Source organism: Roseateles microcysteis, from assembly GCF_036880965.1.
Lineage (GTDB): Bacteria > Pseudomonadota > Gammaproteobacteria > Burkholderiales > Burkholderiaceae_C > JAUASW01.
In genome coordinates this window covers 282,977-395,683 of sequence record NZ_JBAJMV010000006.1, presented here as the reverse complement: position 1 = coordinate 395,683, position 112,707 = coordinate 282,977, and the positions used below count along the sequence as shown (strand labels likewise).

At 66.9% G+C, this 112,707-nt stretch carries 97 protein-coding genes, 1 pseudogene and 1 riboswitch (2 of these 99 only partly in view); of the genes and pseudogenes, 45 read left to right on the top strand and 53 right to left on the bottom strand.

Features of this window, described 5'->3' with window-relative positions; translation table 11 throughout:
• Together V3596_RS18475 and V3596_RS18470 are read right to left on the bottom strand one after the other, a co-directional pair.
• On the bottom strand, nt 1–1,289 hold the start of the coding sequence (locus V3596_RS18475) for an efflux RND transporter permease subunit (protein WP_334279277.1). The gene continues 1,783 nt to the left of window position 1, outside the view; only the first 1,289 of its 3,072 coding nucleotides appear in the window; the start codon lies at nt 1,287–1,289; its stop codon lies beyond the left edge, outside the window.
• A 13-nt stretch (nt 1,290–1,302) separates the two neighbouring features.
• On the bottom strand, nt 1,303–2,352 hold the full coding sequence (locus tag V3596_RS18470; RefSeq protein ID WP_334279276.1) for an efflux RND transporter periplasmic adaptor subunit: 1,050 nt from the start codon (nt 2,350–2,352) through the stop codon (nt 1,303–1,305).
• A 106-nt stretch (nt 2,353–2,458) separates the two neighbouring features.
• Here V3596_RS18470 and V3596_RS18465 point away from each other — a divergent pair, with 106 nt between their 5' ends.
• Together V3596_RS18465 and V3596_RS18460 are read left to right on the top strand one after the other, a co-directional pair.
• Nucleotides 2,459–3,115, top strand: a complete 657-nt coding sequence (locus V3596_RS18465) for a response regulator transcription factor (RefSeq protein ID WP_334279275.1) — start codon at nt 2,459–2,461, stop codon at nt 3,113–3,115.
• A complete protein-coding gene (locus V3596_RS18460; protein ID WP_334279274.1) occupies nt 3,112–4,428 on the top strand; it encodes a sensor histidine kinase in 1,317 nt (438 codons plus the stop codon). The genes V3596_RS18465 and V3596_RS18460 overlap by 4 nt, the downstream gene beginning before the upstream one ends.
• Before the next feature lie 10 nt (nt 4,429–4,438).
• Here the strand turns inward: V3596_RS18460 and V3596_RS18455 are convergent, their stop codons facing one another.
• Both V3596_RS18455 and V3596_RS18450 read right to left on the bottom strand, forming a co-directional pair.
• Nucleotides 4,439–5,041, bottom strand: a complete 603-nt coding sequence (locus V3596_RS18455) for a response regulator transcription factor (RefSeq protein WP_334279273.1) — start codon at nt 5,039–5,041, stop codon at nt 4,439–4,441.
• Nucleotides 5,034–6,980, bottom strand: coding sequence for a sensor histidine kinase (locus V3596_RS18450; protein ID WP_334279272.1), 1,947 nt, complete (start codon nt 6,978–6,980; stop codon nt 5,034–5,036). Before V3596_RS18450 ends, V3596_RS18455 begins: the two co-directional genes overlap by 8 nt.
• Before the next feature lie 151 nt (nt 6,981–7,131).
• Between V3596_RS18450 and V3596_RS18445 the strand changes: the two genes are divergently transcribed.
• From V3596_RS18445 to cobA, 12 genes are all read left to right on the top strand, one after another.
• Nucleotides 7,132–8,148, top strand: coding sequence for a TRAP transporter substrate-binding protein (locus V3596_RS18445; protein WP_334279271.1), 1,017 nt, complete (start codon nt 7,132–7,134; stop codon nt 8,146–8,148).
• Nucleotides 8,149–8,217: 69 nt separating this feature from the next.
• Complete coding sequence (locus V3596_RS18440; RefSeq protein ID WP_334279270.1) at nt 8,218–8,769, top strand: TRAP transporter small permease; 552 nt, start codon at nt 8,218–8,220, stop codon at nt 8,767–8,769.
• Between the two features lie 17 nt (nt 8,770–8,786).
• Nucleotides 8,787–10,067, top strand: a complete 1,281-nt coding sequence (locus V3596_RS18435) for a TRAP transporter large permease (protein WP_334279269.1) — start codon at nt 8,787–8,789, stop codon at nt 10,065–10,067.
• A gap of 495 nt (nt 10,068–10,562) precedes the next feature.
• Complete coding sequence (locus tag V3596_RS18430; RefSeq protein ID WP_334279268.1) at nt 10,563–10,967, top strand: FKBP-type peptidyl-prolyl cis-trans isomerase; 405 nt, start codon at nt 10,563–10,565, stop codon at nt 10,965–10,967.
• A gap of 126 nt (nt 10,968–11,093) precedes the next feature.
• Nucleotides 11,094–11,702, top strand: coding sequence for an ANTAR domain-containing response regulator (locus tag V3596_RS18425; protein ID WP_334279267.1), 609 nt, complete (start codon nt 11,094–11,096; stop codon nt 11,700–11,702).
• 278 nt (nt 11,703–11,980) lie between these two features.
• Nucleotides 11,981–13,198 carry a CmpA/NrtA family ABC transporter substrate-binding protein gene (locus V3596_RS18420; protein WP_416383995.1) on the top strand — a complete coding sequence of 406 codons (1,218 nt, stop codon included), beginning with the start codon at nt 11,981–11,983 and terminating at the stop codon, nt 13,196–13,198.
• 10 nt (nt 13,199–13,208) lie between these two features.
• The gene (gene ntrB / locus V3596_RS18415) at nt 13,209–14,108 is read left to right on the top strand and encodes a nitrate ABC transporter permease (RefSeq protein WP_334279265.1); all 900 of its coding nucleotides are present in this window, start codon (nt 13,209–13,211) and stop codon (nt 14,106–14,108) included.
• Between the two features lie 4 nt (nt 14,109–14,112).
• A complete protein-coding gene (locus V3596_RS18410; RefSeq protein WP_334279264.1) occupies nt 14,113–14,916 on the top strand; it encodes an ABC transporter ATP-binding protein in 804 nt (267 codons plus the stop codon).
• A complete protein-coding gene (gene nirB, locus V3596_RS18405) occupies nt 14,913–17,351 on the top strand; it encodes a nitrite reductase large subunit NirB (protein WP_334279263.1) in 2,439 nt (812 codons plus the stop codon). Before V3596_RS18410 ends, nirB begins: the two co-directional genes overlap by 4 nt.
• 14 nt (nt 17,352–17,365) lie before the next feature.
• Nucleotides 17,366–17,749 (top strand): nitrite reductase small subunit NirD, encoded by a 384-nt coding sequence (gene nirD, locus V3596_RS18400; protein WP_334279262.1) that lies wholly within the window; start codon nt 17,366–17,368, stop codon nt 17,747–17,749.
• Nucleotides 17,750–17,753: 4 nt separating this feature from the next.
• A complete protein-coding gene (locus V3596_RS18395; protein WP_334279261.1) occupies nt 17,754–20,516 on the top strand; it encodes a nitrate reductase in 2,763 nt (920 codons plus the stop codon).
• A complete protein-coding gene (gene cobA, locus V3596_RS18390) occupies nt 20,513–21,283 on the top strand; it encodes a uroporphyrinogen-III C-methyltransferase (RefSeq protein ID WP_334279260.1) in 771 nt (256 codons plus the stop codon). The genes V3596_RS18395 and cobA overlap by 4 nt, the downstream gene beginning before the upstream one ends.
• Here cobA and V3596_RS18385 read toward each other — a convergent pair.
• The 3 genes from V3596_RS18385 to V3596_RS18375 form a co-directional block, all read right to left on the bottom strand.
• Nucleotides 21,261–22,796 (bottom strand): methyl-accepting chemotaxis protein, encoded by a 1,536-nt coding sequence (locus V3596_RS18385; RefSeq protein WP_334279259.1) that lies wholly within the window; start codon nt 22,794–22,796, stop codon nt 21,261–21,263. The two genes, cobA and V3596_RS18385, sit on opposite strands and share 23 nt — an antisense overlap.
• A gap of 31 nt (nt 22,797–22,827) precedes the next feature.
• Nucleotides 22,828–23,295 carry a cache domain-containing protein gene (locus V3596_RS18380; protein WP_334279258.1) on the bottom strand — a complete coding sequence of 156 codons (468 nt, stop codon included), beginning with the start codon at nt 23,293–23,295 and terminating at the stop codon, nt 22,828–22,830.
• A gap of 106 nt (nt 23,296–23,401) precedes the next feature.
• Complete coding sequence (locus tag V3596_RS18375; protein WP_334279257.1) at nt 23,402–24,934, bottom strand: methyl-accepting chemotaxis protein; 1,533 nt, start codon at nt 24,932–24,934, stop codon at nt 23,402–23,404.
• A gap of 117 nt (nt 24,935–25,051) precedes the next feature.
• On the opposite strand from V3596_RS18375, the gene V3596_RS18370 reads away from it, so the two are divergent.
• Nucleotides 25,052–25,819: a type III pantothenate kinase gene (locus V3596_RS18370; RefSeq protein ID WP_334279343.1), complete on the top strand. Its 768-nt coding sequence runs from the start codon at nt 25,052–25,054 to the stop codon at nt 25,817–25,819.
• Nucleotides 25,820–25,826: 7 nt separating this feature from the next.
• Here the strand turns inward: V3596_RS18370 and V3596_RS18365 are convergent, their stop codons facing one another.
• The 4 genes from V3596_RS18365 to V3596_RS18350 form a co-directional block, all read right to left on the bottom strand.
• A complete protein-coding gene (locus V3596_RS18365; protein WP_334279256.1) occupies nt 25,827–26,609 on the bottom strand; it encodes a potassium channel family protein in 783 nt (260 codons plus the stop codon).
• A gap of 146 nt (nt 26,610–26,755) precedes the next feature.
• The gene (locus tag V3596_RS18360) at nt 26,756–28,594 is read right to left on the bottom strand and encodes a hypothetical protein (protein ID WP_334279255.1); all 1,839 of its coding nucleotides are present in this window, start codon (nt 28,592–28,594) and stop codon (nt 26,756–26,758) included.
• A 42-nt stretch (nt 28,595–28,636) separates the two neighbouring features.
• On the bottom strand, nt 28,637–29,353 hold the full coding sequence (dksA, locus tag V3596_RS18355; RefSeq protein WP_416383994.1) for an RNA polymerase-binding protein DksA: 717 nt from the start codon (nt 29,351–29,353) through the stop codon (nt 28,637–28,639).
• A 155-nt stretch (nt 29,354–29,508) separates the two neighbouring features.
• Nucleotides 29,509–30,573 carry a CobW family GTP-binding protein gene (locus V3596_RS18350; RefSeq protein ID WP_334279253.1) on the bottom strand — a complete coding sequence of 355 codons (1,065 nt, stop codon included), beginning with the start codon at nt 30,571–30,573 and terminating at the stop codon, nt 29,509–29,511.
• A 128-nt stretch (nt 30,574–30,701) separates the two neighbouring features.
• Here V3596_RS18350 and V3596_RS18345 point away from each other — a divergent pair, with 128 nt between their 5' ends.
• Genes V3596_RS18345 through V3596_RS18315 form a run of 7 tightly spaced genes read left to right on the top strand, consistent with a single transcriptional unit; the run spans nt 30,702 to nt 38,532 of the window.
• Nucleotides 30,702–31,574 (top strand): HlyC/CorC family transporter, encoded by an 873-nt coding sequence (locus V3596_RS18345; protein WP_334279252.1) that lies wholly within the window; start codon nt 30,702–30,704, stop codon nt 31,572–31,574.
• Nucleotides 31,575–31,581: 7 nt separating this feature from the next.
• Nucleotides 31,582–33,093 carry an apolipoprotein N-acyltransferase gene (gene lnt / locus V3596_RS18340; protein ID WP_334279251.1) on the top strand — a complete coding sequence of 504 codons (1,512 nt, stop codon included), beginning with the start codon at nt 31,582–31,584 and terminating at the stop codon, nt 33,091–33,093.
• Between the two features lie 54 nt (nt 33,094–33,147).
• Entirely contained in the window at nt 33,148–34,086 is a 939-nt protein-coding gene (glyQ, locus tag V3596_RS18335; protein WP_334279250.1) for a glycine--tRNA ligase subunit alpha, read from the top strand.
• A 2-nt stretch (nt 34,087–34,088) separates the two neighbouring features.
• Nucleotides 34,089–36,230, top strand: coding sequence for a glycine--tRNA ligase subunit beta (gene glyS / locus V3596_RS18330; RefSeq protein WP_334279249.1), 2,142 nt, complete (start codon nt 34,089–34,091; stop codon nt 36,228–36,230).
• Between the two features lie 17 nt (nt 36,231–36,247).
• Nucleotides 36,248–36,886: a D-glycero-beta-D-manno-heptose 1,7-bisphosphate 7-phosphatase gene (gene gmhB, locus V3596_RS18325; protein WP_334279248.1), complete on the top strand. Its 639-nt coding sequence runs from the start codon at nt 36,248–36,250 to the stop codon at nt 36,884–36,886.
• Complete coding sequence (locus V3596_RS18320) at nt 36,886–37,671, top strand: lysophospholipid acyltransferase family protein (protein ID WP_334279247.1); 786 nt, start codon at nt 36,886–36,888, stop codon at nt 37,669–37,671. The genes gmhB and V3596_RS18320 overlap by 1 nt, the downstream gene beginning before the upstream one ends.
• 12 nt (nt 37,672–37,683) lie before the next feature.
• Entirely contained in the window at nt 37,684–38,532 is an 849-nt protein-coding gene (locus tag V3596_RS18315) for a M48 family metallopeptidase (protein ID WP_334279246.1), read from the top strand.
• Nucleotides 38,533–38,712: 180 nt separating this feature from the next.
• On the opposite strand, the gene V3596_RS18310 is transcribed toward V3596_RS18315, so the two are convergent.
• A complete protein-coding gene (locus V3596_RS18310; RefSeq protein ID WP_334279245.1) occupies nt 38,713–39,786 on the bottom strand; it encodes an MBL fold metallo-hydrolase in 1,074 nt (357 codons plus the stop codon).
• 56 nt (nt 39,787–39,842) lie between these two features.
• Between V3596_RS18310 and V3596_RS18305 the strand changes: the two genes are divergently transcribed.
• From V3596_RS18305 to V3596_RS18290, 4 genes are all read left to right on the top strand, one after another.
• Nucleotides 39,843–40,274: a MerR family transcriptional regulator gene (locus V3596_RS18305; protein WP_334279244.1), complete on the top strand. Its 432-nt coding sequence runs from the start codon at nt 39,843–39,845 to the stop codon at nt 40,272–40,274.
• A 115-nt stretch (nt 40,275–40,389) separates the two neighbouring features.
• The gene (locus V3596_RS18300; protein WP_334279243.1) at nt 40,390–41,001 is read left to right on the top strand and encodes a hypothetical protein; all 612 of its coding nucleotides are present in this window, start codon (nt 40,390–40,392) and stop codon (nt 40,999–41,001) included.
• Nucleotides 40,998–41,255, top strand: a complete 258-nt coding sequence (locus V3596_RS18295; RefSeq protein WP_334279242.1) for a helix-turn-helix transcriptional regulator — start codon at nt 40,998–41,000, stop codon at nt 41,253–41,255. Before V3596_RS18300 ends, V3596_RS18295 begins: the two co-directional genes overlap by 4 nt.
• Before the next feature lie 9 nt (nt 41,256–41,264).
• Nucleotides 41,265–42,500: a serine hydrolase domain-containing protein gene (locus V3596_RS18290; RefSeq protein WP_334279241.1), complete on the top strand. Its 1,236-nt coding sequence runs from the start codon at nt 41,265–41,267 to the stop codon at nt 42,498–42,500.
• Between the two features lie 36 nt (nt 42,501–42,536).
• On the opposite strand, the gene V3596_RS18285 is transcribed toward V3596_RS18290, so the two are convergent.
• The 4 genes from V3596_RS18285 to V3596_RS18270 form a co-directional block, all read right to left on the bottom strand.
• Nucleotides 42,537–44,759 (bottom strand): EAL domain-containing response regulator, encoded by a 2,223-nt coding sequence (locus V3596_RS18285; protein ID WP_334279240.1) that lies wholly within the window; start codon nt 44,757–44,759, stop codon nt 42,537–42,539.
• Nucleotides 44,760–44,892: 133 nt separating this feature from the next.
• Nucleotides 44,893–45,570, bottom strand: a complete 678-nt coding sequence (locus V3596_RS18280; RefSeq protein WP_334279239.1) for an ABC transporter ATP-binding protein — start codon at nt 45,568–45,570, stop codon at nt 44,893–44,895.
• 24 nt (nt 45,571–45,594) lie between these two features.
• Nucleotides 45,595–46,887 (bottom strand): efflux RND transporter periplasmic adaptor subunit, encoded by a 1,293-nt coding sequence (locus tag V3596_RS18275; protein ID WP_334279238.1) that lies wholly within the window; start codon nt 46,885–46,887, stop codon nt 45,595–45,597.
• Nucleotides 46,888–46,895: 8 nt separating this feature from the next.
• The gene (locus tag V3596_RS18270) at nt 46,896–49,334 is read right to left on the bottom strand and encodes an FtsX-like permease family protein (protein WP_334279237.1); all 2,439 of its coding nucleotides are present in this window, start codon (nt 49,332–49,334) and stop codon (nt 46,896–46,898) included.
• 161 nt (nt 49,335–49,495) lie between these two features.
• Between V3596_RS18270 and V3596_RS18265 the strand changes: the two genes are divergently transcribed.
• Together V3596_RS18265 and V3596_RS18260 are read left to right on the top strand one after the other, a co-directional pair.
• Nucleotides 49,496–50,821, top strand: coding sequence for a sigma-54-dependent transcriptional regulator (locus tag V3596_RS18265; protein WP_334279236.1), 1,326 nt, complete (start codon nt 49,496–49,498; stop codon nt 50,819–50,821).
• Entirely contained in the window at nt 50,811–52,028 is a 1,218-nt protein-coding gene (locus V3596_RS18260; RefSeq protein WP_334279235.1) for a sensor histidine kinase, read from the top strand. Before V3596_RS18265 ends, V3596_RS18260 begins: the two co-directional genes overlap by 11 nt.
• Nucleotides 52,029–52,155: 127 nt before the next feature.
• On the opposite strand, the gene V3596_RS18255 is transcribed toward V3596_RS18260, so the two are convergent.
• The 5 genes from V3596_RS18255 to thiC are packed head-to-tail and all read right to left on the bottom strand — an operon-like array spanning nt 52,156 to nt 57,674.
• Nucleotides 52,156–53,742, bottom strand: a complete 1,587-nt coding sequence (locus V3596_RS18255) for a bifunctional hydroxymethylpyrimidine kinase/phosphomethylpyrimidine kinase (protein ID WP_334279234.1) — start codon at nt 53,740–53,742, stop codon at nt 52,156–52,158.
• Nucleotides 53,739–54,548, bottom strand: a complete 810-nt coding sequence (locus V3596_RS18250; RefSeq protein ID WP_334279233.1) for a thiazole synthase — start codon at nt 54,546–54,548, stop codon at nt 53,739–53,741. Before V3596_RS18250 ends, V3596_RS18255 begins: the two co-directional genes overlap by 4 nt.
• Nucleotides 54,549–54,550: 2 nt before the next feature.
• Nucleotides 54,551–54,775 (bottom strand): sulfur carrier protein ThiS, encoded by a 225-nt coding sequence (gene thiS, locus V3596_RS18245; RefSeq protein ID WP_334279232.1) that lies wholly within the window; start codon nt 54,773–54,775, stop codon nt 54,551–54,553.
• Nucleotides 54,772–55,806 (bottom strand): FAD-dependent oxidoreductase, encoded by a 1,035-nt coding sequence (locus V3596_RS18240; RefSeq protein ID WP_334279231.1) that lies wholly within the window; start codon nt 55,804–55,806, stop codon nt 54,772–54,774. The genes thiS and V3596_RS18240 overlap by 4 nt, the downstream gene beginning before the upstream one ends.
• Entirely contained in the window at nt 55,806–57,674 is a 1,869-nt protein-coding gene (gene thiC / locus V3596_RS18235) for a phosphomethylpyrimidine synthase ThiC (protein WP_334279230.1), read from the bottom strand. Before thiC ends, V3596_RS18240 begins: the two co-directional genes overlap by 1 nt.
• A gap of 104 nt (nt 57,675–57,778) precedes the next feature.
• Nucleotides 57,779–57,900, bottom strand: a riboswitch (TPP riboswitch).
• A gap of 149 nt (nt 57,901–58,049) precedes the next feature.
• Here thiC and V3596_RS18230 point away from each other — a divergent pair.
• Nucleotides 58,050–58,841, top strand: coding sequence for an energy transducer TonB (locus tag V3596_RS18230; protein WP_334279229.1), 792 nt, complete (start codon nt 58,050–58,052; stop codon nt 58,839–58,841).
• 37 nt (nt 58,842–58,878) lie between these two features.
• Here the strand turns inward: V3596_RS18230 and V3596_RS18225 are convergent, their stop codons facing one another.
• Nucleotides 58,879–59,817, bottom strand: coding sequence for a LysR family transcriptional regulator (locus V3596_RS18225; RefSeq protein WP_334279228.1), 939 nt, complete (start codon nt 59,815–59,817; stop codon nt 58,879–58,881).
• 116 nt (nt 59,818–59,933) lie between these two features.
• Between V3596_RS18225 and V3596_RS18220 the strand changes: the two genes are divergently transcribed.
• Nucleotides 59,934–60,557: an FMN-dependent NADH-azoreductase gene (locus V3596_RS18220; protein ID WP_334279227.1), complete on the top strand. Its 624-nt coding sequence runs from the start codon at nt 59,934–59,936 to the stop codon at nt 60,555–60,557.
• A gap of 31 nt (nt 60,558–60,588) precedes the next feature.
• A complete protein-coding gene (locus V3596_RS18215) occupies nt 60,589–61,446 on the top strand; it encodes a pirin family protein (protein ID WP_334279226.1) in 858 nt (285 codons plus the stop codon).
• Nucleotides 61,447–61,465: 19 nt separating this feature from the next.
• Here V3596_RS18215 and V3596_RS18210 read toward each other — a convergent pair whose 3' ends face one another.
• Together V3596_RS18210 and V3596_RS18205 are read right to left on the bottom strand one after the other, a co-directional pair.
• Nucleotides 61,466–62,368, bottom strand: a complete 903-nt coding sequence (locus tag V3596_RS18210) for a pirin family protein (RefSeq protein WP_334279225.1) — start codon at nt 62,366–62,368, stop codon at nt 61,466–61,468.
• Between the two features lies 1 nt (nt 62,369).
• Nucleotides 62,370–62,930, bottom strand: coding sequence for an NADPH-dependent FMN reductase (locus V3596_RS18205; RefSeq protein ID WP_334279224.1), 561 nt, complete (start codon nt 62,928–62,930; stop codon nt 62,370–62,372).
• Between the two features lie 119 nt (nt 62,931–63,049).
• Here V3596_RS18205 and V3596_RS18200 point away from each other — a divergent pair, with 119 nt between their 5' ends.
• The gene (locus tag V3596_RS18200) at nt 63,050–64,126 is read left to right on the top strand and encodes a ChaN family lipoprotein (protein ID WP_334279223.1); all 1,077 of its coding nucleotides are present in this window, start codon (nt 63,050–63,052) and stop codon (nt 64,124–64,126) included.
• On the opposite strand, the gene V3596_RS18195 is transcribed toward V3596_RS18200, so the two are convergent.
• On the bottom strand, nt 64,123–66,276 hold the full coding sequence (locus V3596_RS18195) for a heavy metal translocating P-type ATPase (protein WP_334279222.1): 2,154 nt from the start codon (nt 66,274–66,276) through the stop codon (nt 64,123–64,125). The genes V3596_RS18200 and V3596_RS18195 overlap by 4 nt on opposite strands.
• 49 nt (nt 66,277–66,325) lie before the next feature.
• Here V3596_RS18195 and V3596_RS18190 point away from each other — a divergent pair, with 49 nt between their 5' ends.
• On the top strand, nt 66,326–66,538 hold the full coding sequence (locus tag V3596_RS18190) for a heavy-metal-associated domain-containing protein (RefSeq protein ID WP_334279221.1): 213 nt from the start codon (nt 66,326–66,328) through the stop codon (nt 66,536–66,538).
• Nucleotides 66,539–66,544: 6 nt separating this feature from the next.
• Here V3596_RS18190 and V3596_RS18185 read toward each other — a convergent pair whose 3' ends face one another.
• On the bottom strand, nt 66,545–66,841 hold the full coding sequence (locus V3596_RS18185) for a hypothetical protein (protein ID WP_334279220.1): 297 nt from the start codon (nt 66,839–66,841) through the stop codon (nt 66,545–66,547).
• 121 nt (nt 66,842–66,962) lie between these two features.
• On the opposite strand from V3596_RS18185, the gene V3596_RS18180 reads away from it, so the two are divergent.
• The gene (locus V3596_RS18180) at nt 66,963–69,623 is read left to right on the top strand and encodes a S9 family peptidase (RefSeq protein WP_334279219.1); all 2,661 of its coding nucleotides are present in this window, start codon (nt 66,963–66,965) and stop codon (nt 69,621–69,623) included.
• A 398-nt stretch (nt 69,624–70,021) separates the two neighbouring features.
• On the opposite strand, the gene V3596_RS18175 is transcribed toward V3596_RS18180, so the two are convergent.
• From V3596_RS18175 to V3596_RS18155, 5 genes are all read right to left on the bottom strand, one after another.
• A complete protein-coding gene (locus V3596_RS18175) occupies nt 70,022–70,516 on the bottom strand; it encodes a YgjV family protein (protein ID WP_334279218.1) in 495 nt (164 codons plus the stop codon).
• A 26-nt stretch (nt 70,517–70,542) separates the two neighbouring features.
• Nucleotides 70,543–71,166, bottom strand: a complete 624-nt coding sequence (locus V3596_RS18170; RefSeq protein ID WP_334279217.1) for a UPF0149 family protein — start codon at nt 71,164–71,166, stop codon at nt 70,543–70,545.
• Between the two features lie 10 nt (nt 71,167–71,176).
• Nucleotides 71,177–71,416: a hypothetical protein gene (locus V3596_RS18165; protein ID WP_334279216.1), complete on the bottom strand. Its 240-nt coding sequence runs from the start codon at nt 71,414–71,416 to the stop codon at nt 71,177–71,179.
• Between the two features lie 10 nt (nt 71,417–71,426).
• Nucleotides 71,427–72,143, bottom strand: a complete 717-nt coding sequence (locus tag V3596_RS18160) for a hypothetical protein (protein ID WP_334279215.1) — start codon at nt 72,141–72,143, stop codon at nt 71,427–71,429.
• Nucleotides 72,144–72,249: 106 nt separating this feature from the next.
• The gene (locus V3596_RS18155) at nt 72,250–73,164 is read right to left on the bottom strand and encodes a DUF808 domain-containing protein (RefSeq protein WP_334279214.1); all 915 of its coding nucleotides are present in this window, start codon (nt 73,162–73,164) and stop codon (nt 72,250–72,252) included.
• Between the two features lie 120 nt (nt 73,165–73,284).
• On the opposite strand from V3596_RS18155, the gene V3596_RS18150 reads away from it, so the two are divergent.
• From V3596_RS18150 to V3596_RS18140, 3 genes are all read left to right on the top strand, one after another.
• Complete coding sequence (locus tag V3596_RS18150) at nt 73,285–74,145, top strand: transposase (RefSeq protein WP_334279213.1); 861 nt, start codon at nt 73,285–73,287, stop codon at nt 74,143–74,145.
• On the top strand, nt 74,142–75,011 hold the full coding sequence (locus V3596_RS18145) for an amidohydrolase (protein ID WP_334279212.1): 870 nt from the start codon (nt 74,142–74,144) through the stop codon (nt 75,009–75,011). Before V3596_RS18150 ends, V3596_RS18145 begins: the two co-directional genes overlap by 4 nt.
• A gap of 233 nt (nt 75,012–75,244) precedes the next feature.
• Nucleotides 75,245–76,666, top strand: coding sequence for an acyl-CoA thioesterase/bile acid-CoA:amino acid N-acyltransferase family protein (locus V3596_RS18140; RefSeq protein WP_334279211.1), 1,422 nt, complete (start codon nt 75,245–75,247; stop codon nt 76,664–76,666).
• A gap of 9 nt (nt 76,667–76,675) precedes the next feature.
• Here V3596_RS18140 and V3596_RS18135 read toward each other — a convergent pair whose 3' ends face one another.
• Complete coding sequence (locus V3596_RS18135) at nt 76,676–77,206, bottom strand: SRPBCC family protein (RefSeq protein ID WP_334279210.1); 531 nt, start codon at nt 77,204–77,206, stop codon at nt 76,676–76,678.
• A gap of 87 nt (nt 77,207–77,293) precedes the next feature.
• Between V3596_RS18135 and V3596_RS18130 the strand changes: the two genes are divergently transcribed.
• The gene (locus tag V3596_RS18130) at nt 77,294–78,136 is read left to right on the top strand and encodes a phytanoyl-CoA dioxygenase family protein (protein ID WP_334279209.1); all 843 of its coding nucleotides are present in this window, start codon (nt 77,294–77,296) and stop codon (nt 78,134–78,136) included.
• Here the strand turns inward: V3596_RS18130 and glmU are convergent.
• The 5 genes and pseudogenes from glmU to V3596_RS18105 form a co-directional block, all read right to left on the bottom strand.
• The gene (glmU, locus tag V3596_RS18125) at nt 78,129–79,529 is read right to left on the bottom strand and encodes a bifunctional UDP-N-acetylglucosamine diphosphorylase/glucosamine-1-phosphate N-acetyltransferase GlmU (RefSeq protein WP_334279208.1); all 1,401 of its coding nucleotides are present in this window, start codon (nt 79,527–79,529) and stop codon (nt 78,129–78,131) included. The genes V3596_RS18130 and glmU overlap by 8 nt on opposite strands.
• A gap of 89 nt (nt 79,530–79,618) precedes the next feature.
• On the bottom strand, nt 79,619–80,218 hold the full coding sequence (locus V3596_RS18120; RefSeq protein WP_334279207.1) for a DUF4136 domain-containing protein: 600 nt from the start codon (nt 80,216–80,218) through the stop codon (nt 79,619–79,621).
• Nucleotides 80,219–80,286: 68 nt separating this feature from the next.
• Nucleotides 80,287–81,234 carry a tRNA 2-thiocytidine(32) synthetase TtcA gene (gene ttcA / locus V3596_RS18115; protein ID WP_334279206.1) on the bottom strand — a complete coding sequence of 316 codons (948 nt, stop codon included), beginning with the start codon at nt 81,232–81,234 and terminating at the stop codon, nt 80,287–80,289.
• 7 nt (nt 81,235–81,241) lie between these two features.
• Nucleotides 81,242–81,610 carry a dihydroneopterin aldolase gene (locus tag V3596_RS18110; protein ID WP_334279342.1) on the bottom strand — a complete coding sequence of 123 codons (369 nt, stop codon included), beginning with the start codon at nt 81,608–81,610 and terminating at the stop codon, nt 81,242–81,244.
• Nucleotides 81,611–81,691: 81 nt separating this feature from the next.
• Nucleotides 81,692–82,585: pseudogene (locus V3596_RS18105) on the bottom strand (NAD(P)/FAD-dependent oxidoreductase); the annotation flags it as partial.
• Between the two features lie 166 nt (nt 82,586–82,751).
• On the opposite strand from V3596_RS18105, the gene V3596_RS18100 reads away from it, so the two are divergent.
• On the top strand, nt 82,752–84,851 hold the full coding sequence (locus tag V3596_RS18100; RefSeq protein WP_334279205.1) for an alpha/beta hydrolase family protein: 2,100 nt from the start codon (nt 82,752–82,754) through the stop codon (nt 84,849–84,851).
• On the opposite strand, the gene V3596_RS18095 is transcribed toward V3596_RS18100, so the two are convergent.
• The 5 genes from V3596_RS18095 to V3596_RS18075 form a co-directional block, all read right to left on the bottom strand.
• On the bottom strand, nt 84,801–85,418 hold the full coding sequence (locus V3596_RS18095; RefSeq protein ID WP_334279204.1) for a protein-methionine-sulfoxide reductase heme-binding subunit MsrQ: 618 nt from the start codon (nt 85,416–85,418) through the stop codon (nt 84,801–84,803). The two genes, V3596_RS18100 and V3596_RS18095, sit on opposite strands and share 51 nt — an antisense overlap.
• Nucleotides 85,418–86,374 (bottom strand): protein-methionine-sulfoxide reductase catalytic subunit MsrP, encoded by a 957-nt coding sequence (msrP, locus tag V3596_RS18090; protein WP_334279203.1) that lies wholly within the window; start codon nt 86,372–86,374, stop codon nt 85,418–85,420. Before msrP ends, V3596_RS18095 begins: the two co-directional genes overlap by 1 nt.
• A gap of 87 nt (nt 86,375–86,461) precedes the next feature.
• Entirely contained in the window at nt 86,462–87,808 is a 1,347-nt protein-coding gene (gene ccsB / locus V3596_RS18085) for a c-type cytochrome biogenesis protein CcsB (protein ID WP_334279202.1), read from the bottom strand.
• On the bottom strand, nt 87,805–89,955 hold the full coding sequence (locus V3596_RS18080) for a cytochrome c biogenesis protein ResB (protein WP_416383991.1): 2,151 nt from the start codon (nt 89,953–89,955) through the stop codon (nt 87,805–87,807). The genes ccsB and V3596_RS18080 overlap by 4 nt, the downstream gene beginning before the upstream one ends.
• A gap of 163 nt (nt 89,956–90,118) precedes the next feature.
• On the bottom strand, nt 90,119–90,736 hold the full coding sequence (locus V3596_RS18075; protein WP_334279201.1) for a c-type cytochrome: 618 nt from the start codon (nt 90,734–90,736) through the stop codon (nt 90,119–90,121).
• Between the two features lie 65 nt (nt 90,737–90,801).
• On the opposite strand from V3596_RS18075, the gene yihA reads away from it, so the two are divergent.
• Together yihA and V3596_RS18065 are read left to right on the top strand one after the other, a co-directional pair.
• Nucleotides 90,802–91,602, top strand: coding sequence for a ribosome biogenesis GTP-binding protein YihA/YsxC (gene yihA, locus V3596_RS18070; RefSeq protein WP_334279200.1), 801 nt, complete (start codon nt 90,802–90,804; stop codon nt 91,600–91,602).
• 37 nt (nt 91,603–91,639) lie between these two features.
• Nucleotides 91,640–92,533 (top strand): alpha/beta fold hydrolase, encoded by an 894-nt coding sequence (locus V3596_RS18065; RefSeq protein WP_334279199.1) that lies wholly within the window; start codon nt 91,640–91,642, stop codon nt 92,531–92,533.
• Between the two features lie 106 nt (nt 92,534–92,639).
• On the opposite strand, the gene V3596_RS18060 is transcribed toward V3596_RS18065, so the two are convergent.
• From V3596_RS18060 to V3596_RS18040, 5 genes are all read right to left on the bottom strand, one after another.
• Nucleotides 92,640–94,883, bottom strand: a complete 2,244-nt coding sequence (locus V3596_RS18060) for a patatin-like phospholipase family protein (RefSeq protein WP_334279198.1) — start codon at nt 94,881–94,883, stop codon at nt 92,640–92,642.
• A complete protein-coding gene (locus V3596_RS18055; protein WP_334279197.1) occupies nt 94,883–96,904 on the bottom strand; it encodes a DUF1631 family protein in 2,022 nt (673 codons plus the stop codon). The genes V3596_RS18060 and V3596_RS18055 overlap by 1 nt, the downstream gene beginning before the upstream one ends.
• A gap of 199 nt (nt 96,905–97,103) precedes the next feature.
• Nucleotides 97,104–98,750 carry a chaperonin GroEL gene (groL, locus tag V3596_RS18050; RefSeq protein WP_334279196.1) on the bottom strand — a complete coding sequence of 549 codons (1,647 nt, stop codon included), beginning with the start codon at nt 98,748–98,750 and terminating at the stop codon, nt 97,104–97,106.
• Nucleotides 98,751–98,878: 128 nt separating this feature from the next.
• A complete protein-coding gene (gene groES, locus V3596_RS18045) occupies nt 98,879–99,169 on the bottom strand; it encodes a co-chaperone GroES (RefSeq protein ID WP_334279195.1) in 291 nt (96 codons plus the stop codon).
• 459 nt (nt 99,170–99,628) lie between these two features.
• Nucleotides 99,629–100,111 (bottom strand): Rossmann-fold NAD(P)-binding domain-containing protein, encoded by a 483-nt coding sequence (locus V3596_RS18040; RefSeq protein ID WP_334279194.1) that lies wholly within the window; start codon nt 100,109–100,111, stop codon nt 99,629–99,631.
• Between the two features lie 242 nt (nt 100,112–100,353).
• Between V3596_RS18040 and V3596_RS18035 the strand changes: the two genes are divergently transcribed.
• On the top strand, nt 100,354–101,154 hold the full coding sequence (locus V3596_RS18035; RefSeq protein WP_334279193.1) for a Crp/Fnr family transcriptional regulator: 801 nt from the start codon (nt 100,354–100,356) through the stop codon (nt 101,152–101,154).
• A gap of 15 nt (nt 101,155–101,169) precedes the next feature.
• Here the strand turns inward: V3596_RS18035 and V3596_RS18030 are convergent, their stop codons facing one another.
• Together V3596_RS18030 and V3596_RS18025 are read right to left on the bottom strand one after the other, a co-directional pair.
• Entirely contained in the window at nt 101,170–103,248 is a 2,079-nt protein-coding gene (locus tag V3596_RS18030; RefSeq protein WP_334279192.1) for a PAS domain S-box protein, read from the bottom strand.
• Complete coding sequence (locus V3596_RS18025; RefSeq protein ID WP_334279191.1) at nt 103,245–103,973, bottom strand: response regulator transcription factor; 729 nt, start codon at nt 103,971–103,973, stop codon at nt 103,245–103,247. Before V3596_RS18025 ends, V3596_RS18030 begins: the two co-directional genes overlap by 4 nt.
• 93 nt (nt 103,974–104,066) lie before the next feature.
• Between V3596_RS18025 and V3596_RS18020 the strand changes: the two genes are divergently transcribed.
• The 3 genes from V3596_RS18020 (at nt 104,067) to V3596_RS18010 (ending at nt 108,136) form a co-directional block, all read left to right on the top strand.
• Nucleotides 104,067–105,317 carry an anion transporter gene (locus V3596_RS18020; protein ID WP_334279190.1) on the top strand — a complete coding sequence of 417 codons (1,251 nt, stop codon included), beginning with the start codon at nt 104,067–104,069 and terminating at the stop codon, nt 105,315–105,317.
• 85 nt (nt 105,318–105,402) lie between these two features.
• The gene (locus tag V3596_RS18015; RefSeq protein WP_334279189.1) at nt 105,403–105,801 is read left to right on the top strand and encodes a BlaI/MecI/CopY family transcriptional regulator; all 399 of its coding nucleotides are present in this window, start codon (nt 105,403–105,405) and stop codon (nt 105,799–105,801) included.
• Nucleotides 105,794–108,136, top strand: a complete 2,343-nt coding sequence (locus tag V3596_RS18010; RefSeq protein WP_334279188.1) for a M56 family metallopeptidase — start codon at nt 105,794–105,796, stop codon at nt 108,134–108,136. The genes V3596_RS18015 and V3596_RS18010 overlap by 8 nt, the downstream gene beginning before the upstream one ends.
• A gap of 174 nt (nt 108,137–108,310) precedes the next feature.
• Here V3596_RS18010 and V3596_RS18005 read toward each other — a convergent pair whose 3' ends face one another.
• The 4 genes from V3596_RS18005 to V3596_RS17990 form a co-directional block, all read right to left on the bottom strand.
• A complete protein-coding gene (locus V3596_RS18005) occupies nt 108,311–108,658 on the bottom strand; it encodes an HU family DNA-binding protein (protein WP_334279187.1) in 348 nt (115 codons plus the stop codon).
• Between the two features lie 56 nt (nt 108,659–108,714).
• Entirely contained in the window at nt 108,715–109,851 is a 1,137-nt protein-coding gene (locus V3596_RS18000) for a GGDEF domain-containing protein (RefSeq protein ID WP_334279186.1), read from the bottom strand.
• Nucleotides 109,852–109,906: 55 nt separating this feature from the next.
• Nucleotides 109,907–111,343, bottom strand: coding sequence for a GGDEF domain-containing protein (locus V3596_RS17995; protein WP_334279185.1), 1,437 nt, complete (start codon nt 111,341–111,343; stop codon nt 109,907–109,909).
• 65 nt (nt 111,344–111,408) lie between these two features.
• Nucleotides 111,409–112,707, bottom strand: partial view of an MATE family efflux transporter gene (locus V3596_RS17990; protein WP_334279184.1) — the 3' portion only. 30 nt of this gene lie beyond the right edge of the window; the window shows 1,299 of its 1,329 coding nt (coding positions 31–1,329); its start codon lies beyond the right edge, outside the window; its stop codon occupies nt 111,409–111,411.

Below are 112,707 nucleotides of genomic sequence, written 5' to 3'. Positions count from 1 at the left end.
TAGATCAGGTGCAGCACGCCGGCGCGGCGGGCGCGCTCGCCTTGCGCCAGTTCGCTCTCGATGTTCTCGACCAGCACCACGGCGCCGTCCACCAGCATGCCGATGGCCACTGCCAGGCCGCCGAGGCTCATCAGGTTGGCCGACAGGCCGAAGGCGCGCATCAGCACGAAGGTGGCCAGCGCCGCCAGCGGCAGCATCAGGGCCACGACCAGGGCGGGGCGCAGCTGACCGAGGAAGACCAGCAGCAGCACCACGACCAGCACCACGGCTTCCAGCAGGGCGCGGCCCACGGTGCCGACGGCACGGTCGACGAGGCGGGCTCGGTCGTAGAAGACCTCGACCTTGAGCCCCGGTGGCAGCTGCAGTTCGGCAAGTCGCTGCTTGACGCCGGCCACCACCTGGCGCGCATTGGCACCGCGCAGGCCCAGCACCAGGCCTTCGACCGCCTCGCCCTGGCCGTCGCGGGTGACCGCGCCGTAGCGGGTCAGCGCGCCGGCCTGGACCTGCGCGATGTCAGCCAGGCGCACGACCTGACCCTCATGGCGGCGCACCACGGTCTGCGCCAGGTCGTCCAGCGTTCGGATGGCACCCTCGGCGCGCACGATCAGGGCTTCCTCGCCGGCGGCCAGGCGGCCGGCGCCGTCGTTGCGGTTGGCGGCTTGCAGGATCTCGCGCAGGCGCTTGAGCGTCAGCCCCTGGGCCTGCAGGGCCAACGGGTCGGGCACGACCTCGAAGGTCTCGACCCGGCCGCCGAGGCTGTTGACATCGGCCACGCCGGGCACGGTGCGCAGGGCGGGGCGGATCTGCCAGTCCAGCAGACGGCGCTTCTCGGCCAGCGACTGCGGGCCTTCCAGCGTGAACATGAACATCTCGCCCAGCGGCGTGGTGATGGGCGCGAGGCCGCCGGACAGGCCTTCGGGCAGGTCCTTCATCACGGCGCCGAGGCGCTCGCTGACCTGGGCTCGGGCCCAGTAGACGTCGGTGCCGTCCTCGAAGTCCAGCGTGATGTCGGCCAGCGCGTACTTGGAGGTGGAGCGCAGCACGCGTTGGCGCGGCAGGCCCAGCAGCTCCTGCTCGATGGGCACGGTGATGCGCGACTCGACCTCCTCGGGTGTCAGGCCCGGCGCCTTCAGCACCAGCTTGACCTGGGTGCTGGAGACATCGGGAAAGGCGTCGATGGGCAGCGATTCGAAAGCCACAATGCCGGCACCGGCCAGGGCCACGGTGACGATGGCGACGAGAGCGCGTTGGCGCAGGGAGAACGCCAGCATGCCGGCAAACAGATTCATGGCGATGGCTCCGTCAGGGCTTGGCGTTGTCCAGCAGGGCGCGCAGCGCGGCCGTGCCCTGGGTCACCAGGCGCGCGCCCGGTGGCAGGCCTTGCAGCAGGGCTTCGCCGCCACGGCGCTCGACGCTGCTGGGGTGCAGGGCGCGGTAGCGGCCCTGGCCCTCGTCCTGGAAGACCAGCGGTTTGCCGTCGCGCTCGGACAAGGCGCTGGCCGCGATGCGCTGGGGCTGGGCGCCCGGTATCCGTATCTCGACCTCGACCCACTGGCCGGGCCTTGGCGGTGAGCTGCCTTCGTAGCGGGCGCGCAGGGTCACCAGCTGCGTGGCCGGATCGGCCACACCGGCAACGCCCAGAAGCACGCCTTGGCCGCTGCGGCCGGGCAGCTCGATGCGGGCGCCGGGGCGCAGGTGGTCGGCCAGCGCCGCCGGCAGGCTGAGCTCGATCCAGACCTGGTCGAGCCGGGCGATGCGGTACAGCGGCTGGTTGGCCTCGACCCGCTGGCCCACCTGCACCAGCTGCTCCAGCACCAGGCCAGCCATCGGTGCGCGGGCGCGCAGCAGGCCATTGCCATCGCTGCCCGAGAGGGCGAGGGCCGTCTGGCGACCCTCATGCATCAATTCGGCCTGGGCCAGGGCCGCCCGGCTGGCGTCGAGGCGCGACTGCGCGATCAGGCCTTCCCTGGCAAGCTGCTCGTCGCGCTCGGCGGTGCGGCGGGCGCTGACCAGTTGCTGGTGGCTGCCCTCCAGGTCGTGTCCCAGCTCATGGCCCTGCGCGCTGCGCAGCTGGGCCATCAGCGCGCCGGCCGGCACGGCCTCGCCGGGCGCGAATCGCAACTGCTCGACGAGGCCCGGCAAGGGCAGGGCGACGACCCGCTGGGCTTGCGGCGGCAGCGCGGCGCGGCCGCTGGCGCGCTGGGCGGCGCCCTGTTCGGCCTGCGCCAGGGCACTGTGCAGGCCGAGGGCGCGCACCTGGCCATCCTGCAGGGTCAGGACTTGCGATTGCGCAAAGCCAGGCAAGAAGGACAGGGTCAATGCAAACGCCGAGAAGGCACGGATGGGCAACATGAGGGCTCCGATGTGAACGGGCTGGATGCTGAGCAGCACGCCTGAAGTCCAGCTGAAGCCGACGCTGGACCCGCGGTGTTACCTTGGCTGCCTGGAGATTGATGTCATGCGGCTGCTTTTGATCGAAGACGATGAAACCCTGGGCGAAGCGCTCAGCGCCTTCCTGCGCCTGGAGGGTCATCTGGTGGACTGGTTCCAGCGTCTGCTGGACGCCCAGACGGTGATGAGCGAGCCCTATGACGCCTTGCTGGTGGACTGGCAGCTGCCGGATGGCTCCGGGCTGGACTGGGTCAAGCGCCTGCGCGAGCGCGGCGGCACCGTGCCCATCATCATGATCACGGCGCGCGACCTGCTGAGCGAGCGCATCCGCGGCCTGGACAGTGGCGCGGACGACTACCTGGTCAAGCCTTTCCAGCCCGAGGAACTGGCCGCCCGGCTGCGTGCGCTGAGCCGGCGGGCCGTCACGCAGGGCGCACCGCGTGTGCGCCTCGGCGAGGGCGCCGAGCTGGACCTGACGGCCAAGCAGGCCTACTGGCATGGCGTGCCGGTGGACCTGACGGCGCGGGAGTGGAACGTGCTCGGCGCCCTGGTGGCGCGCGCCGGGCGGGTGGTGTCCAAGTCGGACCTGGAGGCCTTGTCCACCGGCTTCGAGGGCGAGAGCAGCAGCAATACCCTGGAGGTCCATGTGTTCAACTTGCGCCGCAAGCTGGGCCGCGACTGCATCGAGACAGTGCGCGGCCTCGGTTACCGGGTACCGAAATGAACAACAAGTTGGAGCATCTGCCCTCGCTGCAGCGTGAGCTGATACGCACGCTGACCCTGGTGAGCCTGGGCTGGATGCTGGCGCTGTTCCTGACCTTGACCTGGGGCGTGCGCCACGAGGTCGACGACCTGATGGACGACACGCTGCGCGAGGCCGGCGAGGTGATCTACGGCCTGGTGGCGCTGCGGCCCAACCTGCCCGACGAGGCGCTGGGCGAACTGCTGCCGGCACCGCCCCATGTGGAGCGAGTCGTCTGGCAGATCCTGGAGGCCGACGGCAGCCTGGTGCGCCGCTCGCATGGCGCGCCCCGGCCGCCGCTGCTTCCCGCCTTCCATGCCGGTCTGTCCGATGGCAGCGGCGGCTGGCGGGTCTATGGCATGCGCCTGCTGGACCGCAACCGCATCCTCTACGTGGCACAGCATGGGGCGGAGCGTTTCGAGTCGCGCTACGAATCGGTGGTCTTCGTCGGGCTCAGCGCGATGGCGGTCAGCGTGGTCTTCGCGGTGCTGCTGCGCCGGCGCGTGGCGGCAGCGCTGCATCCGCTGCGCGGCCTGGCGGCCCAGATCGAGCACTATGACCCGCTGCGGCCCGACACCCAACTGCCCGAGGCCACGCGGGCCGAGATCGCCGTGGTCCGGGCCTCGATCACGGCCCTCGGCGAGCGGCTGGCGCGCAAGGTGCAGCAGGAGCAGGCTTTCGCCGCCCATGCCGCCCATGCCTTGCGCACGCCGCTGGCCGGCATGGACGCTCAACTGGCCCTGGCCTTGCGCGAGGTGGATGAGTCGGCCCGGCCGCGCCTGCAGCGCACGCGCGCTGCCGTTGACCGGCTCAAGCGCGTCGTCACCTCGCTGCTGGCCCTGTTCCGCAGCGGCCATGAGCTGGCCTTGCAGCCGCTGACCCTGGGCGACCTCACCCGCCAGCTGCCGGTGGAGAACCTGAGCCTGCACCTGGAGGGCGGCCCGCCACTGCGCGCCGACCCCGACCTGATCAGTGCCGCGCTGGCCAATCTGCTGGACAACGCCGTGCGCCATGGCGCCACCGACGTCTGGCTGTCCACACGGCGCGAGGGTCAGGTGCAATGCCTCTGTGTGCGCGACAACGGCCCCGGCGTCGATGAAGGCCGCCGCGCCGACTTGCAGGCAGGGCTCGGCGACACCAGCGAACGCGCCGGGTCGGGCCTGGGCCTGCGTCTGGTGGACCTGATCGCCCGTGCCCATGCGGGTTCGCTGACACTGGAGGCGGGACCTGGATTCGCCGTGTCACTGCGCCTGTGGGAGCGCGCGGGGGCCGATGGCCAGCCGATGCAGGGTTGACGCCTGACCCTCAGCCCTGCGCCAGCAGCGTCGCCACTTCGGCCGCCGAGCGCAGGCCCAGCTTGGCGAACACGCGGGCGCGGTGGACCTCCACCGTGCGCACCGAGACATGCAGCTCGTCGGCAATCACCTTGTTGAGCTTGCCGGCTGCCACGCGGTGCATCACCTCGCGTTCGCGTTCGGTGAGGCTGGCCAGGCGGGCTTCACGCTCGGCGGCATTGGCGCCTTCGGCCTGCATCGCGGCTTCCACGGCCAGGGCCTGCTCGATGCGGTCTGCCAGCGCGTTGTCGCTGTAGGGCTTCTCCAGAAAATCGAACGCGCCCTTCTTCAGCGCCTCGACCACCATCGGGATGTCGCCATGGCCGGTCAGGAAGAGCACCGGGTTCTTGAGCTTTCGCTCCAGCAGCTCGTCGTGCAGCCGCGTGCCGGTCATGCCTTCCATCCGCACGTCGAGCAGGAAGACGCCACGCGGCGGCCGGCTCAATGCATCCAATGCGGCGAGCACGGCCGCGCCGCTCTCGAATGCCTGCACCTGCAGCCCGCGCGAGCCGAGCAGAAAGGCCAGCGCATCGCGCACATCGGGATCATCGTCAACCAGCCAGACTTCAGACATGGCTCGGATCCTCCTCTTCTGCAGTCGCTGTCGTGGCCAAGGGCAGGCTGAACGAGAAGCGCGCACCGCCGCCCGGCGCTTCGCCTGCATCCAGCAAGCCCTGATGCGCTTCGATGATGGAGCGGCAGATCGCCAGTCCCATGCCCATGCCTTCGCTCTTGGTCGAATAGAAGGGTGCGCACAGGGCTTCGGCGCCCAGGCCTTGCAGGCCCGGGCCGTTGTCCATCACGTCGATGCGCACAAAGCTGCCGGCCAAGCGGCTCGTCACTTCGATGTGGCGGGGTTCAGGGTGCGTCAGCAAGGCATCGGCGGCGTTGCGCACGAGATTGATCAGCACCTGCTCGATCAGCACAGCGTCAGCCACCACGGCGGGCAGGGCGGGGTCGAGCCGCAAGCTCATCTCGATCTTTGCGCGCGACAGCTCCTTGCTCAGGAGCGCCACGGCATCGCTGATCACGACACCCAGCTGGCAGCGCTCCCGCTGCGGTTCGCGCCGCGTCAGGAACTCGCGGATGCGCTGCACCACGCGGCCCGCCTGCGCGGCCTGCTGGCCCAGCCGCTGCAGGGCATTGAGCACCACCGGGTCCGCGCCGCCCTGGCGCTGCAATGAATTCAGAACGCCGGCGTTGTAGCTGGCGATGGCCGTCAGCGGCTGGTTCAATTCATGCGCCAGCGTGGACGCGACTTCGCCCAGCATCGTCAACCGCGCGTTGTGGGCCAGGGTCTCGACCTGCCGCCGCTCGCGCTCCTCGAGCCGCTTGCGCTGCGTGATGTCGATGATGGAGCCCATCCAGCCGATCTGCTGCCCGGCCGCATCGACCAGCGGCGACTCGAACACCATCACCTCGATCATGTGGCCGTCGCGGTGCACCCAGCGCGCCTCATAGCCCTCGCGCGGCGCCTGGCCTGCGAAGGTGCGGCGGTTGCGCTGCGCCACTTCTTCCAGCGCGTCCGGCGGCCAGTAGGGCATGGGTGGCCTGCGGCCCAGCAACTGCTCGGCGGGCCAGCCGACCAGGTCGCAGAAGGTGCGGTTGACGTAGAGCACCTGGCCTTCGGAATCACGGGCGCGCAGGCCCACGAGGGCCGAGTCTTCCATCGCCGCGCGCCAGGCAGCTTCCGTGCGCCAGGCCGATTCGGCTCGCAGCACCTGGCGCACCTGCCGGCGCAGCAGCCAGCTCGCAACGGCCGACAGGGGCAGGAAGCCGGCGATGAGCACCAGGGCCAGCGGCTTGAGCGCGGTGGGCTGGGGCTCGCGCACGGTCAGCACCAGCGCGGCATCGGTGATGGCGGCCTCGGTCAGCGGGCTGGAGCGCAAGGGGCCGCTGAAGGCCACGCGGTAGCTGGGCCCGGGGCCGGCCGGCATGCGCAGCTCGCCGGTGCTGGCGATCAGCAGCTCGGCACTGTCCACCATCTGCACCTCGTACTTGCGCGAAAGCCACCAGGGCACGCCATGCTTGAGCAGCAGCGACGGCGCATAGCGAACGACCAGGCTGCCCTCTCGCCCTTCGGGCCCGACCGGCTCGCTCAGGTGCAGCGACAGTCCGTCCTCGTTGGCAATGCCCTGGGGCGGCAGTTGCGCGATCTGGCGGTTGCGGCTGTCCAGCCAGGTCACCGAGAGCCAGAGCCGGCGCAGGCCGGTGTTGAGCTCGGGCCGGGCAGCCAGGGCCTCGACGCCGGGCTGCGCGCCGGCCAGGCCGGCCGCCAGGCGGCGCAGCAGCGCCGTTTCTTCGGCAATGCGGCTGCGCAGCTGGGCTTCGGTGGACAGGGCGTCGGTGATCAGCGTCTGCCGCTCCAGCTCGCGCTCGGCCAGCTCGTTGGCCCGCACCCAGGCCAGCACGCCGGCCACGAAGACCAGCGAGAGCAGCAGCGGCAGCGTCCACAGCAGGGAGCGCCAGCCGCCGCGGCGCGGATGGGCGTCTTCAAGAGGGCGGGGCTGCATGCCGCGCAGTCTACGTTTGCGCCCAGTGGGCCTGTGGTGCCGGCGCGCCGAAATGTGGATGTCCACAACTTCCGCCGGGCGAGGTCGCTTCGCACAATCGAGCGCATAGCGGCTCAATTCCATCCGCAGCTGCCACAACAGGAGACAAGCCATGCCCAGAATCGCACGCCGTTCCATCGCCATCGCCGCCGCCAGCCTGCTGGCCATCGTCAGCTTGGGCGCCCAGGCGCAGGCGCCCATCGTCATCAAGTTCAGCCATGTCGTGGCGCCCGACACGCCCAAGGGCAAGGGCGCACTGCGCTTCAAGGAGCTGGCAGAACAGCGCACCGGCGGCCGCGTCAAGGTCGAGGTCTATCCGAACAGCCAGCTCTACAAGGACAAGGAAGAGCTCGAGGCGCTGCAGCTCGGCTCGGTGCAAATGCTGGCGCCCTCGCTCTCGAAGTTCGGTCCGCTGGGTGTCAAGGAATATGAGGTCTTCGACCTGCCCTTCATCTTCAAGGACACCGAGGCCTTCCGCGCCGTGACCGAGGGCAAGGTCGGTGCCGACCTGTTCAAGAAGCTGGAGAGCAAGGGCATCACCGGTCTCGCCTACTGGGACAACGGTGCCACCCACATGACGGCCAACAAGCCGCTGAAGAACGTGGCCGACTTCAAGGGCCTGAAGATGCGCATCCAGTCCAGCAAGGTGCTTGACGCGCAGATGCGCTCGCTCGGCTCGATCCCGCAGGTGATGGCCTTCAGCGAGCTCTACCAGGCGTTGCAGACCGGCGTGGTGGACGGTACCGAGAGCACGCCGTCCAACATCTACACGCAGAAGGTCTTCGAGGTGCAGAAGCACATGACGCTGTCCGGCCATGGCCACCTGGCCTATGCCGTCGTCGTGAACAAGAAGTTCTGGGACGGCCTGCCGGCCGAGCTGCGCAGCCAGCTCGAGGGCGCCATGAAGGACGCCACCACCTACGCCAACGCCATCGCCGCCACCGAGAACGCCACGGCACTCGACAAGATCAAGGCCAGCGGCAAGACAGCCATCTACACGCCCACGGCCGCCGAGCTCAACGAGATGAAGAAGGCCACCTCGGTGGTGCACAAGGAGATGGAAGCGCGCGTGGGCAAGCAGATGATTGCCGATACCTACAAGGCCGCCGGCTACTCGCTGAGCAAGTAAGCCATTGTTCCGAACGCGGCGCCACACTGGTGCCGCTCTCGCACCTGCCCCCCCTCTCTGGGAGCTTCCATGCTCAACCGCATCCTCAACCACCTCGAGGAATGGCTGATCGCCTTCCTGATCGGTGGTGCCACGCTGGTGATCTTCGCCGCCGTGGTGCACCGCTACCTCTCCGGCGTGCCCTACATCCAGGACTACACGATCCAGATCAACATGAGCTGGGCGCAGGAGCTGTGCATCTTCATGTTTGTCTGGATGGCCAAGTTCGGCGCCGCCTATGGCGTGCGCACCGGCATCCACGTGGGCGTGGACGTGATCCTGCGCAAGCTCAAGGGCCGTGCGCACAAGGCACTGGTCCTCGTGGGCCTGCTGGCCGGCGCGCTGTTCACCGGCACGGTGGCGGCCATGGGCGCCAACTTCGTCTGGCACATGTCCGAGACCGAGCAGACCTCGGCCGACCTCGAGGTGCCGATGTGGTGGGTCTATCTCTGTGTGCCGCTGGGCTCGTCTCTGATGAGCTTCCGCTTCCTGCAGGTGGCCTGGAGCTTCCTGAAGACCGGCGAGCTGCCCCACCATGACCACGGCCATGTCGAAGGCCTGGACGATGCCGGTCCGGCCTGAGCAAGGAGCACGACACCATGAACGCCTCCATCATCTTCGTGCTGCTGATCCTGCTGATGCTGACCGGCATGCCGATCAGCATCTCGCTCGGGCTCACCGTCCTGACCTTCCTCTTCACCATGACCGAGGTGCCGATCCAGTCGGTCGCCTTGAAGCTGTTCACCGGCATCGAGAAGTTCGAGATCATGGCGATCCCGTTCTTCATCCTGGCCGGCAACTTCCTGACCCACGGCGGCGTGGCGCGGCGGATGATCCGCTTCGCCACCAGCATGATCGGCCACTGGAACGGGGGCTTGGGCCTCGCCGGCGTGATGGCCTGCGCGCTGTTCGCCGCGGTGTCGGGCTCCTCGCCCGCCACCGTGGTGGCCATCGGTTCGGTGATCCTGCCGGCCATGGTCAAGCAGGGATTCCCCAACCGTTTCGGCGCGGGCATCCTGACTACCTCGGGGTCGCTGGGCATCCTGATCCCGCCGTCCATCGTGATGGTGATGTACTCGGTCTCGACCAACACCTCGGTCGGCTCGCTGTTCATTGCCGGCGTCGTGCCGGGCCTCTTGCTGGCGATCTGCCTCGGCTTCACCACCTGGTTCATCGCCCGCAAGAACAACTACCCGCGCATGCCCAAGGCCTCGTGGGCCGAGCGCTGGAAGGCCTTCCGCGAAAGCGTCTGGGGCCTGTTGCTGATCGTCATCGTGATGGGCGGCATCTACACCGGCATCTTCACGCCGACGGAAGCGGCGGCCATGTCGGCGGTCTATGCCTTCGTGATTGCCACCTTCGTCTACAAGGACATGTCCCTGAAGCGCCTGCCCAAGGTACTGCTGGACTCGGCCAGCATGAGCGCGATGCTGCTCTACATCATCACGAACGCGGTGCTGTTCAGCTTCCTGATGACCAGCGAGAACATCCCGCAGGCCATGGCCGACTGGATGATCGGCCAGGGCTTCGGTCCCATCGCTTTCCTGCTGGTCTGCAACATCCTGCTGCTCTTGGCCGGCAACGTGATGGAGCCCAGCTCCATCGTGCTGATTCTTGCGCCCATCCTGTTCCCGGTGGCGATGAAGCTCGGCATCGACCCGGTGCACTTCGGCATCCTGATCGTGGTGAACATGGAAGTGGGCATGTGCCACCCGCCGGTGGGCCTGAACCTTTATGTGGCCTCGGGTATCACCAAGATGGGCATCTCGGAACTGACCGTGGCCGTCTGGCCCTGGCTGCTCACGATGCTGATCTTCCTGGGCGTGGTGACCTATGTGCCTCAGATCTCGCTGTGGCTGCCGCAGCTGCTCCTGAAATAGGACCAAGGCACTTGCAATAGGGGCTCGCCACGGCGAGCCCTTTTTTCTGCTGAATCGCCGAATTCCTGGGATGTCCCTTGACGGCACATTGCCGTCTTTCATGATGGCTCGAAGATCAGGCCGCTTGGGCACTCTGTTGCGTTCGTGTCCTCCGGCCTTCGGCCTCCTCCTCTACCTCACTCCACAGAGCGCCCAACCGTCCTGATCCGCACCGCCCGTCGCCTGTGTCGAGGCACATGCCCAGTGTGGCCGGAGCAGGACGGCAGTGGGTTTCCCGAAGCGAGGTAAAGGAGGAGGACCTGGCGCGGCCAGGGCCGGGGGACACGAGCGCAGGGGAACCCGCTGGCGGCCTGATCTTCGACCAACCGAGGAACAAGAAAACGAACGGCAGCTACGTGCCTGCATGAGTCTCCCCCTCAGATCGGCGATGAGCCATTTTTTGCATGCGCGCGCGATGCGATGATCCGGCTCCATCGAAAACCCTGGATGAATTCCATGCGCAAGCTGCTCGCCTTGATTCCCCTCGCGCTGTGCCTGTCGCCGGCCTTGGCCGCCGAACCCATCACCACCGCCTCGGGCCTGGTCTACACCGAAGTCGTGGCCGGCACCGGCGCGAAGCCGACGCAGAACGACAAGGTCAAGGTGCACTACGTCGGCCGCTTTCTCGACGGCCGCGAGTTCGACAGTTCGGTCGCCCGCGGCGAGCCGATGGACCTGCCGCTCAACCGCGTGATCCGTTGCTGGACCGAAGGCGTGCAGTTGATGAAGGTCGGCGGCAAGGCCAAGTTCTATTGCCCGGCCGCCCTGGCCTATGGCGAACGCGGTGCCGGTGGCGGCGCCATTCCGCCCAACACGCCGCTGACCTTCGAGATCGAGCTGCTGGGCATCGTCAAGCCCTGAGCACGGCGGGTCGCCTCGGGGATGGCCATGGAGCGATGGGCTGTGACCTTGATTGATTGCTGAGGCCCGCTTGCGGGCATGGAAGTTGCGTCAAGCCCTGCAACCCTTGTCCCGTAACAACCCCCCTTGAGCGACTCCCTTTCCCTGGCCCAGGGCCTGCGCGTCCTGCTGATCGATGACGGTGCCCACCGCGGCGCGCTGATCAGCGACGAGCTGGCGCGCCTGGGCTGCGAGGTGGTGGGCGTGGTGGAGCAGGCCACGCTGATCCATGACTGCGTGCTGCGCTTGAAGCCCGATGTGGTGATCGTCGACAGTGAATCGCCCACCCGCGACACGGTAGAGATGCTTGCCACGGTTTCGGAGACGATGCCGCGCCCGGTGGTGATGTTTTCCGAGGACGGCGGCGACGACCCGATGCGCCGCGCCCTGAAGGCGGGCGTCAGCGCCTATGTGGTGGCCGGCCTGCGCGCCGAGCGCCTGGCGCCGGTGCTGCAGGTGGCGATTGCCCGTTTCGAGCAAGACCTGGCGCTGCGCCAGGAGCTGGGCAAGGCGCAGGCGCAATTGGCCAGCCGCAAGAGCGTGGAGAAGGCCAAGGGCATCCTGATGAGCGAGCTGGGCCTGGATGAGGACGCGGCCTACAAGCGTCTGCGCAAGCTCGCGATGGACCGCGGTGAGGCGTTGGCCGCCGTGGCAGAGCGGGTCATCGACGCGCATTCCCTTTTGCGCCCGTGTTGATGTTGCATTGCACCAATCTGGCGCAGCGATGCCGGCAAACAGTGCGCGGCCGGTGCGTGCACCGGCCAAATCTCCCGGAATAACGCTGGCACGCTTTCTGCTGAAGTGAAGTCGTCGGGCCCGCAACGGCGTGGGCCCTTCTGGAATCGAACAAGGACAAAGGCGTCCGACCGATGGAGACACGCGAGTGGTCTCCTGGTCGCGACGCCTTTGTCCTTTTCTGCTTGGAGATCTCGATGAGCCATACGACTGGAAAGAAGCTGCACAAGGAGGGTTTGATGAGCGAGGAACGCCGCACATTGCTGGCCGGCGCTGCCGGTGCCGCCATGAGTGCCATGAGCCCCATGGCCTGGGCCGCCGGCTCGGACAAGCCCGAGAAGGAGGAGGTGCGCATCGGCTTCATCCCCCTGACCGACTGCGCCTCCATCGTGATGGCCTCGGTGCTGGGCTTCGACAAGAAGTACGGCATCAAGATCATCCCGACCAAGGAAGCCTCGTGGGCTGGTGTGCGTGACAAGCTGGTCAACGGCGAGCTGGACATGGCGCACGTGCTTTACGGCCTGATCTACGGCGTGCACCTCGGCGTCAGCGGGCCGAAGAAGGACATGGCCGTGCTGATGACCCTGAACAACAACGGCCAGGCCATCACGCTGTCGAAGAAGCTGGCGGACAAGGGCGCCGTGGATGGCGCCTCGCTCGCCAAGCTGATGAGCACCGAGAAGCGCGAGTACACCTTCGCGCAGACCTTCCCGACCGGCACGCATGCGATGTGGCTGTACTACTGGCTGGCCAGTGTCGGCATCAATCCGATCAAGGACGCCAAGGTCATCACCGTGCCGCCGCCGCAGATGGTGGCAAACATGCGCGTGGGCAATATGGACGGCTACTGCGTCGGCGAGCCCTGGGGCCACCGCGCCATCATGGACGGCATCGGCATCACCGCCGTGACCACGCAGGACATCTGGAAGGACCATCCCGAGAAGGTGCTGGGCACGACCGGCGAGTTCGCGAAGAAGTATCCGAACACCGCGCGCGCCGTGATCATGGCCGTGCTGGAGGCCAGCCGCTGGATCGATGCCGGCCTGCAGAACAAGCTGAAGATGGCCGACACCATCGCCGACAAGTCCTATGTCAATACCAGCGCCGACGCGATCAACCAGCGCATCCTCGGCCGCTACCAGAACGGCCTGGGCAAGACCTGGGACGACCCGAACCACATGAAGTTCTTCAACGACGGTGCGGTGAACTTCCCCTACCTGTCGGACGGCATGTGGTTCCTGACCCAGCACAAGCGCTGGGGCCTGATCAAGGACCATCCCGATTACCTGGGCGTGGCCAAGCAGATCAATCAGATCGAGCTCTACAAGCAGGCCGCATCGCAGCTGAAGGTCAGCGTGCCCAAGGACGCCCTGCGCGCCAGCAAGCTGATCGACGGCGTGACCTGGGACGGCAAGGAACCCGCCAAGTACGCCGATTCGTTCAAGGTCAAGGCTTGAGGAGCACAACATGGTCTCCGCAGTCTTTCATTCGCCGCGCGAAGTGATCAGCGAGGAGCCAGCCGCCGTGGCAGCCAAGCCTCGCGAGCCCTTGGCTGTCGTCGCCAAGCCGCAGCCCAAGGCGCGCGCTCCGCTGGACTGGCGCGCCTTCTGGATGCGCGTGCTGCCGCCCATCCTCGGCCTGGCCTTGCTGGTCGGCGTGTGGGGACTGCTGACGCAAAAGGGCGGCAGCTTTCCCACGCCCGTTCAAACCTTCGATGCCGCCGTCAAGCTGTTTGCCGACCCCTTCTACAGCAAGGGCCCGAACGATCAGGGCATAGGCTGGAACATCCTGTTCTCGCTGCAGCGCGTGGCCATGGGCTTCGGCCTCGCTGCCCTGGTGGGCATCCCGCTGGGCTTCATCATCGGCCGCTTCGAGTTCGCGAACCGCATGGTCTCGCCCTTGATCAGCCTCCTGAAGCCGGTGTCGCCGCTGGCCTGGCTGCCCATCGGCCTGCTGGTGTTCAAGAGCGCCAATCCGGCCGCGATCTGGACCATCTTCATCTGCTCGATCTGGCCGATGGTCGTCAACACCGCCGTGGGCGTGCAGCGCGTGCCGCAGGACTACCTGAACGTGGCCCGCGTCTTGAACCTCAGCGAATGGAAGGTCATCACGCGCATCCTGTTCCCGGCCGTCCTGCCCTACCTGCTGACGGGTGTGCGCCTGTCCGTCGGCACGGCCTGGCTGGTGATCGTGGCGGCCGAGATGCTGACCGGCGGCGTGGGCATCGGCTTCTGGGTCTGGGACGAGTGGAACAACCTGAACGTCCAGCACATCATCATCGCCATCTTCGTGATCGGCATCGTGGGCCTGGCCTTGGAGCAACTCCTGATGCTCGTGGCCCAGCGCTTCTCCTTCAGCGAGGACTGACCCCATGAGCAGCAAACCATTTGTCCTGGTGCAGGACGCCGAAATGGTGTTCTCCACCCGCAAGGGAAAGTTCCATGCACTGCGCGAGATCAATCTCGAAGTGCAGCGCGGCGAGTTCATCACGCTGATCGGCCATTCGGGCTGCGGCAAGTCCACGCTGCTGAATCTGATCGCGGGGCTGCTGTCCCCCACGAGCGGCGGCCTGATCTGCGATGGCCGCGAGATCGCGGCGCCCGGCCCCGAGCGCGCGGTCGTGTTCCAGAATCATTCGCTCCTGCCCTGGCTCACGTGCTTTGAGAACGTGTACCTGGCGGTCGAGCGCGTTTTCGGTGCCGAGGAGACAAAGGCCCAGCTCAAACAGCGTACGCTAGATGCGCTGGCGCTGGTCGGCATGGGACATGCGGCCGCCAAGAAGCCGCAGGAAATTTCGGGTGGCATGAAGCAGCGCATCGGCATTGCCCGGGCGCTGGCCATGGAGCCCAAGGTCCTGCTGATGGACGAGCCCTTCGGCGCACTCGACGCGCTGACCCGCGCCAAGCTGCAGGACGAACTCCTGAAGATCGTGGCGAGAACGCAGAGCACGGTGGTGATGGTGACGCACGACGTGGACGAAGCCGTGCTGCTCTCGGACCGCATCGTGATGATGACCAACGGGCCGGCCGCCACCATCGGCGAGATTCTCCCGGTGGACTTGCCACGGCCGCGCGACCGCGTGGCCTTGGCCGAAGACCCGGTCTATTTGCATGCCCGCAAGGCGGTGATCGACTTCCTCTACACCCGCCATGCCCATGTGGAGGCTGCTGCATGAAGAAGATGAAGCTGGTGATGGTGGGCAACGGCATGGCCGGTGTGCGCACGCTGGAAGAACTGCTGAAGATCGCGCCCGATCTCTACGACATCACCGTGTTCGGCGCCGAGCCGCATCCCAACTACAACCGCATCCTGCTGAGTCCGGTGCTGGCCGGAGAGCAGACGATCGAGGAGATCATCCTCAATCCGCTGGACTGGTATGAGGACAACAACATCACGCTGCATCTGGGCAAGAAGGTCACCCAGATCGACCGTGTCAAGCGGCGCGTGATCGCAGAAGACGGCAATGGATCCACAACTTCGGCCGACTACGACCGCCTCCTGATCGCCACCGGCTCCAGCCCCTTCATCCTGCCGGTGCCCGGCAAGGAGCTGAATGGCGTGATCGCCTACCGCGACATTGCCGACACCAACGCGATGATCGATGCGGCCACGAAGTACCAGCATGCGGTGGTGATCGGTGGCGGCCTGCTGGGCCTGGAAGCCGCCAACGGCCTGATGCTGCGCGGCATGCAGGTGACCGTGGTGCATCTGGGTGACTGGCTGATGGAGCGCCAGCTTGACGACCAGGCGGGCGACCTCCTGCGCAAGTCGCTGGAAGCACGCGGCCTGAAGTTCCTGCTCGGCGCGCAGACGCAGGCGCTGATCGGTGGCAAGGATGGTCGTGTCATGGCGGTGCAATTCAAGGACGGCAAGGAGATTCCGGCCGATCTGGTCGTGATGGCCGCCGGCATCCGCCCCAATACCGAGCTGGCCGCTTCTGCCGGCATCCACTGCAACCGCGGCATCGTCGTCAGCGACACGATGCAGACCATCACCGACCCGCGCATCTACTCGGTCGGCGAATGTGCGGCGCACCGCGGCATTGCCTATGGCCTGGTGGCGCCGCTGTTCGAGCAGGGTAAGGTCTGCGCCACGCACCTGGCCGAGTTCGGCATCGGCCGCTACCAGGGTTCGCAGACCAGCACCAAGTTGAAGGTCACCGGCATCGACCTGTTCAGCGCCGGTGATTTCATGGGCGGTGAGGGCAGCGAAGAAATCCTGATGAGCGACCCCTTCGCAGGCGTCTACAAGAAGCTGGTGATCAAGGACGACAAGCTCGTCGGCGCCTGCCTGTATGGCGACACGGTGGACGGCAGCTGGTACTTCAAGCTCCTGCGCGAGGGCCGCAAGATCTCTGACATCCGCGACAAGCTGATGTTCGGCGAGTCGAACATCGGCGACGTGGGTCATCAAGGCCACAACAAGGCCGCAGCGATGGCGGACTCTGACGAAGTCTGCGGCTGCAACGGTGTCAACAAGGGCTCGATCTGCAAGGCGATCAAGGACAAGGGCCTGTTCACCTTGGAAGAGGTGCGCAAGCACACCAAGGCCAGCGCTTCCTGCGGGTCCTGCACCGGCCTGGTCGAGCAACTCCTGATGTTCACGGCCGGTGGCGACTATTCGGCCACGCCGAAGAAGAAGGCGATCTGCTCCTGCACCGACATGAGCCACCAGGACGTGCGCGACGCGATCTTCAAGGACCACATCACCAGCCTCGATGCGCTGTATGCGCAGCTTGGCTGGAAGAGCGCGAACGGTTGCGCCACCTGCCGGCCCGCGCTCAACTACTACCTGATCTCCTCCTGGCCCAAGGAGGCCGAGGACGACCCGCAGAGCCGCTACATCAACGAGCGCTCGCATGCCAATATCCAGAAGGACGGCACGTACTCGGTGATCCCGCGCATGTGGGGCGGCGAGACCACGGCCGATGAGCTGCGACGCATCGCAGCCGCGGTCGACAAGTACCAGATCCCGACGGTCAAGGTCACGGGCGGCCAGCGCATCGACCTGCTGGGCGTGAAGAAGGAGGACCTGGTCAATGTCTGGAAGGACATCGGCATGCCCTCGGGCCACGCATATGCGAAGGCGCTGCGCACGGTCAAGACCTGCGTGGGCTCTGAGTGGTGTCGCATGGGCACGCAGGATTCGACGCAGATGGGCAAGGACCTCGAGCGCGCCATGTGGCGCATGTATGCGCCGCACAAGGTCAAGTTCGCGGTCTCGGGCTGCCCGCGCAACTGTGCGGAGGCCGGCATCAAGGACGTCGGCATCATCGGTGTGGACTCGGGCTGGGAGATGTATGTGGCCGGCAACGGCGGCATCAAGACCGAGGTGGCGCACTTCTTCACCAAGCTGAAGACCGCCGAGGAGGTACTGGAGTACACCGGCGCCTTCATGCAGCTCTACCGCAAGGAAGGCTGGTACCTGGAGCGAACGGTGCACTACGTCTCGCGCGTGGGGCTGGACCATGTGAAGGCCAAGGTACTGGACGACCATGAGGGTCGCAAGAAGCTCTGGGCCGAGCTGCAGTTCGCGCTCGATGGTGAGCCTGACCCCTGGTTCGACTTCGACAAGGCGAAGGTCGATCTGCGCCAGTTCCAGCCGGTGTGAGAGGAGACACGCAAATGAGTGAATGGAAAACGATCTGCGCCGTCGCTGACATCCCGGTTCTGGGTTCGCGCCGCGTGCAACGTGCCAAGGGCCCGCAAGTGGCCTTGTTCCGCACGGCGGACGATCAGGTCTATGCGCTGCTGGACCGCTGCCCGCACAAGGCCGGGCCGCTGAGCCAGGGCATCGTGTTCGGCAAGGCCGTGGCCTGCCCCCTGCACAACTGGACCATCGCGCTGGACAGCGGCTGCGCCCGCGAGCCCGATGAAGGCAGCACGCCCAGGTTCACGGTCAGGATCAATGGGGGCCAGGTCTTGCTCAGCCAGCAGGAGCTGGACACGGTGGCCATTGAGCTGGAGCCGGTCAAGGCCGGCCCCTGCACGCGGGCTCACGCCTGCTGAGCCCATGACAGACACACGCTCTACCTGCCCTTATTGTGGCGTTGGCTGTGGCGTGATCATCGAGAGCGATGCGGGCCAGATCACGGGCGTGCGCGGTGACCCCGATCACCCGGCCAACTTCGGCCGGCTCTGCAGCAAGGGCTCGACGCTGCACCTCACCGCCACGCCCATCGTGCTGCAGACCAAGCGCCTGCATCATCCGCAGCATCGCGCCGCGCGTGGCGATGAACTGCAGGCACTGAGCTGGGACGAAGCGAATCAGAGAATCGCCGACAAGCTGCTGAGCCTGCGCGCCGACCACGGGCCCGACGCCATCGGCTTCTACATCTCCGGGCAGTTGCTCACCGAGGACTATCACGCGTTCAACAAGCTGGCGCGTGGCCTGGTCGGCACCAACAACATCGACAGCAACTCGCGCCTGTGCATGAGCTCGGCCGTGGTGGGCTACAAGCAGAGCCTGGGCTCGGACGCGCCGCCGGCCTGCTACGAAGACCTGGACCGCGCCGACTGCCTGTTCATCACCGGCTCGAACATGGCCTGGGCACATCCCATCCTGTTCCGCCGGATCGAGGCGGCTCGCGCGGCGCGGCCGGAAATGAAGATCATCGTCGTCGACCCGCGCCGCACCGAGACGGCCGAGTTCGCCGACCTGCATCTGCAGATCCAGCCCGGCACCGATGTGGCGCTGTGTCTGGGCATGCTGCATGCGATGGTCTGGGAGGGATGGATCGATGCGAATTTCATCGCCGAGCACACCGAAGGCTTTGACGCGCTGAAGGCCTTGGCACGCGACATGCCGCCGGCCAAGGCGGCGCGGCAATGCGGCATCAGCGAGGCCGATCTTCTGCAGGCGGCACGCTGGTTCGCCACCTCCGAGGCCACGCTTTCGCTCTACTGCATGGGCCTGAACCAGAGCACGAGCGGCACCGCCAAGAACACGGCACTGATCAACCTGCATCTCGCCAGTGGCCAGATCGGCCGGCCCGGTGCCGGGCCCTTCTCGCTGACGGGCCAACCCAATGCCATGGGTGGTCGCGAAACCGGCGGCATGGCCACGCTGTTGCCCGGCCATCGCGACCCGACCGATGCCGACCATCGCGCCGAGATCGCGCGCCTGTGGGGCGTGGACGCGCTGCCAGCAACGGCGGGCAAGACGGCTGTCGAGCTCTTCGAAGCGGCTGCCCGCGGCGAGGTCAAGGCGCTCTGGCTTGCCTGTACCAACCCGGCGCAATCGCTGCCCAATCAGGCCTTGGTGCGCGCGGCGCTGGAACGCTGCGAGCTGGTGATCCTGCAAGAGGCTTTCACCGGTACCGCCACGGCTGCCTATGCCGACTTCGTGCTGCCCGCGGCGACCTGGGGCGAGAAGGAGGGCACGGTCACCAACAGTGAGCGCCGCATCTCGCGCGTGCGTGCCGCTATCTTGCCGCCTGGCGAGGCGCGGCCGGACTGGCAGATTGCACGCGACATCGCGCAGCGGCTTGAAGTGCAGTTGCGCCCGGGCCTGCCGTCCTTGTTCGGTGTTGAGGGTCCCGAAGCCCTGTGGCTCGAACATCGTGAAGCCACGCGTGGCCGCGACCTCGACATCACCGGCCTCACCTACGCGATGCTGGAGCGGTCACCACAGCAGTGGCCATGCCCGGAGGCTGAGTCGCAGGGCCGGGCAAGGCTCTACCAGGACTCGCGCTTCGCCACTGCCAACGGCCGTGCCCGTTTCGTCAGCAGGCCCTTTGCGGCGGCTGCCGACAAGATCGACGCCAGCTTTGCGCTCGCCCTGACGACCGGCCGCATGCGCGACCAGTGGCATGGCATGAGCCGCAGCGGCGCGGTGCCGCGATTGATGGCCTTCGACGCCAGGCCGGCGGTGCGGCTCAATCCGCAAGACCTGGCACGGCGCGGCCTGAAAGACGGCGGGCTGGGCAAGCTGACGACGCGTCGCGGTTCCCTGGTGCTGCCCATGCAGGCAGACGAGACCGTGGCCTGCGGACAGGCCTATGTGCCCATGCACTGGGGCGCCGAGTTCATTGGTGGCGATGGCATCAACGCCTTGACGCAAGACGCCTTCTGCCCCGATGCCCGCCAACCCGAGCTGAAGTTCTCGGCGATGAATGTGCAGCCTGCCGAGCTGCCCTGGCGCATCAGCGCTGCGGCCTGGGTGCCAGCTGCAGAGAGCGCCGCCCTGCGCGAGCAGCTGCGCGCATTGATGCCTGAATTTGGCTATGTGCAATGCCTGCCCGCGCCGCCACAGGACGAGATGTTTGGTGGCAGCGAAGGCTGGTGCCTGGACGCGGCGCTGGCGCAGGCGCCGCACCCCGCGCTCTTGCAGCGCCTGGCCGCCATCCTCAAGCTCGAAGGTACCGGCGTGCTGCGCTATGCCGACACCCGCCGGGGCCGCCATCGCGCGCTGCGCCTGTCCGGCGAGGGCGATCAGGCGCGCTTGCAAGCCCTGCTGCGTGTCGGCGAAGGCGAGGATGGCGCCTGGCTCACCGAGCTCTGGCGTGAAGCGCAAGCCGCCGCGCCGCATGGCCGCTGGCTGCTCGCACCCGAAGCGCAGGCGCCGCAGGGCCTGCAGCAGAGCAGCCCGCAGGTCTGCAACTGTTTCAACGTGCGTGAGGACAGCATCCGTGCCTGCCTAGGGGGCGTCAGCGGGTCGCCGAACGAGCGCCTGGCCCAGCTGCAGGGGCAATTGAAATGCGGCACGCAATGCGGCTCCTGCCTGCCGTCGCTGCGTCGACTTGTGTCCGAAGTTCGCGAAGAGGTGATCACATGAATACTGTCAGCCTTGTTGGCGCCGGCCCCGGCGACCCGGAACTCCTGACTGTGCGTGCGCTCAAGCGCCTGCAGGACGCCGATGTGGTGCTGACCGATGACCTCGTCGATGCCCGTGTGCTGGCGCTGCTGCGATCAGATGCGCGACTCTTGCGCGTCGGCAAGCGCGGCGGTTGCGTCTCGACCGAGCAGCGCTTCATCCATGAGCTGATGATCCGCGAGGCGCGCAGCGGTGCGCGGGTCGTCCGCCTGAAAGGCGGCGACCCCTTCGTCTTCGGCCGCGGCGGCGAAGAGGTCACGGCGCTGCGCGAGGCCGGCATCGAAGTGGAAGTAGTCTCAGGTCTTACCGCCGGCATCGCCGCGCCCGCCAGCATCGGCATCCCGGTCACCGACCGCCGCCATGCACCCGGCGTGGCCTTCGTCACCGGCCACAGGCAAGACGGTGAGGACGCACCCGACTGGGCCGCCCTGGCGCGCAGCGGCCTGACGCTGGTGATCTATATGGGCCTGGCGCGCGCCGAAGCGCTGGTGGCCGCCTTGCGCGCCGGTGGCATGCCGGCTGCGATGCCTGCGGCTGTGATCTCTGCAGCGCATACCGAGCATCAGCGACAGGCGATCTGCACGCTCGGCACCCTGGCCGCTACCCTGAAACGCGCGCGCATCGCGAGCCCCGCGATCCTGGTGGTCGGCGAGGTGGTTCGTGAGGCCGCGCAGCTCGAACAGCTGCTGCCTTTCGGCGAGCAGGCTAGCGCAGGCGGAAGCCGCTGACCACGTCCGACAGCTTGACCGCCTGATCCTTCAGGCTCTCGGCTGCGGCCGCGCTCTCCTCGACGAGCGCGGCGTTCTGCTGCGTCATCTGGTCGAGCTGGGCGACGGCCGTGTTGACTGTGCCAATGCCCTGGCTCTGTTCGATGGTGGAGGCACTGATCTCGGCAATGATGTCGGTCACGCGCTGCACGCTGGCCACGATTTCGTTCATCGTCGTGCCGGCGTCCTGCACCAGGCGAGCACCGGTCTCGACCTTGTCGACGCTGGTATCGATGAGGCCCTTGATTTCCTTGGCGGCCGAGGCTGACCGCTGCGCCAGCGAGCGCACTTCACTGGCCACCACCGCAAAGCCGCGGCCCTGCTCGCCGGCACGCGCGGCTTCCACCGCCGCGTTCAGGGCGAGGATGTTGGTCTGAAAGGCGATGCTGTCGATCACGCCGATGATGTCGGCGATCTTCTTGGAGCTGGTGTTGATCTCGTCCATCGTCGCGACCACCTGGCCCACGACCGTGCCGCCGCGCTGCGCCACTTGAGCTGCGCTGTTGGCCAGCTGGTTCGCCGTGGAGGCACTTTCGGCGCTTTGGTGCACCGTGCCGGTCAATTGCTCCATCGAGCTGGAGGTCTTCTGCAGGTTCGATGAAGCTTCTTCGGTGCGTACGCTCAGGTCCTGGTTGCCGCTGGCGATTTCGGCGCTGGCCGTGTGTATCGATTGTGAGGACTCGCGCACGGTGCGCAGCGACTCGCTCAGCTGCTGGGCCATGCGGTCCAGCGAGCGCAGCAGGTCGCCCACTTCGTCGGCACGGTCGCTGTCGGCTGCCACGCTCAGGTCGCCGGCGGCCACGGCATTGGCCACCTCGCCGGCCCGTGCCAGCTCGGCCACCAGCTTGCCCTGCATGCGCCAGGCGACGAACACGGCGCCGCCGGCGGCCAGCAGGCCGATCAGTGTCAGGATGATGTTGTAGCGGGTGGAGCGGGCCTGTGAGCTTTCAGCAGACTCGGCCGCCAGTGCGTCGATGCGCGCCACCATGCCGCCCATGGTCTTGGCCAGGCTCTCGAACGCGGCATCGGCCTGTTGCATCGCGGCGATGCCGGTGTTCGGGTCGACCGAAGCGAGGTCGATGGCCGAGTCCGCGGCCTTCAGGTATTTGTCGATCTGCCCACCGGCCTCGACGACACCGGCGTGCAGCTGCTCGTCGGCGCCGCTGCCGTCCAGGCTGGCGGCGAGCGTGCGTTGCACCCCGCCCAGCTGCTTGGCGAGGTCGGCACGCAGCGCCTTGGTCTTGGCGTCATCCAGCGAAGCCATCAGGGCGACGGTGCGGTAGACGCTGGCATGCACCTGACCCAATTGGGTCTGGGTGCTGGCCAGGGTCTTGAACTGCTCCATCTGTGCCTGCACTTCCAGCTGGTTGGCCGCGGCCTCGCGATTCATCAGCAGCGCATTGATCTCGCCGGCGGCCAGTGCCACGACAGCGGTGAGCAGCGGGGCCATCAGAAGCTTGGTACCCAGTTTCATGAATGACCCTCCCGGTTCAGCGCTGGTTTGCTTACTTGTAGATGCCGCCGCAGACCACCATGTCTTCAAGCTTCTCGCAGTACATGCTCTTGGGTTCGATCTTCTTGTTCTCCGGATTGGTGAACTTGTAGTCCTGCCAGAACGTCGGCTTGGTCTTGGCCATGTCCAGGCGCTCCTTGACGAAGGCCTTGCCGTCCACGTCCTTCAATTCGATCAGGTTCTTGCCCACCATCTTCTCGTTGGCACCATGGGCGCGTACCACGCCGTCCATGCCGTAGACCGTCAGGTAGAGGTCGCGGTCGCGGAACTGGCCGGTCTTGCTGGTGATCTCGGCATAGCCCTTGTCGTGGCCATTGGCCTTGATGAAGGCGACACCCTTCTTGACCATGGCCGTGGCCTGCTCGGCGGTGGCGCCACCGTCGGCCGCATGCGCGCCGGTGCTCAGGGCCGCGGCCAGCAGCAGGGTCTTGGCGATGCTGCGGTAGTACGTGCTCTTCATGGTGCGGATCTCCTTGTTGGATGGACAGCCCCATCATGGGGCGGCCGCTTGATTCTGACCAGCTTGACAGCGTGCTGGCAAGGAATTGATCACGCTTGCCTGCTTCTTAGAGCTTGAAGCCCCGCACCACCTCGGTCAGGTTGATGGCTTGGTCCTTCAAGGATTCGGCCGCGGCCGCGCTTTGCTCCACCAGGGCGGCGTTCTGCTGGGTCATCTGGTCGAGCTGGGCCACGGCGTCGTTGACCGTGCCAATGCCCTGGCTCTGCTCGATGGTGGAGGCGCTGATCTCGGCAATGATGTCGGTCACGCGTTGCACGCTGGCGACGATCTCGTTCATCGTCGTGCCGGCGTCCTGCACCAGGCGGCTGCCGGCCTCGACCTTGTCCACGCTGGTGTCGATCAGCGACTTGATCTCCTTGGCCGCACCGGCCGAGCGTTGCGCCAATGAGCGAACCTCGGAGGCCACCACGGCGAAGCCGCGGCCCTGCTCGCCGGCTCGGGCCGCTTCCACGGCAGCGTTCAGCGCCAGGATATTGGTCTGGAAGGCGATCGAATCGATCACGCCGATGATGTCGGCGATCTTCTTGGAGCTGGCGTTGATCTCGTCCATCGTCGTGACCACCTGGCCCACCACGGCGCCGCCGCGCTGGGCGACCTGTGCGGCGCTGTTGGCGAGCTGGTTGGCCGTGGAGGCCGCGTCAGCACTCTGGCGCACGGTCGTGGTCAGGCCGCTCATCGAATTGGCGGTCTGCTGCAGGTTGGAGGCCGCCTGCTCGGTGCGCTGGCTCAGGTCCAGGTTGCCGGATGCAATCTCCGCGCTGGCCGTCTGGATGCTGTCGGCGCTCTGGCGCACGGCGCCCACCATGCGGTTCAGGGAGTCCTGCATGGCGCAGAGCGCGCGCTGCAGCGAGCCGATCTCGTCGCTGCGGTCGGTGCTGATCGAGCGGCTCAGGTCACCGTCGCCAATGTGCCGGGCCTGCGCCGTAACGGCCTCCAGCGGCTGTAGCACCGAGCGGGCCAGGAAATGCGTGGCCACGCCCATCAATGCCACCAGCGTGCCCATCACGGCCGCTACCAGCCAGACGGTGCGCATGCGCTCGGCCGTGGCCGCGTCACGCAGTGCGTCGGAGCGCAGCTGCTGCAGCTTGATGAAGTCCTGCTGTGCGTCGAGGTAGCGCTTCAGCATCGGCATCAGCTTGTCCAGCAGAAGCGCTGATGCCGCAGCGGCATCGCCACCCGACTTCAGCTTGCTGACGTCGGCGCGCACGGCGATGTAGTCCTTGCGGGTGTCGGCGATGCGGGCCATGGCGGCCTTCTCTTCAGGCTCGGTAGCCAGCTCCTCGAGCTGCTTCTGGATCTCGGAGATGGTGGTCGTGGTCGCCTCGATCTCGGGCTTGAATGCGGCAGTGACGGCCGCATCGCTGCTGATGATGCCGGCCACCGCCCGCGTGGCATTGGTCTCGGTCTGGCCGCGCCAGCGCAGCGAGAGATCGAACTTCTGCTGCTGGCGCGCCTGGTTCAGGCGTGCCTCTTCGGCCAGGCTCTTGGTTCGCGTGGCGGAGGACAGCGTCATCAGTACCACCACAACGGCCAGGCCAGCCACCGGCATCCAGAGCTTGCTACGGACGGAAAAATTCATGCATCACTCCTGCACCAAGACAGTGCCGGTTATAACCCGTCGCGCGCCCCGGGCGTTTGTCCGCGCAGGGCTGTTACGCTAACCGCCACCGCAATGCGCACCACGCTCAGCCACTCCATGAGTTTTCTGGCCATCGACATCGGCAACACGCGACTGAAATGGGCGCTCTATGCCTCGCCCCAACCCGGCGCCGTGCTGTTGCAACATGGTGCGGTGTTCCTGGAAAACATCGACCGCCTGGCCGAAACCGAATGGGCTGCGCTGCCGGCACCGCACAGCATGCTGGGCTGCAACGTGGCGGGCGATGCGGTGCGCCGCCGCGTCGAGGAGCAGCTCGAGCTCTGGGACATCGAACCACGCTGGGTCGTCTCGGCGGCTCATGCCGGCGGCATCACCAATGGCTACGACCACCCGAGCCGGCTGGGCACCGACCGCTTCGTGGCCTTGATCGGCGCGCGCTCGCTGGTGGTGCGCCGTGGCCTGCCGCGGGCCTGTCTGGTGGTCATGGTGGGCACAGCGGTGACCGTCGATGCGCTGGACGCTGAAGGCCATTTTCTGGGCGGCCTGATCCTGCCGGGCCACGGCATCATGCTGCGCGCGCTGGAAGGCGGCACGGCCGGCCTGCGTGTGCCGACCGGCGAGGTCCGGGAGTTTCCGACCAATACCTCGGATGCGCTGACCAGCGGCGGCACCTATGCCATCGTCGGCGCCATCGAGCGCATGCACCGTCATCTGCAGCGCCGCTCAGGGCAATCGCCGCTCACGGTGATGACGGGTGGCGCAGGCTGGAAGGTGGCACCGGCCGTGGAGCTCGAGCACGAGCTGCACGAGAGCCTGATCTTCGACGGGATTCTTGCGCTGCAGGCGCAGCGACTGGCGCTGTAGCGGCCGGTCAGCCGCCGTCCTTCAGCTGCGCGCGCAGCAGCTGGATCTCCTCGCGCAACTCGCGCATCTGGGCGTGCACGTCCCGCAGGATGTCGTCTTCCATCCGGTGTTCAGAGGTTTCCACCCACATGGCTGCGATGGCCGCAGTCACCAGCGACAGCACGGCATAGCCCAGCAGCACCACGAAGACGGCAAAGATCCGCGCGGCCGGCGTGCTGGGCACGAGGTCTCCGTAGCCCACCGTGGCAGCGGTGGTGAAGGCCAGCCACAGGCCCTCGCCCAGCCCCTGGACCCGAGGCTCCAGGGCCCAGAAGCCGACGCCGCACAAGCCCAGCACCACCAGGGCAATCAGCAGCAGATAGGTCAGGCCGCCGCGCGTCACCCAGGACTTGATCGCCCAGACCATGCGGGCGAGCGTCAGCAGCGCCACCAGCAGGCGCGCGGCCAGCGCGCCATGCGAAGCGGTACTGGGCGGCAGGCTGGCGGCGGCGAGCAGGCCTGTCACCAGCACCAGGTCAAGAGCATTGGCGCGCAGGTAGTCGAGGGGATCCGGCAGTTGCCTGGCGACTCGCCAGAGCGACACCAGAACCAGCAGGGCCGCGCCCAGGTAGATGGCGATGGCCAGTGGCGTCGGCAGGTTGTCCAGCAGCTCGATGTAGAAGGCTGGCACTGTGCACATCAGGGCGATCAGCACCGGCCAGCGCCATCGCGCCTCGGCCCGGCTGGCGGCGGCATTCATCGGGTGGGGCTTGGCCAGCCCCCAGCTACGGGTGGCGATACGGTGCGGCATGCTGCACAGCCTAATCCCGGGCCGGCCGCAGCGCCTTGAGTCGCGTCAAGCCTCGCAAGGTGCGCGGCCGTCGGTCAGGCCTGCCGTACCGTAGTTCCGACATCACATCCCTGCGGGATATGAGTCTTCTCTGAAGCGCGAAAGCCCTAGGCTTGTCGCACTTTGACGCGCGAGTGCTCGTTGATGCCCATCGCGCCGAAGAACAGGGCCACCAGGCGGTGCGCCTCGGTGAAGATCACCGCGCGGTTCTCGCTGCGCCGGGTCAGCACCCAGTTCAGCAGGTCGCCCGCCGCCATGAAGTCCAGGCGTATCAGCAGCGGGCAATGGATGATGATGGTGGTGGCCGCACCGAGCTGGCCGGCCATGGTCTTGAGCGTTTCGCCGATGTCGCCGGTCAGCTGGCCACTGAGTTCCAATTGAGCATTGGCCGAGAGCTGGGCCATCTCGGTGATCTGGGATTCGAGGAATCCGGTGGTGTGCTCGCTGCCATGCACGGTCGAGTTGGGCATGCCAGCGGTGGACAGCGACTGGCCGCTGACGCGCACCCGGCACTTGGTCGGCTCCCAGGACGGCGGCGACACCTCGTAGGTGACGCAGTAGTCGATCGCCGCTTCGTCGAAATGATCGGGCCGGTTCACCAGGCGCAGCGCTTCGAGGCGCAGCATCCAGAAGGCCGTGTCGGTGGCACGCACCGAGACCGGCGCCAGGTCCTTGAGCTGCTGCAGGAACTGGTCGCCCGAGAGCCAGCGGATGTCCAGCGGTTGCGTGGCCCAGTTGCGGAACAGCTGGCGGAGGCGCGTGGCACTGTCGCTGTCCAGGGTCTTCAACGGACCCCAGTCCAGCACCCAGGGCATGGGCATCATCTGGCAGCGCTGCTCCAGCTTGATGATGGCTTCCAGCGTCAGCTGCTCGGGCGCGGTCCAGCTGACGCCGCCGGCCTTGGCATTGGGGACGCGCTCGTTGCGGGCGGCATCGGCCACCAGCTTGGGCATGGAGAAGTACTGCGGCGCTGAAAGGCCGAACTGCTGCGCGTACTCCAGTGCCAGCGGCTCGAACTTGGCGGCCTGGCCGGTGGCGCGGTAGAGGTCGAACAGCACCAGCCAGGTTTCGGCATGCAGATTGCGCGGGCCGCCAGCGCGGGTCAGCTCGATCAGGTCGCGCTCGCAGCTTTCGTAGTCGGCATTGGCAAAGGCGATCACCGCGTTGTCGAGCTCGGCGTCATGCACCAGTTCGGCGGGCTCGGCCGGGGCCGACACCGGCGGCGGCATCGGCAGTTCGGGCCCCGGCGGCGGTGCCACGGCAGACGGTGGCGGGGCTGCCGGGCGCTGCTCGGCCAGCTTGAAGCTGAGCGTCGGCTCGACCTCGAAATGCAGATCGGGCAGGCGGCTGGGCGCGCCGCTGGACGGTGGCGACATGCCGGCACCCATGGTGGCCACGGCCGGAGTCGGCGGTGCCTCCAGGCGCTCCACTTCTTCGGGCGAAGAGAACTCGCTGACGCGGGCGGCCGGCGGCTCGGTGGTGGTCGAGGCGAAATGGATGGGGCGGGTGCTGGTCTCGAAGAAACCGGGCGGGTGGGCCGCCTGCTGCACCTGGGTGTTGGCGAAGTTCTCGCCGGCCATTTGCTGCTCGATCTGGTCGATCTTGGCCTTCAGCCCCTGCTCGAGCTTGGAGTCGATGCCGCTGTTGCGGGCTCCGCCGCTGGCGCCGCGCTCCATGTCGTCGATGCGCGAGGAGGAGCCGCCCAGTGCGGCCAGTTGCTCGGGCGTGAGGCCCTCGCGGCGGATGCGGCGCAGCATGTCGAGCTCGCGCTTGCGCACGAAGTCGTTGCGGCGCTTGCGTTCCACCATCGCGCGCAGCTCGGCCTTGGCCGCATCGGCCTCGGGGTCGTCCTGGCGCGAATTCAGCTCGGCCCAGTCGGTCGTGGGGTTGGCCACGAAGCGCGCGACCTTGCGGAAGAAGCTCTCGCCGTCTTTCGGATCAGTCATGCGCGCGGGTCGGGCTGGTCTTCGAGCTGTTTGTTGAAGCTGTCAATCGCCGAACATCTTCTGCTTGAGCTCGCGACGCTGCTGAGCTTCCAGCGAAAGAGTAGCGGTCGGGCGGGCGATCAGCCGGCCCAGGCCGATGGGCTCGCCGGTTTCATCGCAATAGCCGTACTCGCCGGTGTCCAGGCGGGCCAGCGATTGCATGATCTTCTTCAGCAGCTTGCGCTCGCGGTCGCGGGTGCGCAGCTCCAGGGCATGTTCTTCTTCGATCGTCGCGCGGTCGGCGGGGTCCGGCACGATGGAGGTGTCTTCGCGCAGGTGCTCGGTGGTTTCACCGGCATTGGACAGAACGCCGTCCTTCAGCTCGGTGAGCTTGCCGCGGAAGAACTCGATCTGCTTGTCGTTCATGTACTCCGACTCTGGCATGGCCAGCACTTCGGCGTCGGTCAGATCCTTGCCAGCCTTGGTCTTCCAGGCATTGACCAGCTTGGGGTCGGCTTTGGCGGGGGTACGGGGGCTTTCAATCACGGGACTACTCATTTGGCGCGTTGGCGGCTTGGGTGGAGCAAAACGATCTGCGAATCGGCTGGTGCTGCTGGCCGGGGCTGCCACCTCGGCAACAGGCGCCGCTGCGGCGGCCTTGGCCTTGGTGGTTTTGGCGGCCGGCCGCGCCTCGGCGCTCGCTGCGTGCGCCGGGGTGGACTTGGGGGCCGTGGTCTTGCTCACTATCGTCTCCTCGCTTGGGACTTTATACCTGCTCAGGCCGGGCCGAAACGCATTTGTGTCAAGGATTTATAGGCCTTGAGCCAAGCTCGGGCGCGGCGGATTGTAGCCATGCTTGTCTGCCTTGTTGCTGACGGGAGATCCTGGTGCTTGCCTGGGCCGGGCCAACCCTCGGTCGGCCCCTGGCCACGGGCTCAGACCAGGCAGCCCTCCAGGCCTTGCAAAAGAATGTCTTTCGGCAGGTCGATGCCGATGAACACCATCTTGCTGATCTTCTTCTCGCTGGGCAGCCATTTGGGGCCCAGGTCCGAGCCCATCAGTTGGTGCACGCCCTGGAAGATCACCTTCTTGTCGCTGCCCTTCATGTGCAGCACGCCCTTGTAGCGCAGCATCTTGGGACCGTAGACCTGCACGATGGCGCCCAGGAAGTCCTCCAGCTTGGCCGGATTGAAGGGCCGCTCCGCCTTGAACACGAAGGACTTCACGTCGTCGTCGTGGGCATGGTGGTGCGGATGATCGCAATGCTCGCCATGCTCATGGTCGTGATCATGGTGCCCGTGATCGTGGCCATGATCGTGGCCATGGTCATGCGCGTCGGCATTGAGGAAGTCGGGGTCGATGTCGAGCTTGGCGTTCAGGTTGAAGCCGCGCTGGTCGAAGACCTTGGCGATCGGCACTTCGCCGAAGTGCACCGACTGCTGCGGCGCCCGCGGGTTCATGTGCTTGATGCGGTGGGCCAGGGCCTCCAAGGCGGCGGGCTCCACCAGATCGGTCTTGCTGAAGAAGATCTGGTCGGCGAAACCGACCTGGCGACGCGCTTCCTGGCGGGTGTTGAGCTGCTCTTCGGCATGCTTGGCGTCCACCAAGGTGAGGATGGAGTCAAGCAGATAGCTCTCGGCGATCTCGTCGTCGATGAAGAAGGTCTGGGCCACCGGGCCGGGGTCGGCCAGGCCGGTGGTCTCGATCACCACGCGCTCGAAGTTCAGCTCGCCCTTGCGGCGCTTCTCGGCCAGCTCGGACAGCGTGGTGCGCAGGTCCTCGCGGATCGTGCAGCAGACGCAGCCGTTGTTCATCTGGATGATCTGTTCCTCGACGTCGTTGACCAGGATGTCGTTGTCGATGTTCTCTTCGCCGAACTCGTTCTCGATCACGGCAATCTTCTGGCCGTGGGTCTCGCTGAGCACGCGCTTCAGGAGGGTGGTTTTGCCGGAGCCCAAGAAGCCGGTGAGGATGGTGACGGGAATGAGACCTGGGGACATGGTGGGAAGACTGCTGATCAGAAAGGAGAGGAGGCCCCGGAAGATGGGGGCGGCTGACTTTGGTTCAAGGGTACTGCAATGTCAATCGGTTATTCTTGCCGCTCCACTACAACGACACCGACGTCCTCGTGTCCGAACCCCAGCCTAGTCGGCCCTCTCAGTATCGAGGGGGCGAAAGAAAACCTGCCGAGCCGCGCGGTCTCATCGACCGCATCGTGGACTTTCTCCACCCTGGCCCGGACAGCAAGAGCGAACTGATGGAAACGCTGGCCGATGCCGAGCAGCGCGAGCTGATCGAGCCCGAATCGCGCCAGATGCTGGAAGGCGTGCTGCGCATGGCCGAGCTCAGCGCCGGCGACGTGATGGTGGCTGCGCCCCGCATGGACCTGCTCGATATCGAGGCGCCCTACGATGAGCTGCTGGCCCTGGTGATCGATACCGGCCACTCGCGCTTCCCGGTCTTCGAGGGGCAGCGCGAGAACATCATCGGCATCCTGCTCGCCAAGGACCTGTTGAAGATTCAGCGTGCGCCGGAGCTGAACCTGCGCGCGCTCCTGCGCCCGACGGTGTTCGTGCCTGAGAGCAAGGGCCTGAACGAGCTCTTGCGCGACTTCCGCTCCAACCGCAACCACCTGGCCATCGTGATCGACGAGTTCGGCAATACAGCAGGCCTGATCACGATCGAGGACGTGCTTGAAGAAATCGTCGGCGAGATCGAGGACGAGTTCGACGACAAGAACGGCGAATCAGGTCTTTACACGCTGGCCGACGGCAGCCAGCGCGTGGCCGGCGACACGGCCATCTCGGCCGTGAACGAAGCCTTCTCGGTGCAGCTGCCCGAGGGTGAGTTCGACACCATTGGCGGCCTGGTCGCCCATCAGCATGGCCGCGTGCCACGCCGGGGCGAGGTGGTCGAGCTGGCCGGCCTGTACTTTGCCGTCATGCTGACCCGGGGCGGCGCCGTGCGCTGGTTCAAGGTCACGCGCGCCGAGGCTGGCTGAGCTTTCGATGCTCCCTGCCGTCAATCGCAAGCTGCTGCTGGGCCTGGAGATCCTCGGCGCCTGGCCCATCGTGATGCTGGCCGGCGTGCTGCACACGGCCTCGTTCTCGCCCGGACTGGCCTGGCCGCTGCAATTGCTGGCCCTGGCCATGCTGGCGCATGCCAGCTGGGATGAAACGCCAGCCCGCGCCGCTCGCCATGGCCTGCTGTTCGGGTTGGGCTGGATGGGCTCGGGCCTGTGGTGGCTCTACATCAGCCTGCATGATTTTGGCCACCTGCCGGGTGTGCTGGCCGGCGCGGCGGTGCTGCTGCTGGCCTTCGTTCTCTCGCTCTACTTCGCTGCGGCGCTCGCCTTGGCCGCCAAGCTGCGCGACCAGCGGCCGGCGGTGCATGCGTTGATCTGGGCCAGCTGCTGGCTGGTGGCCGAACTGGCGCGGGCGCAATGGTTCTCCGGCTTTCCCTGGATCGCCAGCGGCTATGCCCATGCGGTGGGGCCGCTCTCGCACTGGGCGCCCTGGATTGGCGTGTATGGCATCACCGCGCTGGCCGGCCTCGTCGCTGCCGGCGTTGCGGCGGCCCTGCGGGGCAGTGGCCGTGTGCTGATGGGCGCGCTGCTGCTGATGGGGGGCGGCCTGCTGCTGCCGCAGCAATTCACCGAATCTGCTGGCAAGCTGAAAGTCTCCCTGCTACAGCCCAATGTGCCGCAGGACCAGAAGTTCGACCGCGCGCTGATCGAGGCCAACCTGGAGCAACTGCTGCGCCAGATCGAATCGGCGCAAGGCCAGCTGGTGGTGACGCCGGAGTCGGTCGTGCCCTTGCCGATGGACTGGATGCTCGAACAGTACCCGCTGCAGGTCGAACGGATCAAGCGCGCCGCGGCCGGGCATCCGCTGCTGCTGGGCACCTTCCTCGGCAATGAGCGCGAGGGCTTCGTCAACTCGCTGCTCGCGCTGGGCACGCCGCAGCCCTACAGCTATGGCAAGCGCCACCTGCTGCCATTCGGCGAGACGATTCCGCCGGGCTTCGCCTGGTTTGTCCATGCGCTTGGCATTCCTATGGACAGCCAGGCGCGCGGCCAGCATCAGCGCGCGCTGGCCATCGGCGGCCAGCTCGTTCGTCCATTGATCTGCTACGAAGACCTGTTTGGCGAGGACTTCGTCGACAGCGTGCAGGCCGGCCCCGAGGGCGCGACGGTCCTGCTCAATGTCAGCAACCTCGCCTGGTTCGGCCCGGCCATGGTGCAGGACCAGCATCTGCAGTTCTCGCAGATGCGGGCGCTGGAGTTCCAGCGGCCCTTCATCCGTTCGACCAATACCGGCGCAACGGCAGTGCTCGATCACAAGGGCCAGGTGACTGCCCGGCTGCCCGCGGTGGTGCGCGATGTGCTCGAGGCCGAGGTCGAAGGCCGGCGCGGCGCCACGCCCTATGCCCGCTGGCTCGGCAGCGTCGGCCTGTGGCCCTTGTGGGGGCTTGCGGTGCTGCCGCTGGTGCTGGCCTGGCGGCGCCGGCGAGCGCGCTGAAGGGCCCACCTTAGAATCCGGGTCAATATTGTTGTCACAGACTGCGACCCCCACATGCTGAGCTTCCAGCAAATCATCCTGACCCTGCAGGACTACTGGTCCCGCCAAGGCTGCGCCCTTTTGCAGCCCTATGACATGGAGGTCGGTGCCGGCACCAGCCACACCGCCACGTTCTTGCGCGCCCTCGGCCCCGAGCCCTGGAAGGCTGCCTACGTGCAACCCAGCCGCCGCCCCAAGGACGGCCGCTATGGCGAGAACCCCAACCGCCTGCAGCACTACTACCAGTACCAGGTTGTACTGAAGCCCGCGCCGGCCAACATCCTCGAGCTCTATCTCGGCTCGCTGGAAGCGCTGGGCTTCGACCTGAAGAAGAACGACGTGCGTTTCGTCGAAGACGATTGGGAGAACCCGACGCTTGGCTGCTGGGGCCTCGGTTGGGAAGTCTGGCTGAACGGCATGGAAGTGACGCAGTTCACCTACTTCCAGCAGGTCGGCGGCATCGACTGCAAGCCGATCACCGGCGAGATCACCTACGGCCTCGAGCGCCTTGCCATGTACCTGCAAGGCAAGGACAGCGTCTACGACCTGGTCTATGTCGAGGGCAAGGATGGGGCTCCCGATATCAAGTATGGCGACGTGTTCCACCAGAACGAGGTCGAACAGTCGACCTACAACTTCGAGCACAGCGATGTGGACTTCCTGCTGCAGGCCTTTGCCGCGCACGAGAAGCAATCGAAGTACCTGATGGAGCAGTCGCTGGCGCTGCCGGCCTATGAGCAACTGCTGAAGGCCGGCCACAGCTTCAACCTGCTGGATGCGCGCGGTGCGATCAGCGTGACCGAGCGTGCCGCCTATATCGGCCGCATCCGCAACCTGGCGCGCGCCGTGGCGCAGAGCTATCTGGAAAGCCGGGCACGCCTGGGCTTCCCGATGGCGCTCAAAGAGCACGCCGATGAAGTCCTGGCCCAGATCGAGAAGAAGAAGGCAGCCTGAGCATGTCCACCAAGAATCTGCTGATCGAACTTTTTGTCGAAGAGCTGCCGCCCAAGGCGCTGAAGAAGCTCGGCGAATCCTTTGCCGGTGTGCTGGCTGACAGCCTGAAGGCGCAAGGCCTGGTGGCTGACGATGCGGTGGCGACTTCGTTTGCATCGCCGCGGCGCCTGGGCCTGCATCTGACCCAGGTTTCGGCCAAGGCCGCAGACCGCGCGGTGCAGCAAAAGTTGATGCCGGTGGCCGTGGCGCTTGATGCATCGGGCAATGCAACGCCTGCCTTGCTGAAGAAACTGGCCGCGCTGGGGGCGGACGCCAGCGTCGTGCCGCAACTCAAGCGCGCACCAGACGGCAAGGCCGAAGCCCTGTTCCTGGACCAGCTCGTGGCCGGTGCCACGCTGGCGGAGGGCTTGCAGAAGGCGCTCGAAGAAAGCCTGGCCAAGCTGCCCATCCCCAAGGTCATGACCTACCAGCTGGCCGATGGCTGGAGCGATGTGAAGTTCGTGCGCCCTGCCCATGGCCTGGTGGCCCTGCATGGCGCGGAAATCGTGGCTGTTCAGGCGCTGGGTCTGAAGTCTGGCCGCGTGACGCGCGGTCACCGCTTCGAGGCGCTGACCGAGGAAGTCAGTGTTGAAAGCGCCGACACCTATGCGTCGCAGATGCGCGAGCAGGGCGCCGTGATCGCGTCTTTCGCCGAGCGCCGCGCCGAGATCCTGCACCAGCTCAATGCCGCTGCCGCCAAGGAAGGCCTGAAGCCCATCGACGACGAAGCGCTGCTCGATGAAGTGACGGCCCTGGTCGAGCGCCCGAACGTGCTCACCTGCCAGTTCGAGCCCGAGTTCCTGGCCGTGCCGCAGGAATGCCTGATCCTGACGATGAAGGCCAATCAGAAGTACTTCCCGCTGCTGAACGGCGAGGGGAAGCTGACGCACAAGTTCCTGGTGGTGTCCAACATCTGCCCGACTGATGCCAGCGCCGTGACCGGCGGCAATGAGCGCGTCGTGCGCCCACGCCTGTCGGACGCCAAGTTCTTCTTCGACCAGGACCGCAAGAAGACCCTGGCCGAGCGCGTCCCGGGCCTGGCCAAGGTGGTCTATCACGGCAAGCTGGGCACGCAGGGCGAGCGCGCGGAGCGGGTTCGCGCGATCTCGCATGCCATCGTCAACATGCTGCGCATGGCGACCGTGCCCTTCACCGTCGCGGCCAAGGAAGAATTCGATCTGCTGGATCACAAGGCCCAGCAGGCTGCGCAATTGGCCAAGGCCGACCTCCTGACCGACATGGTCGGCGAGTTCCCCGAGCTGCAAGGCATCATGGGTGGCTACTACGCCCGTCATGAAGGCCTGCGCGACGGTGTTGCCATCGCCATCGAAGACCATTACAAGCCGCGCTTCGCGGGTGACGCACTGCCGCGCAACCAGACCGGTACCGTGGTCGCGCTGGCCGACAAGCTGGAGACCCTGATCGGCCTGTTCGGCATCGGCCAGCTGCCCACCGGCGACAAGGACCCGTTCGCGCTGCGCCGTCATGCGCTGGGCGTGGTGCGCATCCTGGTCGAGAAGAACCTGCCCTTGCCGCTGCCCGAGCTGATCGCGGCGGCCGTGCCGGCCTTTGGGGACCTGATCGAGAACCCGAGCGTTGCGCTCCTGAGCTTCTTCTCCGACCGCCTGGCAGTGTCGCTGCGCGAGCAGGGCTACAGCGCACAGGAAGTCGATGCGGTGCTGGCGCTCGCGCCGGCCCGCCTGGGTGAAGTGCCGCTGCGCCTGGCCGCCGTGCGCGCCTTTGCCGCCTTGCCCGAGGCCGCATCGCTGGCCGCTGCCAACAAGCGCATTGCCAACATCCTGAAGAAGATCGAAACGCCGGTTGCGGCGCGCATCGACGAATCGCTTTTGAAGGAGTCCGCCGAGCAGGCGCTGGCCGCCGCGCTGAGGAATGTGCAGCCGCTGGCCGACGGCTTCTTCCACAATGGCGAGTACGCGGCGTCCTTGCGCGAGCTGGCGGCCTTGAAGGCGCCGGTCGATGCCTTCTTCGACGGCGTGATGGTGAACGCCGAAGACGAAGCCTTGCGCGCCAACCGTCAGGGTCTCTTGAAGACGCTGCATGAGGCGATGAACCGCGTGGCCGATCTGTCTCGCCTGGCGAGTTGAAACGAGGACCGACATCCATGGGCATGCGTTCCGATCACGGCCACGGCACCAAGCTGGTCATCCTGGGCCGGGACGGGACCATCAACCAGTACCGCGACGACCATGTGAAGTCGGCCGAGGAGCTCAACCCGCTGCCCGGGGCGCTGGAAGCGGTAGCGCGGCTCAACCATGCCGGCTGGCACACGGTGATGGCCACCAACCAGCCCGGCATCGGCCGCGGCCTGCTGGACATGGCCTCGCTGAACGCGGTGCATCTGCGCCTCAACCAGTTGCTGGCAGAGAAGGGCGGGCGGCTGGACGCGGTGTTCTTCTGCCCGCACACGCCGGATGAAGGCTGCAACTGCCGCAAGCCCCTGCCGGGCCTGGTGCAGCAGATCGGCGCACGCTTTGGCGCGGACCTGGCGCAAGTGCACATGGTCGGCGCCTCGCTGCGCGACCTGCAGACGGCCCATGCCGCCGGCTGCGTGCCGCACCTGGTGCGTGGCGACAGGCTGTCGAGCACCGACGCGGCCACGATCGACGCGCTGCTGGCCCAGGTGCCCGGCAGCCAGATGCATGACAGCCTGGCGGCCTTTGCCGACTGGCTGATCCAGGACGAACGTCGCGCCCGGGGCGATCTGCGCGATGCCGATTCACGCCCCGGAGATTTGAGCTGATGATTCTGTTTTACGCGCTGCGCTCGGCGCTGTTCATCGCGTGGCTGGCTCTCACGGTCGTGCCTGTCGCGCTGGCGGTGCTGCTGGTGTCGGTCTTCGTGCGCGGCAATCCGGTCTACTGGACTTGCGTGTTCTGGCTGCGCCTGGCTGTTTCTGGTGCACGACTCATCTGTGGCGTGCGCTGGCGCATCCAGGGCATGGAGCATCTGCCGACCGCCGAGCAAAGCCAGTCGGCCGTCATCCTGCTGGCCAAGCATCAAAGTACCTGGGAGACTTTTGCCTTCCCGACCCTGATGTCGCATCCGCTGGCCTATGTGTTCAAGCGCGAGCTGCTCTACATCCCCTTCTTCGGCTGGGCCATTGGCCGCACCGACATGATCCATATCGACCGTAGCAAGCGCGCGCAGGCCTGGGCGAAGGTGGCCGAGCAGGGCAAGCAGCTGGCGGCTCGCGGCATCTGGGTGATCATGTTCCCTGAGGGCACGCGCATTGCACGCGGTCACAAGGGCGACTACAAGACTGGCGGTACCCGCCTGGCCATCGAAACCGGCGTGCCGGTCGTGCCGATCGCGGCCACCTCGGCCCGCTGCTGGCCGCGCAGGAGTTTTCTGCTGCGCCCCGGTGTGGTCGACATCTCCATCGGCCGGCCCATACCGTCGCAAGGCCGAGAGCCGGCCGAACTGATGCGCGAGGTGGAAGGCTGGATCGAGGGCGAAATGCAGCGCCTGGATCCCGAGGCCTATGCACAGCCCGCGCAGCCGCGCAACACGGCCCTCACTGCCTGAGTGGACGCCGCCATGCTGAAGAAACTCGCCGGCCTGCTGCAAACCCAGCTGCCGCTGTTCGAGGCCGAACCACCGCCCCTCATGCGCCCCGGCCGTGGCGAGCCCGGCCCGGTGGCGCCGCGTGCCCGCGAGCTGCTGCTGGGCGAGCACCGCGTGGCCTACGAGCTCAAGCGGGCGCGGCGGCGCAGCATCGGCTTCGTCGTCAATGCCGAGGGTCTGCGGGTCAGCGCGCCGCGTTGGGTGACCATCCCCGATATCGAGATTGCCTTGCAGCAGAAGCAGGACTGGATCCTGCGCAAGCTCGTGGAGCAGCGCGAGCGCCAGCGCCGGGTCGAGGCCGCGCGCATCGAGTGGCGCGATGGCGGCGAGCTGCCCTATCTCGGCCGAAAGCTGCGCCTGTCATTGCAGCCGCAACTCAGCGGTGTTCATCTGCAGGAGCCCGTCGAGCCTGGCAACGCGGCACTGCTTGCCATCGGCCTGCCGCTGGCGGCTGAAGCGGCGCAGATCCGGGACGCAGCGCATGGCTGGCTGCAACGCCAGGCCAAGGCCTTTTTCCAGCCGCGCTGCGAGCATTTCGCGGCGGCGCTGGGTGTGTCGATGAAGTCCTTGCGCCTGTCCTCGGCCCAGACCCGCTGGGGCAGTGCGAGTGCCGACGGTTCGGTGCGACTCAACTGGCGCCTGATTCATTACGCGCCTTCGACGATCGACTACGTCGTCGCCCATGAGCTGGCCCACCTGCGCGAGATGAACCACAGCCCGCGCTTCTGGGCCGTGGTGCGCTCGGTGCTGCCCGACTACGAGCAGGCCAAGGGCCTTTTGCGTGAAGAAAGCCTCGCTGCCTTCGGTGATGAAGCGCTTTGACCGGCTCCGTCCCACTTAAGGGGGGTTGTTGGGGGCGCTGGTGGGCTTCAGACTCGCGGCCACAAGCTGTCATCACCATGCGTTTGCTTGACCAGGACGCACCAAGAACGGGAACGCCGCCGGCTATTCAGGGATGCCGGCGGCGAATTCCTCTCCCGCAACAGCGAGTCACTCACTCGATCACACCCCCAGTGCATCAGCCAGGCTGAATCGATAAACGCCATCTGCATCCAGATGGCGTTTCAGTTTCCGGGCCCGCCACAGCGCATTCAGGTGCGCGACCGACTCTCCCATCGCAAACGTCGTCTGGTGCAGGTCCAGCTTGCGCTTGAACAAGAGATCCAGCAGCTCGGCCGCATGGCAGGGCTTCTCGGCGCAGGCTGCCCGCACTTCGTCCAGCCGCTCGCTGTGATGCTCCTGCAACTGGTCCACGCGCGCATGCAGGCCGCGGAATGGCTTGCCATGCGAGGGCAGAACCAGGGTCTCGCGCGGCAGCGGCAGCAGCCGCTCCAGCGAGTCGAGATAGAGGGTCAAGGGGTCGGCCTCGGGTTCCACGTCGACCACGGACACGTTGGTGGAGATGCGCGGCAGCAGCATGTCGCCCGAGATCAGCAACTGGCGCTCTTCGCAGAACAGGCTGATGTGTTCCGGCGCATGGCCATAGCCGACCATGCAACGCCATGGCTGGCCGCCAATATCGATCAGCATCCCGTCCATCAGTCGCCGGTAGCTGGCCGGAATGCTCGGCACCATGCTCGGGTAGTAGCTGGCGCGGCCGCGGATCTTGGCCAGCGAGTCGGGGTCGGTCAGTCCATGGCTGCCAAAGAAGGCCGCGGCCGTTTCGCCACCCATGCCCACGGTGGAGGCGCTGGCGACGCGCGCGAGGTTGTAGTCGGTCGCGCTGATCCACAAACGGCACTGCCATCTTTCAGTCAACCAGGCCGCGAGACCCATGTGGTCGGGATGGAAATGCGTGACGATCACGCGCAGCACCGGCAGGCCGTCGAGGTGCCTGGCGAAGACCTGTTCCCAGCAATCGCGCGTGGCATCGCTGCTGATGCCGCAGTCGACGATGGTCCAGCCGCCTCTGCCATCGATCTCGTCGCGCAGAAGCCAGAGATTGATGTGGTCCAGCGCAAAAGGCAGTCCCATGCGCACCCAGCGCAGGCCAGGCTGAATCTCCAGCACCTCGCCGGGCAAGGGCAGGGCGTCGCCCAGCGGATAGTCAAGTTCGTGTTCGCGCGGATTGGCCATGGTCGGGACTGCCTTAGACTTACGTTTACGTCAACGTTAGTCAGGCCAGTGTAGCCATGCCCCAAGCGCCCCGCTCGACCTCGCCCGTGCAGGCACCTGAAAGCCAGGGCCGGCTGTTCACCATCACCGAACTGGCGGCCGAGTTCGACATCACGCCGCGCGCCATCCGCTTCTATGAAGACATGGGCCTGCTGGAGCCGGCCCGCGCCGGCCGCAACCGTGTCTACACGCACCGCGACCGCACGCGGCTCAAGCTGACCCTGCGCGGCAAGCGACTCGGCCTGTCCCTGCAAGAGGTCAAGCAGCTCGTTGACATGTACGACTCCGAGAGCGGTGCAGCGCCGCAGTTGAAGGCCTTCCTGGACGTGCTGGCCCAGCACCGCAGGCAGCTGGAGCAGCAGCTCGACGACATCGAGGTCACGCTGGCCGAGATCTCCCAGCATGAAGAGCGCTGCCAGGCGCTGCTGGCCGACGCCGACAAGCGCTGATTCGAATTCCCATGCAGGCCTGAACCTGCCCCTCATCTGCCCTCGCCCGGGGCTTGCGAGGCTGTGATTGGATATGTATAGTAAACCGGACATTAAATCCGGTGAACCAGACAATATGCCCTTGATCCTCCTGCTGGCCCTGCTGTCCATGCTCACCGGCGCCAGCCTGGCCAGCGGCCTGCTTTCGGCGCTGCCGCTGCGGCCCGGCTTGATCGGCCTGGCGCTGATGCTGGTCAGCGCGGCGCTGGCCCGCCGCCATTGGCAACGCAGTGCGCATGGGCCGGGTTCGCTCGAACGGAGCTGCTGGCATGGCCTGCTCAGCTACAGCCTGTTGGCGGGCCATCTCGCGGCCTTGCTGTGGCGCATGGGCCCGGTGCTGGACATGCACAGCCTGCGCGGCCATGCGCTCGCGATTGACAGCTGGACGCTGATCATCGGCGCGCTCCTGAGCTGGCAGGTCGCCCGCGACCCGGCGCCGCGGCGCGATGAGCGCGATGCGCAGTTCGCGGCCCAGGCACTCAGCGGGAGCTGGTATGCGCTGCTCTTCCTGCTGCTGCTCTTGATCCTGGCCCTGGGCTTTGGCGAGCGCACCGTCGTGGCCGACTTCAACCAGCCCTTGCTGGCGCATCTGCTGATACTCATCGTCACCCTGGCCTGCGCCTTCCATCAGGCCGCGCAGCTGCGCCTGTACCGGCTTGAAGCGGCAGCCGAAGCGGAGGCGGCATGAGCAGTGTGAGTGGCGGCAAGCCAGCACCGGCCACGCCTGTCGACAACCAGCTGCGGCGCCTGCGCTTTGAGCATGGCGAGATGACGCAGGATGCGCTCGCACGCGCCGTGGGCATCACGCGGCAGACCATCGTCGCGCTGGAGGGCGGTCGCTACGCGCCATCGCTGGAGCTGGCCATGCGCCTGGCCCATCTGTTCGGCCGCAAGGTCGATGAAGTCTTCTTCTGGCGCGATGGCGCGCCGCCGCCTCTCTGAGGATTCTTCATGAGCTTCTACACCATGCGGTGGCGCCACCGCGCGCCACTGTGGCTTGCTGCCGCCCTCTGTTGCTGGGTCCTGTTCCGCCTCTTTGAGCCCCTGTTGGTCTACAGCATGGGTTGGCAGGACTTGCCCGACCAGGCCGAGCCCGCCCGGCGCTGGGCCGACCCCGCCTGGCAGGTGAGCGCCGATCAGGCCGATGCAGCGCTCTCGAAGGCGCGCCGCCGGCTCGATGCGCCGGCGCTGTCGGCCGCCGTGATGATCGACGGCCAGCGGGTGTGGGCCGGTGCGGTCGGCCTGGCCGATCTGGATGCCAGGCGCCCGGTTGATCTGGAGACACGCTTTCGGCTGGGTAGCAGCTCCAAGGCCGTCAATGGCTTTGCGCTGGGACTCTTGATGGAAAGCGGGCGCATTGACATCGAGCGCTCGATACGCAGCTACCTGCCGGAGCTGCCCGCCGCCTACGACCCTGTCACGACCCGGCTGGCGATCAGCCACCGAGCCGGCGTGCCCGACTACGGCCTATGCCTGTGCTTCCCGATCTGGGAGCACCGCAACCAGCGGCATTTCAATGGCGTGCGCGAGGCGCTGGCCGTGTTTGACCAGCGCCCCCTGCTGTTCACGCCCGGGGAGGACTTCAAGTACAGCAGCTACGGCGCCAACCTGGCCGGCGCCGCCATCGAGGTGGCGGCCGGGCGCGACTATGGCGAGTTCATCACCGAAGCCGTGTTCAAGCCGCTGGGCATGCCGAACAGCGTGCTCGACATCAAGTCAGCCGTCGATCCCCGGCGCGCGGCTTTCTATGAGGTCACCGAAGGCCGCTACAAGCCGGCCGAGCCGGTGGACAACAGCATCCGCTATCCGTCCGGCGGCATGCTGTCCACACCTTCGGACATGCTGCGGCTGGGCCAGGCCTGGTTTGAAGGCGATCAGCTCGGCGCAGCCACACGGGCGAGCCTGCTGACGGTCCAGAAGCTGGCGAACGGCAAGGAGAATCCGCAAGGCTATGCGCTGGGCATGCGCGTGGCCGAGCAGCGCAAGCTCCTGGACGGCCGCCTGCAGACCCGCCTGCTCAGCCATCACGGCACGGCGGTGGGCAGCACCTCCTACTTCGCCATCTATCCCGAGTACCGCATGGTGGTCTCGGTGATGATGAACAAGGGCCAGGAGAACCTCGATGCACTCGCGCCCGAGGCCAGGCGGCTGGCCGAGATATTTCTGGCAGAGCGCTTGAAACGCTGATCGACTTCAGCCGGCCCGCCGGCAACACACCCGGCCTCAATGCATCGTCTGTCGCGCCATCCAGGCTCTCAGCTCGTGCATCGGCATGGCCTTGGCATAGCGCCAGCCCTGCGCCACGTCGCAACCCTTGTTGCGCAGAAAGTTTGCCTGGGCCTCAGTCTCGACGCCTTCGGCCACGATCTCCATGCCTATGCTCTGGCCGAGGTTGATCACGGTCTCGGCATAGGCGTCGCCTTGAGGCTCACCGATCTGGCAGACAAAGGCGCGGTCCACCTTCAGGCAATCAATCGGCAACGTCTGCAATTGCGACAGCGATGAATAGCCGGTACCGAAATCATCCATCGCCACGCGCGCACCCACGGCATGCAACGCCTGCAGGCCTTCGACCACCAATTGGGGGTCGTCCATGGCCACGCTTTCGGTCACCTCCAGCTCCAATGCGCCGGCCGGCATGTCGTGGCGGTCTATCAGCTCGCGTACCAGCTCGGTCAATTGCGAGCTGCGGAACTGCAGAACGCTGACATTGACGCTGACCCGCGGCGGCGCATTGGCCAGGCCTTGCAGCTCGGTCCAGTCGTTCACCGCCTGTTCCAGTGCCCAGGCGCCGATTTCCTCAATCAGGCCGGCCTGTTCGGCCAGGGCGATGAAGACATCGGGAGACTGCACCATGCCACCTTCGCCGTCGGGCCAGCGCAGGAGTGCTTCCATGCCGATCATCCTGTCTGTGGCGAGCAGCACCTGCGGCTGATACCAGACCTCGAGCTTGCGCGCGGAGAAGTCGCCGCGCAGCCGGCGCAAGAGGGCCAGCCGCGTCTGCACGCCGGCCTCCATCGCAATCTTGAAGGGCAGGCCGCCCCGGCCCAGGCCCGCCTTGGCCACTTCCAGCGCAATATTGGCGCGGCGCAGCGCAGCCTGGCCATCGCCCTCGTGCTCGTCCAGCGAGTACCAGGCCTGGGTCACAGCCACGGGCAGGCGGTGCTCGCCGGCGGCCAGCGGCGCCTCCATCAGCTGCTTCACGCGCTCTGCATTGACCAGGGTCGCCGGCCCCAGCAGGGCGAAGACATCGCTGCCCAGCCGTGCGAGCTTGACCTGCTCTTCAAACTCCTCGCCCAGGCGGGCTGCCACGGCCCTCAGCAAGGCATTGCCGACTTCATGGCCCAGGCCGTTGTTCAGCTCGGCGAAGCGCTGCACGTCCAGCAAGAGCAAGACGTGGCCGGCCCTGTCGGTCAATGCGTCCACGTCCCGCAGGAATTGCAGGCGGTTGGGCAGGCCGGTCAGCTTGTCGTAGAAGGCCAGCTTGTTCAGTTCACCGATCAGGTGCAGGTTGCCGAAGTAGGCCGAGATGTTGGTGGCGAAGACTTCCACCAGCTGGCGGTCCAGCAGGGCCAGCTCCCGGCTGGTCTGCAGGTACACGGCCGCCTCCTGCTCGCCTGCCGAGACATAGAGCACGGTGGCATCGCTTGAGAACTGGTGCTGGCGACTGCTCAGGCATTCGGTGACTGCCGTCCGGATATGTGCCTCGCCCAGCTCTTCAAGCGGCCGGGAGGCGTAGTCGGCCAGGCGCCCGGCAGCGCTGATCACATAGAAGCTGTCCGCATCCTCCCCGTGCTCGGGGCGGCCCCGGTGTGCGCAGACGATGCCTTCCTTGGGCAAGCCCAGCAAGGCAGCAAGCTGGGTGAGCACGCCTTCGGCGAAGCTGTACATCGCATGCCGCTCCATCAGGTCGGCCGCTGAACGGACGATCAGCTCCAGGCCGCGACGGCTCTCTGCGATGGTGCGGATCTGCTCGAAGGAGCGCAGTGCCGCCGTGGCCGCCGTGATCAGGCGCGTGTGGGTCAGCTCCGACTTGGTGCGGTAGTCGTTGATGTCATAGGCGTCGATGATGGGCAGTTCCGGCGCAAAGCCCGGCTGGCCGGTGCGCAGGATGATTCGGCACTCGGTCATGCCGCAGTGCTCGCGGATGTGCTGTACCAGCTGCAGGCCGGCCTGCTGGCTTTCCATCACCACGTCCAGCAGCACCAGGGCGAAGTCGCGGTCGTGCGCCAGGAGCGCCCGGGTTTCGACGCCGGAGTGCGTGTGGACCAGCTGCAGGGGACGGCCAAGGATTTCGATGCGGCGCAGGGAGTAACGGGTGGCCTCGTGTACTTCCTCGTCGTCGTCCACGACCAAGATGCGCCAAGGCAGCGGAGCAGCCCGTGCCTGGCCGGCTTCATCTTCTTCCGTGTCCTCGATCAGGTCGATCCGATCGTCGTCGGCCATGGGCGCGCTCCTTCTGGAGAGCCCAGTTTGCCCAAGCACAGGCCGCTGTCAATCACCCGAGTTGTGCCTCACGGGCTACCGGGCCGAGCGCCGGGCCGCCCCAAGCCGGCCCGCGCTGACGAGGGGCTCACACTCATGCCGCCATGGCGTCCACGAGGATGCGCCCGTCCAGCAGGCGCAGCGTGCGCGAGGCCTGGGCGGCATGCGCTTCCGAGTGCGTCACCATCACCAGTGTCGTGCCTTCGTTGTTGAGCTCGCGCAGGATGCGCATCACTTCCTCGCCGTGCAGGCTGTCGAGGTTGCCGGTGGGCTCGTCGGCCAGCAAAAGGGCGGGGCGGGCCACGATGGCGCGCGCAATGGCCACGCGCTGCTGCTGACCGCCGGAGAGCTGCGAGGGCCGATGGCTGGCGCGATGGCTGAGGCCCAGGCGAGCCATCGCCTCGTCCACGCGCTTGCGCTGCTCGCGCGCCGGCAGGTCGCCGTACTCCAGCGCCAGGGCGATGTTCTCGGCCACGCTCAGCTCGTCGATCAGGTTGAAGCTCTGGAACACAAAGCCGATGCGGCCGCGGCGCAGGCGGGAGAGCTGGGCTTCGCTCCAGCCGGCCACGTTCTCGCCCTCGAACCAGTACTCGCCGCTGCTGGCCGCATCGAGCAGGCCGAGGATGCCCAAGAGCGTGGACTTGCCGCAGCCCGACGGCCCGGTGATGGCCAGGTACTCGCCGGTCTCGATGTCCAGATGGATGCGGTCCAGCGCGGTGGTCTCGACTTCGCCCGCCTGATAGGTCTTGGAGAGGTTGCGGATCTTGAACATGGCTGTCTTCTTTCTTGTCTTGAATCAGGGTTGCAGGCGCAGCGAAGCGGCCTGGAGAAAGGGGCGGTAGCTGGAGGTGATGACGCGCTCGCCGGGCTGCAGGCCGTCGAGTACCTCGATCAGGCCGGCAGCGCGCCGGCCGAGGCGCACCTTGCGCCGCTGCGCCTCGCGGCCGCTGGCATCGAGCACGAAGACCCAGGCGCCGCCGCTGTCGGCCAGGAAGGGGCCTTCGCCGAGCAGCAACGCGGCGCTGGCGGCGCCCAGCGTGAGCCGGCAGTCCAGGCTCTGGCCCACCTGCAGCGCAGGCGGTGCTGCATCGAAGGCCAGCTCGACGCTGAAGCGCCCCTCCTTCACTTGCGGGTCGATGCGGGCAACGCTCAGCTGATGCCGCTGGCCGCCGATCTCGGCCGTGGCGCGCTGACCGGTGGCGACACGGCCGAGATGGAACTCATCCACCTTGGTGACCAGCTTGAATTGCGCCGCGCTGTCGATGCGGCCGAGATGGGCGCCGGGGCGCACGGTCTCGCCGACCTGCAGGCTGAAGCCGGTCAGCCGGCCATCGGCGGGCGCGCGCACGCTCAATGCGTCGGTGGAGGCTCGCTGCGATTGCAGCCGCTTCTCCAGGCCTTGTACTGCGCGTTCCATCTCGCGCAGCGATTGCTCGCGCGTGGCCAGCTCGGCAGCGCCATCGGCCCGCAGCTGGTCGAGCAGGCGCTGCTGCTGGGCCAACAGCTCGATCGAGTCCTGCAAGGCCGAGGGCGAGATGAAGCCCGACTTCGCGAGCTCCACCGTGCGGCTGTTGTTGCGGCGGGCCGTGGCCAGCTCGAACTCGGCCTGCGTCAAGGCGCGACGCTGCGCGGCCTGGGCCGCCACCCATTGCGAGCGCAGGCTGGAGAGATTGGCCAGCTGCTGCGCCACCTCGGACGAGCGCGCCAGCAGCTCCTGCTCGCGCTGAGGGCTGGAGAGGCGGAACATCAGTTGCCCGCGGGTCACGGCGGCGCCATCGTGGACGAGCACCGCCTCGACGCGGCCGTCCTCGACCGAATCGAGCAGCACCGATTGCAAGGGCGCCACAGTGGCGCGGCTGACAAGGTCATCGCGGAACTGGCCGGCAGCCACCGTGCTCAGGTCCACGTCGGACAGCCGCACCGGCGCGCCCAGCGAGAGCAGCGAAGGCGCCTGCCAGAGCAGCAGGCCCAGCAGCGCTGCCGCGCCTGCGCCAATGACGGCCCGCCGGGGCCAGCGCGGCTTGGCTGGCCGCTGCCGGTCCATGGCCGCGCCGCTGTTGGGCGTTTGAGGAAGGGGGCTGGCGCTCATGACCACGCCTATTGAAGTGCCAGCGAAGGACGCAAGGCGAAGGCAGCGCGCAGCTGTCGTGCCGTGGCCAGCGTGGTCAACACGGCCAGCAGCCCGGCAGCGAATACCAGTGGCCAGAGTCCCAACGGCGCCCGCGCCACAAACTGGCCCAGGTAGAGCTGGCCCACCCACCAGGCGATGGGCAGGCCCAGCAGGCAGCCTGCTGCCACCACGGCGCCGAAGTCACGCATCAGGAGCAGGAGCACGGCGCGGTGGCCGGCACCATGGAGCTTGCGCAAGACGATCTCGCGGGTGCGCAAGCGCAGGGTGTAGGTCGCCAGGGCGTAGATGCCGATGCAGGCCATCAGGAGCGCCACGCCCGCCGCCGTGGCAATCAGCCAGCCCAGGCGCCGGTCTTCTGCGTATTGGCGCGCGAGCTGCTGGGCCACGGTCATGACTTCTATCGTTTCGTCGTCCACCCATTGCTGCAGCAGCGGCTTCAGCGCGGCGCGTGTGGCCGCGGCATCGCTGGTGCGCAGGCTGATGGCGTTCAAGGGCTTGCTGGTCGGCTCGAACAGCGTCGGCTGGTGCGCTTCGCGGGTGCTCTCCAGATGGATGTCCTCGACCACGGCAACGACCTGCCGGTCCCGGCTCTCGTTGAACTGGCCGCCCTTGAGCGTCTGGCCGATCGCGTCCTGAGGGCTGGCGAAGCCGAGCGCCAGCGCGGCCGAGCGCTCCAGGACCAGGGCCTTGTCCGTCTCAGCCAGGTGATCCGTCGAGAGACGGCCGGCCAGCAGGCGCGCGCCATAGAAGTCGAAGAAGCCCGGCCCGATCTCGTTGCCCACGCGCATGCTCACCGGGCCCTTGGGGCCGCTGAACTCGCTGAAGTTGCTGCTGAAGTTGCGGCCTGGCACATCACGGCTGCTGGTCACGGCCTGCACGCCTGGCAATTGCTTCAGCCGCTGCAGCAGGGCGGGCTGCTCGGCAGGGCCGCGACCGAAAGGCAGGTCGAAGGCCAGCCGGTCCTCGACCTGGATGCCCAGGTCGCGGCTGCCCGCATGCTCGTTCTGCCAGAGCACGGTGCATGCCAGTGCCGCCAGTGCCGCCGCAGCGGCAAACTGCAGCAGTGTCAGGGCACGGCGCAGCCAGCGGCCGGCGCGGCCTTCGCTGTGCTGGCGCCCGGCCAGCGAAGCCGCGCAAGGCAGGCGCATGGCGATGCCGGCCAGCGGCGCGCCGGTCAGCAAGCCCAGCAGCAGGCAAAGCACAAAGGTGCCCGCCACGGTGGCCGGGCCGAGCAGCGCGGTGTCGAAATGGTGCTGCATCAGGGACTCGAAAACCGGCGCGGCCCACCAGGCCAGCAGCAGGCCCAGTGCACCGGCCAGTACGGCCACCAGCAGGGCCTCGCACAGGAACTGGACGAGCAGTTGCGAGGCGCTCGCGCCGAGCGATTTGCGCAGGCCCACTTCGCGCTGGCGCCGCAGCGTGCGAACGCTCGAGAGGTTGACGAAGTTGATCGCCGCCAGCAGCAGGGCCGCGAAGGCGGCAACGCCGAAGCTGAGCATCTGCAGGCGCCGCTGCGGGCTGCCGGCTCCCTGCCAACCGTAGTCGCTGAAGAGGGTGGCGCGGAAATAGGCCGCCTTGCCGCCGCCCGCCAGGAAGTCGGCCGGCATCTGGGGCGGCAGCGGTTGCGCGTCGTGCATCGCCTGTGCGCGCTCGGCCAGTTCGGTGGCGGTGGCGCCGGGCGCGAGGCGGGCGAACAGCGAGGCATTGCCCCACCACCAGCTGCGCATCTGTTCTTGCGCCGACTTGGCCGGCGGCGAGCCGAAGCCGGCGACGAGCTCATAGTCGCCCAGCATGCTGTTGCGGCTGGGTGTCGGCAGCAGGGCCTGGACGGTCAGGCTGATCTTGTAGGCACCCTCGGGCCCCAGGCCGTAGACCTGCACCTGCTTGCCCAGCGCGGCCTGGCTGTCGCCGAAGAGGCGCTCGGCGCCGGCCACCGTCAGCGCCAGGCCTTCAGGGTTGCTGAGCGCCGCTTTCAGGTCACCGGCCAGCGGCTTCAGCGGGAAGATCTCGGCCAGTGCAGGGTCGCTCAGCAGTGCCTGCACCTGCGCCGCACGGGCCCCGACGCGCAAGCCGACCTGCACCTGGTACGCGCGCGCCAGGGCCTCCACCGGCGCCTTGCTGTCCTTCAACCCTTGCGCCAGCGCGCCGGCCGGCACCGAGTCGAACCATTCGGTCTGCTTGCCGCCTGGACCGCGCACCCGCCATTCGAAGCTGATCAGCCGGTCTGCGCCGGGCAGGGCAGCATCGGTCCAGAGCTTGTCGCGCACGAAGGCGCTGGCCAGCACGGCCATGGCAATCGCCACGGCCAGCCCGACCACGACGATGGCGGCATAGCCCGGGTCACTGACCAGTTGGCGCCAGCCCACGCGCAAGTGCCGGGCCAGGGAATGAGGATGGATGTTCATGGGCGCTTCATTGCAAGTCCCGGGCCAAGGAATGGCGCCCCATGAATCAAGCACTTGGGCGGCGCATGGGCGTCGACTGTCCGCCGCCGGACAAGGGCGACTGTCCGGATCCGGACAGTCGATTGCCGCCATGTCGCCACCCCTGATATGGTCGCGCTCCGATGACTGAAGCCGCCCGCATCCTCGTGCTCGACGACGACCCCGACGTGGGCACCGCGGCGCGCCTGCTCTTGCGGCGCCGCTTTGGCAGCGTCGAATTGCTCACCCGCCCGGCCGAGCTGCTGCCGCAGCTGGAGCGCGGCCCGGCCGATGTGCTCCTGCTGGACATGAACTTCACGCCCGGCCGCTCCGATGGCGAGGAGGGACTGCGCCTTTTGCGCCAGGCGCTCAGCCGCGTTGACGCGCCGGCCGTGGTCATGATGACGGCCTATGCCGAGATCGACCTGGCCGTACAGGCCTTGAAGCTCGGCGCCTTCGACTTCATCACCAAGCCCTGGGACAACCAGAAGCTCGTGGCCACCGTGAACGCGGCGCTGGCCAGCCGGCAGCCGCGCGTGGCAGCGTCGAGCGGATCGCTGCTGCTTGGTGAATCGGTGGCGATGCGCGAGCTGCGCGCCCTGATCGCCAGCGTTGCGCCCACCGAGGCGAATGTGCTGGTGCTGGGCGAAATGGGCTCGGGCAAGGAACTGGTGGCGCAGGAGATCCATGCGCGATCCAAGCGCGCCGGCCAGGCCTTTCTGGCCGTGGACCTCGGTGCGCTGCCCGAAACGACGATGGAAAGCGAGCTTTTCGGCCACCGCCGCGGCAGCTTCACCGATGCGCGCTCAGACCGCCTGGGCCGCTTCCAGGCGGCGCAGGGCGGCACGATCTTCCTGGACGAGATCGGCAACCTGCCCCTGCAGCACCAGGCCAAGCTGCTGACCGCGCTGGAGCGCCGCGAGGTCACGGCACTGGGTGCCGACCGGGCCGAGGCCATCGACGTGCGCGTGGTCAGTGCCACCAATCTCAGCGAGCAGGACCTCTTCGACGCGCAGCGCTTCCGGCCCGACCTGCTGTACCGGCTCAACACCATCGTGCTGCGGGTGCCGCCGCTGCGCGAGCGGCGCGACGATATCGCGCTGATCGTCAATCACTACCTCGGAAAATACGCGGCTCAGTACGACAAGCCGCCGCGCTCCTTGTCGGATGCGGCAGTCGATGCACTGCAGCGCCACGACTGGCATGGCAATGTCCGTGCGCTTCGCCATGCCTGCGAGCGCGCGGTGATTCTTGCCACCGGTGCTCGCTTCGAGCCGGGCGACTTCTGCTTGCAGAGCCCGCCGACGGCGGCCGATGCCGGCCCGCGCATGGCCTCGCTGAACGAGCGCGAACGCGCTGCACTGGACGAGGCCTTGCGCGAGGCCCAGGGCAACATCAGCCAGGCCGCGCGCTTGCTCGGCCTGAGCCGGGCTGCCCTCTATCGCCGGATGGAGAAGCATGGCCTCTAGTCGCATGACCCGCTGGCGCCGCGGCCAGGTGGTGCTCGCCGGCCTGGTCTTGATGCTGGCCGCTGCCCTGGCGGCGCGCTGTCTGGATTCGCCGCGCGTGCTGGCCGTGGCAGGCGTTTTTGCATTGGCCGCACTGTTGTTGGCCTGGCGCGGCCTGGCCGGCCTGCGCGCGGGTGCATCGCCTCTCGTCGTGCAGCCGGCTTTCGCCAGCGAGGCCGAGCAGCTGTCCCAGCGCCTGGGCCTGATCGAGAGCCAGCTGGCGCAGGCGCCGGTGGCCTTGTGGACGCACACAGCTGGCGCTGGCGTTCAGCCGCTGAATGCGCGGGCGCATCGCTTGATTGCACCGGGTGGCGCCGTGGATCGCAGTGAGCTGCTCGCCCGGCTGGCGGCCGCTGAGAGTGGCGCTGCCCATGAGCTCTTGAGCATCGCCACCGAACGCGGCAGCGAGCGCTGGCTGCTGGCCGGCAGTGCACTCAACCTGGCCGGCACGCAGACCCGGCTGCTCGCGCTGATGCCGGTGGAGAGCGAACTAGAAGCCGAGACCTTGCGGGCCTGGCGCCAGCTTGTGCATGTGCTGACCCACGAGATCATGAACTCGCTGACGCCGATCGCCTCGCTGTCGCGCACCGCGCAGGAGCTGGTGGCCGAGTCGGAGCAGCCCGATCCGGACCTGACATTGGCGCTCGAAGCCGTGGCTCGCCGTGCCGAGGCCTTGGCGCGCTTCGTTGCCGACTACCGCCAGGTCAGCGACTGGCCCGAGCCGCGCCTGGAGGTGGTGCCCTTGCGCGCGCTGCTGGACCGGCTGGACGCGCTGGTCGGCGAGAGCTGGCGAGCACGGGGCGGCACGGCCACATTCGAGCTCGATGAGCCGACCCTGAGCCTCAGGGCCGATCCCGGCCAGCTGGAGCAGGCACTCCTGAACCTGATCAAGAACGCTGCCGACGCCACGGCGACCCAGGCCGCACCGCGCCTGCAGCTGCAGGCACGCCAGGTGCGCGGCGGCCGCCTGCAGATCAGCGTGCTCGACAACGGCCCCGGGGTGCCGCCAGGCCTGGAGACCGACATCTTCCTGCCCTTCTTCAGCGCCCGCCCCGGCGGTTCCGGCATCGGCCTGGCAGTGGTGCGCAACCTCGTTCATGGCATGGGCGGAACGGTACGTTGCCTGCGGCCGCTGGGCGGTGGGGGCCTGTTTGTCCTGAGTTTCTGAAGCAGGGCGTCCATGGCGTGATCATGCGCAATGGCGTGGGCCTGCATTTCTGGGCCTGCCGGGAGCGCCCCAACCGCGGCAGAACGCCAGCTGCCGGCTGCGCGTCACGGTGCTGCCGGCATGTGTGTCATTCAGCCAGGCTGGGTTGCGGTGGCCGTTGTGCGGCGCGCGCCAGGATCCGGCCGCTGACCCAGGCGTTGCGGAATTCGTCCAGGTCGGCCAGCGCCGCATCGAGCCCGCGCACCAGGGCCACGCCCGAGGCACCGGCCGCGGCGCAATCGCGCGTCTGCGAGGCCGTGAGCACGCCGCCAATGGCGACCACCGGCCGGCCGGCCATCGACGACCACCAGGCCAGGTTGCCGGTGCCCTGCGGCTGCCAGGGCATGTCTTTGGTGGTGGTGGGCCACACCGGGCCGCAGGCGATATAGGCCGGCGCCAGGCCGCGCGCCCGCGCCAGCTCCCAAAGGCTGTGACTTGACAGACCCAGGGCCACGCCGCTGTCCAGCAGCCAGCCCTGCTCGTCCGGACGCAGCGCGGCCCAGTCTTCCTGGCCCAGGTGCAGGTGCCGGGCGCCCGAGAGCACGGCGATGCGCCAGTGGTCGTTGATCCAGAGCCGCGTGTTGCTGCCCTCCACGGCCTGCAAGGCGGCCTTGATCTCTGCGGACAAGGCCTCTTCGCCGGCCGGATGCTTGATGCGCAACTGCACTTGCGGCAGGCCGATGGCGGCCAGCTGGCCCACGCGCTGGGCGCTCTCGCACAGGGCATAGAGCCCGAGCTCGGCCGGCTCGCTCGGCTGGCGCAGCACATGCGTCCAGCGCGCCGCAGCCATGGGGTCGAGTTCAGGGCCGAAGCTCATCACGGGCATGGCGGCGGGGTCCAGCACGAAGGCCGGTCGGGCGCGTACCGGGCCGGCGCCGCGGCCGGCAGCATGGCCATCGCGCAGCGCGCACCAGGTCAGCATCTTGGCCAGCAGCACCGCATCAGGCAGCGCGAAGCCGCGAGCCAGCGCGGCCGCCGCGCCGGTGGCAAATGTGCAGCCGGTGCCATGATGGTTTCGCGAGGGCAGGCGCGGGCTGGCCAGCCAGCCCGAGGCGAGCTCGCTGTCCAGGTAGTCCAGTGCCAGGTCCTTGCCCGCAGGCGTGCCCAGGTCGTCGCCCCCGGTGATGCAGACCGCGCGGGCGCCGGCCTGGCGCAGCTTGGCGGCCAGCTCGGGCACGCTGTGCGTGAGCGGCGGCAGCGCCAGCAGGCGCTCGGCCTCCTGCCGATTGGGTGTGATCAGGGTGGCCCGGGGCAGCAACTGCTCGCGCATGGCTTGCAGCACGGCCGCATTGGCAAAGCTCAAGCCCCCTGCGCTGGCTCCTAGCACCGGGTCAATGACCAGGGCCAGCGCGGGCGCGTCGCTGCGCAAGCGGTCCAGGGTGTCGGCGACCGCTTGCACCGCGGCGGCCGAACCCAGCAGGCCGGTCTTGATGGCAGCCGGCCACATGTCGGACGCCAAGGCCTCGATCTGGGCCTCGATCTGCGCCACCGGCAGCGGGCAGATGGCGCTGACGCCGAACGAGTTCTGCGCGGTCACAGCCGCGACCACCGGGCACAGATGCACGCCCATGGCCTTGGCAGCTCGGCTGTCGGCAGTGAGGCCGGCGCCGCCGCCGGAGTCGCTGCCTGCAATGCTCCAGATGATGGGCGGTTGAGCTTCCTTCTGCCAGGTCATCGCGCGGCCTCCCCGAGCAGGAAGGCATGGCCGCTCACCGGCGTAGAAGCCCTGGCGAAATCCTGCGGCGCCATCAGGCCGGCGCGGAATGCGGCGCGACCTGCGCGCACCGCCTCTGCAAAGGCGCCCGCCATTGCTGCAGGATTTCGGGCCTGAGAAACCGCTGAATTCAGGAGCACGGCATCGAAGCCAAGCTCCAGCGCCTGTGCGGCTTGCGAAGGAGCGCCGAGGCCGGCGTCGATGATGAGGGTTGCTTCGGGCAGCCGCTCGCGCAGCGTGCGCAGGCCCGGCAAATTCAAGAGGCCCTGGCCCGAGCCGATCGGCGCGCCCCAGGGCATCAGCACGGCGCAGCCCGCGTCGAGCAGGCGCCGGCACAGCACGAGGTCTTCGGTGCAATAGGGCAGAACCGTGAAGCCCAGGTTCACCAGGCTGCGCGCTGCTTCCAGCAACTCGAAGGGGTCGGGCTGCAGGGTGTGGGCATCGCCGATGACCTCGAGCTTTACCCAGGCCGTGCCATAGAGCTCGCGCGCCATGCAGGCCAGTTGCACCGCCTCGCTGGCCGTGTGACAGCCGGCGGTATTGGGCAGGAGGTGCGCGCCCCGGGCCCGGGCGGTTTGCAGGGCGAGCTCGACAAAGCCGTTGTCGCCGCTTTGCACGGTGCGCTTGAGGCCCAGTGTCAGCAACTGGCTGCCCGAAGCCTCGATCGCCTCGCTCAGGAGGGCCGGGCTCGGGTAGCCGGCGGTGCCGAGCAGCAGGCGGCTGTCCAGCGTGACGCCGGCGATGGTCAGGGGGTCTTTGAAGGCCATGCTCAGCCTCCGACGATGGGTTTGAAGAGCAGCACCTGGTCGCCGTTCTTCAGGACCGTGTGATGGCGAGCAGCGCGCGGGATGAATTCCCCGTTGCGCGCCGTGGCCACGGCCGTGGGCGCGCGGCCCAGATGCTCGATCAAACCGGCCAATGTGGTGCCGGCGCCCAGGCGCAGCCGCGCCTCATCGAGACGAATCTCGATGTGCAGTTCCTTGCTCGTGCTCACTCTTTCTCCTCCAAGGTGCCGAGCCCGCTTCTCATGAGCAGCTCTTGCACCAGCGCCGGTCCCATCAGGAATCCGTGGCGATACAGGCCGTTGATACTCAACTGGCCAGGCGCAAACTGTACCTCGGGACGATGATCGGGCAGCGCCGGCCTCAGGTTGACATCCAGTTTGGCGATGCGCGCCTCGGCCAGCGAGGGCATCAGGCTGTGGGCCGCAGCCATCAGCTCCACCGCCGTGCGCAAGCACACGGGGCTCAAGTCTTCGCTCTCGATTTCGCTGGCGCCCAGCACCAGGGTGGCCTCGTCGCGCGGCACGAGATAGAGCCGATGCCGCGGATGCAGGAGCCGCAGCGGGCGTCGCAAGCCGTGGCCGGCGAGGCTCAGGGTCAGGATCTCGCCTCGAACGCCGCGCAAGGGCAGGGCGGGCCGCGCACCGAGGCCGCGGCAATCGATGGCCCAGTCGGCCTCGATCTCGTGACCATCGGCCAGCAGCAGGCGGTGCGGCAGTACTTTTCCAACCGGCTGATTCCAGTGCCAGTTCGCCGCCGCGGCGCCCTGGTGCAGTGCCGCCATGGCGGCGGGTGGGTCGATGAAGCCCTCACCCTCCAGCTTCCAGGCCAGCAGGCCCGGTGCCAAGGCCGGCTCGAGGTCACGCAGGGCAGTCTCGTCCAGCGCCACCGCGCCGACCACATGCTGCAAGACCCGCCGTGCCGCGCCGAGATCACCCCGGTGTGCCAGCAGCAAGCTGCCTTCGCGCCGCAAGTGCACCTGCACAGGCAAGCGCGCGCAGATGCGCGGCCACAGCTGCAGCGAGCGCCAGCCGGCTGCCACCATGGACGTATCGGCACCGCTGTCCTGCTCTGCCAGCGGGCTCAGCAGACCCGCGGCGCTGAAAGCCGCGGCGCGCTGCGGCCCCTCAGGCGCAGGCCCGGACGAGGCATCAAAGACCTCGACCTGATGGCCGGCGCGCACCAGCGCCCATGAAAACAGGCGCCCGACCAGGCCGGCGCCGGCGATGGCGATGCGGGCCATCAGGCGCTCGCGCTGACGGTGATTGGGATGTAGAGCTTGCTGCCCTGGGCGCGGAACTCGGCGCTCTTCTGCGCCATGCCTTCGACCGTGCTTCTGGCGATGCTTTGGCTGTACTCGCGCACCTCCTGCGTGATCTTCATCGAGCAGAACTTCGGCCCGCACATGGAGCAGAAATGCGCAAGCTTGGCGCTGTCCTTGGGCAGGGTCTCATCATGGAAGGCGCGCGCGGTGTCGGGGTCGAGGGCTAGGTTGAACTGGTCTTCCCAGCGGAACTCGAAGCGAGCCTTGGAGAGCGCGTCGTCGCGGGCCCGCGCGCCGGGGTGGCCCTTGGCCAGATCGGCCGCGTGGGCCGCTATTCGGTAGGCCATCAAGCCCTGTTTCACATCGTCGCGGTCCGGCAGGCCCAGGTGCTCCTTGGGGGTGACGTAGCAAAGCATGGCGCAGCCGAACCAGCCGATCAGGGCCGCACCGATGCCGCTGGTGATGTGGTCGTAGCCGGGCGCAATGTCGGTGGTCAGCGGGCCCAGCGTGTAGAACGGGGCCTCGTCGCAATGCTTGAGCTGCTCGTCCATGTTCGCCTGGATCAGGTGCATGGGCACATGGCCGGGGCCTTCGACCATGGTTTGCACCTCGTGCTTCCGCGCGACCTTGGTGAGTTCACCCAGCGTGCGCAGCTCGGCGAACTGGGCCTCGTCGTTGGCATCGGCCAGCGAGCCCGGGCGCAGGCCGTCGCCCAGCGAGAAGCTGATGTCATAGGCCTGCATGATTTCGCAGATCTCCTCGAAGTGCGTGAGCAGGAAGTTCTCGCGGTGATGGGCGATGCACCACTTGGCCATGATGGAACCGCCGCGCGAGACGATGCCGGTGCGGCGGCGCGCGGTCAGCGGCACATGGGCCAGTCGCAGGCCGGCATGGATGGTGAAATAGTCCACGCCTTGCTCGGCCTGTTCGATCAGGGTGTCACGGAAGATCGCCCAGTTCAGTTCCTCGGCCACGCCGCCGACCTTCTCCAGCGCCTGGTAGATCGGCACGGTGCCGATGGGCACGGAGGCGTTGCGCAGTATCCAGTCGCGCGTGGTGTGGATGTTCTTGCCGGTGCTGAGGTCCATCACCGTGTCTGCGCCCCAGCGCGTGGCCCAGACCAGCTTCTCCACCTCTTCCTCGATGCTGGAACCCAGCGCCGAGTTGCCGATGTTGGCGTTCACCTTGACCAGGAAGTTGCGGCCTATGGCCATGGGTTCCAGCTCGGGGTGATTGATGTTGGCCGGGATGATGGCGCGGCCGCGGGCGATCTCGTCGCGCACGAACTCAGGCGTGATGAGGGCGGGAATCGAGGCACCGCGCGAGTCACCGCGCAGGCGCATCTCGCGCTCGGTGTCCTGTTCATATTCGCGCATCCATTCGAGCCTCTGGTTCTCGCGGATCGCGACGAACTCCATCTCAGCGGTGATGATGCCGCGCCGCGCGTAGTGCATCTGGCTCACGTTCCTGCCGCTGACGGCGCGACGCGGCTGGCGCTGCAGCGCATCGGTGCCGGCGCGCAGGGCCTGCTGCTGCGAGGCCTCGCGCAGACCATCGTCCTGCAGGGCGATGCACCGGCCTTGGTAGGTCTCGGTGTCGCCACGCGCCGCCACCCAGGCGGCACGCGGTGCGGGCAGGCCGCGGCGCACGTCGATGTCGACCGCAGGGTCCGTGTAGGGGCCGGAGGCGTCGTAGACGCAGACCTGTTCGCCGTTCGTCAGCGATATTCTCCGCTGCGGCACGCGCAGCGCGGGGAAGCGCTGGCCCTGCAGCCAGGTCTTGGTCGATGCGGGCAGCGGCGTGCGGCTGCGCTGCAGCAGCTCGGCGAATGTGGGCTTGTCGCTCATGGCGTCTCCGGAGGTCTTTGTTGGACTCCGGAGGTCTGCCCTGGGCTGGCCTTTATGGCGTTAGGGCTGGTGACGACCCACCGGCGGCAGGGGGGCGCAGGTGACAGGGTCGGTCAAGCTCTTCTTACGCCGGTACTGGCCGGATCAAGTTCAGCGGGTCCGTGGCTTTGGCCACATCTCAGCCCGACGCTGTCGACTTGACAGCAGGGCCCCCCGGAGCGAGCGGCGAGTATAGCCACGCAGTCCGCGCAGGACTTCACGCTCGCAAAGCACGGCTCCGCAAAAACCCGCAAGCAGGGGATGGCAGGCCTGGTTAGATTGCTGGCGCAAGGCATCGCCACAAGCGGTGCTGCCCATCAGAAGAGGAGGGTTGCCATGAAGAGCTGCATTCGTTGGGGGACGGGACTGGGCCTGGCTTTGGCCTTGTGTGGCTCTGTGCTCGCACAGAACGCAACACCGGTTGTCGTCGGCAATACGCCCAAGCCGGTGCTAACGCCCGAAGAGCGCGCCAAGCGCGACGCCGACAAGGTCTTCCACTGGATACGGATGAGTGCCGACAAGGCGCCTGCGAAACCGGTTGCGGCAGCGGCGCCCAAGCCTGCCGCGAAGGTGGTAGCGGCTGCAGCACCCAAGCCGGCCGGCAAACCTGTGGCTGCGGCCGAAGCGGCCGCTGAGCCTGCTCCGCAAGGCTTCTCGCTCGTGGCTGCCTCTGACAATTCCACCGTCACGTCGCGTGAGATCGAGCCGCCAGCCCAGGTCGCGCTGGCCGCGCCGCGTTCGGAGCCGGCACCGGCACCGGCACCGGCACCCGCGGCCGCAACCGCAACCGTAACCGTAACCGCAACCGCAACCGCAACCGCAACCGCAACCGCAACCGCAACCGCAACCGCAACGGAAGCGGCCGCCCCCGTGGAGCCTGAGCTGCGCCTCCTGCATCGCGTGGCGCCGGAGTTCCCGCGTCAGCTGGTGAACATGGTCAGCTCTGGAACCGTGTTGGTGCGCTTCACGGTCCAGCCTGACGGTTCGGTGCGCAATGCCGAAGCCTTGAAGACCTCGCATCGCAAGATGTCGGTGGCGGCGCTGGAGGCAGTGAATCAGTGGCGCTTCGAGCCTGTCTCCCACGCCCGTGAGGCGACGGTGGAGATCGGCTTCAGCACCGGCGAATAAGCGGCGAATAGGCGGGGTTCAGGAGCCGGACCTTCAGTCAGGCTGCTCTGGCCGGCGGGACCACCGGAGCGCTGCAGCCAGACAGCGCCGTGGCCATCGCCTCGATGAAGAGCCGCGAGCGCAAGGGCATCAGCCGGCGCTCGGGAAAGACTGCCCAGCAGTCCGCGGGCGCCAGGCACCAGTCCGGCAGGATGCGCACCAGCTGGCCGGCGCTGACCGCGGGCCGCGCGTAGTGGTCGCCCACCGCGGTGATGCCAACGCCGGCAACCGCCAGCTTGAGCAGCATGTCGGGCGCGTTCACCAGCGTTCGCTGTGTCGGCACGCTTCGCCATTGCTCCTGCACCGGCTCGCCGCGCCGCAGCTCCCAGGGCATGGCTTCGCCGTGGCGGTTCAGGATCATCAGGCCGTGCATGCTCTCCAGCGCCTCGGGCCGCAGCGGCTCGCCGTTGCGGCGCAGATAGTCGGGCGAGGCATAGAGGCCGTTGGTCATCGTTGCCAGGCGTCGCGCGGCGAGCTGACTGTCTTCACCCAGGGCGCCCATGCGCACGGCGATATCGAAGCCCTCGGCAATCAGGTCTACACGGCGCGGCGAGAGGTCGAGCTCCAGCTGCACCTCCGGATAGTCCAGCGTGAACCGGGTCAGCATCTCGGAGAGCGCCTGCAGCGCGAAGTCCGCCGGCATGCTCACGCGCAGCCGGCCTGTGGGCTTTTGCTGGCGATGCAGGGCCAGGGCCAGGGCCTGGTCTACCTCGGCGGCCAGGGCGCGCGCATGTTCCAGCACGCCTTGCCCGAACTCGGTCAGCACCAGGCGCCGGGTGCTGCGCTGCAGCAGCTTTTCGCCCAGGCGCTGCTCCAGCGCGGCAATGCGGCGCGAAACGGTGGATTTGGGCAGGCTCAGGCGCTCGGCAGCGCGGCTGAAGCTGCCGGCTTCCATCACACGGGCAAACATCAAGAGGTCATCGGCATCGAGGCTCATTGTTCTACCTGTGGAACAGTTAAGTGCAATTTGGCGTCTTCTGTGCCGTCAATGTTCCCAATAAAGTGACTCCATCGTCAAGCAACACGACGAATCAACCCCACAAGGAGCTCACCATGAACATTCTGCAAATCAACTCCAGCGCCCGCCGAGTTCAAGACGGTCAGGGCTCCTGGTCCACCCGTCTGGCCGACGAAATCACCGCCGCCCTGCGGGCCTCGAACAGCCACGGTTCGCTGGCCGTGCATGAACTGGCGGCCACGCCGCTGCCCCCGATGGACGAGGCCGCCCTGGGCGCCCTGTTCACGCCGGCCGACGCCCGCAGCCCCGAGCAGCAGGCCCGCGTGGCCCTGAACGACGCGCTGATCGCCGAAGTGCAGGCCGCCGACGCCATCGTGATTGGCGCTCCCATGATCAATTTCGGCGTCAGCTCGCAACTGAAGAACTGGATCGATGCGATTGCCCGCGCCGGCGTCACCTTCAGCTATACCGCGACCGGCCCTGTCGGCCTCCTGAAGAACAAGAAGGTTTATGTGGTGTCGACCCGAGGCGGCGTGCACCGTGACCTGCCGACCGACGGCGTGACGCCTTATCTGCGCACCGTGCTGGCCTTCCTGGGCTTGACGGACGTGGAATTCGTCTTCGCCGAAGGCCTGAACATGGGCCCCGAAGCCGAGGCCGCCGGCATCGCCAGCGCGCGTGCGCAGATCGCCGCACTCACTGAAACCACTACGGTCTAATCAACGGAACGACTCAAGAAGGAGATTCATCATGTCTGCAACCGTCACCCGAGCCCGCCCTGTGGAGCGCCTGATCGCAGGCCAGCCCACCAGCGATGGCGCCGGTGTGAAGCTGACCCGTGTGCTCACGAATCAACTGCAGCGCCGGCTGGATCCCTTCCTGATGCTCGATGCCTTTGGCTCGGACAAGGCCGACGACTACATCGCCGGCTTCCCCGACCATCCGCACCGCGGCTTCGAGACCATCACCTACATGCTGGAAGGCCGCATGCGCCACCGCGACTCGGCCGGCAACGAAGGCTTGCTGGGCCCGGGCGGCGTGCAGTGGATGACGGCCGGCCGTGGCGTGATCCATTCCGAGCTGCCCGAGCAGCAGGAAGGCCGCATGGAAGGCTTCCAGCTCTGGCTGAACCTGCCCGGCCGGGACAAGATGCGTGACCCCTGGTATCGCGACATTCCGACCGCCGAGATTCCTGAGCTTCGCACCGATGAGGGCGTGCAGGTGCGCGTGATCGCGGGCGAGAGCCACGGCCTGGCCGGCGCGGTGCAACGCGACCACACCGAGCCGCTCTACCTGGACCTGCACCTGCCCGCGGGCGCCCGCTTTGAGCAGGCGCTGCCGGCCACGCACAATGCCTTTGTCTACGTGTACCGGGGCGGCCTGAAGATCGGCGAGGTGAACGTGCCGCAGCAGCGCATGGCAATCCTGGCCAATGTGGCGGGCAGCGACGGCATCGTGGTGCAGGCGGGTGAGGAGCCGACCCGCGCGATCCTGATTGCCGGCAAGCCCTTGAACGAGCCGATTGCGCAGTACGGCCCCTTCGTGATGAACACGCAGGCCGAGCTGATGCAGGCGGTGCGTGACTTCCAGGAAGGCCGGCTGGCCTGACCCGCCAGGCGCGGCGGATTCAGCCGCCGCGCAGGCGCAGGGCGCTGGCGTCGGGTGCGATCAGCCGGTCGCCGTCGTAGCCGCGCACTTCGCCAAAGGGGCCGACGCCGGTGTTCCATCCATCGGCCCATTGGCGCATTTCCTCGTTGCTGCGACCGACGAAGTTCCACCACAGCAGCACCGGCTCATCCAGCGGCTCACCGCCCAGCAGCAAGACGCGTGCGGCGCCCTCGCTGCGCAGCAGCAACTGGCTCCCGCCCGGTGGCACATAGAGCAGGCGGCCAGGCTCCAGCCATTCTTGCTGGCCGTCGATCTGTACCTCCAGCCGGCCCTCCAGCACCATCAGGCCATGCTCGAAGCCGCGCTGCAGTGGCAACTGCAGGCGCGCCGCCGCCTTGCAGGCCAGGTCGATGCCCAGCAAGGGCGTGTGGGTGGGTACGGGCGACTGATGGTGGCCTTCCTTCGCGCTGTCGCAATGGCCGACCAGCAGGGTCAGGTGGAAGCCGCTTTCGCTCCACTGCGGCAGGCGCGGGAAATGCTCGAAGGCCGGCGCGCAGTGCCGCACGGCATCGGGCAGTGCGATCCAGAGCTGGGCCAGCTGCAGCCGGGGCGACAGCGATTCTTCCGAGTGGCAGATGCCGCTTCCGGCCGTCATCAGGTTGACCTGGCCGGGCCGCAGAATCTGCTCGTGCCCCAAGCTGTCGCGATGCAGGATTTCGCCCTCGATCAGCCAGCTGAAGGTCTGCAGGCCGGTGTGCGGATGCGGGCCGACCCGCATCGGCGCCTGAAGATCGGCCGGCCCGGCATGGTCGAGAAAGCACCAGGCGCCGACACGGCGCCGCGCCGCGGTGGGCAGTGCCCGCCGGATCGGCAGGCCGCCGACATTGCCCATGTGGGCATCGAGCAGTTCGAGCTGGGCCATGTCAGCCTCCCTTGTTGCGCTGCACATGCGCCGCAAAGCCCTTGAGGAAACCGCGCATCTGTTCGCGCAGCGCTTCGTCGGTCAACTGCCCCTGGGCGTCGACCAGGTTCTGCGCTCGTGACACCAGCAAGCGGCCGCCCATCCAGAAGTCCACCGCAAAGGCGCGCATCACGCTGAGCAGGGCATCCTGCGACTGGATGGTGCCGAAGCCGCCCTGGCTGGCGCCCATCATGGCCACGGGCTTGCCGGCAAAGAACTTGCCCTCAGCCGGCGGGCGCGAAAGCCAGTCCAGGCCGTTCTTCAAGACGCCGGGGATGGAGTTGTTGTACTCGGGCGTGCAGATCAGCAGGCCGTCCGCTGCCTTGATCGCTTCGCGCAGTGTCGTCACCGCTTCGGGCACGCCTTGCGCTTCCACATCGGCGTCGTAGAGTGGAATGCCATGCAGCGTGCGCACATCGAGCGTCACGCCCTCGGGGCAAAGCGTGGCTGCAGTGTGCAAGAGGGCCGTGTTGTAGGAGCCGGCGCGCAGGCTGCCGGACAGGGCGATCAGGTTCAGGCTCATGGCGGGCGATCCTCGTTCGAGCGGTGGGGCTTGCGCGATTATCGGCAGCTGCGCTGTGTTGGAATCGCATATCGGAGCCGATTGGAAAACGCATGAAAAAACAAGTCTGCAGATCGCCCATGCTGGCCTTGCTGGCCGCCCTGAGCTGCACCGCCTTTGCCGCCGAAGCGCCTCAGCGACTGGACAAGCAGGGCGAGCAGGCCTACCGGCTGCAACAGCCGCTGCAAGACTTCTACGACACCGCTTTCGTCTGGAGCGACGCTGGACGCGCCGAACCCAGCTTGCTGGACATGGACGAGCTGGCCCGGCGACTCGCTGGCTATGACGTGATCTTCTTCGGTGAGAGCCATCGCCATCCGGGCATTCATCTGCAGCAGCAGCGCCTGTTGCGTGCCCTGCATGCCCGGCATCCGGCCATGATTGTTTCGCTGGAGCAATTCGAGCGCGATGTGCAGCCAGTGCTGGATGGCTACCTGGCTGGCAAGCTGGGCGAGAACGCCTTGGTGGACGACGGCCGCGCCTGGGACAACTACCGCCCCTCCTACCGGCCGCTGGTGCAGTTCGCCAAGGAGCGCGGCCTGCCGGTGATAGCGGCTGAAGCACCAACCTGGGCGATCTCCTGCATCGGCCAGCAAGGCCTGGCGGTACTGGAGCGCTTCACGCCCGAAGAGCGCAGCTGGGTGGCTCGCGAGCTCGACACAGGCCCGGGCGCCTACCGCGACAAGTACATGAAGTTCCAGTCCGGCGCGGCCACTCATGGCGGCGGCGCTGCGATGTCAGAGGCAGCCAAGGCGCGTGCCGAGCGCAGCTTCGCGGCCCAGGTGGCGCGCGACGAAACCATGGCCGAAGCAATTGCCGAGGCTTTGCAGAAGAAGCCTGGCGCCAAGGTGCTGCACCTGAACGGCAACTTCCATTCCGCTGCCTTCCTGGGCACGGCCGAGCGGCTGCAGCGGCGCCTGCCCCAGCTGAAGATCGCCGTGATCGACCCGGTCGAGGTGACGGACCCCAAGCTGCCGTCCTTTGCCGGTGCGGCGCTGAAGGAGGGCACCGTGCTGCAGCTGGTCTATCCGAATCCGGAGTCTTTCGCACCGGGCGAGGACCAGAGCGCCTGGGTGCGCAAGGTCATGGCCAAACGGACGGCCAATGCCTGCAAGTACGCACCGGCATCCGCACCAGCTGCGGCGCCGAAGTCTTAAGCCGGCTTCCAGCGCTTCAACAAGAGCGCGTTGCTCACCACGCAAACGCTGGACAGCGCCATCGCACCACCGGCGATCACCGGATTCAGGAGGCCGAAGGCGGCCAACGGAATCCCGACCACGTTGTAGGCAAAGGCCCAGAACAGGTTCTGGTGGATCTTGCGGACGGTGGCGCGCGAGAGCGCAATCGCCTGGGGCACCAGGGCCGGGTCACCGCGCATCAGGGTGATGCCAGCCACCTGCATGGCCACGTCGGTGCCGGTGGCCATGGCCATGCCTACGTCTGCGGCAGCAAGGGCGGGCGCGTCGTTGATGCCGTCGCCGACCATCGCGACCCGGCGCGAGCCGCCGGCCTTCAGCTCAGCCACGATGCGCGCCTTGTCTTCGGGCAGCACCTCGGCGCGCACTTCCTGCAGGCCGAGCTGCGCTGCCACCGCCTCTGCTGCGGCCTGGTTGTCGCCGCTGAGCATGACGGTGTGGACGCCTTGCGATTTCAGATGGGCAAGCGCCGCCGCCGCACCGGGCTTGAGCGTGTCGGCAAAGGCCAGGCGGGCGAGCAACCGGGCTTGCGGTGAAGTTGTCGCCAGCCACGAGTGCGTGGCGCCGTCAGCCGGGGCGGCATCGAGCGTCAGCCCCAGCTCCGCCATGTAGCGGGCGCTGCCCAGATGCAGGGTCAGGTCTTGCTCAGGCAGGTCGGCGGCCACGCCACGGCCCGGCACGGCGCGCAGGTTTCGCGTGGCAGGCAAGGCCTGTCCCTGGGCCGCATCCAGCACCGCACGGGCCAGCGGATGCTCGCTGCCAGCCTGCAGCGCCGCGGCCCAGCGCAGCAGTTGTTCCCGGTCTTCGCCAGCCACCGGCTCCAGGGCGAGGAGCGCCGGATGGCCGACCGTCAAGGTGCCGGTCTTGTCGAAAGCCACGGTGTCCAGATGCGCTGCCAGTTCAAGAGCCTCGGCGTCCTTGATCAGGATGCCATGCCGCGCTGCCACGCCGGTGCCGGCCATGATTGCGGTGGGCGTGGCCAGGCCCAGCGCACAGGGGCAGGCGATCACCAGCACGGCCACGGCATTGAGCAGGGCCTGCTGCCAGTCGCCCGTGGCCAGGCCCCAGCCGACGAGCGCCAGCAAGGCCAGCGCAATCACTACCGGCACGAAGATGGCGCTGACCCGGTCCACCAGGCGCTGGATCGGGGCCTTGGCGGCCTGCGCCGATTCCACGAGGCGCACGATGCGAGAGAGCGTCGATTCGGCGCCGAGCGCGGTGGTGCGCAGCAAGAGCTGACCCTCGCCATTGATCGCGCCGCCCACCACGCGGCTCTGCGCATGCTTGGCCACCGGCAAGCTCTCGCCGGTGATCAGCGACTCATCGACCTGGCTGTCGCCCTCCAGCACCAGGCCATCGACCGGGATGCGCTCACCGGGCCGCACCAGCACTTCATCGCCAAGGCGCAGCTTGCTGATCGGCAGCGTCTGCTCCTGGCCATCGCGCAGCACGCGCGCGGTTTCCGGGCGCAGGCTCTTCAGCGCGCGAATCGCCTCGGTGGTCTGGCGCTTGGCGCGGGCTTCCAGCCATTTGCCCAGGAGCACCAGGGTGATGACGACGGCGGCCGATTCGAAGTACAGGCTGTGATGCTCGCCGCCGAGCAGCAGGTAGAGGCTGAGGCCAAAGGCCGCGCTGGTGCCGAGTGCGACCAGCAGGTCCATATTGCCGCTGCCGGCGCGCAGCGCGGACCAGCCGGCCTTGTAGAAGCGGGCGCCCAGCCAGAACTGCACCGGCGTGGCCAGGGCGAGTTGCCACCAGCCGTCGATCATCCAGTGCACGCCCGCCAGCATGCCCAGCATCGGCAGTACGAGGGGTGCGCTCAGCAGCGCGGCTATCAGGACCGGCCAGCCGCTTGCCTGCCAATCCTGCTTGCGTACCACCGAGTCTTCATCGAGCCGCGCCTGGTAGCCGGCCTTGCTCACCGCCGCCAGCAACTGCGGTAGCGCCACGTCGGCCTGGGCCTGGACCGTGGCGGTTTCGGTGGCCAGATTGATGCTCGCGGCCTCGACGCCGGGCAGCTTCAACAAGGCACGCTCGACCCGGCCGACGCAGGAGGCGCATGTCATCCCCTCTATCGCCAGGGTCCATTGCTTCGGGTCAAGGCTGCTCATGGCGATCAGGATAAGCTGCGACTGATAGACCTGTCTTGAGGAGTGACAAATGGAATCGACCGTCGAGCAATTCAAGCTGCCGGACATGAGCTGTGGTCATTGCGTGGCCGCCATCACCGAGGCGCTGGGCGAGTTGGATGCGCAAGCGCGGTTGACGTTCGACCGCGAGGCCCGCGGCCTGCAGGTGCAGGGCAGCAGCAAGAGCCGCGCCGAGCTCGCGGCGGCGCTTGCCGAGGCAGGGTATCCGCCTGCGCCGGCCTGACACCGATCAGTGCAGCTTGCGCTTGTCGCCCTCGAACTGCTTGGGGCGGAACACGTTGTCGTCCCAGTCCCCTTCGGGCAGCGGATTGCTGGCCTTGACGCGGCGGATCAGCGAATCGGTTTCGGCGCGGGCCCGTCGAGCTTCGCGACGGCGGCCACGGAAATCAAGCAGCTTGTGCGCGCGGTCGCGCATCTCGCGCAGCCAGGCATCGAACCGTGCACGCCGCACCGGGCCCAGCATCATGTGCAGGGCCATCAGCAGGCAGACGATGAGGCCGAGGGCGGCGACTGGCTTGGGCAGCATGGTCGAGGTTAGGGGTTGACGGCCAAGTGTCGCGCATATGCGCGCAACCCGCACAGGGGATTTACGAGGTCTTTCTACAATGCGCCCTGCCCTGAACCGGGGCGGAAGGTAGGAGACTGACTTGAAGACACGGAAACTGGTGGCCAACAGCTGCCTGGCAATTGCCCTGTCGGCCGCGCTGATCGGCGCCTCGCTGACCCATGCTGCCCCGGTGGCGGCACCCAACCTGACGCTGGAGCAAGTCTTCCGCGCCGAGTCGTACCGCGGCGAAGCCGCGCGCGACGCTGGCTTCAGTCACAGTGGCCGCTACCTGGCCTATGCCTGGGCCCCCTACCGTGAACCCGGTGGCGACCTGCATGTATTCGACAACAAAACCGGCAAGACCTTTCGTTTGACCTCGCCGGCCCTGATGGCCGCCTACGACGCGCCCGAGGATCTTGAGCGTTTCGAGAAGAAGCTGAAGCAGCGCAACAGCGAAAACGCCGAGCGCCAGGCCCGTGAAGAAGCCTATGCCGCCTATCTGCGTGGCGAGAAGGTGGACCTGGAGCAATGGGAAAAGGCGGCAATCGAGGAATTGAAGAAGGAATTCGCCGAGAAGAAGGCCAAGGACGAAGCCCAGAAGGCGGCGGACAAGGCTGAGGCCGACGCCGAGAAGCGCGCCATGGCGGCGCTGGCCGCCAAGCGCGCCGGCAAGCCCGCGCCTGCCGAGGCGCCTGCCTCCGCTGCAAGCGCGCCTGCTGCCGCCGCTGCCAAGGCCATCGAGAAGGAATCCTGGGAATGGCGCGACGAGCTGAAGAAGAAGCTTGCCAAGAACAAGCTCAAGGCCGGCGACCTCTATCCCGGCGTGCGCCAGATCGTCTGGGCCAATGAGAAGGACGAGCTGATCTTCCAGTACCGCGGTGCCTTGTTCCGCTGGGTGGCCGGGTCCGAGCGTATCCAGCCGCTGCTGGGCACGCAGCGCAATCTGCGCATCGTGGCCTACACGCCGGATGACCAGGGCTTTGTCTACATGGACGAAGGCCGCGTCCTGCGCTCGCGTTTCGCCTCGGGTGGCGTGCAAGTGCTGAACCGTGAGCTGATCCATCCGGACGACGCCGACAAGAAGTACAAGATCGCGAACACCGTGATCAGCGAAGACGGCCGCTGGATGGCTCTGACTGCGCTGGCACCGCTGGGCGAAGAGGGCAAGCCTGCGCCGAAGCCGGGCCGCCAGGTGGAGATCATGAATTACGGCGAGCGCTTCGCCGCCGCCAAGAAGGTGGACCGCGAAGTGTCGGACGACAAGCGCATGGTGCAGGCCGCGGCGCTCTACATCCGCCCCGTGCCGCAAGGCGATGCTGCCCCTTCCAAGCAGCCCGCACCGGTGTTCACGCATCCGGGTGGCGATGTCTGGTTCGAGATGAGCCCTGTGGCCTGGAGCAAGGACGGCAAGCGCTATGCGTTCGCCACCTGGGAGCGCGAGAAGGAACTGCTGAAGGTCTACCTGGGCTCGGCCAGCGAAACGGCCAAGCCCGAAGTGGTGATCGAGCGCCGCGGCGACGTGGGCCACGAAGTGGTCAGCGTCATCAGCCCGCGCTTCACGCCCGATGGCCAGACTCTGGTCGTGGCCATGGACGAAGCCGGCTGGCGCCAGCCCTATGGCTGGAACATCGCCAAGCGCGAACTCAAGGCCCTCGTGAAGGGCGACTTCGAAGCCCACCAGGTGCTGGGCTTCACGCCTGACAGCAAGAGCATGCTGGTGCTGTCCAACAAGGACGACCTGGCGGCGATGAACGTCTACAAGGTCAACCTGGCCGACGGCAGCATGCAGGCCCTGGGCACCGCACCCGACTACCACCGCAACGCGGTCGCTTCCTACGACGGCACGCAGGTCGCCGCCATGGCCGGCAACTGGGCCCAGCGCCCGGAGCTGAAGCTGCTGAAGGTCGGCGCAGCGCCCAAGGTGCTGACCGACAGCCATGACGCCGCCTGGTCCAAGGTGGATGTGATGCGCCCCGAGCGCTTCAGCTTCAAGAACCGCCATGGCGACACCCTGCATGCCTACTGGTTCAAGCCCGCCGGCTGGCAGGCCAGCGACAAGCGCCCGGCCGTGGTCTACGTCTACGGCGGCCCCTTGAACGACCGCCACACGGTCGAGACCGACAGCTTCCAGCCTACCGGCTACATGTTCGGCATGTACATGGCGGCCAAGCATGGCTACGTGACGGTGGCTGTCGACACCCGCGGCCACTCGAACTACGGCCGCCGCTTCTCGGGCGCCAACTTCGAGCAGGTCGGCCTGCCGCAGGCGGAAGACCTGGAAGACCTGCACAAGTACATCGCAGCCAATCTCGGCGTGGATGGCGCCCGCATCGGCCTGAACGGCTGGAGCTTCGGTGGCTTCCAGACTCAGTACACGCTGTACAGCAAGCCCGATCTGTATGCCGCCGGCATTGCCGGTGCCGGCCCGACCGAATGGGAGAACTACAACAGCTGGTACAGCGGCCGCACGATCGGCAAGGTGGATCGCACGAAGCCCAATCTGCGCAAGTATTCGCTGCTGCCGATGGCCAAGCACCTGAAGAAGCCGCTGATGCTGGTGCACGGCATGCAGGACCCGAACGTGCTGTACCAGGACACGGTCAACGTCTACCGCGAGCTGCTCGTGACGGGCAAGGAATCGCTGGTCGAGCTCTTCCTCGATCCGGACGGCGAGCACGGCATGGGCGGCGCGGTCAAGCCGGCCGGCTGGCACCGCAAGTACGAGCGCTTCTGGCTCGACCATCTGGGCGCTGTGAAGTGATGAAAGAAGAAAGCCCGGCACATGCCGGGCTTTTTTTGCCTGCCGATCCGGGCCGGCGGCTAGCGGCACTTAGCTGCCGCTCGTTTTTGCGCCTTGGTCGGTCGAAGATCAGGCCAGCAGCGGGCGCCCCTTCGCTCATGTCCCCCGGCCTTCGGCCTCCTCCTTTACTTCGCTGCGGGGCACCCACTGCCGTCCTGATCCGCACCACCGTGGCCTGCGCCGGGTGGCAGGCGCAGGTTCGGCCGAGGGCGTCGGGTGAGGGTTTGGGCGAGGTAAAGGAGGAGGATCGGGCGAAGCCCGGTCCGGGGGACAGGAGCACAAGCCCTCACCCGATGGCCTCGGCAGCGCGAACGAGCTTCAACGCGAACGGCTGCTACGTGCCGCAAGCCGCCCTGCAATCAAGCCTGCCGCCGCATCCTCAGAATCGTCCAGCTGTTGGTGGCCAGCAGCGTCAGCTCCAGCAGGGAGCCGCCGATGGAGCCGACCAGCAGGTTGTTGGCGACCCAAAGGCCCGTGCCGACCAGCATCAGGAGTCGCATCTGCAGCCCTCGCAGGAAGAACAGTGCGCTGGTGCCGATGATGGAGGCCGTGATTGGCAGGAGTGAAGCCCAGCCCTGGAACAGCCACAGGCCCAGGCCCGCTGACAGGCCGATGAAGATGAGCGCCACCCCAGCCGAGCGGCTCTTGATCGAGGCCAGCGAGCGGCCCAGCGACACCAGCGTGGAAGCCACGGCCGTGGGTTCGCCCAGGAGCCAGAAATGCAAGGCATAAGCCGCGCATTCGCCGGCCATGAAGAGCTTGAAGCGCAGGTCGTCCTTCTGCGCGAAGCAGGCCAGGCCCAGCGCGAATGCAAGATAGCCTAGCAACTGGGCCGGGCTCAGCCAGTCGGCCATCTTGTCGCTGGGGGATCAGGCCGCGTTCAGGCGGGATAGCGGCGCGCGAACAGCTCCGGCACTGACTCGGCCACAGAGCGGCTCAAGGCGTCGCGCACGGTCGGGTCGCCCAGCTCCTCGCGCTCTTCGTCACTGAGCTGCGACTCGTCGCCGCCCAGCTGGGCAATCGGCTCCAGGAGCACACCTGCTTCGGCGTCGTCGAAAAGCGGCGCCCAGGCTTGCGGGTTCATGTCCACGGCAGTCAAGAAGCCGATGCTCCATTCCTCGGCGTCGATCATTTCGGCATCGCCCTTCTCGGCGACGCTGAAGATCGGTTCCCAGCGGTCGGGCGCCTCGCGCAATTGGCAGGCGATCGAATGCAGGTGGCGCAGCGTCAGCAGCACGACGCGCTTCTTCTGCTTGCCGCTCTTGAACGGTGCAGGGTCTTCAGCGCCATCGCCGCCCCAGATCGCGGGAAGCCAGGCGGCGCCGGGCAGCTCCTCGATGGCTTGGGGGCTCAGCAGCAGGGCGGTCAGGTAACCGTCCAGGCCTTCGATATTCATCGCGGCGTCGGTCGGCAGCTCCATCAGGAGGCCGTCCAGCGCCTCGAGCTCGGCATCGGTGAGGGGCAGGCGGTCGGCCTGCTGCGGGCGGTATTGGGGATATTCCATGGGGGGCTTTTCAACCAGGTCGGCCGTGCCGGCTCTTGGGTTTCGTGGCGTCGAACTGCAGCAGCTGGCTCTTCAGCAAGGCCATCAGCACGCGGGCATTGGCCTCGGTCATGATCAGCATGGAACTGGGCTCGATGCCCTCGACCGGCGCCCTGGGCGTGATCAGGGCATCCATCTTGAGCATGACCTGGCCGTGGGGGGAGTTCGAGGCAGCCTTGAACTTCTGGATTTCGACGTTGTGAATCTTCATAAGGCCTCTATTAGAACTGGTAGCCGAGCTGGGCCCGCAATTGCGCCCTGGGCGACTCCTTGTTGAGCCCCAAAAGCAGGCCCGCGTCCCAGCGCAGGCTGCCGCCGGCATAAGGCATGTGGCCGAAAAGCGCCGGGCCCAGCACATGCTCCTGCAGCCCGAAACGATGCGGGTTGGAGACCGGGCCGGTTTCGCCCAGCGCCTGCACGCCCCATTCCCAGCCTGGGGCCAGCAAGGTCTTGATCTGGGCCTGGTACTGCAGCTCGGCCGGCAGGTAGCGGCCAGGCCTGAGCCATTTGTAGATGAAGACGTTGACGTTCAGGTCGAAGCCGTCACCGGCGTACTGGAACATCGGGCCTATCGACCAGGTCCAGCCCGAGTTGGCAAAGTCGGGCTTCCAGATGCTGGTGTAGAGCGCCCAGTCGCTGCGCGCGCTGCTGCCGAGCGCGAACTGGTTGGTCAGGTACCAGCCGTTGTAGGACATGGCACGCCCGTTGTCGCGATTCCAGCTGACCCAGGCTTCGGTGTACCAGTTCGACGTTGGCGCGATGCCCACGGCCAGCGACTGGCCGCTGCTGCTGATCTCGCGCTTGTCGGCAGCACCCCAGCCCAGGCGAACCAAGGGGCGGCTGCTGCCGAAGTAGGGCGTGACCACGTAGTCGTAGGCATCGGCGGCTGCCGAGCCTGCAGCGGCTGTCAGCAACAGAGTGACGAGCAATCGCCTCATCGCTGCGCCTCGTCCGGACTCAGGGCCATGCGGGCATTCATCGCTGCCTCCTTCATGATCAAAGACTGCTCATACGCAGCGCCCGGTCGGGCGGGATCAGCTGACTTTAGTCCTTCTTTGCGGCGCCGCGCAGCCGGCCGACGAGGTTCACGCCGGCCAGTACCAGCGCACCTGCGAGCACGCCCACCAGGCCGTCACCGAGCAGGCCGCCCAGCCAGCCTGCCGGGCCCATGGCTGCCTGAAGGGATTCGATCGCATGGTGCAGCGCCGGCACGCCATGGGTCAGGATGCCACCGCCGACCAGGAACATGGCCGCCGTGCCGGCGATCGACAGGAACTTCATCAGCCAGGGCGCTGCCACCAGCAGGCCGCGGCCCAGGCTTTGCTTCCAGGCCGCAGACTTGCGGCTCAGCCACAGGCCAAGGTCGTCGATCTTCACGATGCCTGCCACCAGGCCGTAGACGCCGATCGTCATCACCACGGCAATGCCTGTGAGCACCAGCACCTGCGTGGTGAAGGAGGCCGTGGCCACCGTGCCCAGCGTGATCGCGATGATCTCGGCCGACAGGATGAAGTCGGTGCGGATCGCGCCTTTGATCTTGTCCTTCTCGAAGGCCGCCAGGTCGACCTTGGGGTTGAGCAGTGCTGCAGTCAGCGCGTCGTGCTCGGCCTTCTCTTCGGCCTCGCTGTGCAGGAACTTGTGGGCCAGCTTCTCGAAGCCCTCGAAGCACAGATAGGCGCCGCCCACCATCAGCAGCGGCGTCACCGCCCATGGCGCCCAGGCGCTGATGGCCAGCGCGGCGGGCACGAGGATGGCCTTGTTGAGCATCGAGCCCTTGCCGACAGCCCAGACCACGGGCAGCTCGCGATCTGCGGCAACGCCGGTGACCTGCTGCGCGTTCAGCGCCAGGTCGTCGCCCAGTACGCCGGTGGTTTTCTGGGCCGCGACCTTGCTCAGCAGGGCCACGTCGTCGAGCGTGGTGGCGATGTCGTCTAGAAGTGCGAGCAGGCTGGAGGCCATGCGGAATCCTTGGAAACGGGTGGTGACAAATGCGTCGAGGCGAGTTTGTACCCGATCCCAGGCCTTGTGCCTGCGGGGGTCAAGCCTTGCCTTTTGCCCTGGGCTCGCCTAATTTGCCTTATGGCACGTCCCACACGCATCGAATTCGCTGGCGCTGTCTACCACGTCTGTTCGCGCAGCGAAGCCGGCGAAGCGGTGTTCGTGGACGATATCGACCGCCAGGCGCTGCTGACCGTGCTCGGCCAGGCGATGCAGCGCTTCGATGCGCAGGTGCTGGCCTTCTGCCTGATGCCCGACCAATTCAACCTGCTGCTGTTCACCCGTCAGGCGAACCTATCGCGCCTGATGCGCCACATCAACGGCGTCTACACCCAGGGCTACAACCGCCGGCACGGCACAAGCGGCCATCTGTTCCAGGGGCGCTTCAAGGCGGTGCTGGTGGACCGGGAGGCCTTGCTGCTCGATGCCTGCCGCTATGTGGAACTGAACCCGCAGCGGGTGGGCCTGGTGCGCAGCGCAGCCGATTGGCCCTGGTCCAGTTGCCGCGCCCACCTGGGTCTGGCCGAACCGCCGGCCTGGCTGGATGTGGACGGCCTGCACAGCCACTTGCTGGAGCGGCCGGCCCTGAGCAGCGCCGACCACCGGCGCGCAGCCGAGCGCTATGCCAGGCTGCTGGCCGCCGACCCCAACCTGGACCTCTGGCAAGGCCACTTGCGCCAGCAGATCTTTCTTGGCGACGCCAAGTTCGCTGAGCGCATGCAGGCGATGACGCGCCAGCGTCGCCGCGGCGCCGAGCTGCCGCGTTCCGGCCGCCAGCGCAGCTTTGCGCAGTGGCTGGGCGATTGCGGCTCGCGCGAGCAGGCGCTCTACCGCGCGCACACCGAGGGCGGCATCTCCATGACGGCGCTGGCTGGCGAGCTGGGCCTGTCGGTCTCGCGGATCAGCCGGCTGATCAAAGGTGTCGAGCGCGGTGCCGGATGAGCAAACGCTGGCTCTCCATCGCCGTCATCGCCTTGATGCTGGGCGGCCTTGCTCGGGCCGCGGAGCCGTATTCGGGCCCGCTGTTCGACGCCCATCTGCACTTCAATGTCGAGGCTTCGGAGGGCGAGCACCCGTTGCCGGATGTGCTCGCTCGCTTGAAGAGGGCTGGCGTGCACGCTGTGCTGGCCAACAGCCGGCCGAATGCCGGCACGCACGAGCTGGCCGCCAGTGCCGCGCTGCGCGAGGCGGGCATCACGGTCGTGCCCTTTGTGCGGCTCTACCGAAACCGGGCCGACTACACCGGCTGGTTTGCCGACGCGAGCATTCACCAGATGGTGCTGGAGGAGCTCACGCGCGGCACCGCCAGCGGACCATTTCGCGGCCTGGGCGAGTTCCATCTCTATGAAAGCGCCAATGCAGACGGGCCAGTCGCCCGCTCGCTGATGAAGCTCAGCGTCGAGCGGGGCCTCTGGGTGCTGGCCCATGTGGACGATGACGCGATAGACAAGCTGATGGCCCACGCGCCGCAGGCCCGCCTCATCTGGGCCCATACCGGCATTGGCGGCACCCCGGTCAAGCGGGTGCGCGAGCTGCTGGCGCGCTATCCGCAGTTGATGGGCGAGCTGTCTTACAGGCCCGGCCTTACCGTGGGCGAAGGCCGGCTCAGTGCCGAATGGCGAGAGCTGCTCAGCCAGCACAGCGAGCGCTTCCTGATCGGCTCCGACACCTGGACACCTTCGCGCTGGCCGCAGTACGAAGGCCTGATGCAGGAAGCCCGCCGCTGGCTGGCCGACCTGCCGCCCCTTGCCGCCCAGCGCATTGCCTGGGGCAATGGCCAGCGTATGTTCGCTCTGCCCGAGCCCTGAGGACGCGGGTGACGGTCCCGGGGATGTCCCCACAGCCTGTGGACAAGATCGTGGGCAAGCTGCCCACAGCGCAGCCAAGTCCTTGATCCTTCAAGCAGATTCTTGCCGTGCCCAAAAATGCGGCAGCGCTGGCGATTCATCGCCCAGGCTGTCGAATCGTCGGGCGGCATTCGCCCTCGGCCCATGCGCTTCCTAGCATTCGTCCCATCCCAAACCCAACCGAGGAGACGACGATGCAAACGACAGCAATGAAGATGAAGAAGGCGGTGCTGACCCTGCTGGCCGCTGCGGCATGCGCGGCCATCGCAGGTTCCGCCCTGGCGCAGCAGATCGAGCTGAAGCCCGGCCGCGAGGTGCTGGAAGGCGAACCGGTCAGCCTGGCGGTGAGCCAGCTCAAGCCGGGCAGCGAGGTCCGCCTGCGCACGCTGCGGGTCGTGCGAAGCCCTTACATGGGCGCCCAGGTCTTTCGCGCCGAAGCTACTCTTGTGGCCGATGCCAATGGCCGCATCGATACCGCCAGCCAGGCACCGCGCAGCGGAAGCTACAGCGGTGCGGACAGCCGCGGCCTGTTCTGGGCGATGAAGCCGGCGCGCGTCGATGAAGCCTTGGCCAGGCAGCTGCGTGAGGCGCCTGCAGGCGAGGTCCTGATACAGGCCATCAGCGTTGCGGCCGATGGTGCCGAGTCCGTGTTGACCGAGCAGCGCCTGCTGCTGCGCCCGGTCGTCGAAGGCCTGCAGCGCCGTTCGGTCGAAGGCATGGCCGGTGCGCAACTGGTACTGCCCGCCAAGGCAGGGGCCAGGCTGCCGGTGGTCATCGTGCTGGGGGGCTCGGAAGGCGGCGCCGGCATGGCCGGCGGCATTGCCAACGATCTCGCCTCACGAGGATTTGCCGCGCTCTCCCTGCCCTACTACTCGCCGGGCCGCTGGGGTGCGACCGGCCCGCAGCCGCCGGAACTGCCGGAGCTGCCGCGCAGCTTTGCGATGATCGAGCTGAGCCGCCTGGAGCAGGCGCGAGACTGGCTGCAGAAACAGGCCGAGGTCGATGGCTCGCGCATCGCGGTCTACGGTGTCTCCAAGGGCTCCGAGTTCGCCTTGTCGGCAGCTGCACGCATGCCGTGGCTGCGTAGCGTTGTCGCCGTGGTACCCACCGACGTGGTCTGGGAAGGCTGGGATTCGTCCAACAGCTCGGCGGCCAACCAACCGTCTTTCGCCTGGAAGGGTCAGGCCTTGCCCTTCGTGCCGTACCAGGACTTTCAGAAGGAGTTCGCCGGCTTCGCCACGGGCGCGCCGGTGATCGTGCGGCGCCCGCAGGACAAGGGCCGTGCTGCCAACCCCGAACGTGCCGTCGCGGCGCGCATCCCGGTCGAGCAGTACGCCGGCCCGGTCCTGCTGATTGCCGGCACCGACGACCAGATGTGGGACTCCGGCGGCATGGCCCGCGCCATCGCGGCCAAGCGCTCAGAGAAGGGCTTGCCGACCGAGGCCCTGGTCTATGAGGGTGCCGGCCACGCCATCGTCGGCAGCGGCTATGCGCCGACCACGATGCACAACGCCGGCCCGATGAAGATGGGCGGCTCGCCCGAGGCCGATGCCCGCGCCCAGGGCGATGCCTGGCCGCGCATGATCGCTTTTCTCAAGCGCACGCTGGCGCTCTGAAGCGCAATTTCACTGCTTCTCGGCGAGGGCCTTGAGGTTGGCGAGGCCGCCCTCGAAGTCCTTGCCGATCATGCCGTCCATGAACAGGGCGAACCAGCGCATCAAGGGGTTCTTGCCCATGTCGCCCTCCATGCTCCAGGTGACCTGGGTCGTCTCGCCTTGCGGCTCGAAGCGGAACTCGCCGGTGGACGTGGATTCGAAGTCGGGGAAGAAAAGGTCGTAGCCCACGCGCTTGGGCGGCTCGGCGGTGGTGAAGCTCATCCGGCCATCGCCTTCGCTCTTGCTCTTCCAGGCCCAGACCGCGCCAGGGCCAGATTCGGGGCCGCTGTACTCGATCGTCATGGCCGGGTCGCGCTGGTTCCAGACGCTCCATTGCTTCCACATGCGCGGATTGGCCACCAGCGCATAGACCTTGTCCGGTGCGGCCTTGATGCTGACCGTGCGCTGGACCTTGTACTTGGACGAGATCAGCATGCCGCCAACCAGCAGCACGGCCGCGAGGGCCAGCACCATCAGGCCAAGGATCTTGAGAGCTTTCATGAGCATTGCTCCTTTGCATCTGGGTGGCCGGCAGCTTCGCGCCAGGGTCTCTTCATCGCAATGCGAACAGACCCTAGACTTCGCCTCATGCTGTCAATCGAACAACAAGCTCAGTTTCGTGAGCAGGGCTATCTGGTACTGCCCGGTTTCAAGTCGGTCGCCGCGATTGCCGCCGTGCGCGAACGCGCCGGCCAGATCGTCGAGGCCTTCGACCCCAGCGAGAACCGCCCGGTCTTCACGACCCAGGAGCAGGACCGCAAGGTCGACGACTACTTCCTTGATTCAGCCACCGAGGTGCGCTGCTTCTTCGAGGAGGAGGCGCATGACGAGCAAGGCCGCCTGCGCGTGCCCAAGCATCTCGCGATCAACAAGATCGGCCATGCATTGCACGACCTCGACCCGGTGTTCGAGCAGTTCTCGCACGGGCCTGAACTGGCCGCCGTGGCGCGCGACCTCGGGCTTACCCAGCCGCAGGTCTGGCAGTCGATGTACATCTTCAAGCAGCCCGGCATTGGCGGCGAGGTGCGCTGGCACCAGGACGCCTCGTTCTTCGACAGCGATCCGATCACGGTGACCACGTTCTGGTTCGCCCTGGAAGAAGCCACGCGCGAGAACGGCTGCCTGTGGGTGGAGCCGGGCGGCCACCGCGGGCCCTTGCGTGAGCGCTTTGTGCGCGAAGGCCGGCAGGTGAAGATGGAAACGCTGGATACGACGCCTTGGCCGGGGCCGGACTATGGCGCGGTGCCGCTGGAGGCTGCGGCGGGCACGCTGGTGCTGTTCCATGGCCTGCTGCCGCACTACAGCGCGCCGAACCGCTCGTCAGTTTCGCGGCATGCGTACACGTTGCACGTGACCGATGCGGCCAGTGCCTACTCGCCGCGCAACTGGTTGCAGCGGGGCGATGAATTGCCTGTGCGCGGCTTTACTTAGCCTTCTTGGTCGGCCGTGCCCACCCGGCGATCCCAACCTGCTTGCCGCGAGCCACTGCCAGCTCGCCCGCACCCACGGGCTTGGTGATCGTCGAACCGCCGCCAATGGTGGCGCCAGCGCCGATCTCGACGGGGGCCACGAGCACGCAGTTGGAGCCCACATGCACATCGGCGCCGATCACCGTGCGGTGCTTGTTGGCGCCGTCGTAGTTGGCAGTGATGGAGCCGGCGCCGTAGTTGACGCGCTCGCCCACGGTGGCGTCGCCCAGATAAGCCAGGTGATTGGCCTTGGCGCCCTTGGCCAGGGTCGAGTTCTTCACTTCGACGAAGTTGCCGATGTGGACCTCGTCGCCGAGATCTGCGCCCGGGCGCAGGCGGGCGAAGGGGCCGATCAGGGCGCCAGCGCCGACCTTGGCGCCACCGGCCTTCTCGCCGTCGATGTGGGTGAATTCATGGATGCGCGCGCCGGCGGCAATCGTGGCGTTGCGGATCACGCAGTAGGCGCCGATCTTGACGTTGTCGCCCAGCGTGACCTGGCCTTCGAACACGCAGCCGACGTCGATCTCGACATCCGAACCCACCGTGAGCTCGCCGCGCAGGTCAAAGCGCGCCGGGTCGGCCAGGCGGGTGCCATGGCCTTCCATCAGCGCTTCGGCCTGCTGACGCTGGAAGCGGCGCTCCAGGTCGGAAAGCTGCAAGGGGCTGTTGACGCCCAGCACCTCGGTTTCGTTCGGCGCGGCGATGCCGGCGACCGGCAGGCCCTCGGCCACGGCCATGGCGACGATGTCGGTCAGGTAGTACTCGCCCTGGGCGTTGTCGTTCGAAAGAAGCCCCAGCCAGCGCTTCAGCGCGGCGGTGGGCGCGGCCATCATGCCGGTGTAGCCCTCGCGGATCTGGCGCTGCTCAGGTGTCGCGTCCTTGTGCTCCACGATGGCGCGCACGCCACCGGAGCCGTCTCGGACGATGCGGCCATAGCCGCTCGGGTCGGCCAGCTCGATCGTGAGCAGAGCGAGCTGCTTGCCGCCCTGGCAGGCCTCGACCAGCTTGGCTGCGGTCTCGGTGCGGATCAGCGGCACATCGCCGTTGAGGATCAGGGTGACGGCGGCTTCATCGTCCAGTGCCGGTACGGCTTGCTGTACGGCGTGGCCGGTGCCAAGTTGGGGCATCTGGCGCACGAAGCGCAGCGCCGGTGCCGCCACCGCGGCTTCGACGGCTTCAGCGCCATGGCCGGTGATGACGATGCGGCGTGCCTCGCCCAGGCCCACGCTGGTCTGCAAGACATGCTGCAGCAGCGAGCGGCCAGCCAGCTTGTGCAGGACCTTGGGCAGGGCGGACTTCATCCGCGTGCCCTTGCCTGCGGCCATGATGACAATGTTGAGCGAAGACGACGACATGCGCGGCGATTCCTGTTGGAGGAAAAGCCGCGATTATCACGGCATGCCGCGCCGACAAGGTGCGCGAACGCTGCGCGCGCCTTGTTGGATCAGCGCTGGATCGTCACCGAAACAGGGTGCGGCTTCTCATTGGCTTTCGGGAAGTCTGTCAGCGCCGCCTGGAACATCGCGCCGAAGACCTTGTCGTCGCCGACCGAGAGGCCGTCGCTCTGGGCCCGGGCCTCGTAGACCGCCTGGCCGGTGGCACGTTCGCGCACCAGCAGGGCGACTTCGCGCTCATAGCTGCGGTCGCGCAAGGTAAAGGGGCCATAGAACATGCGGCTCGGCGGGCCGTAGCGCCAGTTCATGCGCCAGTGGCGCCACAGCGGGTCGTCCCAGGGTGAGTATTCGGTCAGCGTCGAGCGGGCACCGACAGCGACCAGGAACTCGGCATTCTTGGGATCGGCGGCCGCCGTGAAACCGGCCTTCTCGAGTGCGGCCCGGGCGGCGGCTTCCAGGGCATCGCGCTCCGTCGAGCCCTTCTGCGAGGGCATGCGCTCGATGGCATAGCTGCCGGCCTTGCGGTCGGCCGGCCATTCGCCATAGGTGGCCACATCGCTGGTCAGGGTGTACACGCCGCTGCAGCCGGTGGCGGCGAGGACCGTGGCGCCCAGCAGGGCGGCCAGGGCTAGACGTCGTTGGATTTTCATCGTGGCCTCCAAGTCATTGTGTGAGGCCATTGTGAACGCTCCGGGCTGCCCTTTTGTTTACCAATGTTTCAGGCGACGTCTCTTTGCAGGCTGATCACGCCCATCGCCGGTGCCGGCGTACCGCAGGCCTCGTCTTCGTCAAAGGCGATGTCGCCGCCTTCCATCGGCGTGCCGGTGGCCTTGATGGTCGTGAACGGATAGAGATTGCGGTCCATCATGTGCGAGCTGACGATATTGCCCATGGCGGTGAACATGTTCTCGATGCGGCCAGGGAAGCGCTTGTCCCAGTCGTTCAGCATGGCCTTGACCTGCACGCGCTGCAGGTTCTCCTGGCTGCCGCAGAGGTTGCACGGAATGATGGGGAACTCGCGATGCTCGGCCCAGCGCACCAGGTCGGGCTCGCGCACATAGGCCAGCGGCCGGATGATGACGTTCTTGCCGTCGTCGCTGACCAGCTTCGGGGGCATGCCCTTCATGCGGCTGCCGAAGAACATGTTCAGCATCAGCGTGGTGACGATGTCGTCGCGGTGGTGGCCCAGGGCGATCTTGGTCGCGCCCAGTTCGCCGGCCACGCGGTACAGGATGCCGCGGCGCAGGCGCGAGCACAGGCTGCAGGTGGTCTTGCCCTCGGGGATGAGGCGCTTGACGATGGAGTAGGTGTCCTGCGTCTCGATATGGAAATCGACGCCGCGCGACTTCAGATAGGCGGGCAGCACTTCATCCGGGAAGCCGGGCTGCTTCTGGTCGAGGTTGACGGCCACGATGTCGAACTTGATCGGCGCGCGCTGCTTCAGGTTGATCAGGATGTCCAGCAGCGAGTAGCTGTCCTTGCCGCCCGAGACGCAGACCATGACCTTGTCGCCGTCTTCGATCATGTTGAAGTCGGTGATGGCCTGGCCCACCTGGCGGTGAAGGCGCTTGGACAGCTTGTTGATTTCGTGCGCAGCTTTTTTTTCTGCGGCCAAGGCTTCGGCGGCCACCGCATCAACGGGGCTCAGGAGTTCGGTCGTCGTCATAGCGTGTTCACCATTGGCCACATTCGGCCGAAATTGCGACTTGGCAGTCGGGGAAGATTTCGAGTTTGCACACCTTGATGCGCACGCCCACCACGCCGTGCAGCTTCATCAGCCTTGTGCAGAGCTTGCCCAGCAAGGCTTCCAGCAGGTCGGTGTGTTCGGCGGTGCACTCGTCGATGATGATCTGGCGCACGCGGCGGTAGTCCAGCACATGGCCGATGTCGGCATCGCGCGAAACGATGGTCTGGGCACCGAGGTTCACTTCGGCGTCCACCTGGATCGGCTGCGGGCCTTCGCGCTCGAAGTCCAGCACGCCCAGGTTGGCGCCGAAGCGCAGGCCGGTGATGTGGATCACCTGGCGGTTGTTGCGGCGCAGCGCCAGCGGCGGCTGGCTCTCGGCCAGCGGGCGCAGGAAGTTCTCGACCTGCTTGGCTGCCACCACGCCATCGCCCAGTGCCGTCTGCACGCTCGGGTGCTGGCGGCCGCTGGTGTCACCCGCCACAAAGAGGCCCAGCGCGGCAAAGCGTGGTTCGTCGCGGAAGGGGTGGGAAGGGGCGGTGACGCCGGCACGCTGCAAGGCGTCAGACACCTGCAGCCAGGCGCTGGCTTCGGGCTCGTAGCCCAGGAGCACGGCCACATGGTCGAAAAGCTCGTCGCCGAATTGCTTCGAGCGAACCAGCAGCTTGTCGCCTTCGATCTCCACCGTTGCCGGCATCGGGTTGGCTGGGCGGCGCTCGATGCCGGCGTCGTTGTCGAGCTGCTGGATCAGATGGGTTTGCGCCCGCCAGTCGCTGCGCGACCAGATGGTCACCTGGTGGCCCCGGGCGCTGAGGTACAGGGCGTTCTCGACCGCGTTGTCGCCGCCGCCCAGCAAGAGCGTGCGGCCGGGTCTCAGTGATTCTCGGCGTTCGGTCAGTTCCAGTGAATCCAGCACATTCGGGCTGCGGGGCCGCTGCGGGTAGAGCGGCTCGGGCCGGCGCGGCTGCAGGCCGGTGGCCAGCAAGAGGCTGCGGGCCTTGAGCGACTCGCCGCCGGCCAGGAAAAGCGTCCAGCCTTCGCTGGCATGCCAGTCCAGATGATCGAGCCGGGCATTCAATCCGGTGTGGATCTGCGCCAGCTTCTCCACGTGGGCGGCATAGCTTTCGCCCAGGGCGGCCAGCGTCTCGCCGGGGTGGCCCAGCAGCCAGTCCTGCGGATAGCGCAAGGTCGAGAGGCTGCCGCAGAGCCGGCCGCTGCGCTCCAGGAGGGCGGTGGACAGGCCCAGCTGCGCCAACCAGACCGCCGCGCTGCAGCCGGCCGGACCGCCACCAATGACGGCGCAATCCACGGTGGGGGGCAGGGTGTCGGGCATGGGGCGAAGGTCGTGGGGGGCAGAGGAAAACCCTGAATTATCCCAGGCTGGGCGGGATTTGCCCTCTGGGACAATGCAGGACGCGTGAGGGACGCCGCAAATATGGCGACGCGCAGGGGCGGAGCGGCTGGCTTGCAGCACCGCAATGAATAGACGAGGAGTTTCAATGCTGAAGAAGAATTTGGGTGGGCGTCCGGGCTGGGCCCACGCCGTCATGGCGGGTTTTGCACTGTCGCTGGCTGCGCTCGCCGAAGGGGCGCTGGCTCAGACGGCCGGCGCGCAGCCGTTGCCCGTTGCTGCCTACATGGCGCCAGCGGATTTCGCGCAAGTAACGATTTCGCCCAACGGCCGCTACTTGGCTGCCTTGTCGCCGCTCAAGGGCAAGCGCAACCTGGTGGTGCTGGATCTTGAAACCATGAAGTCGCGAGCCGTAACGGTTTTCTCGAACTTCGACGTCGTCAACTACAACTGGGTGGGCTCGGAGTTCCTGCTCTTCAGCCTGGGTACGCTTGATACCCCAACTGGTGCCGACTATGGCGATGGTGGCGGTTTGTTTGCCGTGCGCGCTGACGGCACGGGCTTCCGTAAACTGGTGGCGACAGTAGGCGAACAGCGCGGTGAAGGTGCCATGGTCTACCGCAGCATGTCGTACCGCAGCTCGGTGCCTGGCTCGAGCACCGAGATCTTTGCCAGTGGCAATCTTCGGACCGACCGTGAGGACGTTTTTCGGGTCAACCTGGTGACGGGCGAGCGCAAAGTCCTGACGGCCGAGAAGCCCGGACTGGTCGTGCAGTGGGTGCTGGACCGGGAGGGCGCCGTGCGTGCGGCCGTGCTGCACAACAAGGAAGACGCGACCGAGGCGGAACTGGTCCGCACCGTGCTGATTCGCGACACCGCCGACAGCCCCTGGCGCGAAGTCGCACGTTTCACCGATGAAGACAAGCACCGCCGCTGGGCGCTGGTGAGCTTTGCTCCCGACAATCGCAACCTGATCGTGCGCAGTACGGTCGGTCGGGCCACGTCGGCGCTGTTTCTGTACGACATCGAAAAGAAGGCCCTGGGCGAGATGCTGATGGGCCATCCGCGCTACGACTCCAGCGAGGCGCAATGGCTGCGGGACGCCAATTCGCGCGAGATAGTTGGTGTGGCCATCGATGCGGATCGGCGTCAGGTCAGTTATTTCGATCCGGACTACGCTGCCATTCACGCGGCAATGCAGAAGGTATTCCCAGATCAGGTCGTGTCCTTGCAGCGCACCAGCGCTGGTCGCACCCTGGTCACGGCCTTCAGCGACCGCAAGCCGCACACCTACCAGCTGTATGACGAGACGGCCAAGACCCTGAAGCCGCTGCTGCGCTCACGCCGCGATCTCAATGAGCAAAGCTTGGTCGAAATGCGGCCCTTCCTGCTGAAGACGCGAGACGGCCTTGAGATCCCGTCCTACTACTTCCTGCCCGCCGACTATCAGCCTGGCCAGAAGTTGCCGACCATCGTCCACGTGCATGGCGGTCCTCATGTGCGTGCCGATACCTGGGGTCCGATGTCGGGCGGTGGCGTTCGCGAGGCGCAGTTGTTTGCCTCGCGCGGCTACGCAGTGATCCTGCCCAACCACCGCATCACGCCCGGATTCGGGGGCAAGATCTTCGAGGCCGGCTGGGGCCAGGTCGGCCGCAAGATGTCCGACGATCATGAGGATGCAGCACGCTGGGGCGTGGCTCAGGGCTTTGTTGACCCGGCTCGCATCTGCATTACTGGCGGCAGCTATGGCGGCTATGCGTCGCTGTGGGCCACGATACGGTCTGCCGATGTGTTCAAGTGTTCCGCGGCGGGTTTCTCGATTGGCGACATGGAGCGCCAGCAGAAATCGACGCAGACCGACTACACCGCCAGCCGCTCCGGCGTGGCTCAGTGGAAGCGCCTGCTTGGCGTGAAGGGCGACGATTGGGCGCCAGCTCGCGAAGTCTCACCAGCGCTGCACGCAGAACGCTCCAGCATTCCGCTGTTCATCTATGCCGGAGCCTCTGACCGCCGCACGCCGCTGGAACAGACCGAGCTGATGATCGATGCGCTAAAGAAGGCCGGCAAGCCGCCTGAGCTCGTGATGATCAAAGCCGACGAAGCTCATGGCTACGGCAAGCTGGAGAACAACATCGAGCTCTACGAGGCGAAGCTGAAGTTCTTCGACAAGCACATCGGCCCCGGCAGCCGCAGCGGCTCAGTGACGGCTTCGCCGCCAGTACCGCAGCAGCCGCCAGCCCAGCAGTAAGGCCAGCACGGCGCCGTAGATCGCCGGCTCGCCGAACAGCTGCTTGCCGGCGCGCATCCAGATGAAGTGGCCCAACGCGATCAAGGAGATCGCGTAGGCCACCTTGTGCAAGACCTGCCAGCGCTTGGCGCCGAGGGCCTTGATCGCGCGGTTGAAGCTCGTGGCCGCCAGCGGCACGAGCAGCAGCCAGGCGCTGAAGCCCATCAGGATGAAGGGGCGCTTGGCGATGTCCTTGGCGATGTCGGCCATCTCCAGCCCCATGTCCAGCCAGGCATAGCAGAGCAGGTGGATGCAGGCATAGGCAAACGTCGTCACGCCCACCATGCGTCTGAAGCGCGCCAGTGCCGGCTGCTTGATCAGCTCGCGCAGCGGCGTGATGGCCAGCGTCAGCCACAGCAGGCGCATCGTCCAGTCGCCGGTGCCGCGTATCAGGGCCTCGGCCGGGTTGGGCCCCAGGCCATCGTTGAAAGCGCCCCAGGTCAGCCGGGCCAGCGGCAGCAGGAGAACGACAAGCAGCAGCGGCTTGGCTGCGGGATGCAGCCAGGAAGATCGGCGCTGCACCGTCATCAATAGTTCTTCTTCAGGTCCAGGCCGGCGTAGAGCTGGCCCACCTGCGGCTCATAGCCATTGAACATCAGCGTCGGGCGCTTCTTGGCGAAGAGGCCGTCTTCGCCGATGCGGCGCTCGGTGGCCTGGCTCCAGCGCGGATGATCGACCAGCGGGTTCACGTTCGAATAGAAGCCGTATTCCTGGCGGGCTGCCTTGGTCCAGCTGCTGGTGGGCTGCTTCTCCACCAGGCGGATCTTGATGATGGACTTGGCCGACTTGAAGCCGTATTTCCAGGGCACGACGAGGCGCAGGGGCGCACCGTTCTGCTTGGGCAGCACCTCGCCATACATGCCGAAGGCGAGCAGCGTGAGCGGGTGCATCGCCTCGTCGATGCGCAGGCCTTCGACATAAGGCCAATCGAGCGCACCGTTGCTGAGTTCGGGCATTTGGCTCTTGTCGGCCAGCGTGGTGAATTCGACGAACTTGGCGCGGGAGTTCGGCTCCACCTTCCTGATCAGCTCGGCCATCGAGTAGCCGATCCACGGAATCACCATCGACCAGCCTTCCACGCAGCGCAGCCGGTAGATGCGCTCTTCCATCGGACTGAGCTTCAAGAGCGCTTCGAGGTCGAAGCGCCCGGGCTTGGCGCATTCGCCTTCGACGAGCACGCTCCAGGGCGAGGTCTTCAGCGTGTGGGCATTGCGCGCGGGTTCGGACTTGTCGGTGCCGAACTCGTAGTAGTTGTTGTAGCGCGTGGCGTCTTCCATGCGCGTGGGCTTGTCCAGCACCATCGCGCCGGGCACGGCACTCTTGATGGCGGCCAGCTTGGCGCCAGCCTGCGCTTGCGCCAGATTGGGCAGCAAGGTTGCAGCAGCGCCCAGTGCCAGCAGCTCGCGCCGGCTCGCGTAGAGCGAGCGCGGCGTGACTTCGGATTCAGGCAGTCGGCCCAGGCCGCGGTCGGGAAGGAAGTGCATGGCAGGTCAGCTCATTTGTTGATCTGACCCATCTGTCGGGCCAGAGACGCAAAGCTTACTGCCGTCTGCAAATCCCTTGCTGGCCTCCTACAAGGTGCCGTAGCTGTGCAGGCCCGACAGGAACATGTTGACGCCCAGGAAGGCGAAGGTGGTGACCAGCAGGCCCAGCAGCGCCCACCAGGCCGACATCGCGCCACGCAGGCCCTTCATCAGCCGCATGTGCAGCCAGGCCGCGTAGTTCAGCCAGACGATCAGCGCCCAGGTTTCCTTCGGGTCCCAGCTCCAGTAGCCGCCCCAGGCCTCGGCCGCCCAGAAGGCGCCCAGGATGGTGGCGATGGTGAAGAAGGCAAATCCGAGCGCGATGGCCTTGTACATCAGGTCGTCGAGCACGGTCAGCGCCGGCAGGCGGGCCGAGAGCGGCTTGCGCAGTGCGACGCAGATCGTCAGGAATACCAGCACCGAGCCCATCTTGCGGGCCCAGCCATCCAGCCCGGCCACCGTCTCGGCCGGCAGTTGCGCCCCGAAGCGCACCGCCAGGATGAACGCCACCAGGGCTGCGGGCACGCCGATCAGGCCGATCTGCAGCGCACGGGGCGTGGCTGTCTTCAAGAGGTAGGCCAGGGCCACCATGGCAGACAGCGCGAAAGTGCCATAGCCGACGAAATTGGCAGGCACGTGGATCTTCATCCACCAGCTCTGCAGCGCCGGCACCAGCGGTTGGATCTCGTGCGCGCCGCGCTCTACCGTGTACCAGAGCAGGAAGCCCACGGCGGCGGAAACCACCAGCATCACGTAGGCGCCCAGGGCGCGGGTCTTGAAACGGGCTTCGTAGTAGAGATAGATCAGCGTGGTCAGCCAGGTGAACAGCACGAACACTTCGTAGAGGTTGCTGACCGGGATGTGGCCGATGTCGGGCGCGATCTGGTGGCTTTCGAACCAGCGCACCATGGTGCCGACGAGCGCCATGAAGACGGCGCCCCAGGCGAGCTTGGAGCCCAGCACCTCGGCCGTGCTCTCTTCGCTCTTGGTGAAGAAGCCGACCCAGTAGGCCAGCATGCTCATGAAGACCAAGAGGCTCATCCACAGGATGGCGCTCTGGCTGGACAGCATGTACTTGAGCAGGAAGACCTTGTCGGCGGCCGCGAGGTCGGCGCCGAATGCGTCCGTCTGGCGCAAGTAGACGTTGATCGCCAAAAGGCTGGCCGCACCGACCAGCAGCGTCAACAGGCGCACCGGACGCCAGAACCAGCCCAGCGCGATCATGGCCGGCATGGCGAAGGCGAGGATGCCCTTCTCATAGACGTCCATCGAGGCGCCGTAGCGCGAGAAGGCATAGCCGCCGCCCAGCAGCACCAGCAGGGCAAATGCCCAGTCGGCGGGGCTGCGAGTGGCCCAGTGGCTGCGCCGACCCAGTGTCATCGTGGTGGTAGTCATGTGGCCTTCTTTTCCTCTTCAGGATTCAACAGCGCCTGGCTCAGGCGCGCGAACTCGGCATCGGTATCCAGCATCTGGCGTGTGCATGACAGCGCCATGCGCACGCGGGTCTGGCCCGGCGCCGTGGGCTCCAGCCAGATCCACAGCCGGCGCTCACGGACATAGAGCATCGCGAAGACGCCGACGATCAGCAAGACCGCGCCCAGATAGACCAGCTTCTGGCCAGGGGCACGTGCCACCTGGAACACGCTGGCCTGGATCTGCTTGAACTCGTCCAGCTCCAGGAGCACCGGCGCGGGATAGAACATGCTGTCCGACAAGGCCAGGACCGCCTGCGTCATGAAGTTCTGCGTGGCGGCATCGCCGGCTGGCGCGGGCTTGCCGGCACGTTCCAGATTGAGCTTGTGCAGTTCGTAGAGCGAGCCGTTCAGGATGCGCAGCAGCACTTCGGAGACGCGGTTGCGTTCGGCCTCGGGCACTTCCTTCTCGATGAAGGTCGAGAGCGCCGGCAGGCCGCCCCAGCCTGCGCTCGGCGGCACGTCGCCCGGGCGCACGCCCTCGGCGCCGGCAAACAGGTTCAAGGCCCGCAGGGCCGTGGCCTGCAACTGCGGCTTCATGGCCGGGTTGCTGGCGGGCGAGGCGGCGGCGGCATAGCGCTCCGCAGCTGCTGCGCGGCGAGCCGGATCGGCCAGGGCCTGGCGCAGCCGATGCCAACCGTCGATGCCACCTTCGGCATCGACCGGGATGCGCAGGTAGCGGAAGGCTTCGGCCGGCGTGTCGCGCACACCGGCGAGGTAGACGCGCTGGCCGTCCAGCTCCACCGGCACCATGTAGTTGTTGAACTCGCGCGCCTGGCCGGCCGCGTCGCGCAGCTTGTAGCTGACCGAGGGGCCGACATTGCGCAGCGACTTGTCGCCCGGCGCCTTGGCACCGCTGCCCAGGTGCTTGTCGAGGCTCTCGGCCAGATCGACCTTGCGCACGTCTGCACCGCTGGTGGTCGCGCCGCTCATGTTCTCGACGTTGATCACGCGCAGGCCGGTGAATTCCAGGCCCAGCTTCTCAGCGCCATTGCTCAGCGAAGTGCTGGCGCCAACCACGCCTTCCAGCATGAAGGGCTCGGCCGAGCTGCCCATGGGCAAGGCGCGCAGCTTGAGTTGCGAGCCGCCGTCGTCAAAGCTGCTCTGGTAGATGGCCACGCCGTCATGAATCACCGGCTCGTTGACCTTGACCGTCGCTTCGCGCGTGGCGCCCGTGGCGTGGTCGCGGATCACAATTTCGCTGGCGAAGAGCTTGGGCGCGCCGGTCTCGTAGAACTCGACGATGAACTTCTTCAGCTCCACGTCGAAAGGCAGGTCCTGCAGCACGACGCCGTCGGTCATGGAGAGGATGGCAGTCGCAGCGCGGCCACCCTCGGGCACCATCAGGTTGCCGCGGTAGCTGGGGCTGCTGGCCGGCAGGCGGTGCTCGGCCTTGACCTCGCTGACCAGGCCACCGCCGCTGTAGACACTCTTGCCCTGCACGAACATCAGGCCGCGCACCAGCAGGTCGCCGTCCAGCAGGCCGCCCAGGCAGATCAGGACGATGGAGGAATGCGCCGCCAGGTAGCCGATCTTGTTGGCCGCGCCCTTGCGGGCCGCCACCATGGTGCCGCGGTCGCGCATCTGGGCCTTGGCCTTCCAGCCCTCGGCGCCCAGCAGCTCGGAAACCTTCTGCAGCGCCGCCTCGGCCGGCATTGCCAGCTCGCCCAGGGCCTTGTGAGGGAAGGCCTGCAGCGATTGCTCGCGGATGTTTTCCTTGTAGCTCTTCAGGTCCGCCACGATCTTGGGCGTGTTCCGCGCGATGCACAGGCTGGTCGAGACGACCAGGAACACCAGCATCAGGAGGAACCACCAGGCGCTGTAGATCGTGTAAAGGTCGATGCGACCCAGCAGTTCAGACCAGAACGGCCCGAACTGGTTCACATAGTTGTTCAGCGGCTCGCGCTGCTTGACCACGGTGCCGACGATCGCGGCGATGCAGATCGCCACGAACAGCGCGATGGCAAAGCGCATCGAGGACAGCAGTTCGACCAGGTCGTGCAGGGTGCGCGAGCGCTGGGCGGGCTGTTCGGGTCGGGCAGGGGGCAGGGCGGATTCAGCGGAAGACATCGCGGGATTGTGCCGGTGGCGGCGGCGTCAGGCTTTGAGCCAGGCGAAAAGGCGGACAAACGGCCAGACAAACGGCCAGAAAAAGCGGCCAGAAAAAAAGCCGGTGACATGCACCGGCCTTTCGAATGACAGGGACGGGTTCGCCAGGGCGACCCGTACTCGCTCAGCGCAGGCCGGCGATGTAGTCGGACACGGCCTTGATTTCGCGGTCGTTCATCTTGGCCGCAACAGCCGTCATCTGGGCGCTGTTCAGGCGGGTGCCGGCGCGGAAGGCGTTCAGCTGAGCTTCCGTGTAGTCGCTGTGCTGGCCCGACAGGCGCGGGTACTGCGCTGGCATGCCGGCGCCCGTGGGGCTGTGGCAGCCGGCGCAGGCCGGGATATTGCGGTCGGCAATGCCGCCGCGGTAGATCTTCTCGCCCAGTGCCACCAGGGCCTTGTCCTTGGCGAAGCCGGGCTTGGGCTGCTTGGAGGCGTAGAACGCGGCGACATTCTTCATGTCTTCCGGACTCAGGGGCGCAGCCATGCCGCTCATGATCGGGTTGGCGCGCTTGCCCTCCTTGAACTCGGCCAGTTGCTTGGCCAGGTATTCAGGGTGCTGGCCCTGCAGGATCGGGTTGGCCGGGCTGCCACGCGAACCATCGGCCGTGTGGCAGGCAGCACACACTTGCGTGGACAGGGCTTGGCCCTTGGCCAGGTCTGGCTTGGCCGGGGCCTGGGTCTCCGACGCAGTAGCTGCGGCGGCCAGAAACAGACCCGTCAACAGGAGAGCGGCATTCTTCATGGGGTGGGGTTCGGTAAGCGCAAGCCCAGGATTTTACAATGGCTATTCACCAGCCCAGGATCTTCATGACATCGAACAACACAAAGCAGCCCGCCCAGACTCCAGAAGTCGAGGGCGAGGTCAGCGACAAACAGGTGCTTGGCTGGACCCACACGGCACGTTTTCTGACCACCGCCAGCCAGCTGGAGCACCTGCCGGCGACCGAATTGGCCGAGATCGCCTTCGTCGGCCGCAGCAATGCCGGCAAGAGCACGGCCATCAACACCCTGGCCCAGCAAAAGCGCCTGGCCTACGCCTCCAAGACGCCTGGCCGCACACAGCACATCAACCTGTTCCACCTGGGGCCCAAGGACGCGCCCAACGCCCTGTTCGCCGACCTGCCCGGCTACGGCTATGCCGCCGTGGCCAAGGCCGCCAAGCTACGCTGGCAGAAGGTCATGGCCGACTACCTGGACGTACGCCGCAGCCTGTCGGGCGTGGTCCTGATGGTCGATTCGCGCCTGGGCCTGACCGACCTGGACAAGCAGCTCCTGCAGTTCGTGCAGCGCCGCGTGGCCAGTGGCGAGGTCAAGCTGCTGGTGCTGTTGACTAAATCCGACAAACTGAACCGTCAGGAGTCCGATGCCGCCCTGCGCAAGGCGCAAGACGAGCTGGGCGAGCTGGCCACCGAAGCATCGGACGTGTCGGTCACGCTGTTTTCGGCGCTCAAGAAGCAGGGCGTGGCCGACGTGGCCCACATCCTGCACGAATGGGTGCAGGCCCATGTGCAGGCGCCCGAGGTCGAAGTGACCGAGCAGATGGCTGCCGGCGCCGACGAAGAGAACAAGGGTGGCGAGGGCGACGAGCCCGCGGTGTCGCCCGCCTGACAGGCCGGGCAGCGGCCGCTGCCCATACTCAATGTCCATGAGCATTGAACGTTTCGACCTGGCCTTGCCTCACGGCATTACGTTGTCTTGCCGCGCCGCTGGTGGCGCGCACCTGCCGCGACTCGTGTTCCTGCATGGATTCCCGGAGGCGGCCTTCGTGTGGGACGAGGTGATGGAGGCGCTGTCTCCGCACTTCCGTTGTATCGCCCCGAACCTGCGCGGCTATGAGCGCTCCAGCGCGCCGGTCGAAGTCGAGGCCTACCGCGCCAAGCATTTGATGGCCGATGTGGCCGCCCTGATCGCCGCCACGGGCGAGGGCCCTTTGGCAGCGCTCGTGGCCCACGACTGGGGTGGCGCCGTCGGCTGGAACCTGGCGGTGCAGAAGCCCGAGCTGATGCGGCGCCTGGTCATCGTCAATTCACCGCATCCCGGCACCTTTCTGCGCGAGTTGCAGCAAAGCGAATCGCAGCGCCAGGCGAGCGCCTACATGAACCGGCTGTGCGAACCGCAGATGGAACAAGAGCTGGCGGCCGACGATTACGCCCAGCTCTGGCCCTTCTTCACCGACCACGGCGGCCAGCCCTGGCTGACCGACGCGCTGAAAGAACGCTATCGCGAGGTCTGGAATCACGGCCTGACCGGCCCCTTGAACTACTACCGCGCCTCGCCGATGCGTCCACCCACGGAGAGCGACCCCGGCGCGATGGCGCTGAAATTCGCGCCCGAGTTCGTCACCGTGAAAGTGCCGACCACGGTGATCTGGGGCCTGGAGGACAAGGCCTTGCCTGCAGCGATGGTTGATGGCCTCGAGCAGTTTGTGCCTCTGCTGGATCTGCACCGGGTGCCGGGTGCCGGGCACTGGATCGTCCATGAACAGCCGGCCTTGGTGGCAACGTTGATACAGCGGAGTGTTTGCATGGGGTCAATTTGATGGCGTCTGAGCGGCCGAGCCAAGCGGCGCCCATGGATCCGGCTTTGCCGGGCCATCGGGAGCGCCCCCTTGAGGGGGAGGCGCGCAGCGCCTCGGGGGTGAGCAGTTACGGCCGGCCGATGAACAGATAGACGGTCGTGCCGCCACGCGGCGCGTGGCCGAGTGCCAGATAAAGCGGGCCAAAGCCGGTATCCGCGCCAATGAAGGCGCTGGCTGCGTAGCGCAGGTCCTTGAAGCTCGCGTCGCGGCGCTGGTCCCAGGCATTGCCGGCTTCCAGCGAGCCGCCGATGAAGAAGCCGCGGGTCAGCACCGGTGCTTCGCGAAGGCGCAGGTAGTAGGTAGCGCGTCCGAAAGCCAGCGTATTGCCGAAGAGCTGGCCCTGCTGATAGCCCGAGAGCTGCTGAAAGCCGCCCAGCGTGTAAGGGCCCTGGGTCGAATCGGTCGGCTGATTGGCCTGCAAGAGGCGCGCATGCAGGTTCAGCGTATGCGCGCCGATGCTGCCGGCGGCCGTGCCTTGCAGCTCGAAGCGGCTGAAATGCTGGCGCCGCGTGTTGGTGCCCGACTGCAGTCCGCTGATCGCCTCGGCCACCAGGCGGTAGCCGCGCTGTGGGAAGTTGGCAAAGTCGAGCTGGTCGATCACGGTCTTCAGCCGCACGCCGGTTTCGCTCCAGGTCTGGTTGAGCTGGTCGCCCACGTCGACGGTCAGCAGCTTGGGCGTGATGCGCCAGCGCTGGTGCGTGAGGCCCAGGCGCACCTCGCCGATGCGCCCCCAGGGTTGGCCGAGATCGAAGCCCAGCTGGCCGGACACGCGCGCCAGCCGCGCCAGGCCCTTGCCGGACTCGGGCTCGTAGATGTTGATCTGGCGCCGTTCCAGCTCGGTCCAGGCGGAGACGAACCAGTCTTCCGAGGTGCCGAGCTTCTGGATCAGCGGGTGGTAGAGCTCGCTGTAGAAGCGCGGCGTCTGGCCCACGCTCAGCTGATTGCGCCACTCGGTGCCGTGGTCGGTGAGCCAGTGGCGGTTGTGGCTGAGGCGCAGGTTGAATGAGCTCTCGCCGGCGAAGTCGGTGCTGAGATCCAGGCCGACGCGGAAGTAGTTCGGGCCCCAGGGCTTGTCTTCCATGAGGAACACCAGCGTGTCGCCTTCGGCACGTTGCTCAACGTGATAGTCCACCCGCACATAGTCGCCCGTGGACGCGAGCTTTCGGGTGTCTCGCTCGGCCCGGGCGGGGTCGAAGTTCTGGCCAGCTTGCGATTCGAGCTGGGCCTTGAAGCGCTCCGGGTTGGTGTTGTCGCTGCCCTCGAAAGCCACCGCTTCCAGCGAAGGCGCGGCGGGGTTGTGTGAAAGGTGCGCCTTGCGCCAGCGCTTGTATTCGGCCTCGGGCAGGGCCAGCTCGCGCAGCCGCGGCAGCAAGGCCTCGGCGGCTGCCTCGCCCTGGGTGATGAAGTCGCGGCCGCGCTCGAAGTCGGCCGACGTCAGCTTGCCAAGGTTTGGCGTGATCAGGATGTCCTCGTTCCAGAGGCTGGCCAGGCTGCGCTGGACGTTCTGCTCGGTCAGGATGTTGATCATCTGGCCGGTCAGTCCGACCATCGAACCCAGGGACGAGCGCGCCGACAGCGGCGTGCCGACGTTGACCGCGATCAGCTGCTCGGCGCCCATGCGGCGGGCAATGTCGACCGGCAGGTTGTTCACCAGGCCGCCGTCGCCCAGGATGCGCTCATTCCATTCGATAGGCGCGAACACGCCGGGCACGCTCATGCTGGAGCGCATGGCCAGCGCCAGGTCGCCATTGCCAACGACGACCTGCTGGCCATCTTCCATATTGGTGGCGACCGCGCGGAAGGGAATGGGCAGCTTGTCGAACTCCTGCACCATGCGCACCGGCAAGGTCAGGCGCCGCAGCAGGGCTTCCAGGCCGCGGCTGGACAGGGTGCCTTGCGGCGCCCGCAACTCGCCATCACGCAGGCCGAGCTCCAGTGCGGCCGAAAACTCGAAGTCCTCTTCCTTGCGGCGCTGCGACAGCTGCTGGCGCTCCACGCGCGCCGCAAAAACGCGCCCCCAATTGATCTGCAACAGCTCGCGCTCCAGCTCGGCGGAAGTCATGCCGCTGGCGTAGAGGCCGCCGATGATGGAGCCCATCGAGGTGCCGGCAATCAGGTCGACCGGAATGCGCTCGCGCTCCAGCACCTTGAGCACCCCCACGTGGGCCAGGCCGCGCGCGCCACCACCCGAGAGCACCAGGCCCAGCTTGGGCCGCGCTGGCGGGGGCTGGGGCACATCGGTCGGTGCGGCCATGGCTGTGCCGGCGAGCGCCAGCAGCACCAGGCCGACGAAGCCGACCGCAAGCCTCATCAGGCGTCGAGGTCCTGCATCAGCGTGTCGACCGCGCGCTGCACCAAGGTGTCCTCGGCCAGCGACGTGATCAGGCCGTTGGCCAGGAGCTTCTCGAGCGCACCGCGGGTCAGGGAATGGCGGTCTTCCGCATCCTGGCCGACGAAGAGGAAGAACTGGCGGCTCTCGCTGACCCAGGCGATCTGGGCTGTCAGCCACTGGCTCTGGATGAACAGGTGGTACCACTGGCCCACTTCCAGACCGTCAACCCAGGCCGCCAGCGCGGCGCGGGATTCGGGGCTGTCGTTCTCGTCGTAGAGCTGGGTCGGCACCGTGGGCAACTGGCCGCGGTCCACCTGGTCATGGGCCCAGCGCGAGGGCATCTGCGATTCGCGCTCGCTGAGCAACTGTTGCAGCAGGTCTTCGGGGCTCAGTTCGCGCTTGTCGACAGCGCGCAGCGCCGACACCGGGGGTACGGCCGGCTGGCCTTGCAGCACGCGTTGGTGCATCTGTGCCAGTTCGTGGATCAGGGCCTGCGATTTGCTGGCGGGCAAGGCGATGGAGTTGAAGCCTTGCTCCAGCCTTTGCATCAGCGCTGGCAGGCGGCCGCGCAGGCGTGTCACCTCGGCCGGCGTCTTGCACGGCTCCAGGCTGGCGAGCAGTTCGTCCACCGTGTCGATGTGGGCATGCGCCTCGGCCGCATCGCGGCCATGCAGCACCATGGCCTGCACGATCACGTCGACCCAGGTGCCCCTGAGGAAGCTGCGCAGCGCCGGAGTGACCGGCGCGTCGATCATCTGGTCGCCGACCTGCTCGCGCAGCACCGTCGCCCACTGGTCACGCATCTGTTCGCGCTCCAGCGCGGCCAGCGCCGTGGCGCTGCGTTCACTGCGCTGGCGTGCCTGCGAACCGATGTGCTCTTCCACCTGGATCAGCACCTGCTGGAACAGCTGGGCGCTGGGCGAAGGTGTGGCCACAAGCATGGACAGGCGCGTCTCCATGAACTGCAGGAACTGCTGCAGGCGCTCGTCGTTCGGGTTGTCGAAACCCATGCCATGCGAGGCGACACGGTTGAGCAGTTGCCAGGTCGGATGCTCCTGGCGGCGCATCAGGCTGGGGTCGATGCGGGCCAGGCGCACGACCGGAATCTGCAAACGCGCCAGCAAGGCCTTGACCGGCGGCAACAGGCGCGGGTCGGCCAGGATCTGGTCGTACAGCCGCGTCAGCAGGTCGCCGGTACCGCCGGCGGCTGCCGGGCTGAAATTGATGCCACTGGGCGCCGGTGGCAGCTCGGGCTTGCTCGCGAGCTTCTGTGGCCGGCTGTTCACTTCGTCCACCCGCTTGGCCAGGCTGTCCAGCGTCGCGGGGCTGAGCTTGGCCGCCTGTGCTTTCGCGGCTTCCGAGAGATTGCGCAGGCGCGGGTCCTGGCCGCCCGTGCCCGAACCGTAGCTCGACACCATCTGGCTCAGGTGTGCCGCCTGCAACTGGCTGCAAAGCGCGGCGTAGTGGTGCTGCAGCGTTTCGGTGAGCGGGCCGGCCGCCACCTTGAGCATTGCGTAGCGCCCTTCGGAATCCAGGTTGGTGTCGACCAGCGCGTCGTACATGGCCTGGGCGAACAGGGCCGGGCGCAGCGGGTTGTCGTCTTTGCGGTGGGCGCTTTGGCCGCGCAGGGCAGCAAAGAAATTGCCCAGCTGATGCAGCTCGGGCTTGCATTGCTCTTCCACCGATGCGATCAGGTGGGCGATGGCAACATCCTGCAGCGCCTGGTGTTCGTCAACCAGGCTCAATGTGTCGAGCGACACCGCCGCGCCACGGCGCAGCGGGTCCTGGCCACGCCTGGCGATCTGCAGCATCGGCTGCAGTACCGCCTCCAGATTGGTGGCGAAGCGGCCACGCTGGCGGCGCCAGCCTTCCAGCAGCATGAAATGTTGGGGGCGGCGTTCCAACTCGTCCTGGATCGCATCCTGGACCGAGCGCGCAAGCATCGGCAGGGCGGCGATGGTGTCGTCGACCAGGGTTTGCAGGGTAGGGGCTTGTGGCATGTCGTGACTTTGACGGATGCCGCATTATGAATTGGCAACCCACGCAAATGCTGACTCTGCGCGGCCCCCCCCTGAGGGTGGATGGTCCGGGCAACAGACCATGAAAAATCACCGCTTTTTTCATCGGTAACAGGGCAATGAAAAAGGGCCGCATTGCTGCGGCCCTTTCTGAACTTGCCCTCGAAGGGCAGGCTCGTTCTTACATGTCCATGCCCATGCCACCCATGCCGCCCATGCCACCAGGCATGCCGCCGCCGGCTGCTTCTTCCTTCGGCGACTCGGCGACCATGCACTCGGTCGTCAGCATCAGCGAAGAAACCGAAGCGGCGTTCTGCAGGGCAGTGCGTGTCACCTTGGTCGGGTCCAGGATGCCCATTTCGATCATGTCGCCATAGGTGTCGTTGGCGGCATTGAAGCCGTAGTTGCCCGAACCGGCCAGCACGGCGTTCACGACGACGGAGGCTTCGCCACCGGCGTTGTAGACGATTTCGCGCAGCGGGGCTTCGATGGCCTTCAAGACCAGCTTGATGCCGGCGTCTTGGTCGGCGTTGTCGCCCTTGATGACGCCAGCAGCTTGCTTGGCGCGCAGCAGAGCCACGCCACCACCGGCCACGATGCCTTCTTCCACCGCAGCGCGGGTGGCGTGCAGCGCGTCTTCCACGCGAGCCTTCTTTTCCTTCATTTCGACTTCGGTGGCAGCGCCGACCTTGATCACGGCAACACCGCCGGCCAGCTTGGCCACGCGCTCTTGCAGCTTCTCGCGGTCGTAGTCGCTGGTGGCTTCCTCGATCTGGATGCGCACTTGCTTGACGCGGGCTTCGATGTCGGCAGCAGCACCCATGCCATCGATGATGGTGGTGTTTTCCTTGCCCACTTCGACGCGCTTGGCCTGGCCCAGGTCAGCCAGCGTGACCTTCTCCAGCGTCAGGCCGACTTCTTCGGCGATGACCTTGCCGCCGGTCAGGATGGCGATGTCTTCCAGCATGGCCTTGCGACGGTCGCCGAAGCCCGGCGCCTTGACGGCCACGACCTTCAGGATGCCGCGGATCGTGTTGACCACCAGGGTCGCCAGCGCTTCGCCTTCGACTTCTTCGGCAATGATCAGCAGCGGACGGCCCGACTTGGCCACTTGCTCCAGCGTGGGCAGCAGGTCGCGGATGTTCGAGATCTTCTTGTCGTACAGCAGGACAAACGGGTTGTCCAGCAGCGCGGCTTGCTTCTCGGGGTTGTTGATGAAGTAGGGCGACAGGTAGCCGCGGTCGAACTGCATGCCTTCGACGACGTCCAGCTCGTTGTTCAGGCTCTTGCCGTCTTCAACGGTGATCACGCCTTCCTTGCCCACCTTGTCCATTGCCGAGGCAATGATCTGGCCGACGTCGGCATCGCTGTTGGCCGAGATCGTGCCGACTTGAGCGATTTCCTTGGAGGTGGTGGTGGCCTTCGAAGCCTTCTTCAGCTCGGCAACCAGGGCAGCCACTGCCTTGTCGATACCGCGCTTCAGGTCCATCGGGTTCATGCCGGCGGCCACGTACTTCATGCCTTCGCGCACGATGGCCTGGGCCAGCACCGTAGCGGTGGTGGTGCCGTCACCGGCGTTGTCAGACGTCTTGGAAGCGACTTCCTTGACCATCTGCGCGCCCATGTTCTGCAGCTTGTCCTTGAGCTCGATTTCCTTGGCGACCGACACGCCGTCCTTGGTCACCGTGGGGGCGCCGAACGAGCGCTCCAGCACCACATTGCGGCCCTTGGGGCCCAGGGTCACCTTGACCGCATTGGCCAGGATGTTCACGCCTTCAACCATGCGAGCACGAGCTTCGCCGCCAAAGATCACGTCTTTTGCTGCCATGTGTATTTCTCCGAATTCTTAAAAAGTGGGTGTTGCTGTTGCTACGGACTTTTGTCTCCGGCCGGCCCCTTGGGCCTTAACTTCGCAAGCGAAGTTAGCCTCGACGAAAGTAAATCGCCGTGGGCGATTTACTTTTCCACCACTGCAAACAGGTCTTCTTCACGCATCACCAGCAGCTCGTCGCCATCGACCTTGACGGTCTGGCCCGAGTACTTGCCGAACAGCACGCGGTCGCCGACCTTGACGTTCATGGCGATCAGGTCGCCACGGTCGTTGCGCTTGCCGGTACCGACGGCGAGCACTTCACCCTGGTCCGGCTTTTCAGCGGCGGCGTCGGGGATGAAGATGCCCGAGGCAGTCTTGGTTTCTTGTTCCAGGCGCTTAACGATCACGCGATCGTGCAGAGGACGCAGATTCATCACATCTCCTTGAGGATTTCTCGGGCTTTGAAAATGGAGATCCGCCAGGGCCCAGAGGCCGGGGCGGATCGTTAGCACTCTTGATTGTTGAGTGCTAGCAATCGGATTATAGGGGTCGGAGATGGGCTTTCAAGAGCCCGCCCATGCCTGACGGCGTGGAAAGGATTTGCCCAGTGATGCGGATCCGAAAGATGCTCGTTCGGATCCCGCACATGGCGTTATGCACAAAATGAATAGGGTTAACCCGCAATGACTAGGTAATTTCCCTAGAATGACAGCATTCGCAAACGCAAAGAGGAGATAGAAGAATGGAACTGCTGATCATCACCCTGGCCCTGTCGGCCGTCGCCCTGATCGTCCAACTGAAGGACCTGGTCCAAGCCGACCTCGGCGGCGCGCTGTAAGCACCGCCACTCAATGAGTCAGGCCTCCCGTTGGGAGGCTTTTTTTCGCCCGTGCTCAGCTGCTCAGCGCGCGCATGAGGAGTGCCTGCACCAGCAGGCGCTCGCGGGCGGCCTGTTCGGTCACCGGCAATTTATCAACCCAGTCCGGCGGACAGGTGGCCAGGCTGGACTGGCTGTCCAGCACCGGGGTGCCGCATTGCAGCTGCAATTGCCGCAGCAGTTCGGGCGGCAGGTCCTGGCATTCGATGGCGTCATAGAGCCGGCCCAGCATGCGGGTGGTGGCCAGCGTGGTCGACGGGCAGAACAGGCCGGCGTGCTGCGGTCGGATCAGCGAGACCTGGGCGCCAAGTTCCTGGGCGGCGTCGATGAAGCGCGTTGCGGCCGCGCCGTCTGGATGCTCAGTCAGCAGGCCGATGTTCTTGTTGCGCAGCAGGCTGCGCCCGTGGCTGGCCATGCCTGCAGATTGCAACGCCTTGGCGGTGTCGAGCAGGGCGGCGAGTTCGGTAGCAATGAGCGTGGCCTGGTAAGGGGTGGGCATGGGGCAAGGTGTCTGAACAGAGTTCAAGCAGCCAGCGGCGATGCTAATCAGGCGCAGGTGGCGACCGTTGACCGGGATCAACAAGCCGAACGCTTGTCTCAAGTACCCAGGGCGCCCAGCCCGCTGTTACCAACTGTTTACGCAGCACTTGCCGACTGCTTCAAATCGGTCTTGTCGGTTGTCATGCGGTTGGCCGAGGCTCCCTAGCATGGGCTCATCAAACACAGACCCGCAGGACGCCCATGCTGACCACCGCCACTCCCATCCTTCTCCGCAAGAACGAGGCGGCCAATGCCGGCTCGCTGCAGGGGCAAGCACAGCACCGGAACTCCGAGCAGCGCGCGCAGCTGAGCAGCAGCCAGCAGATTGCCGATGCGCTGGCCTTGGTCAGCGACTGCCTGGTGCCGCAGCGCTTGATGGTGCGTGCCGGTGACGTGATCTGCCAGGCCGGCCAGCGTTTCGACTGCCTGTACCTGATGAACTCCGGCTTCGTGAAGATCATCAGTCTGTCCTGTGATGGCCGCGAGCAGGTGGTGGGGCTGAAGTTCCGCGGCGATTGGCTGGGCTTTGACGGCATTGCCAACCAGCGCTACAGCTGTGATGCCATCGCCATCGACACCGGCGAGGTCTGGGCGATCCGCTATGACGCGCTGCTCGAGGCGAGCCTGCGTCGTCCTGTGCTCCTGAACCTGCTGCACCAGGCGATGAGCCGCGAGATTGCCAACGACCGCGACTCGCTGATGTCGGTCTGCACCCTGCCGGCCGACGCCCGCGTGGCCGACTTCCTGCGCTACTGGGCCGACTCACTGGCCAAGCGCGGCCTGCGCACCGACCAGATCAAGCTGCGCATGACCCGTGCCGAAATCGGCAACTACCTGGGCATGACGCTGGAAACGGTGAGCCGTGCGCTTTCGCGCTTGGCCAAGGCCGGCTTGATCGAGTTCGCCGAGGGCGGTCGTCGCGACATCCTGATCCCCGAGGTCGATGCACTGCGCACCTTCATCCAGGGCGGCATGACACCGGCCCCTGCGCTGCTGCAGTAAGCCCAGCCGTTTCAGTCAGCTGCTGAGCAGCCTGGCCATGGCCGCGGCCAGCTCTTCGCGGCCATAGGGCTTGCGCAAGAGCTCCCAGCCAGGTGGCGAATCGCGGTCGGCGTCCAGCAGCTCGGATGAATAGCCTGACATCAGCAGCACGGCCATGCCCGGGCGGCTGGCCTGGGCGCGTGCCGCCAGCTCGGTGCCCCGCATGCCCGGCCCGAGGGCAATGTCGCTGAGCAACAGGTCAAAGTGCGGTGGCTCGCCCGTCGGCGGATCCAGTACTTGCAAGGCCTGCTCGGCGCTGGCGGCCGACTCCACGATGCAGGCCAGCCCCAGCAGAAAAGTCCGCACGATGTGGCGCACCTCGGTGTCGTCTTCCACCAGCAGCACGCGTATGCCGGCACGCAGCGGCGCGACATCCGGCTTGTCCTCGCTTTCGCGGGCCGCCGTCCAGGGTTGAGGGATGTAGAGCGTCAGGGTTGTGCCCATGCCCTGCGCGCTGCTGATCGCGATCGCGCCCTTGGACTGTTTGACGAAGCCATAGACGGTGGCCAGGCCCAGGCCCGTACCGCGGCCGGCGGCCTTGGTGGTGAAGAAGGGCTCGAAAGCACGCTCGCGCACGGCCTCGGGCATGCCCTGACCGCTGTCGGTGATGGTGATCTGGACGAAGCGATCTACGGCGGCACTGGGGTCTTCGAGCTCGGTGCGCAGCCGATCCGGCAGGCTGGCGCAGGCGCTGGCGCGGAACTGCAGCCAACCACCCTCGGGCATCGCGTCGCGGGCATTGATCGCGATATTGAGCAGTGCCGATTCCAGCTGCGCCGGGTCGGCGAGCACCAGGGGGCAGTCCTCGCCCACCTCGACCGTGATGGCAATGCGCTGGTCGAGCGTGCGGCGGAGCATGCCGGCCAAGGAATTGAGCAGTGCATGCAGGTCCACCGGCTCCGGCTGCAGCACCTGGCGGCGCGCGAAGGTCAGCAGCTTGGCCGTGAGTTCGGCAGCACGCCGGCTGGCCCGCGTGGCCGCGGCCAGCAGCGGCTTTGCTGGCGATGACGCGTCAAGCCCAGGCAAGTCTTCCAGCACTTGAAGATTGCCCTGGATGACGGTCAGCAGATTGTTGAAATCGTGGGCGATGCCGCCGGTCAGCTGGCCAACGCTCTCCAGGCGCTGTGCATGGTTGAGCGCCTCCTCGGTCTTGGCGCGCTGCAGGCTGCTGGTCAGCAGATTGGCCAGCGACTCGAGGAAGTGCACCTCGTCGTCGCCAAAGCGCTGGCTGCGCCGCGAGCGCACGGTCAACGCACCGATGATGCGACCGCGCTCGGCCAATGGCACCGCAAGCGCGCTGCGCAGGCCAGCGTCAAGATAGGCCTGGGGCACGGCGAAGCGCTGCTCAGTGGCGTAGTCGGCCACCACCACCGGCGTGCCGGTGGCGGCCAGGTAGCCTGGGGGCGTGTCCGGTCGGTTGGGCAGCAGCGTGCCCAGCGGCTCGGCCGGCAGGAGGCCGAAGCCGCTGGCCAGGCGGATCTGCTTGCGGTCCGGCTCCAGCAGGAAGACTGCCGCCAGCTCCACCTGCAAGGCTTCGGCCGCGATGGTGCTGACCCTCGTCAGCAGCACCTCCGGGTCCCGCGTATCGATCGCCAGGCGGCCCAGTTGCGCCAGATGCTCGCTGTAGCGGGCACGCTGCAGCGCTTTCTTGACGCGCGGATAGCTGCCGACATCGCGGATTGCCGCCACCACCAGGCCCTGCTGCGGCAGCGGGCTCAGTGCGATCTCGACCATCACTTCCGAGCCGTCGCTGCGCCTGGCCACCAGCTCCATCTGCGTGCCCATGGGGCGCGCGCGCGGCGCTTCACCATAGGCCTTGCGGTACTCGGCATGGCGGGGGCGGATCGCGTCGGGCACCAGCGCATCGACGGTCAGGCCGTGCAGCTCGTCCACCGTGTAGCCAAGCAGGTTCGAGGCCGCCTCATTGCAAAGCACGATGTGGCCCGCCTTGTCGACCAGCAGCAGCGCATCGGGAAAGGCCTGGAACAGCGAGCGGAACACTGTGGACGGATCCAGACCCGTCGGCAGCGCCGGGGTTTCGCCGTCCGGCCTCATGTCGATGGGCTCACCGCGGGCACGAGGATGTAGCCGGCACCCCGAACCGACTTGATCAGCTGCGGGTTGTCGACATCGGTTTCCAGCTTCTTGCGCAGGCGGCCGACCTGCACGTCGATCGTGCGGTCAAAGGGGCCGGCCTCGCGGCCGCGCGTGTGCTCCAGCAGAAAATCGCGCGAAAGCACCCGGCCCGGATGCCGGGCAAAGGCCACCAGCAGGTCGAACTCGCCGCTGGTGAGCGCCACTTCCTGGCCGGTCGGCGAGAGCAGGCGCCGCGCACCCACGTCAAGGTTCCAGCCAGAGAAGCACAGCTGCTCGCCACCAGGCTGCAGCGCGGCCGCCGCGGCGAGCGGCTGCAGCCGGCGCAGTACCGCTTTGATGCGGGCCAGCAGTTCGCGCAGGTCGAAGGGCTTGGTCACATAGTCGTCGGCACCGACCTCCAGACCGACCACCTTGTCGATGGCGTCGCCGCGGCCGGTCACGATCACCAGGCCGCAGCACCAGTGCTCGCGCAACTGGCGGGCAATCGAGAAACCGTCCTCGCCGGGCAGGCCCAGGTCCAGGAGCACCAGGGCGGGCGGGTCGGCCTTCATCAGCAACATCAAGGCATGACCGTCGTGCAGTGCGGTGACCCGAAACCCATGCGCCTGCAGGTAATTGCCCAGCAGCTGGGTGATATCGGATTCGTCGTCGACGATGGCGATATGGGCTGGAACCGTATTCATCGAGACAAAGCCTAGCAGGATTGGCCGACCTGGCGCTGACAATGTGGCCCGCGACTACTGCCTTTCAGGGACAAGACCTGCCCCTCATTCCGCATGCACGACCTTGCTGTTTCCGATCTTGTGGTGCTGAGCGTGTTCGGCATCGTCTACCTGGGCATGATCCTCGGTGGCCTGCCGCGCCTGCAACTGGATCGCACCGGCGTGGCGCTGCTGGGCGCCATTGCCATCGTCGGCGCCGGCGTCATGACACCCGAGGCGGCGGCCCAGGCCATCCACCTGCCGACCATCCTGCTGCTGTTCTCCTTCATGGTGATCTCGGCGCAGATGCGGCTTGGCGGCTTCTATGGCGCCGTGACACGCCGCATCGCTGCGCTGCCCCTGGCCCCCGTGGGCCTGATGGGCGTGGTGATCGCTGCTTCCGCCTTGCTATCGGCGGTGTTTTCCAACGACATCGTCTGCCTGGCCATGGCGCCGCTCCTGCTGGAGGCCTGCCTGCGCCGCCGGCTCGACCCGATTCCCTTCCTGCTGGGCCTGGCCTGCGCCAGCAATGTCGGCTCGGCGCTGACCCTGATTGGCAATCCGCAGAACATGCTGATCGGCGAGGTGCTGAAGCTGCCCTTTGGCGCGTACAGCCTGCAGGCGTTGCCGCCGGTACTGGCCGGCCTGCTGGCCTTGTGGGCCCTGCTGGCCTGGCAGATGCGCCATGGCGCGCCGGCGGCGGTGCAGGAGGCGCCGGTGCCTGACGAACCACCTTTCGATGCCTGGCAGACCGCCAAGGGCCTGATCGTGGCGGGCGTGCTGGTTGCGATCTTTCTGTTGACCTCCTGGCCGCGCGACGTGGCCGCCCTGGTCGGCGCCGGCTATCTGCTGCTGAGCCAGCGCTTCCATTCCAGCAAGGTGATGGGCCTGATCGACTGGGAGCTGCTGGTCCTGTTCATGGGATTGTTCGTCGTCAACGCAGCGCTGGAACACACGGGCATGACCAAGGCCGCGATCAACTGGCTGCTGGCCCAGGGCCTGGACCTCGGCCAGACATGGCCCCTGTTCGGTGCGACGCTCGCGCTGTCCAATCTCGTCTCCAACGTGCCGGCGGTGATGCTCTTGCTGCCTGGGGCAACTGCAGCAACAGCGGCGCCCACGGCCGGGCCGACACTGGCCCTGGTCAGCACGCTGGCCGGCAACCTGCTGATCGTCGGCTCGATTGCCAACATCATCGTGGTCGATGCGGCGCGCCGCGCCGGCGTCCTGATCGACTGGCGCCGCCATGCGCGCACCGGGTTGCCGGTGACGCTGGCCAGCCTGGCCCTGACCGCGCTGTGGCTGGCCTGGCTGGCTCGCGCCTGATTTTTTGGGGACCCTGCCGTAAGTCACTTGTGCAGCGTGCCGAATCTCTTCTACATTTGTAGTACTACATCTGTAGAAGAGACCCATGGACGAAGAAAAGAGCAATGACCTGGCCCTCAGCGAGCTGCAGCTGGCGCTGATGCGCGTGCTGTGGGAGCGCGGCGAAGCGAGTACGGCCGAAGTGGTGGAAGCCCTGCATGAAGCGGGCCGCGCGCTGGCGCACACGACGGTGGCCACGCTGCTGACCCGGTTGGAGAAGCGGGGCATGATCAGCGCCAGCCGCGACGGCCGCCAGCTGCGCTACCGCGCGGCGGTGGACGAACCCGAGGTGCAGCGCTCCATGGTGTCCGGCCTCCTGAGCAATCTTTTCCAGGGTGAGCCCAGCCGGCTGATGAGCCATCTGCTCAGCGAAGGCGAGATCGGCGAGGACGATCTGGCCAAGATGCGGGCCCTGCTGGCTCGCCGCGGAGGTCGTCATGCTTGAAGCACTGGCCGGCTGGCTGCTCAACTATCTCCTGCACAGCACGGCGCTGCTTGGTGGCGCGATGCTGCTGGAACGCCATCCCGCCTTGCAGCGTTCGCTGACCGTGCGCGAACTGATGTGGCGGATTGCCCTGTTCGGCGGCCTGCTCAGCGCCACCGCCCAGGCATTGGCGCCGCCGCTGATGGCCGCCTTCGAGCAGTTGCCGGCCGAGGTCCGTCGCTCGGAGGAGCAGCGCAGCGTTGGCCTGGTGCTGGCAGCGGTGGAGCCTGCGGTCGATGCAGCCGACGAGATGCCACCGACAGCAAGCCCTGTGGTCGATGCGAAGCTTGCGCCAGGGGCCGTGCCCACCGCCGTGGAGAGCGCCGCACACACACCTGTGCCTGAGCCCGTCAGCCGGCAAGACGTGGCCCTCGGCGCTTCGTTCAGCAATGCCGCCGGCGCCCTGACCGTGGCATGGGCCATCGTGGCCTTGGGCAGTTTGATTCTGCTGGGCCTGCGACTTGCGGCGCTGCGCTGGCGCGTGCGGCGGCTGAGCCCGGCCGGCGAGCCTAGCTGGCAGCAGGCTGCGCAACGCCTGGCCGGTCTGGCTGGCCTGCCCACGCCTACGCTGCGCATGAGCGAAGGCTGGCACAGCCCGCTGGTGGCGCCGGGTGGCGCGATCTGCCTGCCGCGCTGGCTGGCAGTCAAGCTCGATGCCGGCCAGTGCGAGGCGGTGCTGGCGCACGAGATCGCCCACCTCTTGCGTCGCGACCCGGCCTGGCGCCTGGCAGGCCAATGGGCGGCGGCCCTGGGCTGGCTGCAGCCGCTCAATCACCTGGCCTTGCGCCGGCTCGATGCGCTGGCCGAGCTGGCCTGCGACCGTTGGGCTGCCCAGGCCTCGGGCCAGCCCCAGGCGCTGGCCGAAAGTCTCTATGCCTGCGCCGAGCAGATCGTCCAGCGCCGCGGCAGCGCGCCGCGTCTGGCAGCGGCAATGGCCAGGCCCGATTCGGCGCTCCTGCAGCGCATCCGTTCACTGATGGAGGAGACCCCCATGGAAGAAGGCAAGGAAGGCCTGGTGGCCAAGAAATTCAAATGGCGCTGGCTGGCGCTAGGCGGCGTGCTCGCTGCGCTGTTTGGCGCGGTGGCGGTTCCGGCCGTGGTGCTGGGCAAGATCGATGCCGACTGGGTGCTCGAGCTGCAGGACGGCGTCAGCTTCCACAAGGGTACCCGCATCGTTACCAACGATCAGAATGGCTCCACCCGCGTCAACGTACGCGGTGGCGATCTGCATTTCAACGAGGCCGAAGACGAGATCATCGGCCTCGCGGGCACGGTACGGATCAGCGAGAAGCGTGGCGGCGTCCATCGCGAGGTGCTGATCGAGAGCCAGCCCGGCGGCGCGCTGAAGAAGAGCTACAGCGTCGATGGCAAGGCCCAGCAGCTCGATGCCGTGGGCAGCGAATGGCTGAAGACCATGGTCCGCCACATGGCCGACGTCATGGTCAGCGCCGACGAGCGGGTGAAGAAGCTCCATGCCAAGGGCGGCGTCGATGCCGTGCTGGCCGACATCGAGAAGCCGCGCAGCGACTTCCACCGTCGCGCCCGTGTTGAAGCACTGCTGAACCTGCGCGATGTCGGCGACCTGCCGCCACCCGCCATCGAGCGTGTGCTCGCTGCGGTGGACGGCATGGGCTCCGACTTCGACCGCCGCACCGCTTTGGTCGCCATGGTCGAACACCAGACCTTGCCCGCCGCACAGCAGGTGAGCCTGCTGCGCACGACCGCACGCATCGGCAGCGACTTCGACCGCCGCAATGTGCTGGAAGCGCTGGCTTCGCAGCAGGCCGACGAGGCCGAGGTGCTGCAGGGCTGGGTCAAGGTGATGAAGGCCATGGGTTCGGACTTCGACCGCCGCACCGCCATCGAGCACCTCATGGAGCGCAAGCCCCTGGGCAAGAGCACGCTGGATGCTGCGCTGCAGGCCAGCAGCCTGCTGGGCTCGGACTTCGACCGTCGCACGGCGCTTCAAAGCATCGCACCGCACCTGGACATGGCGACGCAGGTTGAGAGCTATGTGCAATCGGCCACGCGCATCGGCAGTGATTTCGATCAGCGCGAAGCACTGCTGAAACTGATCGAGCGCGGCCCGCTCGACAAGTCGGCAACGCTGGCCATCCTGGAGGGTACGCCGCGCATCGGCGCCGACTTCGAACTCGCTACCGTCCTGAAGGCGCTGGCCGAGCAGATGCCGGCTGACTCTGAGGTGCTGAGCCGCTACCGCAAGGCAGCGCGCCGACTCAGCGACCATGAGCGCGGCCAGGTCGAAAAGGCGCTGGACCGCTTCGACAAGGGGTGAGCCCCCCGTCCGAGGAGTACCTTGGACGGCCCCCCGAGGGGGCGGGGATGCTTGCCGTTTCGAGCGGCAAGCACATCGCCCATGGCGGGCCGGCTTGGGAGCGGCCCGGCGCTCGGCCCGGAAAGAACAAAGAGGGCCCCTGGGCCCTCTTTGCACGTCAGGCTGGAGGCCTGCTTACTTCTTGGCCTTGGCGGCCGGCTTCTTGGCGGCAGCGGCCGGAGCCTTGGCGGCCTTGCGAGCGGCAGCCTTGGGGTCCACGGCGGCCTTGAAGGTGGCGCCAGCGGTGAACTTGGGCAGCTTGGCAGCAGCGATCTTGATCTTGTCGCCGGTCGACGGGTTCACGCCGGTACGGGCGGCACGGGCGTGCTGCTTGAACGAGCCGAAGCCGGGGATCGTGACGGCGCCACCCTTCTTGACGGTGGTGACGATGGCGTCCAGCAGGGTTTCCAGGACGCGGCCGGCTTCAGCCTTGCTGATCTCGTGCTTGCTGGCCAGGTGTTCAATCAGTTCCGATTTGTTCATTGTCTACAGTCTCATTGGGATGACGCCCGACCATCTCGGGCGGCGTGATTGTCGCTCTAGCCGAGCAGCACGCGATTTCGGCCCTCTGCCTTGGCTTTTTGCAGCGCCGAATCGGCCGCATTGATCAGCTTTTCCAGCTCGTGGCCGCTGGCCTCCGAGCTGCTCAGGCCGATGCTGACCGTGTAGTTCAATTCGGCGTTAGGCAGATTGATACGTGTCTCGACCACCAGCTTGCGAACACGTTCGCAGACGCGTTCGGCGGTTGTTCCATTGAGGCCATCGAGCAGCAAAAGAAACTCTTCGCCGCCATAGCGAACCACCAGATCGCCCGGCCGCAATTGCGCGAGCAACAGCGCCGATAGTTGGCGCAACACTTCGTCACCCGCAGCATGGCCGAAGTTCTCGTTGATGTGCTTGAAGTGATCGACATCGACCATGGCCACGGCCACGCCGCGACCCGAGCGGCGCGCACGCTGCAGAAGACGCAGGCCGAGCGTGCTTAGCGCGGCGCGGTTGTAGGCGCCGGTGAGGCGATCGGTCAGCGAGAGCCGGCGCAATTCCTCGGCATAGCGGCGCGTGATCATCAGCACCAGGCCGAAGGCGATGCAGACCTGGGCCAGCGGAATGATGAAGAGCGTGCCGTTCGCCACAAGCTCCTGGTCGGCCGGTGCATCGCCATGCAGGAGCAGCCAGAGCGCCCGCAGGATCAAGGCCGCACTGAGAACACCGAAGCCGGTCGCCGCCACCCACATCATGGCCCGGGTGCGGTCTCGCACGCGCAGCAGCGTGACCAGGCAGGCCAGGTCCAGCGCGGCAAAGCCCAGGCCGCTGGCCACCAGGCGGCCGGTCAGGCTGGGTTCGACCCAGGTGAAGTAGGCAGGCAGCAACAGCGATGCGGCGGCAATCGCGACCAGGCTCTTGAGGGACAGGTCTTGCCCCGCGTACAGCCGCAAACCGCGCAGCACCAGGGCCTGCCCCAGGCCCATGAAGCCGTAGCTGAGCACCGCATGGATGAAGGTGGGCACGCCGCTCTGTACCCCGAGCGCCAGGCCCAGGCAGGCCACGACATTGCCCAGAGCCCACAGCCGCAGCTCGGCCTGCTTGCCCACGCCGAGGGCCGCAGCGACGAGCAGCGCCGTGGTCAGCAGCGTGAAGCAGACTTCAACCAGCAGCAGCGTCTGTTCGTGGAACATGGTGAAGGCGGAGAGCTGGCCTGCAGTCTAGGGCAGCAGCAAGCGCTTTGGCCAGTTACTCGGCCAGGCGCCACTGATTGCGTCCAGTCGCCTTGGCGCGGTAGAGCGCGGCATCGGCGCGGCGTATCAGGTCTTCTGCCAGATCACCGTGTTGCGGATGCAGGGCCAGGCCGAGGCTCGCACTGATCGGTGCATCGGGGGTGGACAGCGCAGCGATGCGCTCCACCACCTTGGCTGCGATCAACGTCGCGTCCTCGGTGCCACGCAGCGTTTCGACCAGCAGCACGAACTCGTCGCCGCCCAGGCGGGCCACGGTGTCGTCGGCGCGCAGCGTGTCGGCCAGCGTGCGGGCGACTCTCTGCAAGAGCTGGTCGCCGCGCTCATGACCATGGGCGTCGTTGATCTGCTTGAAGCCATCCAGGTCCAGCATCATCAGCGCAAAGCATTGGGGCCGGCGCGCGCTGCGCTTGAGCGCCAGGCCCAGGCGGTCCATCAGGTGGGTGCGGTTGCCGATGCCGGTCAGCGCGTCCTGGCTGACCATCTGGCGCAACCGCTCGGCGCTGCGCTCGCGCTCGGTCACGTCGTGCAGCAGGGCATAGCCGCCGTCCGAGCGGCCTTCCAGGCGCCGCGGCACCAGTGCGACCTCGAACACATGCTCGCTCGGCCCTTCGCCAACACCGAAGCGGGCCTGGCTGCGCAGGCTTTCACCGGCCAATGCGCGCTGAAAACAGCTGCGCTGGTCTTCAAATGCGGCGCTGCCAAACACGCTCTCCAAGGGGCGGCCGGGCAGCTCCTCGGTCGCCACGCCGAAGAAGCGCGTGAAATGCGGGTTTGCCAGCACGCAGCGCAAGTCGGCATCGAACTGGCAGATCAGGGAGGGCATGGCCTCCACCAGGCGCTGCAGTTCCAGCTCACGGGTACGTGCCATGGCCAGGTTCTGCTCGGCCAGGCGGCCCAGGCGCAGCGCCTCGTCCATGCGCTCCTGGAACACGCGCAGCAGGTTCAGGGTCAGCGTCGTGGCCACGGCCAGGATCAGGCATTGCGCCACCATCAGGGAGACCGGATGGATGGGCGCCATCGGCTTCAACCAGCCCAGCATCTCGCCGCCGGCCATCCCCATCAGGGCCAGCGCCGAGGCGGCGGCAAAGCCCTTGGCCCAGCGGGCACCGAGCAGCCAGCCGGCGAAGATCACGATCATCGGATAGGCGAGCAGGATGGGTGTGCGCACGCCCTCGGTGCGATAGCCCATCACGGTGGCGATGGCCCAGCCACCACAGGCCAGCACGGCCAGCGTTCGCTCCGGCTGGCGCCGACGCAGATGAATCAGGCAGTAGGCACTGAGCAGGCCGATGAGCCCGGGCCCCAGCAGCCGGCTGCTCGGCATGTGGCCCAGGGACAGCAGGCTGACAGCAAAGGCCAGGCTGCCTATCAGCATGACGAGCAGTGCCGAGCGCAGGAGGCGCAGGCGGATTTCTTCTATCGGGCTCGACATCGATCTCATGCGACGGTCATGACCAGCCCAGCATACGGTTTGGCTGGCCGGCAGCCAGGGTGTTTCTACTGGCGTCGCAGCCGCCTGTGCGTTGCCCGGGCGTGCGGCACCCAGTCGAGCCGCGCCCAGCGTCGCCACATCAGTAGGCCGCGCACCCATTCATCCAGGGCATACGCAATCCACACGCCGACCAGACCCCAGTGCAGGCCCAGCAGCCAGGTGCCGCCTGCCAGCACAAGGATCATCGAGCTCGCACCGGCCATCACCGGATAGCGGGCATCACCGGCGGCGCGCAAGGCATTGATCACCACGAGGTTGAAGGTGCGGCCCGGCTCCAGGATCACCGTGATCCACATCAAGGTGCAGCCGGTGGCGATGATCTCCGGGTCGTTGGTGAACATGCGCAACAGCCAGGGCGCGGCCAGCGCCGCAGACAGCGCAACGGCGAAGCTGAGCAGCAGCCCGCGACCCATGGCCTTGCGCACCAGCTTGTCGGCCTGGTGCAGCTTGCCGGCGCCGATCATGTGCCCCACCACGATCTCGGCCGCAAAGCCGGTGGCCAGGCCGGCCAACAGCACGAAGTACATCAACTGCTGCGTGTAGGCCTGCGTGGCCAGTGCCGTGGCGCCAAGCTTGCCGGCCACCGCGACGCTGACCATGAAGGCCAATCGATAGGCGATGTTCTCGGCCGCACCTGGCAGGCCGATGTGGAGGATGGCGGCCAGCTCGGCGCGCGGCAGCCGCCACCAGTTGCCCCAGCGCGGCCACAGATTCAGCCGGGCACGCCACAGCCACAGATGCAGCACGATGCCCAGCAAGCGGCTCAGCCCCATGGCCAGCGCAAAGCCGGGCAGGCCGATGCGCGGCATCAGCAGCCAGGCCAGCAGCAGATGGCTCGCATGCATGCAGACGATCACGGCCAGCGTGTCGCGGGTGCGCAAATGGGCTCGCATCACGCTGGCCATCGAGGCGTTCCAGGCATCCAGAGGCAGGGCTGGCGCCAGGGCGAGCAAGAGGGGCAGCGCCAGCGGTATCACCTCGGCCGGCGCGTTGAGCAGGTGCAGGAGCGGCTCGGCGCCCAGCGAGGCCAGCGCCGCGATGAAAAGGCCCATCCAGGTGCTGGCTCCGAGCGCGGCGCGGGCCAAGGCATCGGCCTGGTCGCGGCGGCCGCCGCCCAGGCTTTGCGTGATCACCACGCTGACGCCGGCGCCGATGATGCGGAACAGGATGAACAGCATGCCCACCACATGGTTGGCCAGGGCGAATGCCGCGCCGCCGGTGTCCGAGAGGCGCGCCGCCAGCGCCGTGCCGAGCATGCCCACCGCGATGCCGAGGCAAAGTTCGAGAAATAGTGGCCAGGCGAG

What these genes read in the sequence shown, in the direction of transcription:
- V3596_RS18305 (WP_334279244.1), top strand. Translation starts at nt 39,843, where the DNA reads ATGCCCCAAGCGCCCCGCTCGACCTCGCCCGTGCAGGCACCTGAAAGC.
- V3596_RS18435 (WP_334279269.1), top strand. Translation starts at nt 8,787, where the DNA reads ATGAACGCCTCCATCATCTTCGTGCTGCTGATCCTGCTGATGCTGACC.
- V3596_RS18145 (WP_334279212.1), top strand. Translation starts at nt 74,142, where the DNA reads ATGAGCAAACGCTGGCTCTCCATCGCCGTCATCGCCTTGATGCTGGGC.
- V3596_RS18185 (WP_334279220.1), bottom strand. Translation starts at nt 66,841, where the DNA reads ATGCTGCCCAAGCCAGTCGCCGCCCTCGGCCTCATCGTCTGCCTGCTG.
- thiC (WP_334279230.1), bottom strand. Translation starts at nt 57,674, where the DNA reads ATGAGCGACAAGCCCACATTCGCCGAGCTGCTGCAGCGCAGCCGCACG.
- V3596_RS18285 (WP_334279240.1), bottom strand. Translation starts at nt 44,759, where the DNA reads ATGGCCGACGACGATCGGATCGACCTGATCGAGGACACGGAAGAAGAT.
- V3596_RS18040 (WP_334279194.1), bottom strand. Translation starts at nt 100,111, where the DNA reads ATGCCCACCCCTTACCAGGCCACGCTCATTGCTACCGAACTCGCCGCC.
- V3596_RS17995 (WP_334279185.1), bottom strand. Translation starts at nt 111,343, where the DNA reads ATGTCGAGCCCGATAGAAGAAATCCGCCTGCGCCTCCTGCGCTCGGCA.
- V3596_RS18315 (WP_334279246.1), top strand. Translation starts at nt 37,684, where the DNA reads ATGCTGAAGAAACTCGCCGGCCTGCTGCAAACCCAGCTGCCGCTGTTC.
- V3596_RS18100 (WP_334279205.1), top strand. Translation starts at nt 82,752, where the DNA reads ATGCTGAAGAAGAATTTGGGTGGGCGTCCGGGCTGGGCCCACGCCGTC.
- nirB (WP_334279263.1), top strand. Translation starts at nt 14,913, where the DNA reads ATGAAGAAGATGAAGCTGGTGATGGTGGGCAACGGCATGGCCGGTGTG.
- glyQ (WP_334279250.1), top strand. Translation starts at nt 33,148, where the DNA reads ATGCTGAGCTTCCAGCAAATCATCCTGACCCTGCAGGACTACTGGTCC.
- V3596_RS18065 (WP_334279199.1), top strand. Translation starts at nt 91,640, where the DNA reads ATGAGCATTGAACGTTTCGACCTGGCCTTGCCTCACGGCATTACGTTG.
- V3596_RS18205 (WP_334279224.1), bottom strand. Translation starts at nt 62,930, where the DNA reads ATGAGCCTGAACCTGATCGCCCTGTCCGGCAGCCTGCGCGCCGGCTCC.
- V3596_RS18190 (WP_334279221.1), top strand. Translation starts at nt 66,326, where the DNA reads ATGGAATCGACCGTCGAGCAATTCAAGCTGCCGGACATGAGCTGTGGT.
- V3596_RS18160 (WP_334279215.1), bottom strand. Translation starts at nt 72,143, where the DNA reads ATGAGGCGATTGCTCGTCACTCTGTTGCTGACAGCCGCTGCAGGCTCG.
- V3596_RS18000 (WP_334279186.1), bottom strand. Translation starts at nt 109,851, where the DNA reads ATGTTCCACGAACAGACGCTGCTGCTGGTTGAAGTCTGCTTCACGCTG.
- V3596_RS18280 (WP_334279239.1), bottom strand. Translation starts at nt 45,570, where the DNA reads ATGTTCAAGATCCGCAACCTCTCCAAGACCTATCAGGCGGGCGAAGTC.
- V3596_RS18445 (WP_334279271.1), top strand. Translation starts at nt 7,132, where the DNA reads ATGCCCAGAATCGCACGCCGTTCCATCGCCATCGCCGCCGCCAGCCTG.
- ccsB (WP_334279202.1), bottom strand. Translation starts at nt 87,808, where the DNA reads ATGACTACCACCACGATGACACTGGGTCGGCGCAGCCACTGGGCCACT.
- V3596_RS18200 (WP_334279223.1), top strand. Translation starts at nt 63,050, where the DNA reads ATGCTGGCCTTGCTGGCCGCCCTGAGCTGCACCGCCTTTGCCGCCGAA.
- V3596_RS18215 (WP_334279226.1), top strand. Translation starts at nt 60,589, where the DNA reads ATGTCTGCAACCGTCACCCGAGCCCGCCCTGTGGAGCGCCTGATCGCA.
- V3596_RS18095 (WP_334279204.1), bottom strand. Translation starts at nt 85,418, where the DNA reads ATGACGGTGCAGCGCCGATCTTCCTGGCTGCATCCCGCAGCCAAGCCG.
- groL (WP_334279196.1), bottom strand. Translation starts at nt 98,750, where the DNA reads ATGGCAGCAAAAGACGTGATCTTTGGCGGCGAAGCTCGTGCTCGCATG.
- V3596_RS18470 (WP_334279276.1), bottom strand. Translation starts at nt 2,352, where the DNA reads ATGTTGCCCATCCGTGCCTTCTCGGCGTTTGCATTGACCCTGTCCTTC.
- V3596_RS18450 (WP_334279272.1), bottom strand. Translation starts at nt 6,980, where the DNA reads ATGCAGCCCCGCCCTCTTGAAGACGCCCATCCGCGCCGCGGCGGCTGG.
- groES (WP_334279195.1), bottom strand. Translation starts at nt 99,169, where the DNA reads ATGAATCTGCGTCCTCTGCACGATCGCGTGATCGTTAAGCGCCTGGAA.
- glyS (WP_334279249.1), top strand. Translation starts at nt 34,089, where the DNA reads ATGTCCACCAAGAATCTGCTGATCGAACTTTTTGTCGAAGAGCTGCCG.
- V3596_RS18350 (WP_334279253.1), bottom strand. Translation starts at nt 30,573, where the DNA reads ATGTCCCCAGGTCTCATTCCCGTCACCATCCTCACCGGCTTCTTGGGC.
- V3596_RS18140 (WP_334279211.1), top strand. Translation starts at nt 75,245, where the DNA reads ATGCAAACGACAGCAATGAAGATGAAGAAGGCGGTGCTGACCCTGCTG.
- V3596_RS18310 (WP_334279245.1), bottom strand. Translation starts at nt 39,786, where the DNA reads ATGGCCAATCCGCGCGAACACGAACTTGACTATCCGCTGGGCGACGCC.
- gmhB (WP_334279248.1), top strand. Translation starts at nt 36,248, where the DNA reads ATGGGCATGCGTTCCGATCACGGCCACGGCACCAAGCTGGTCATCCTG.
- V3596_RS18135 (WP_334279210.1), bottom strand. Translation starts at nt 77,206, where the DNA reads ATGAAAGCTCTCAAGATCCTTGGCCTGATGGTGCTGGCCCTCGCGGCC.
- V3596_RS18265 (WP_334279236.1), top strand. Translation starts at nt 49,496, where the DNA reads ATGACTGAAGCCGCCCGCATCCTCGTGCTCGACGACGACCCCGACGTG.
- V3596_RS18075 (WP_334279201.1), bottom strand. Translation starts at nt 90,736, where the DNA reads ATGAAGAATGCCGCTCTCCTGTTGACGGGTCTGTTTCTGGCCGCCGCA.
- V3596_RS18250 (WP_334279233.1), bottom strand. Translation starts at nt 54,548, where the DNA reads ATGGCCTTCAAAGACCCCCTGACCATCGCCGGCGTCACGCTGGACAGC.
- V3596_RS18020 (WP_334279190.1), top strand. Translation starts at nt 104,067, where the DNA reads ATGCACGACCTTGCTGTTTCCGATCTTGTGGTGCTGAGCGTGTTCGGC.
- V3596_RS18175 (WP_334279218.1), bottom strand. Translation starts at nt 70,516, where the DNA reads ATGGCCGACTGGCTGAGCCCGGCCCAGTTGCTAGGCTATCTTGCATTC.
- V3596_RS18195 (WP_334279222.1), bottom strand. Translation starts at nt 66,276, where the DNA reads ATGAGCAGCCTTGACCCGAAGCAATGGACCCTGGCGATAGAGGGGATG.
- V3596_RS18225 (WP_334279228.1), bottom strand. Translation starts at nt 59,817, where the DNA reads ATGAGCCTCGATGCCGATGACCTCTTGATGTTTGCCCGTGTGATGGAA.
- V3596_RS18430 (WP_334279268.1), top strand. Translation starts at nt 10,563, where the DNA reads ATGCGCAAGCTGCTCGCCTTGATTCCCCTCGCGCTGTGCCTGTCGCCG.
- V3596_RS18420 (WP_416383995.1), top strand. Translation starts at nt 11,981, where the DNA reads ATGAGCGAGGAACGCCGCACATTGCTGGCCGGCGCTGCCGGTGCCGCC.
- V3596_RS18025 (WP_334279191.1), bottom strand. Translation starts at nt 103,973, where the DNA reads ATGAATACGGTTCCAGCCCATATCGCCATCGTCGACGACGAATCCGAT.
- V3596_RS18255 (WP_334279234.1), bottom strand. Translation starts at nt 53,742, where the DNA reads ATGACCTGGCAGAAGGAAGCTCAACCGCCCATCATCTGGAGCATTGCA.
- V3596_RS18300 (WP_334279243.1), top strand. Translation starts at nt 40,390, where the DNA reads ATGCCCTTGATCCTCCTGCTGGCCCTGCTGTCCATGCTCACCGGCGCC.
- V3596_RS18080 (WP_416383991.1), bottom strand. Translation starts at nt 89,955, where the DNA reads ATGTCTTCCGCTGAATCCGCCCTGCCCCCTGCCCGACCCGAACAGCCC.
- V3596_RS18165 (WP_334279216.1), bottom strand. Translation starts at nt 71,416, where the DNA reads ATGAAGATTCACAACGTCGAAATCCAGAAGTTCAAGGCTGCCTCGAAC.
- V3596_RS18005 (WP_334279187.1), bottom strand. Translation starts at nt 108,658, where the DNA reads ATGAACAAATCGGAACTGATTGAACACCTGGCCAGCAAGCACGAGATC.
- V3596_RS18170 (WP_334279217.1), bottom strand. Translation starts at nt 71,166, where the DNA reads ATGGAATATCCCCAATACCGCCCGCAGCAGGCCGACCGCCTGCCCCTC.
- V3596_RS18035 (WP_334279193.1), top strand. Translation starts at nt 100,354, where the DNA reads ATGCTGACCACCGCCACTCCCATCCTTCTCCGCAAGAACGAGGCGGCC.
- V3596_RS18380 (WP_334279258.1), bottom strand. Translation starts at nt 23,295, where the DNA reads ATGAAGAGCACGTACTACCGCAGCATCGCCAAGACCCTGCTGCTGGCC.
- V3596_RS18460 (WP_334279274.1), top strand. Translation starts at nt 3,112, where the DNA reads ATGAACAACAAGTTGGAGCATCTGCCCTCGCTGCAGCGTGAGCTGATA.
- V3596_RS18440 (WP_334279270.1), top strand. Translation starts at nt 8,218, where the DNA reads ATGCTCAACCGCATCCTCAACCACCTCGAGGAATGGCTGATCGCCTTC.
- V3596_RS18060 (WP_334279198.1), bottom strand. Translation starts at nt 94,883, where the DNA reads ATGAGGCTTGCGGTCGGCTTCGTCGGCCTGGTGCTGCTGGCGCTCGCC.
- lnt (WP_334279251.1), top strand. Translation starts at nt 31,582, where the DNA reads ATGCTCCCTGCCGTCAATCGCAAGCTGCTGCTGGGCCTGGAGATCCTC.
- V3596_RS18410 (WP_334279264.1), top strand. Translation starts at nt 14,113, where the DNA reads ATGAGCAGCAAACCATTTGTCCTGGTGCAGGACGCCGAAATGGTGTTC.
- V3596_RS18010 (WP_334279188.1), top strand. Translation starts at nt 105,794, where the DNA reads ATGCTTGAAGCACTGGCCGGCTGGCTGCTCAACTATCTCCTGCACAGC.
- V3596_RS18455 (WP_334279273.1), bottom strand. Translation starts at nt 5,041, where the DNA reads ATGTCTGAAGTCTGGCTGGTTGACGATGATCCCGATGTGCGCGATGCG.
- V3596_RS18260 (WP_334279235.1), top strand. Translation starts at nt 50,811, where the DNA reads ATGGCCTCTAGTCGCATGACCCGCTGGCGCCGCGGCCAGGTGGTGCTC.
- glmU (WP_334279208.1), bottom strand. Translation starts at nt 79,529, where the DNA reads ATGTCGTCGTCTTCGCTCAACATTGTCATCATGGCCGCAGGCAAGGGC.
- yihA (WP_334279200.1), top strand. Translation starts at nt 90,802, where the DNA reads ATGACATCGAACAACACAAAGCAGCCCGCCCAGACTCCAGAAGTCGAG.
- nirD (WP_334279262.1), top strand. Translation starts at nt 17,366, where the DNA reads ATGAGTGAATGGAAAACGATCTGCGCCGTCGCTGACATCCCGGTTCTG.
- V3596_RS18210 (WP_334279225.1), bottom strand. Translation starts at nt 62,368, where the DNA reads ATGGCCCAGCTCGAACTGCTCGATGCCCACATGGGCAATGTCGGCGGC.
- V3596_RS18220 (WP_334279227.1), top strand. Translation starts at nt 59,934, where the DNA reads ATGAACATTCTGCAAATCAACTCCAGCGCCCGCCGAGTTCAAGACGGT.
- V3596_RS18365 (WP_334279256.1), bottom strand. Translation starts at nt 26,609, where the DNA reads ATGCCGCACCGTATCGCCACCCGTAGCTGGGGGCTGGCCAAGCCCCAC.
- V3596_RS18130 (WP_334279209.1), top strand. Translation starts at nt 77,294, where the DNA reads ATGCTGTCAATCGAACAACAAGCTCAGTTTCGTGAGCAGGGCTATCTG.
- V3596_RS18370 (WP_334279343.1), top strand. Translation starts at nt 25,052, where the DNA reads ATGAGTTTTCTGGCCATCGACATCGGCAACACGCGACTGAAATGGGCG.
- V3596_RS18290 (WP_334279241.1), top strand. Translation starts at nt 41,265, where the DNA reads ATGAGCTTCTACACCATGCGGTGGCGCCACCGCGCGCCACTGTGGCTT.
- V3596_RS18150 (WP_334279213.1), top strand. Translation starts at nt 73,285, where the DNA reads ATGGCACGTCCCACACGCATCGAATTCGCTGGCGCTGTCTACCACGTC.
- V3596_RS18120 (WP_334279207.1), bottom strand. Translation starts at nt 80,218, where the DNA reads ATGAAAATCCAACGACGTCTAGCCCTGGCCGCCCTGCTGGGCGCCACG.
- V3596_RS18055 (WP_334279197.1), bottom strand. Translation starts at nt 96,904, where the DNA reads ATGCCACAAGCCCCTACCCTGCAAACCCTGGTCGACGACACCATCGCC.
- ttcA (WP_334279206.1), bottom strand. Translation starts at nt 81,234, where the DNA reads ATGACGACGACCGAACTCCTGAGCCCCGTTGATGCGGTGGCCGCCGAA.
- V3596_RS18360 (WP_334279255.1), bottom strand. Translation starts at nt 28,594, where the DNA reads ATGACTGATCCGAAAGACGGCGAGAGCTTCTTCCGCAAGGTCGCGCGC.
- V3596_RS18230 (WP_334279229.1), top strand. Translation starts at nt 58,050, where the DNA reads ATGAAGAGCTGCATTCGTTGGGGGACGGGACTGGGCCTGGCTTTGGCC.
- V3596_RS18295 (WP_334279242.1), top strand. Translation starts at nt 40,998, where the DNA reads ATGAGCAGTGTGAGTGGCGGCAAGCCAGCACCGGCCACGCCTGTCGAC.
- ntrB (WP_334279265.1), top strand. Translation starts at nt 13,209, where the DNA reads ATGGTCTCCGCAGTCTTTCATTCGCCGCGCGAAGTGATCAGCGAGGAG.
- V3596_RS18270 (WP_334279237.1), bottom strand. Translation starts at nt 49,334, where the DNA reads ATGAACATCCATCCTCATTCCCTGGCCCGGCACTTGCGCGTGGGCTGG.
- V3596_RS18030 (WP_334279192.1), bottom strand. Translation starts at nt 103,248, where the DNA reads ATGAGGCCGGACGGCGAAACCCCGGCGCTGCCGACGGGTCTGGATCCG.
- msrP (WP_334279203.1), bottom strand. Translation starts at nt 86,374, where the DNA reads ATGCACTTCCTTCCCGACCGCGGCCTGGGCCGACTGCCTGAATCCGAA.
- V3596_RS18320 (WP_334279247.1), top strand. Translation starts at nt 36,886, where the DNA reads ATGATTCTGTTTTACGCGCTGCGCTCGGCGCTGTTCATCGCGTGGCTG.
- V3596_RS18395 (WP_334279261.1), top strand. Translation starts at nt 17,754, where the DNA reads ATGACAGACACACGCTCTACCTGCCCTTATTGTGGCGTTGGCTGTGGC.
- V3596_RS18155 (WP_334279214.1), bottom strand. Translation starts at nt 73,164, where the DNA reads ATGGCCTCCAGCCTGCTCGCACTTCTAGACGACATCGCCACCACGCTC.
- V3596_RS18385 (WP_334279259.1), bottom strand. Translation starts at nt 22,796, where the DNA reads ATGAAACTGGGTACCAAGCTTCTGATGGCCCCGCTGCTCACCGCTGTC.
- V3596_RS18465 (WP_334279275.1), top strand. Translation starts at nt 2,459, where the DNA reads ATGCGGCTGCTTTTGATCGAAGACGATGAAACCCTGGGCGAAGCGCTC.
- V3596_RS18275 (WP_334279238.1), bottom strand. Translation starts at nt 46,887, where the DNA reads ATGAGCGCCAGCCCCCTTCCTCAAACGCCCAACAGCGGCGCGGCCATG.
- V3596_RS18015 (WP_334279189.1), top strand. Translation starts at nt 105,403, where the DNA reads ATGGACGAAGAAAAGAGCAATGACCTGGCCCTCAGCGAGCTGCAGCTG.
- V3596_RS18240 (WP_334279231.1), bottom strand. Translation starts at nt 55,806, where the DNA reads ATGGCCCGCATCGCCATCGCCGGCGCCGGCCTGGTCGGGCGCCTGTTT.
- V3596_RS18375 (WP_334279257.1), bottom strand. Translation starts at nt 24,934, where the DNA reads ATGAATTTTTCCGTCCGTAGCAAGCTCTGGATGCCGGTGGCTGGCCTG.
- cobA (WP_334279260.1), top strand. Translation starts at nt 20,513, where the DNA reads ATGAATACTGTCAGCCTTGTTGGCGCCGGCCCCGGCGACCCGGAACTC.